Below are 90155 nucleotides of genomic sequence, written 5' to 3'. Positions count from 1 at the left end.
CGCCCGCTCCGTGCCCTGCTCCCTGATCAACGCATCCAAAGACTCAACCCACTCGGCAGTCTCTTCCGGATCACGATCAGGCAGCTGGGAAGTCAACCCGCTAAGGATGTGTGAGGTCTCTTCTCCTGCAGCCACGTCCAACCTCTCTTTTGGCGCATTCATCGTCGCCTCAGGTCCGGCAGGGTAACTGCCCGTCATGAACGCGGCGTGTGCGACATATCGGTTACAACAGCCCGGTCATGTGCGCCGGGCAGGTTCTCTTGAGCTCGAGCTGCGCTATTCGCGGCGGGCGGTTGCCCTGCAGCCAAAGTCTTCACTGGCCACTGTAGCTTTGTACGAGCCGCGATGCGTAGCCGCGCGGTCGTGAAGGCGTTGTATGTCACACTCAAGCTGTTACATCGAAGGCAGTTGTAGCTGCGGTCATGGCTTTGGCCCCGAATGTAGCCGTGGCTTTAGCCGTGGCTGGGGCGCGGATTATGGTGGAACGCGGGACAATGGCTTGAAGCACACGCCCAAAGGGTGTTGGCTTGTAGTAATCGAAATCACTTCAAGAGGAGGAAACGTGAGCGAGGCCGACGCCGCCACATCGGTAAATGTGGCGGAAAGATTGGGTTTCAAAGATGGGGATCTAATTCAGGAACTCGGTTACGACGATGATGTCGATTTCGATTTGCGTGATGACATTGAGGAACTCACGGGTTCCGAACTGCTTGACGAAGACGATCACGAGGTAGTGGATGCGGTCATTTTCTGGTGGCGCGATGGTGATGGAGACCTTGTCGACGCACTAGTGGATTCACTGACCACCTTGGGTGAAGGCGGCGTGGTCTGGGTGCTGACCCCCAAGTCTGGCCGCGACAACTACGTGTCGCCCTCGGATATTCAGGACGCTGCTCCCACTGCCGGCCTGCATTGCACTACCTCCGCAGGCGTCTCCAAGGACTGGAGCGCCACGCGGCTTGTAGCGCGCAAGAAGAACAAGTGACTCACACCAGGTTGACCTCTGCCGGGCTGCGTCGGGGAGTTCCGGTTGTGGGCCAGGAGGCCCCGGATTTTGAGCTCGTGAACCAGTTCGGGGAGCCGGTTCGCTTGTCGGGGCTTCGCGGCCGCAACGTTGTGGTGGTCTTCTATCCCTTCGCCTTCTCTGGAATCTGCACCGGGGAACTGTGCGAGATCCGCGACAATCTGGGTATTTTCGAACACGCCAGCGCTACAGTCCTCGGGGTGTCGGTGGACAGCAAATTCGCTTTGCGGGCTTACGCGGAGAAGGAAGGCTACGAGTTCGATCTCTTGGCGGACTTCTGGCCGCACGGGGAAGTAGCCGAGAAGTATGGCGTGTTTGATGCAGCTACTGGCATGTCCTTGCGGGGCACTTTCATCATTGATGCTGCTGGCATCATCCGCTATGTCGTTGTCAATCAGCGCGGCCAGGCACGCGACTTAGCGGAATATCGCGAGGCCTTGTCCGCACTTGGCCAGACCTAGCGCAGATGAGCGCCCAACGGCCCGGCGTCGGAATGACTGGCTTCGCCATACATCCGCCGACACCCACGGTTGAGTTGGATGCAGGCGAGTTGGACGTTCTGCGCCAAGCCGCCGGGATCCTCGGTGGCAAGCGGTTTGCTGTCTTGACAGGAGCCGGCCTAAGCACTGACTCCGGAATCCCCGACTACCGCGGCCCGGGAGCCGCGCCGCGGAATCCGATGACTTTCCAGGAGTTCATCGGAAGCCCTGCCAACCGGCGCCGTTACTGGGCGAGGAACCATCTCGGATGGTCGCACCTCCGGCATGCGGACCCCAATGCCGGGCACGCCGCCGTCGCACTCCTTGAGCGGCGCGGGCTGATCACGGGGCTCATCACGCAGAACGTGGACCGTCTGCACGAGGACGCGGGCAGCATCAATGTGGTGGACCTGCACGGCCGCTACGATCGCGTGATCTGTCTTGACGAGGGACACGTCTTCACCCGGCGGCTCGTGGCGTCGATTCTTGAGGAAATCAATCCCGGCTTCCTCGAAGCCGCGCAGGCTTCCGGCGTCGTGGAAATGGCACCCGACGCGGATGCCTCGGTGGAGGATCCCGAGCTCATCCGATCGTTCGTCGTCGCTGTTTGTCCCGTTTGCGGGGGAACCCTCAAGCCCGATTTCGTGTACTTCGGTGAAAATGTGCCCAGGGACCGGGTGCAGCGCGCCTATTCCATGGTGGACGAAGCCGGGGCGTTGCTGGTGGCAGGTTCTTCGTTGACGGTCATGAGCGGGTTGAGGTTCGTGCGGCACGCAGCCAAACTCGGCAAGCCGGTAGTGATCATCAACCGTGGACCGACCCGCGGCGACGGGTTCGCGAACCTCAAAGTGGAAGCAGGGGTCAGCGGCGCGCTTGCCTGGCTTGCCGCTGAACTTCCCGATTTGCTGCCTGCAGGTCAGCCGATTGGTGTTCCGGTCGATTGATCCGGTAGAGTACATGTTCGTTGGTTGAAGCGCCGAGGGTGCTGAAATCAGTGTTTGGGTCTTTAGCTCAGCTGGTAGAGCGCCACGTTTACACCGTGGATGTCATCGGTTCGATCCCGGTAGGACCCACCACATAGAAAGAGCCCCTGAACTGCGAAAACGCAGCTCTGGGGCTCTTTTCTTTTCAGGGGTTATAGGAGAAGACGTGTGTAAATCCCGGGCGCGTCATGTCCGTCCCGGGAACTTCGGCCAAGAGAATGATCCGGCAGAATCCGACGGCGTCCACGGATCGTCAACCCGGATCTGGTCATGGACCTCCCCGGTCACTGGGATCCGCGGGGCAACGTTCCAGCACCAGGGGGTGGGGCGGCGGAGTGACCGGGCGGCGCCGAACGAGGTGGGCGAAGGCTGAACGAAGGTGCCCATCAGCCAGCCAAGGAACAGCTCGAGCCCGGAGCGTCGGCTGACGTCCTGGCGTTCCCCGGAGCGGCTAATCAACATGGCGGAGCCTCCTGGTGCGCTCATGATCACCGCACGCATGGATAACCACGGGATCACGTGGTTCGGCTATGAAACGGATGCGGCCCTGCCAGCTGTTCCCCGACATGTGTATGAGGCGCTTCATCCAGGTGGTCCTTCCTCATAGCTACTGTTGCGAAGGGCGGCTTGTGCGACCGCTTTGGAGTTGTCCCCAGGATGCTAAGATGCGTCGCGGAATGGTTTCGGAAATGGACGCAGGTGGCGTTGTGAGGGTGGCAGCTGAGCGTCCGAATGCCCGTGCCACAATGAAAGACGTCGCACGGGTCGCCGGAGTCGGTGTCGGCACGGTCTCCCGGGTCGTCAACGGCAAGTCGAACGTGAGCGAGGAGAGCGTCGCCGCGGTCAACGCTGCGATCGAGAGGCTCGGATTCCGTCGCAACGACAGTGCCAGGATGCTCAGAACCGGGGCGACGTCCAGCATTGGGTTGCTGGTCGAAGATGTCGCTGACCCGTTCTTCTCCCTGCTGAACCGCTCCGTGGAGGAGGAGGTACTGCGCCGCGATTCCGTGCTCCTGACCGCCTCCTCGGACAAAGACCCGGAGCGCGCCCGCAAGATGATCCTCACCTTCTGCGCACGCCGGGTCGACGGCCTGGTGATTACCCTCCCCGAAGGCAGCGACGAGGAATACCTGCGTGCGGAGCTCGACGCCGGGACGAGCATGGTCTTCGTCGACCGCCCGCCGCGGGTGCTGGATGTCGACGCCGTGATCGTGGACAACCGCGGCGGCGCACGCACCGGCGTCTCGCATCTCATCGGCTACGGGCATAGGCGGATCGCGTGCTTCACCGATCGGCCGGACCTCTACACCGCGAGTGAGCGCATCGCCGGCTACCGGGCGGCACTCGAGGAGGCGGGGATCCCCTTCGACCCCGAACTCGTCTACTCCAGCGCTACGACCCGCGAGCCGGTGGACGAGCCCCTCGGGCGGATGCTGGCGTCGGATGACCCGCCGACCGCGGTTTTCGCCGGCAACAACCGCACGACCATCAACGTGATCGGGGCGCTGCGCATCCACAGCGCCTCGCTCGCGATCGTGGGTTTCGATGACTTCGAACTTGCCGACATCGTCGTGCCCGGGATTACCGTGGTGGCGCAGAACCCGAAGGCGATGGGGCAGATTGCGATGGAGATGCTCTACAAGCGCCTGGATGGCGATGTCTCGCCCTCGCAGACCGTCACGCTGAACACCCGCCTCATCGTGCGGGGCTCGGGAGAGCTGAGTCGCGACGCGGTGCTCGCCGCGCGCTGACACGAGTTCGCAGGCCTCTGTAAATCCCCCTGACCGGTATTCATCTCGGTCGTCCCTTACCTCTCCGCCGTTGACGAGGTCGAGGTGTGCTGAGTATACTCGGCGCGTGGAAACGTTTCCATGAACGGTTATCCGTCACCGCTCGACGGCGGACGGCGGGTGATGAGCGCTGATGCTCGATACGCGTGAGCCAGGTCAAGGAGGACACCCCACGATGTCAAGCCCACACGACAGTCCGGCTGTACGCCCAGGGAGCCGGGGAAGGCCACGTCGATCGCGGCTTGCGCCGGCGATGGCGGTTGCGGCCGCGCTCGCGATCGGAACTCCGGTCGAGGCATCCGCGGCTCCGGCCGTCACCGACCTTTCCAACGAGGTCAACCCGTTCGTTGGCACTGAGAGCGAGGGCAACGCCTATCCGGGGGCGACGCTCCCGTTCGGAATGGTGCAGCTCAGCCCTGACAACACCAACACTTACGGTTCCACGTCGTACAGCAACAACGCCGGTCGCGTGTGGGGGTTCAGCCACCGGCACGTCAACAGCGCGGGTTGCCCGGCCGCCGGTGAGCTCCTGGTCTCGCCCAGCACCACCGCCACACCCACCACCTCGCGGCGGTATACCAGCATCCAGTCCGGAAGCGAATCCGCCACAGCCGGCTACTACGGCGTCACTCTCGACAACTCCGTCAAGGTCGATCTCTCGGCCACCACCAGAGTGGGCGCGCACCGGTACACCTTCCCGGCGGGCACGACCTCCAATCTCTCGTTCAATACGGGTCAGACGCTGCGCACCGCCGGCGCGAGTTCGGTCTCCTGGGTCGATGGGACCACCCTTGAGGGCTGGATCGACAACGGTGGGTTCTGCAGCGGAAACGAGAAAAAGTCCCGCTACTACTTCAGCGCCACCTTCGACCGCGCTCCGCTGTCGACCGGTACCTGGGGCACGAACGCCCAGTTCGTCGTCGGCCGGAACGCCAGTGAGGTCACCGACGGCAACAACGGTTTCGTCGCCACATTCGATACCACGACCGACCGCGATGTCGAGGTGAGCGTCGGGGTCTCGTACGTGAGCGTCGAAGGCGCCCGCGGTAACCGGATCGCGGAGGCGACCGCCGACGGCACCCGGGTGCCGTTCGATCAGATCCGCGCGAAAGCCCGGGACGCCTGGAACGCCGAACTCGGCCGGTTCGACATCACGGCATCCGCCGAGCAGCGCAAGATCTTCTACACCCAGCTGTATAAGACGCTGCTGTCGCCGACCATCGGAAGCGACGTCGACGGCCGGTACACAGGAATGGACGCCAAGACGCACATCGCCGACGGCTGGAACTACTACCAGACGTTCTCGCTGTGGGACACCTACCGCACACAGGCAACGTTCCACGCGCTGTTCGCAAAGAACCGCGCCGCCGACATCGTCCGGTCGATGTACCAGGCCCGGGTCGAGGGCGGCTGGTTCCCGCGCTGGTCGCTCGGCTCGGTCGAGACGAACATCATGGCCGGCGACCCGGTCTCGCCCTGGATCGCGGAGAACTTCACGCTCGGCACCGTGCCCGAGGACGTCGCGGACCGGATGTGGGACTACCTCGTCGAAAACGCCACGACGGCCCCTACCGCGGGTGTCGCATCCGTCGGCCGGCAGAGCGCCGCGTTCTATCTGGCCAACGGCCACGTCCCCTACTACCAGGAGGGGGGCGGCGGCCTCGGCGGCCAGTTCGAAGAGTACCGCCACGCAGGCTCGGCCACGATGGAGTTCGCCGCGGCGGACGCCAGCATCGGCGCCGCTGCACAGAGGCTTGGGAAGGCCGGCCAGGCGGCACAGTTCCTGGCCCGTGGCACCAACTGGACGAAGCTCTGGAACCCGGATGTCACACTCAGCGGCGGTTTCAAGGGCATCCTCAACGCCGTCACTCACGAGGGCCAGTTCGTCTCGGTTCCCGAGCTCACGGATGTGACCCGGTCCGGTTTCCACGAGGGAACCCCCTGGCACTACCAGTGGATGGCGACGCAGGATGTAGTGGGTCTGCAGCAGAAGATGGGCGGTCGCGACGAGTTCGTCAAGCGACTCGACTACTACTTCAACCAGCCGGCGCTCCAGTCTGCTCCGGGGGTCTCTCCGAGTAGTTGGGCGGCGGGCGGCAGTACGTACTACACGAGCATCGGGTACAACCCGGGCAACGAACCGATGTTGATGACCCCCTGGCTGTACGGCTTCGTCGGTGAGCCGACCAAGACGAACGATGTGCTCGCGGCCAATCTCAACCGCTTCCCGAACGCCCCCGGCGGCGGAGTCGGCAATGACGACCTCGGCACCCTCGCCGCTTGGTATGTGATGGCCTCGCTCGGCATCCAGCCGGTGATGCCCGGTTCGGGGATCATGGCGCTCAACGCCCCCAAGGTGCAGGCCGCCACGATCACCCTCGAGAGCGGTGAGAAACTGCGGATCACCGCGGCAGGCGCGAATGAGAAGCTGCCGAGCTATATCGCCGGTGTCACCGTGAACGACAAAGTGCACACGGCTGCCTGGGTTGACGTTGACGAGCTCCGGAACGGCGGTCGGCTCGAATTCGCACTGTCCGGCACCAAGGCAGGTCTCGACTGGGCCACGGCCCAGAAGGACTGGATACCGAGTGCCTCCGCTCCGCGCAAGGCCACTCCGGTGATCGTGCCGGGTACGGAACTGAGCGCGATCGCGGGCCGGGAAAAGACCATCGAGGTCGCGCGGGTCACGTTCGCCGGCGCTGCTGAACCCATCATCGCAACGGTGTCGTGGGCAGGGAAAGACCCGGTCGCGGCAACTGTGACGGAGGACGACGGCGCCTGGGTGATCAGTTCCACGTCGACGTTCCCAGCGGCCGGAACCGTGAGCGGCGTGGTGGGCATCGCCAGCGCCGCGAACACGCCGAGGTTCTCGCCAGCGCTGTTCGAACCGGCCTCGGCCAACCTCGCGGTTGTGGTCAATGCCGCACCCGTGGATCCGCCCGTTGATCCGCCGGTCGTTCCGCCCGTGGATCCGCCGGTCGACTCTGGGGTTACCGTCGTTCCCCCAACCACTGGAACCGTTAAGGCAATGAGCGGACTGGCCGACACCGGCATGGCGCCTACCCTTTTCTCCCTGATGTTCGCGGCTCTCGCCGCCATTGCGCTCGGCTCGGCCTTCGTGATTCGCCGCAAGCGGGCGAACGGCTAGGAGACTGCTGACCTAGGGAGAAGAGCCTCTGATCTGCGAAAACGCAGCTCAGAGGCTCTTTTTCTTTCGTTCTAGATGGGTTCTGGGGCTGATGGTTGTCGCCAACGGTTTGGAGGCCCAGAATGGCAGCATGACAGCGTCCGGAGATACAGCGCGTGACAAGAGGCTGGCGGAAATCGGAACGGCGGTGTTCGCGGCCGCCCCGGCAACCGTCGCCGGTCTGTTGCCGTGGCTGGTGACCCGTTGGAAAGTGAAACAGCCCGTGCCAGGTGGACTGGCGGCCCAGTGCGCAGGTGTTCTGCTGATCGGCGTCGGCGCGGCGGTAATCACCAATTCGTTTGCACGGTTTGCCCTTGAGGGAAGGGGAACGCCGGCACCCTTTGCGCCACCGAAGAACCTCGTGGTCAGCGGTTTCTACAGCTTCGTGCGGAACCCCATCTACGTGGGCATCGGCGCCGCGATCACCGGACAGGGCCTCCTGCTGGGACAGCCGAAGCTCTTCGGCCTGGCGGCCCTGGGCGCAGTTCCCGTGGTGGCCTTCGTCAGGTTGTATGAGGAGCCGACGCTGGCACGCAAGTTCGGCGCCGAGTATGAGGACTACCGTGCCAACGTCCCGCGCTGGCTGCCACGGCTCACTCCTTGGCAGCAGCAGGGCTAGCGTCGAACCTGATCCACTGCCGGGAATTGGAAAAGCTCTCCACCGCGACTATTGGGGGATGCCGCGGTGGAGAGCTCATAGATGAATATACAGAGAATTTCTGGATATGGAAAGGAAGCCGTTCTCCGTCCGGCGCGTCTCATCCCAGCACCAAGCCACTATGATGGTGGTTGTTCAGTGGATTGAACAAGCGCGATTGCCGCGGATCGGAGTTCCGCTGCCCCCGGGTAGCGTTTCTGCCTGGCACGCGCCCACTCTGCGCCAGACGCACGATTGCGAAGGAGAATCATGGCCGATTCCCGCACCCCCCGTTCCGCCGAAGGATTGGGGAGCTCCTCGCCGGCGCCTGCCGTGACCCGCGCGGCTGCGGTCCTGGATGCCTTGGCGGAGGCACCTTCGGGCCGGCTGACACTCAGCGATCTTTCGCGTGAGCTCGGGATTCCGAAGTCCTCCACGTCAAACCTGCTGATGGCTCTTGAAGAAGCCCGGCTTATTACGCGCGAAGGTGCCGACTTCTCACTTGGCCGGAAGCTGGTTGAACTTGGCGCCGCTTACCTCAGCAGGCTCGATGAAGTCCAGGAGTTCTACAAGTTCTGCGAGCAGGCACCAACGCTTTCCGGCGAAACAGTGCGGATTGCGATGATCGACGGCGATCACATCATTTACCTGGCGCGCTACGAAGGGCACCCGGCCGTCCGGCTTACGTCGAACATTGGCGACAAAATGCCGCTTTCCCTGAGCGCCGTCGGAAAGGTTCTCCTGGCCCAGCTTCACGACCATGACATCGAGGCGATGTTCCCGGACGACGCGGAGCTCCCTGTCATGACCCCGAAGTCCCTCCGGAGTGCCGCTGAGCTCAAGGCCCAGGTGGCCGCGATCCGCAAGCAGGGCTATGCCTTGGAGGATGAGGAATCCACGCTCGGCGTGGTTTGCCTCGCCGTGCCCGTGCCTACCCACGGGGCGCATGGCCCCAGCCTCGGTCTCTCGGTGACAGCCCTGAAAGCCACTTTTTCCGAGGAGCAGGCTGCCCTGATGGTGAAGGAACTCAAGGAGCTCGCCCACTCGCTGGGCAACCCGATGGGCTAACGGATCCAGCCGCCCGACGGGGTCATAAATAAATCTGATTACACCACTTGAAACTTGTACAACGTGCTGTACTCTGTTCACTATAGTGATTCACGCCATGGCGGCTGACACTATCTCGCCAGGCCAACGGGGGTCTGGAGTGTTCTTGAGGGAGTGCTTGTGACAACTCGTACTAAGACAAAGCTTGCTGATATGGACGGCGCAGTAGTTGAGCCGGAACAGCTGCGAAGGGCAACTCTTGCCAGCTCCGTAGGATCCGCCCTGGAGTACTACGACTTCTACATTTATGGCCTGGCTTCGGCCCTGATCTTCGGCCCGCTGTTCTTCAAGCCCTTGGGTGAAAGCGGTGCATTGATCGCGTCGTTCGCAACCTATGGCGTTGGGTTCGCGGCGCGGCCCTTCGGCGGTATCTTCTTCGGATTCATCGGAGACCGCTTCGGCCGCAAGATGGTCCTTCTGATGACTATTGGCATGATGGGCCTTGCCAGTTTCGCCATTGGCTTGCTGCCGACGTTCGACCAGGCGGGCATGCTCGGCGCTGTCCTGCTTGTGACGCTCCGTATCATCCAGGGCCTCGGCGCTGGTGCCGAACAGGCAGGCGCGACAACGCTTATCTCCGAAGTCGCTCCACCCAAGCGCCGCGGCTACTTCGCTTCGCTTCCGTTCGTGGGCATCCAACTTGGAACCCTCCTCGGCGCCGGTACTTTCGCGCTGATTGGCCTGGCCAACAAAAGCGTGCTCGAGGGCTGGCTGTGGCGTGTTCCGTTCCTCGCCAGCTTCATCCTGATCGTCGTGGCCCTCTTCATCCGTCTCAGGCTGAAGGAAACCCCGGTGTTCCAGGAGCTGGAGAAGCACAAGAACGTGGTGAAGAATCCCGTTGGCGAACTTTGGAAGCACTCCAAGAAGAACGTGCTGATCGGCATTGGCCTCCGCATGGGCGAAAACGGCAACTCGTCGATCTACTCCGCGCTGCTCATCTCCTTCATGTCCGTCAAGGAAGGCGTCTTTCCCGGCGACAAATTCATCGGCCCGGTTGGTCTCCTGATCGCGGCAGGATTCGCCGCCATCATGGTTGTCACCTTTGGAGCCCTATCCGATCGATTTGGTCGCGTGCGCGTCTACCGATTCGGAGCACTGTTTCAGGTGGTCACTGCGATTCCTGCCTTCTACTTGGTGACTCTTGGCAACGTGACCCTCGTGTGGGCAGTCATGGCTGTAGGCATTGCCATCGGCGTACAGGGGATGCTCGGCCCGCAGTGCGCGCTGCTACCCGAACTGTTCGGCTCCCAGTACCGCTTCACCGGCGTGGCACTGAGCCGCGAATTGTCAGCTGTCCTGGCGGGCGGGCTCGTGCCCTTCATTGGTGCAGCCCTCCTTGCCGCGACGGGCAACTCGTGGGTGGTTTTGGCGGTCTACTCGCTGGTGCTGGCGCTGATTTCCTACGTCGCCACGTTCTTCACGCCTGAAACAGCCGGTCGCGACCTCTTGGCGCTGGAGGATGCGAAGTAAGTAGCCCGTACCCCGACGTACACAAGCAGCGGTGGCCCCTTCCGAAATTCGGAAGGGGCCACCGCTTTGTTGCGCCCATTGCGCGGCCTTCGTGCTCCGGTCCGGAGCTTGTTTCGGAGACTGGCGTTAGATGCGCCGGAATGGCAAACAAGCCTTGGTTTGGCACGGCACGCCGCCCCCACAGCAAGCCGCCCCCACAGCAAGCCGCCCCCACACAGCAAAGCGGCCCCTACGGAATGCCGGAGAGGCCGCACAGCGATGCGCTGGTTGTTGGCGGTTTAGTAGAAGTGCACTGTGTCCACGAGATGGGGGAGTTCCCCGCCGTCGAGGAACGTACGCAGGTTGCTGGCGAAGCGCTCGGCAATGAGGCGGTTCTCCGCGGCGCTGAGCGCCGAAGTGTGCGGAGAGACCATGACCTTCGGGTGGTTCCACAGCGGGCTGTCCTGGGGGAGAGGCTCGACGGCGAAGACGTCGAGGCAGGCGTAGGCCACCTGGCCGTTGTCCAGGGCTTCGAGGAGCGCCTCCTCGTCAACCACGGTTCCGCGGCCGACGTTGACGAAGACCGTGCCGGGCTTCATCGCCGAGAAGACTTCGTGGTTGAAGAGTTTCTCTGTGTAGGGCGTGCCGGGGAGGGTGTTGACGACGGCGTCAGCCGAAGCGAGAAGCCCGGCCAGGCCATCGTTGTCCGCGACCTCGTCGATTCCCTCGATCGCTTCGACGTTCCGCTTGGTTCCACTTACCTTCATGCCGAGTGCGCGGGCGATGCGGGCGGTCTCAAGGCCGATTTCGCCGAGACCCGTGACAACCAGCTTGGAGCCGTTCACAAGTTTGGTCGGAGTGCGGAGCTCCGGCCAGACCTTGGCAGCCTGGTCCTGTGCGAGTTCCGCGCTCCGTTTGAAGCCGTTGAGGATGCCCAAGGCTGCAAACTCGGCCAGTGGAAGGGCATGCACGCCTGCCGAGGTGGTGACTTTGAACTTCTGCAAGGTCTCGCTGTCGAGGCCGGAGGCCTTCACGGCACCACCGGCGCCCGCCGCCATGGCGTGGATCCACTGCAGGTGCGGGTTGCTCTGGGCGATGCGGGCCAGCCCGGCCGGGTTCTCATTGGGGAAGCCGTAAAGGACCTGTGCCTTGTTCAGCATGGACCAGTAGCGCTCCTCTTGTTCCGGAGTGCGCTTGAAATCCGGATCGCCGGAATGGTCGGCCGGAAAGCGTTCCGGGGGAAGGAGTTCGGGTTCGTAGAGGACAGTAATGCCGGGATCTACTGCGCGGATACGCTCCACATGCTCGGCTTCGAGCGGGACCGCGATCGCGATGGTAAGTTCATCAGTCGTCATAGTGTTCATCATACTGAATTGCGGCTAGGATATTGAACAGTTTTTGAAAATATGAACCACAAAGAAGTGAGGTGCAAACGGGACATGACTGCCAAGACTGTAGGTTTTGTGGGACTCGGGCTCATGGGCTTCCCCATGGCCGCCAATCTACTTGCCAGCGGCTGGGAAGTGACCGCTTGGAACCGTTCGGCCGAGGCACTGGCCGAATTGGAGAGGCTCGGCGGAAAACGTTCGGAATCGGTTGCCGGGCTCCGGGACCAACCCGTCATCATTTTCATGCTTCCGGATCTCTCCTACATCCAGGATGCCGCAGCGCCTCTGCTCGATTCCTGGCGCTCGGACGCGCCGCTTCCGGGAACCACGGTGGTCGTCATGAGCAGCGTGTCCCCGACCGCCGTACAGGAATTCGGCCGGACGGTCCATAGCGCAAGTGGCGGGAACGCCGTCGTCGTCGATGCCCCGGTCAGCGGGGGCACCAAAGGTGCGCAGGATGGCACGCTGGCCATCATGGTCGGAGCCGGCGAAGAAGACTTCCAGCGCTCGCTTCCCGTGCTTCAGGCCATGGGCACCACCGTCCGCCGCATGGGTGGCCTGGGCGCCGGTTCGCTGGCGAAGGCCTGCAACCAACTGATTGTCGGGACCACGACGGCGGCGCTGGCGGAAGCCGCCGAACTCGCCGAGCGCTCGGATATCGACGTCGAAACCCTGTTCGAGGTGCTTTCCGGCGGACTCGCCGGAAGCCGGGTCCTGGAGATTGTCGGACCACGCCTGGCTGCCAAGGATTACGCGCCCACAGGTCCCGCGAAGTTCATGCACAAGGACCTCAAGTTCGTGCTCGAAAGCGCCGAAGCGGCCGGTGCCGCTGTCCCTATGGCGACTGCCGGCGCCGAACTCTACCGCGAACTGATTGATCAGGGCCTTGGCGACCAGGACCTCGCAGTTGTTCGCCAGGCCATCGCCAACCTCAGCGACACTTCCCTCAGCCCTTTGAACTAAGTAAGGAAACAACCATGAGTGGACTCTTTGATCTCACCGGGCGCGTTGCGCTCGTTACCGGATCCAGCCGCGGCATCGGCAACGCGCTGGCCCGCGGATTGGCCGATGCCGGTGCCACCGTTGTCCTCAACGGCATCAACACAGAGCGGCTCAAGGACGCGGAAGCCGCCATGGCGGCGGACTTCGGGCCCGGCCGCATCCACAGCTGTGCGTTCGACGTCACGAGCGATACTGAGGCTGCCCGCGGCGTTGCCTGGGTCGAGGAGAACGTCGGGCCCCTCGATATCCTCGTCAACAATGCGGGAATCCAACACCGCGTCCCGATGCTGGACCTGGATGTGAAGGACTGGGAGCGGGTCATCACCACCGACCTGACGAGCGCCTTCCTCGTAGGACGTGAGGCCGCCCGCCACATGATTCCGCGGGGCCGCGGCAAGATCATCAACATCTGCTCGGTGCAGACCGACCTGGCGCGCCCCACGATCGCCCCCTACGTTGCCGCCAAGGGCGGACTGCGGAACCTGACACGCGCCATGACCGCCGAATGGGCGGCCTCCGGCCTCCAGATCAACGGCATCGCTCCGGGTTACATCCACACCGAAATGACCCAGAACCTCGTGGACGATCCCGACTTCAACTCCTGGATTCTTGGCCGGACGCCGGCCCACCGATGGGGCACCGTAGCGGATCTCGCCGGCCCTGCGGTCTGGCTCGCCTCCGAGGCTTCGAACTTCGTCAACGGCCAGACGATCTTCGTCGACGGCGGAATGACGGTGGTCGTCTAATGAGCGGGTTTCAGCTTCCCCAGTCTTCACCCGCGGTTGTGGCCCACGCCGCAGGCGACCTTCGCATCGAGGACATAGCCCTCGTTGTTCCCAATCCTGACCAGGCCGTCGTCGAGATCGCTTACGGTGGCATCTGTGGCTCGGACCTGCACTACTGGCTCCATGGCGCGGCGGGGGAATCGATCCTCAAGGCTCCCATGGTGCTCGGTCACGAAATCGTCGGCACCGTTGTCCAGCAGGCCGCCGATGGCAGCGGCCCGGCAGCCGGAACCGCCGTCGCCGTCCACCCCGCGACCCCCGCCCCGGGTGCCGCCAAGTATCCGGAAGACCGGCCCAACCTCTCCCCGGGCTGCACCTACCTCGGCAGTGCAGCACGGTACCCCCACACGGATGGCGCCTTCAGCCGCTACGCCACCTTGCCGTCCCGCATGCTCCGGGCCCTTCCGGCCACGCTGGACTTGCGCACGGCGGCGCTTGTGGAGCCGGCCAGCGTTGCCTGGCACGCCGTCTCCCGCGCAGGGGACGTGGCCGGAAAGACTGCGCTGGTGATCGGAAGCGGTCCGATCGGCGCGCTGGCAGTAGCTGTCCTCAAGCGCGCGGGGGCAACCCGGATCGTGGCCGTCGACATGCATGACAAGCCTCTTGAGATCGCGCGTGCAGTGGGCGCCGACGAAGTTCTCAAGGGCGATGACGCGGAGGCAATTGCCGCCGTGGAAGCCGACGTCGTCATCGAGTCCTCCGGCAGCCACTTTGGACTGGCATCGGCCATCAAGGGCGCAGTACGCGGCGGGAAGGTGGTCATGGTCGGGCTGCTGCCCTCGGGACCGCAGCCGGTCTTCATTTCGCTGGCCATCACCCGTGAGCTCGAACTGCTCGGGTCCTTCCGTTTCAACAACGAGATCGATGAGGTCATTGCGGCTCTCGCGGACGGTTCGCTCTACGTGGATCCGGTGGTAACCCACGAATTCACCTTGGACCGCGGCCTCGAGGCCTTCGAGGTGGCCAGGAACTCCGCCGAATCCGGGAAGGTCCTGCTGAACTTCCAGCCTGTGGCCTAAGCTCCAGTCGATCTGTCGGTCGGGCGGCGCCGTCGGTCAGCCGTCAGCGCCGCTCGACTGGAACAAATACCCGTGGCTGGCCTTCCCAGTCAGGCGACAGGTCCGCGATGGTCTCCCGCATGATGTTGGACGAGGCCTCGCGGGCCTTGTCGCCGTCTCCGTCCTTGATGCCCTGGGCTACATCCAGATGCCATTGCAAGGCCGCTTCCTTCGGATGTTCCGGCATAAGGCCGTGAACGGTCCGGCCGGTGAGCGTCTCCGTGACCTGCCCGATCAGGTTCGCGAACATTTCATTGCCGGAACCGGAGAGCACCAGGGCGTGAAAGCGGATGTCGAGGTCCAGGAAGGTGGGCATGTCGCCCGCACGGCCTGCTTCCCGCATGGCCACGGAGATGTCCACCAGCTCGCTTCTCAGGGACTCCGGGGCGTTTTCCGCGGCCAGTTCCGCGGCCACGGGCTCGACGGCGGAGCGGAGTTCGGCGAGGGAGCGCAACTGTGCGCCGCGGCCTTCTCCGGCCAGCCGCCAGCGGATGACAAGCGGATCGAAGGGATTCCAGCGGTGCGCGGGGAGAACCCGGATGCCAACTCGCTTGATGGTTTCCACCAGTCCCAGAGACTGCAGTACCCTGACGGCCTCACGTACCACCGACCGCGACACTTTGAGCTCCTCCTCAAGTTGCTCAGCCAACATGACGTGACCGGTGGGGAGCTTACCGCCGACGATATGGGTACCCAGGTGCTCGACAGCGCGGTAGTGGAGACTGGTTGACATAGTCGTAAGCATAGTGGCGTTGACCGCTCCGCCACCGGAAGCCCGGGCGCCGGCGAACTCCCCACAGTACGAGCTCGCAACATAGACTCTTTTGTGACGCGGACGTTTCCAAAACGTGGGCGCAACTTTCCCAGACGTGGTCCGAATACGTATGGTTTATTCCAGCTACTGCTCTAGAAAGCGTTTCCTCGCTTCTAGCAGGACTCGATGCACAAGAATGAATTGGAGTTTTGATGTCAGCACACATCGGTGTCACCGGCCTCGCGGTGATGGGCGCCAATCTGGCCCGCAACCTGGCCCGCAACGGCTTCACCGTTGCCCTCCACAACCGCTCCGTCGAGAAGACCGACGCCCTGCTGGCCAAGCACGGCACGGACGGCGACTTCATCCGCACGGAAACCCTCCAGGAACTCGTGGACTCCCTCGAGAAGCCCCGCCGCGTCCTGATCATGGTGAAGGCCGGCAAGCCGGTTGACGCCGTCATCGACCAGCTCGTGCCCTTGCTGGAGCCCGGTGACATCGTGATCGACGCCGGCAACTCGCACTACGAGGACACCCGCCGCCGCGAATCCGCACTGGCCGAGAAGGACCTGCACTTCGTGGGCGTCGGGGTTTCCGGCGGCGAAGAGGGCGCCCTCAACGGCCCCTCCATCATGCCCGGCGGTTCCAAGGAGTCCTACGACGCCTTGGGCCCGCTGCTCGAAAAGATCTCCGCCAAGGTTGACGGCCAGCCCTGCTGCGCCTGGATCGGCACCGACGGCGCAGGACACTTCGTCAAGATGGTCCACAACGGCATCGAATACGCCGACATGCAGGTCATCGGTGAAGCCTTCGACCTGCTCCGCTCCGGCGCCGGCATCGAGCCGGCCGAGCAGTCCAGGATCTTCGCCGAGTGGAACAAGGGCGAACTGGCTTCCTTCCTGATCGAAATCTCCGCGGAGGTGCTTGGGCACGTCGACGCCAAGACGGGCAAGCCGTTCGTCGATGTCGTGGTCGACGCCGCGGGCCAGAAGGGCACCGGCCGCTGGACGGTCATCTCCGCCCTTGAGCTTGGCTCCCCGGTTTCGGGCATCGCAGAGTCCGTCTTCGCGCGGGCCCTGTCTTCCCAGGCAGAACAGCGCAAGCTCGGCCAGGAGCTGCTCGCCGGCGAGGAAATCGCCGTCGAGGTCCCCGAGAACTTCGTCGAGGACGTCCGCCAGGCTCTCTACGCTTCCAAGCTGGTTTCCTACGCCCAGGGCCTGGACATGCTGACCTCCGCCGCGAAGGAATACGGCTGGGACCTCAAACTCGATGAAATCGCTTCGCTGTGGCGCGGCGGCTGCATCATCCGTGCCGAGCTGCTCAAGGAAATCACCAACGCCTACGCCGCCGAAGAGAAGCCGGCCAACCTGCTGTTCGCCCCGGCCTTCACCAAAGCGATCGCAGGCGCGCTGCCGGCATGGCGCCGCGTGGTGGCAACGGCCGTCCAGCTGGGCATCCCGGTCCCCGTGTTCTCCTCCTCGCTGGCCTACTACGACGGACTTCGCCGCAAGCGCCTCGCCGCAGCCGTCATCCAGGGACAGCGCGACCTCTTCGGCGCGCACACCTACGGCCGCGTTGACGCGGAGGGCACCTTCCACACCCTGTGGGGGGAAGACAAGTCCGAGATCTCCGCAGTCGACACCCACTAACGACCCCCTGCCCCACTCGGTTCAAGTCAAAGGCCGGTGCTTCCGCGTTACTGTGGAGGCGCCGGCCTTTGCCGTAGGTATCCCATGAAGGAAAACACCACCCGTCACTCGAGGAGCAGTCCATGCCGCAACGCGTCGCATTTGTCACAGGTGCGTCAACCGGAATCGGTTTCGAGGCCGCCATCAAGCTCAGCAAGGCAGGAATGGTCGTGTACGCGGGGGCGCGGCGGGTCGAAAAGATGGAGCCGCTCAAAGCCCACGGAATCAAGGTGTTGTCCCTGGACGTCACCGAGGATGACTCGATGAAGGCCGCCGTGGACCTTGTCCTGGCCGAGCAGGGTCGGATCGACGTACTGGTCAACAACGCCGGATACGGGTCCTACGGCTCCTTGGAAGAGGTGCCGCTGGATGAGGGCCGGCGCCAGTTCGAGGTCAACGTCTTCGGTCTCGCCCGGATGTCCCAACTGGTGATTCCCGTGATGCGTGCTGCGGCTTCCGGCCGGATCATCAACGTGTCCTCGATCGGCGGCAAAATGTATGAACCCCTGGGCGCCTGGTACCACGCAACAAAATTCGCCGTCGAGGGCCTCAGCGACTCCCTCCGCCTTGAATTGAAGCCCCACGGCATCGACGTCGCAATCATCGAGCCCGCTGGCACGGACACGGAATGGGGAACCATTGCGGGGGAGAGCCTGCTGGCGGTCTCGGGACATGGACCGTATCGCGAGCAGGCTGGGATCGTGACGGCCGCCCTGGCCTCGACGTCGGGAACCGCTCTTTCGACGCAACCGCGTACCGTGGCGGGAGCTATAGTCCATGCGGCGACGTCGCGAAGGCCCCGGACCCGTTACCCGGTGGGCAGGGGAGCCTGGACCATTCTGGCCTTGCGGAGGGCGCTTCCCGACCGGGCCTTCGACACAGTTTTCTGGAACGCCTACAAACGCTTTTCCGGCTAGATCCGGTACTCGATGTAGTACTCGGCGGGGTCGACGGCGGGTTTCGTTTCGCTCTTTGCATCACGGTGCCGCCACGTTGCGGGAACGCCGGTGATGATCGACTCAGGCGGTGCGTCCTTGACCACGACGGCGTTGGCGCCTATCGCACTGTCGGCGCCTATCGTGATGGGACCAAGGACCTTGGCTCCGGCTCCTATGGTGACCCGATCCCCGATAGTGGGGTGACGCTTGACCTTGGCCAAGGAACGGCCACCCAGCGTCACGCCGTGGTAGATCATGACGTCTTCGCCGATCTCGGCCGTCTCTCCGATGACCACACCCATGCCGTGGTCAATGAAGAACCTGCGGCCTATGGTCGCGCCGGGATGGATCTCGATGCCGGTCAAGAACCGGGCAAGCTGGGAAATGAGCCGTGCCGGGAAGCGCAGCTCAGGGTGTTGCCACAATTTGTGCGTCACGCGGTGCGCCCAGATGGCATGCAGGCCGGAGTAGGCAAAAAAGTTCTCAAAGGAGCCTCGGGCCGCCGGGTCATGTGACCGGGCGGCCTCGAGGTCCTCCATAAGTCTTGCGAAGAAGCTCACAAAGACCTTTCTACAGGAAATGAAAGAAAGCGGTTGTGCGGGGTCCGCAATCAGCCGCGAATGTCGTCAAAAAGCACAGTAGAGATGTAACGTTCGCCGAAGTCGGGAACGATTGCCACGATGAGCTTGTCCTTGTTCTCCGGACGCTTCGCGAGCTCCAGTGCACCCCAGACAGCCGCGCCGGCAGAGATGCCGCCCAGGATGCCTTCCTTGGTGCCAAGGGCACGTGCGGTGGCCACCGAGTCCTCGAGGGTTGCGTCGAGAACCTCGTCATAGACGTTGGTGTCCAGGATTTCCGGGATGAAGTTCGCACCAAGGCCCTGGATCTTGTGCGGGCCGGGGGCGCCGCCGTTCAGGATAGGGGAGTCCTTGGGCTCGACGGCCACGATCTGGATCTCCGGCTTGCGCTCCTTCAGGACCTGCCCGACGCCGGTGATGGTGCCGCCCGTGCCGACTCCGCCGACGAAGATGTCCACGCCGCCGTCGGTGTCCGCCCAGATTTCCTCGGCCGTGGTTGTGCGGTGGATCTCCGGGTTTGCCTCATTGGCGAACTGCTGGGCCCAGACGGAGTTTTCCGTGTTGGCGACAATTTCCTGGGCCTTCTCGACGGCGCCGCGCATGCCTTCAGAGCCGGGAGTCAGGACAATCTCCGCACCGTAGGCGCGCAGCATGACGCGGCGCTCGGTGGACATGGTCTCCGGCATGGTCAGGATGACCTTATAACCGCGCGCCGCGCCGACCAGGGCCAGTGCGATGCCGGTGTTGCCGGAGGTTCCCTCGACGATCGTGCCGCCCGGCTTCAGCGCACCGGACTTCTCGGCAGCGTCGACGATCGCGACGCCGATACGGTCCTTGACGCTATTGGCGGGGTTGTAGAACTCCAGCTTCACGGCAACCGTGGCATCCAAGCCTTCGGTGAGCCTGTTCAAGCGGACCAGGGGGGTTCCGCCGATCAGCTGGGTGACGTCGTCGTAGATCCGTGCCATGTAATCATGCCTATTCTCTGAATTCGCTGAAATAGCTACTGCTGAGGTCAGCCTAACGAGCGGTGCTACACGCTGCTACGCGCGGAGCCACGAAGAGTAATATTTCCGGGCCTTGGCGAGCTTGGGGTTGATGATCACCTGGCAATAGCCTTGCTCGGGGAACTTGGCGTAGTAGTCCTGGTGGATGGACTCGGCTTCGTAGAATTCCGGCAGCCTGCTGACCTCGGTCACAATCGGCCTGGACCACAGTTCCTGGTTCCGCAGGATGGCCTCTTCGAAAAGGATCTTTTCCTCCGTGGTGGTGTAGAACATCGAGGAACGGTATTGGGTTCCGACGTCGTAGCCCTGGCGGTTGAGCGTGGTGGGATCGTGCAGGGCAAAGAACATGTCAAGGATGATGTCCGCCGGAATGGTGTCCTCGTCGAAAGTCACGGCGACGACCTCCGCATGGCCCGTCATTCCGGAGCAGACATCGTAATAGTCAGGGTTGCGGATGTGCCCGCCGGTGTAGCCGGAAACCACGGAACTGACGCCCTTGGTCTTCTGATAGACAGCGTCAAGGCACCAGAAGCAGCCTCCACCAAGTACAAAAGTTTTCATGATCTCTTCAATGGCTGGGAGTCCCGGATGATTCCCGCACAACCTTACGGGACTGTGACGGCGCAGACCCGGCCAGTGGCAACAATCTCAAACAGTCCGGTTGCCGCAAGCGCGACTTGGCCGACGGATGCGCAAGAATGTAATGCATGGAAGCTGTGAACACCGCGGTTGCAGATACGGGATCCGGGAAAGAACCGGAAAACGGTGCAGCCGGAACTCCAAGAGCCAGTACCCCAACGCTCGGTCAGGTCTTATTGGCAGTGGAGGAGCTCTGGCCGGAATCGCTCGCCGAGGAATGGGACGAGGTAGGACTGGTGGTCGGACGGCCAACCGCCACCGTCACCAAGGTCATGTTCGCTGTGGATCCGACACTCGCCGCCATTGAAGAAGCCATTGAATGGGGCGCCGAGCTCCTCGTTACGCACCATCCTTTGCTGCTCAAAGGCGTCACCTCCGTTGCGGCCACGAGCGCCAAGGGCCTTGCTGTCCATCGGCTCATTGAGTCAGGTACGGGGCTGCTGACCGTGCACACCAATGGGGACTCCGCCGTCGGAGGCGTTTCCGACGTCCTCGCTGACGCGTTCGGGCTGGACAACGTTGTCCCGCTGGCTCCTGCGCCCCACGGCCTGCCGGAAGAGGGAATCGGCCGGGTCGGCGACCTGCCCGAACTCATGACCCTGGGAGATTTCGCCGCGCGGGTGTTCGAGATCCTGCCTTCAGTGGCGGGTGGCGTGCGGGTTGCCGGGGACAAAGATGGACTGGTGCGCCGCGTAGCTGTTTGCGGCGGTGCCGGAGACAGTCTCTTCGACGCCGTCCGGGCGAGCCAGGCGGACATCTACGTCACGGCGGATATGCGGCACCATCCTGCGTCCGAGGCCCGCGAAGCTGCCGTTGACGGCCGGCCGTACCTCGTTGACGTATCGCATTTCGCGAGCGAGTGGCTCTGGCTGCCCGCCGCGGCCGAAGCGCTCGGAAACGTGCTTGCGGACCAGGGTTACGACGTTGAGATCCGGGTGGCTTCCACCAACAGCGATCCTTGGGACTTCATTCTGACTCCCGGCTAAGCCTGGCGTGCGAGGTCCTTCGCCGGGCCCACACCGGCGAGGGACCCACGCCGAGCGCAGCGAGGTTTGGGAGCCGGTGGGGATGTAGCGAGGCAGGGAAGTACGCTAGGCGCTAGAGTCGAGACAAACAGGCCCAAGGCCTGGCTGGGGCTGAACATCAACCCCGGCACGATCAAGCGGAGGTAAGCGTGGCCAAGGCAGCACCGGCGGAACAGTTGAAATTGCTCGAACTGCAGGGGTTGGATGCGAAACTCAAATCCTTGGCGAACCGCCGTCGCACGTTGGAGACCGACCCCCGCATCACCGATCTCCAGGACGCCCTTAGCGTGGCCAACGGGGCTCTCGGGACCGCGAAACTTGCCGTCCACGACGCCGAAACAGAGCTGCGCAGGTCAGAGGCCGACGTCGAGCAAGTGGCTAGCCGCATTGAGCGGGACGAAGCAAGGCTGAATAGCGGGACAGGACTTTCCAAGGATCTCGTTGCGCTGCAAAGCGACATTGCGTCACTGAACAAGCGCCGCTCGGACCTTGAAGATGTCGAACTGGAAATCCTGGAACGTCTGGACGGACTCAGGGAGCGCCAATCCGCGCAACAGCAGATCGTCGATGACATCCAGGGTTCCTTCTCAGGGATCCGTGCCGAGCTGGACGCCGCGATCGCCGAGATTGTTGCCGAAGAGCAGGATGTACTCGCTCAGCGGACCGGTTTCGCCGAAGGGCTCGACGCCGGGATGCTGGCCATCTACGAAAAGACCCTTGCCAAGCGCGGGGTGGGCGCCGCGAGGCTGTTCCACGGCAAGTCCGAAGGCTCGGGAATGATGCTCAGCCCGGGCGACCTTGCCGAGGTCAAGGCCGCTGCCGAAGACGAGATCGTGTTCTGCCCCGATTCCGGCTGCATCCTGGTGCGTTCCGCCGAGTGGAACTAGCCGCGTGTTCCCCACCCAACTGGCTCGCAGTTGTTGTCGTTTTCAGGCGTCATAACGACATTAAATGCGAGCTAGTTGGGGAGGATGATGCTGATGGTGTGCGGCTTGCGTGCCGTGCCTTCCGTTAACTCCGCCGTCCACCTTTCCGACGCCGCCTTGAGCAGCTGTTCGGGTGTCCCAGGCGCCTTGCCTCGACGGCTCAGCAAGTGCCGGGCCAGTTCGCCGCGGGTGTGCTTGGCGAAGTGGCTGACGACGGTGCGTTTGCCATTGGACTCGGAAAAGACATTGACGGAGACAGCCTGCGCCACGGGCGGAGCCCAAGCCGCGGCGTAGGTGCTGGAGCGGCAGTCCACCAGCAGCTCGCCCTCCACCCGAGAGGCGAGGGCCTGCGTGAGCTGCGGCTTCCAGAACGACGCGAGGCGCCCGACGTCGGGAAGTGCCGTTCCCATCGACAAGCGGTAGGCGGGCACGCGGTCGCCGAAGCCGATGGCGCCCCACAGGGCGGACACCACGAGGATCGACTCCACCGCCTTGCGGCGCTGTGCCGGTGTCAGGGTCTTGTAGCCGAGCGCATCGTAGAGAACACCGGAATACACCTGATGGGCAGGGGCTGCGGGTTCGGCGTGGAGCCGGGTATTGCGTTCGACATCGTCCTTCAAGGATGCGCCCACCCCCAACAGGGCGAGGGCGTCCTCATGCGCGCTGACCAGGCCGAGCGCGTCGAGCACCTTGGCCCGGTAGCTGTTGAGTTCGGGAAAGCTCAGGGACTCCCAATCGACGGCGGAGCCCCTCACCGCGGGGGTCTTGCCTTCGGAAGGCGGCAGCAGAATCAGCACCAGTCGATATTAGCCGCATTGCCAGTAACACAGTCGCCATCTCTGGGGCGCTACAGTCCGGCAGCGCCGTCTGAAAAATTGAACGGGCCCGACGCCGGTAGACTGGAGGGCGGATGGGTTGACCAGGCGGCCGCGCGCCACGTGAGTGGCTCGAGGAACGTCCGGGCTCCATAGAGCGGGGTGGTGGGTAACGCCCACTCGGGGTAACCCGCAGGCCAGTGCCACAGAGAACAGACCGCCCGCGTCTGCTTGTGCCAGCACAGGCAGGCAGCGGGTAAGGGTGAAACGGTGGTGTAAGAGACCACCAGCTCCTTGGGTGACCAGGGAGGCTAGGTAAACCCCACCCGGAGCAAGGCCAGACAGGGCACGATCGAGGGCTGCTCGCCCGAGTGTCCGGGTAGGCCGCTGGAGGGCGTCGGCAACGGCGTTCGTAGATGGATGGTCGCCACTCCTTCGCCGGCAACGGCGCGGGAGGACAGAACCCGGCGTATCGGTCAACCCATCCACCAGCCGTATGTGAGTGAATTCACGCATTCCAACGGCCAAGAGGTCCCGTGCCAGACCTTAGAATGGACAGTGAACGTAGAAGTTCCACCGCCGGTTCTGCGTTCGCAGCCGGCGGTTTTTCTTTGCAACGTTCGAGGTGTCCGGGCAGACCGAAGTCCCGCCGATGCCAGTGCCGCAGGATTACTCCGGGCGGCCGCCATCTACGTACGAGGACGTATGTAGCTGACCCTAGGAAGGTAGTTCTGTGAGCCAGTCATCAGATTCTTGTCTTGATACGTGGATGGGCCGCGAAGCGCTGGCCGAGGCCATGATTCCGGTGATCGGCCGGCTGTACCGTGAGAACAACGTGGTGACGAGCATCCACGGGCGCAGCCTCATCAACAAGTCGTCGATGAACATCCTGAAAGCCCACCGTTTTGCGCGCCGGATGAGCAAGGATGAGCTGCGTCTGGAAGAGACGGCGCCGCTTCTCAACACCCTCGCGGAACTTGACCTTGGCGCGGCAGCGATCGACATCGCCCGCCTCAACGAGAAGTACAAGGCCGAAGCCCCGGGTACGCCCTTGGAAGACTTCCTCCGCGCCGAACTCGCCGAGGTCGTGGGGCGCCGCGGCGCGGACGACCGCACCAGCACCGACGTCGTCCTCTACGGATTCGGCCGCATCGGCCGGCTCCTGGCCCGCCTCCTGATCGAAAAGGCCGGCGGCGGCCACGGACTGCGCCTGCGCGCCATCGTCGTCCGCAAGGGCGCCGAGAATGACCTCGTCAAGCGCGCCAGTCTCTTGCGCCGCGACTCCGTGCACGGTTCCTTTGAAGGCACCATCCGCGTGGACGAGGAATGCAACACGATCACGGCCAACGGCGTCCAGATCCAGGTCATCTACTCGGACAACCCCTCCACTGTCGACTACACGGCCTACGGGATCAAGGATGCCCTGGTGGTCGACAACACGGGCCGTTGGCGCGACGCCGAAGGCCTGTCCCAGCACCTGCAGAGCAAGGGCGTCGCGCGCGTGTTGCTCACGGCCCCGGGCAAGGGCGAGCTGAAGAACATCGTCCACGGCATCAACCACTCCTCCATCGAGGACACGGACACGATCGTCACCGCAGCTTCATGCACCACGAACGCCATCACCCCGGTGCTTAAGGCACTCAATGACAAGTTCGGCCTCATTCACGGCCACGTGGAGACCGTGCACTCGTTCACGAACGACCAGAACCTGATCGACAACTTCCACAAGGGCGACCGCCGCGGACGTTCGGCTGCCCTGAACATGGTCATCACCGAAACGGGTGCGGCCAAGGCGGTGGCGAAGGCTCTCCCGGAACTGCTGGGCAAGCTGACCGGCAGCTCGATCCGCGTTCCCACCCCGGATGTTTCGCTGGCCATCCTGAACCTGAACCTTGAAAAGGGAACCACGAAGGACGAGGTGAACAACTACCTCCGCGAGATGTCCCTGCACTCGGAACTACGCAAGCAGATCGACTTCATCGACTCGCCCGAGGTTGTCTCCACGGACTTCGTCGGCTCGCGCCGTGCGGGCATCGTGGACGGCCTGGCCACCATCGCCAACGACAAGAACCTCGTGGTGTATGTCTGGTACGACAACGAATTCGGCTACTCCTGCCAGGTAGTGCGCGTCATGGAGGAAATGGCCGGGGTGAACCCGCCGTCGTTCCCGGCGCGCAGCGTCGCCGTTGACCTGGACCCGAAGGCAACGCTGGAGACTGCCGGCGTCTAGCCTGCCCTGGCCAAGGCCAGGAAAGACACAGGGTTTTCCCGGCTGATGCGCTGGTATCAGCCGGGAAACCTGACCAGAATGGACGCATGGAAAGCGAAAAGATTCTGGAACATGAAACAACCCTGGAACACGCACTGGACGTGGCGCGCGCCAACCTCAAGGAAGCCCAGCGCCTGCTTGACGGAGCCAAGGCCGCGCATGCAGCGGGTGATATCTCCGAGGACCGAGTCATCCAGTTGGGGTCCCTTTTGGAGCTGGCAGCCGAAGACCTGAAACGCGTGACCAAGGAACAGTAGGTCGCCGCTGCAGCCTGCGCTGTGATTATTCCGACACGGTGACTTGCCCTCCACACTGTGGATATCGGCGTCGGCCATCAGCGCCTCATCTAGTCTCAAGGGACGTATTCCTCCCCGAAAGGACGCAATCCCTTGAGTACCACCTGGGCCGCCTATCGACGCGCCCGCCGCCAGTCCCGGCAGGCCTGGATGCTGGTGATTCTCCTCATCGCGGGTGGACTTGCCGGCATCGGGTGGTTCTTCACCAACGGACAGTTCGCAGTTGGCCAGGACCCGGTCAATGGGCCAACGGAAGCTCCGGTCTTCGACCCGAACTGGATGAAGCCGGTGGAAGCTGTTCAGCCGGTGCCCGTCGGTTCGGCCGTTGATGCCTTGGACGCGCTTCCTGTGAAAGGGCGTGCGGCCAAGGACAACTACGACCGCAACGAATTCGGCCAGGCGTGGCTAGACGTCGACCGTAACGGCTGCGATACCAGGAACGACATCCTGAGGCGGGATCTTACGGCGGCGGAGTTCACGGCAGGCTCCAAGTGCAGGATCGCTTCCGGGGAGCTACGTGAGCCATACATCGGGCAGGACATCCATTTCCGCAGGGGCTCCGAAAGCAGCTCAGCCGTGCAGATCGACCATGTGGTGGCTCTCGGGGATGCCTGGCAGAAGGGCGCCCAGCTGCTCACTGCCAAACAGCGCCAAAGCCTCGCCAATGACCCGCTCAACCTCATTGCCGTTGACGGTCCCGCCAACGTGAAGAAAGGCGCGGGCGACGCCGCGAGCTGGCTCCCTGCCAACAAGGGCTTTCGCTGCCATTACGTAGCCCGGCAGGTTTCCGTCAAAGCCGCGTACCGGCTCTGGGTCACCCAGGCGGAGAAAGACGCCATGAGGCGCGTCCTGGACTCGTGCCCCGGTCAGCGGACCATCAGGGCGATGTAGCCGCCTGAGGGCGCGGGAGCGGCCGCGTCAGGCGTCGTTGCTCCGCGCCGGGGGAAGCACTAAATGGCCGTGTCCAAGTTGCCAGACCCCGCCGTCGTCGATCCTTTCCAGCACCACCCGCTGAAGCGAGGTCTCGCGGGGGAGCCGATCAAGGTTTTCCATGCCCCGCTGCCGGAAGGTGAAGTAGACGGCGTCGACCGGAGCGTCTGAGCAGCGGTCCAGGGTGAATCGGCGGGCAAAAGCGGCGATGTTGCTGTCCGGCAGTTTCCGGGACAGATACGGATCCAGCATCCAGGAGTCGCAGATCGCCACGGAGACGGCCTTGTCCGCGAAGTACCGGTCGAAGAACTCCCTGGCCTGGCTGAAGCTCGAGTCCACGAGGGCAGGGGAGAGGCCGCCATCCTCGGGGATGTGTACGCCCAGCACCCAGGAGTCGCTAACGGTGGCTGAGCCTCCCGCGTCGCCGCGGACAAGGTGGAATTGCAAGCGGCCGATCCGGAAGATGTTTCCGGCCATGTGGAGGGTCAGCCACGCCCACGTGTCCAGGCCGAAGCGCTCGTGAACCCGTCGGTTGATACGAAGGTTCAGTCCCACATCGGCCAGGATCGCGGCGGAGGACTCCGGCGGGATGCCAAGGGAAAGATGATGGCCGTGGACTACCGGTGCGAAGCGCAGGAGCGCCTCGATCCAGTCCGTTTCCGTGCAGCCATCCGCGGAGGCAGACTCGTTTGGAAAGGCGCCCAGGCGGGTGTGAAGGCTGGCAAGGGCCTGTCGCGTTCCGTCTCCGGGAGGAGAGGCCAGGAGCGAGGCACACGCAAAAACGTCCTCGCCGTGGATGTCGAGAAGCTTGAACAATTCGTCCTGCTCGATGACGGTCATCGCTCAGTGTCCGAAGGGGTCCGGGTCAACACCTGGCATCCAGCTCAGCCCGGGTACTCCCCAGCCGTTCTTTTTGGCCTGCTTCATGGCTTTCTTTGCGTAGCGGTCAGCCAGGCGGTCCACATAGAGCTTGCCGTCAAGATGGTCGAATTCGTGCTGCATGACTCTCGCGAACCAGCCTGTCGCCACGAAATCCACCGGGTTGCCGTCGCCGTCGAAACCCTGGATGCGGGCCCATTCCGCCCTCTGCAGGGGGTAGTGCTCCCCGGGGAACGACAGGCAGCCTTCGACGTCTTCCTCGGGATCGGGGAGGGCACCGGGGATCTTGGAGAGGGTGAGGATCGGGTTCACCAGAACGCCTTCGTCCGGTGCGTCGTCCTCGTTCGCGTATTTGAAGATGAAGATCCGCTTGCCGACCCCCACCTGGGGTGCGGCCAGCCCGACGCCGTTGGCGGCTTCGTTCGTCTCGAACATGTCGGCAATCAAGGTGCGCAGATCGTCGTCGAACTCTTCCACCTCGCTCGCCCGGCGGTGAAGCACGGGCTCGCCCCAGATGGTGACTGGCAGGACGGTCATGTCAGGTGTTCCTCTGGTTCTCGGGTCTGGAATGGCCGAAATCGGCCGGAACAAAACAAAGGCCGCACTGGATAACCAGTACGGCCTTTGGCTGCGATCGATAAACTGCTACCAATCCCATGAGGGTGAGCGACGGGGGTTGAACCCGCGACCTCCTGGACCACAACCAGGCGCTCTGCCAACTGAGCTACGCCCACCATGAGCCTTTTGTGCTTTCGGAATGACCCGTTAGCTGCGAAGGCAACGACAAAAACTATACCCCGTCTTGGAGAGTGGTTTTGCCACTTTTGACCGTTTGGCTGAAATTTCCCGAAAAGGTGCCGCAGATCACGCGCCTTCCGGGGTTTCCGGGCCGGCAGCAATCTGCTTGGAAATCTTCTGTGCCGTTGCTGTATCTGGACCAGGCGCCGGGACGAACACGGCCTCGCGGTAGTAGCGCAGTTCGTCGATGGAGTCCCTGATGTCGCCAAGCGCGCGGTGGCCACCATGTTTGGCGGGCGATTGGAAATATGCGCGGGGGAACCATCGGCGCGAGAGTTCCTTGATGGTGCTGACGTCGATGACCCGGTAGTGGAGGTGTTCAACGATGTTGGGCATGTCCCGCGCGAGGAACATCCGGTCGGTTCCGACTGAGTTGCCACCCAACGGTGCCTTCTTCGGATCCGGTACCCACTTCTCGATGTACTCCAGGACGATCGCTTCGGCTTCGGCCATGGTCTTGCCGTGCGGGAGCTCGTCCAGGAGTTTCGAACGGGTGTGCATGTCGCGCACGAAGTCGTTCATCTGTTCAAGCGCGGCATCTTCGGGTTTGATGACGACGTCGACCCCATCACCCAGGATGTTCAGCTCCGAATCGGTGACCAAGGCCGCGACCTCGATCAGGGCGTCGTTTTCAAGGTCGAGACCCGTCATCTCACAGTCGATCCAGACGATGCGTTCATTAGTAATAGGCACCCGCCCAGCCTACCGTTCGGGCGCATGGGAAGGGTGGCGGGGCGCTCCATTCCGCGTCTGCGGCTTACCGCGGCTGGTAAACTGGGCCGTTGTCGAGCGGTTGTTGCCTGCATCGATGAGCTGGACCAATGTACGTAGGGACTGGAATATCATGACGGCAGGCGGAACGGGCGTGGGCACCTCAAATAGCCGGGATGAGGCAAAGGATCCCGCGGCGCCGTCGGAGAGGGCCGCCGCGAGTCTCTATTCCCCGGATGCCGCGCACATCGGCGCCGGAACCCCCGGCCAGATCAAGGCCTACGTGGCAATCTGGCAAGGATTTTTTGGATCCCTGATGATCTTCGTCGGTTCGATCGGCGCCGGCTGGATCGCCAACGGCTCGCCCATGTTCAGGCACCCGCTTGTCATCGCCCTGCGCACGGAGGGCTGGGGCGTGACGACCTCCACCATCCTGCTGACGGCGGGGGCCATGCTTTTGGTCAGGTCATGGTTGAGGCTCGGGCAAAGGCTCAAGGACTGGGGACCAGGATCGCTCAGATCGGTGGTTGTCGCTGTTGCGGCGTGGGCGGGGCCCCTGATGTTCGCCGTGCCCATCTATTCGCGCGACGTGTACGCCTACACCGGTCAGGGAAGGCTGGTGCTGGAAGGCCAGAACCCCTACACTGCGGGCATTTCTTCGCTCAGCAACTGGTTTTCCCTGGGCGCTGATCCTGCCTGGGCGGAAGCCAAGACGCCGTACGGACCGTACTTCCTGTGGCTTGCCAGATGGGTGGTGGGCATCACCGACGCCCAGCCCGATTTTTCCGTTTTGCTCTTTCGCGTTCTTGCGACTGTGGGAGTGCTGCTCTGCGTGGTATATGTTCCCAGGCTCGCCGAATTGCACGGGATTAATCCCGGCCGTGCTCTGTGGATCGCCGTGGCCAACCCGCTCTTTCTCATCAGCTTCGTCGCCAGCGCCCATAACGATGCCCTCATGGTGGGCCTGGCGGTGGCCGGAATGTACTTTGCAGCAACCGGGCGCCACATCATCGGGCTGCTGCTGGTCACGGCTTCCATCGGCATCAAGCCGATCACAGTACTTCTCTTGCCTTTCATAGGGCTCATGTGGGCGGGTCCGGCAGCGAGTTGGGCCCGCAAGTTCTTTTTCTGGGGCGCGACGGCGGGTATCAGCTTTGCCGTCCTGGCAGTGAGTGGAATTCCTTACAACCTTGGCTTTGGATGGGTCTGGGCCATCCTCGATCCGACGCCCGGCTACACGGGATATTCTCCTTCGGGATTCCTTGGCCAGCAGGTCGAGGTGATTGCCAATCTCCTGGGCCTGCCCGGTTCCACCGTGGCCACTGGGCTCCGGACCCTCATGAAGTGGGCCGGAATCGGGCTGGTGGTGTTACTGATGTTCCGCGGCGACTATTCGCGGCTGGTGCGACGCGCGGCCCTGGCGTTTGCCGCCGTCGTCATGCTTTCTCCGATTATCCAGCCGTGGTACATCCTGTGGTTCATCCCGCTGCTCGCGGTCACAGGCATCAGGGACGACTGGCAGATCAAGTCCCTCTATGTCGCGGTCACGTTTTTCGTGGCCTTCGGCGCCCAGGACCAGATTTCGGTGCTGTCCTTCGTGGAACTGAACGTCAAAGTGTCCTCCCTGTCCTTCCTCGTGGCCTTGGGATTCACCGTCTACCTGATGGTGTTGGACGTTCACACGCGCAGACTGTTGATCCGTTCCACCCCTGCGCAACTGCTCCGCAGGCTTGAGCGGCGGCTCAGGCGCTCTGAATAGCGGTTCTTGCGCTGGACTTGCGGCCCAGTTCCACGGTCCGCTGTACGGACCACCAGAGCAGGACAACCAGAAGCACGTTCCGGGTGGTGAGCACTGTTGCCATCACGGGGTTGGCGTGGATCAGCGGCGTGTAGAACAGCGGGTAGATCACAAAAGTCGTCATGGCGATCCCCATCAGGAGGGCGGCAGGAACCCGCCAACGGTTCCAGTCATGGGTCAGCCCGGCGATAACCACCGGCGCAAGCCAGATGATGAATTGCGGCGAACCCACCTTGTTGAACACGATGAACGCGGTGGTCATCATGAGGGCGCCCTCGAGGAACAGCTCTTCCGCTTCGGCACCCCGCCGAAGCGCCCAAAGCAAAAGGGCAGAGCCGGCGACGGCGGCAAGCACCAAGAGAGGCTGCATCATGAATGCCGCCGCATTGGCGCCCGGCCCGTACACCTCGGTGGAGTTGATGGCGACGTTGTCGGCGATTTTGGAGCCGCCGATGTTGAGGACGCTCAACCAGACCCAGGGCGTTGAGAACGTGGCTTCCAGTTGCATGCCGCGTTCGCCTTGGTTGGTCAAAAAGTCGAGGATATGCGGGAGGCCGCCTGAAAGGTAGGTACCCAGTGCGACGACGGCACTTACGGCGGCGCCGCACGCGATGATCCGCAGCCTGCGGTGGCTCGCGATGATGATGGGTACCAGAACGGCGGCCGGCCAGACTTTGATCCACGTGGCGATGCTGAGGAGGATGCCAGCCGCCATGGGCCGCCTGGCGGCATACAGCAGGGCCACCAACACGATGGGTGCGGTGATGCCCTCTACGCGGGCGAAGCTGAGGTAGCCCATGAAAGCGGTAAAGAACAGCCACCACCAGGCAGGGGCGATCCCCGTTGTCCTGCGCGGGCCGCGTGTCAAGATGAACAAGCCAGCGGCATTGAGCGCAGCGATGATCAATGTCCAGACCAGCAGGTACGGACCCGGGCCCGCGATGTTGGCCAGGAAGATCGGAATTTGGGCGAGCACAGGATATACCCAAGGACTGATCGCTCCGTGGAGATCCGCGGGGTTGTAGCCGGTCATCGCCCACTGGCGGTACTGCTCAGTGTCGCTGAACGTGTTTCCGGACAGGAAGAAACTCGCCATCCAGCCGAGGAAATACACATGGATGGCGGCGAAACCCCACCAAACGCTCGAAGGACGGCCGAACCAGGCGACGGCGGCAGGCGGCAGGGCGGCGTCGCGCACGCGGGCCAGCCCGTCAAAGAATCGAACGGAAATCTCAGGACTCCTTGGCAGCGGCGGCCGGTTCGGTGGCCGGGATCTTCTTGCCCAAAAGGTACAGGCGGCGTACTGACCAGCAGAACAGGACCACCAGCAGGACATTGCGCACAGTCAAAACCAAGGCCATCAGAGGGTTGTTATGGCTGAGTGCGTCATAGAAAAGGGGATAGATGAAGTATGTCGCTACCCCGATTGCGATGAGCATCGCCGCGGGAACCCGCCATTCCTTCCAGCTGTGGGCAAGCCCGACCGCGACAGCAGGCGCCAGCCACACCATGAACTGGGGTGACCCGACCTTGTTGAAGACGACGAAAGCCGTGGCCATGGTCAGGGATCCAGCCAGCAACAATTCGGTGCGGTCCGCGCCGCCGGTTCGCTTGCCGTTGTGCAGTGCCCAGAAGGTCAGGGCGGCAACCAGGATCGCGGCCAGGACAAGAAGCGGCTGCATGAGGAACGACATGAAGGCCGTGCCAGGGCCATCCACCTGCATCGAGTTGATGTCGGTGTTCATGTACATTCTCGAGTCACCCACATGGAGGACCGAGAGCCACAACCACGGAGTGGTGAAGGTGGCTTCCAACTGCATGCCACGATCGCCTTGCTGGGTCAGGAAGTTAAGGAGCTTCGGCAGTTGACCTACGGCCGCCGTGAGGGCGATGACTAAGACGCTGGTCAGAATTCCGGCGGCCACCACTTTGGTTCTCTGCTTGACCACAGTGAACAAAGAAAGCATGACGGCAGCCGGCCAGACCTTCATCCAGGTGGCAACGCTCAGGAGGGTCGAGGCAATGAAAGGGTTCGACACCCCGTACGCCAAGGCGATCAGCACGATGGGGGCAGTCAATCCGTCCACCCGGGCGAATCCCAGCCAACCCATGATGAAGACGAAGACCAGCCACCACCAGCCCGCCGGGACAGCCTCGCGACGGCGGCCCCGTCCCGTGAGCTTGGCGAGAGCGACTCCGTTGAGCAGGGTGATCATGAGCACCCAGATAAAGAAAAACGGACCGGGTCCAGCCAAGCCCGCGATGGCCATAGGCACCAAGGCCAGCACGGGGTAGACCCAAGGGCTGGGCCCGCCGCTGAGGTTCTCATCCCGGAACCCGGCAGAGGTCCAGTCCCGATAGATGAAGGTGTCGCTGAAGGCCTCGCCCCGCAGGGAAAGAATCAGGGCAAACACGAGGAAGACCAAGTGCACGACGCAGAAGCCTACAAGCAGGCCCTTGGGAGAATTGAGCCTTGCCTCCACTGAAGAGGGAAGAACACGATGCCGGAACCGTGTGAGCGCGCTGAAGAATGAGTCCGTGGAAATGGGAGGATCCTTGTCAGGTAGTTATCGTCACAGGTGCCGTAAGAGCCCCATCCATCCTATCTCAGGCCACTTTCGCGGGCAGACCCATGGTCCGGTTGGCCCCGGGAAGCCAGGGGTGGCGATGCTACAGTTGCAATAATCCATGGCAGCCGGCAGTGCCACTTTGGCCCGGATGCGGCAGGGAACCGGACAGGATTTTGTTTGATGGTGACGTCGAAGTTTCGTGAGCGTGAGGTGGGGAGTTCGTTGGCTCATCCAGAGGCGCTTGGCGATTCCAACGCCCCGGTACACGGCACTGTGATAGCCAAAGCGGCAAGGACGGCGATCGTCCAAGGGCTCGTCGGGTCGTTGCTCATGGTCGCAGGTTCGGTCGGCGTCGGCTGGTTGGCCAGTAGCAGCGGCTTGATCCGGACCCCCATCTTCATCATGGCCAGGACATCTCCTGTTGGCGTGATCCTGTGCACCGTGATGCTCTGCCTCGGGGCACTCCTGCTCCTGCGCTCTTGGTTGCGCATTGCCCAGCGGATCGGCGGATGGAACCCGTCCTCGCGTCCCGTCCTTCGGCGCGCATTGTGGATGTGGGCAGTCCCGATGATGTTCAGCTTGCCGTTGTTCAGCAGGGACGCCTATGCCTACATCGGCCAGGGCCGTCTCATGGAGCAGGGCCTGAATCCATACACCAACGGCATCTCCGCCCTGAGCAATTACTTTTCACTAGGACCCGACAAATTGTGGACCGAAGCACCGACGCCTTACGGTCCGCTGTGGCTCTGGATCGAACAGGGCGCCGTGTGGGTGAGCGCCAGTGTCCCCGAGCTTGCACTGATTCCCTTCCGCCTGGCCGCCCTCGCCGGGGTCATACTGCTCGCTGTCTACGTTCCCCGCTTGGCTGCGCTCCACGGAGTGAACCCCGACCGGGCGCTCTGGCTTGGGGTCCTCAACCCGGTCCTCCTGATCAACTTCATCGCCAGCGCGCATAACGACTCCTTGATGTTGGGACTGGTAGTAGCCGGGCTGTACTTCGCCTCGGTCAGACGGCCCGTGCTTGGAATCGTGCTGATCACGGCCTCGATCGCCATCAAGCCGATTACTTTGATTGCCTTGCCTTTTGCCGGACTGCTGTGGGCCGGTGCACGTGCCGGCTGGGGCCGCAGAATGATCTGCTGGGCGGCTACCTTGGGCTTGTCCCTAGGGCTCCTGGCCGCCACAGGATTGGTGAACGGCCTGGGATTTGGCTGGCTTGGCGCCCTCCAGACTCCCGGCGCCGTCTGGATCTGGTACGCGCCGGTTGGCTTGCTGGCACACACGGCGGGATTCGTCGTCGGACTTTTCGGGGGTCCCGGCGCGCCCGTGACGGACGTTATCCAGACCGCGGGAACGGCGGTCTCGGCGCTTGCCATCGTCTGGCTCGCCGTACGAACGCCAGGCCGCGGAATCGGTATGCCTCCGCCGCTCGACGACGAAGCCGAGTTCAACAAGACGGTGCTTCGCAGGATGGCCTGGGCCTTCGCCGCAGTCGTCGTCCTGGCGCCGGTGATCCAGCCTTGGTACATGGTGTGGCTGCTGGTGTTCTTTACCGTGACGGGCATCGCGGACGGCGCCCAGCTTCGGACGGTCTTCTATTTGACGGCGTTCTTCACCCTTATCGCCCTGACGGACCAATTGAGTGTCTTCCAATGGATCCCCATCGAGGTGGTGCGCGGAGTGGCCATCGCCATCGCGGTCTCTTTCATCGCCTATCTGGTGTTCTTTGACAAGAAGACCCACGTGCTGTTCCGCCCACGCCGCGGAATTTTGAAACTCAAGCTCAAACCGAAGTCCTGAGCCGGATTCACCCGAGGTGTTTCATCGCTTCACGTAGGGACAACGGGCTCAGCCTTAAGCGAGGTCAGGTCGATGGCCGCGTAGCGTTCTTCCCGCGATGTAGCTTCCCGCCACAGCTGCCGTACATCGTTTCATGTACGCCTGCGCCGTTTTCGCACGGTCCGGATCTGCCACTGCCTGCAGGCGTACCCGGATGATGGCGATTCTTCGGTGCTCCATACCGCGACTTTAGGACACTCGTGGACCGAGGCGGACACGCAACCCTGTTGACTGGGATAAGGGCGCCCATAGAGTGGGTGGAAAGAGTTCGTCCGGTGGCCGGTCCGGCCCCTGGTTCCTCATGCTTGGAGGCCTCAGTGTCTATGGTGAAGACCCCAGAAGAGATTGCGCTCATGCGCGAAGCCGGAAGAGTGGTTGCCAACACGCTTTCGGCGGTTCGTACGCACGCCGGGGTTGGAGTGTCTCTCAAGGAACTGGACGAAGTTGCTGCCGCTTTCATGAAGGACGCCGGAGCCAAGCCCGCGTTCCTGAATTACCGTCCGCGGTGGGCGTCCACGCCATTTTCAGGGGTCATTTGCACGAGCGTCAACGACGCCGTGGTGCACGGCATCCCGGACGGATATGTGTTGCAGGACGGCGATCTGTTGAGCGTCGATTGCGGGGCATTCGTGGAGGGTTGGTGCGGGGACGCGGCAGTCAGTTTCATTGTGGGTACTGCGGATCCGGTGGACCAGGAGTTGATCGATGCCACGGACACCGCCCTCGCCCGCGGAATCGAGGCCGCCAGGATTGGAAACAAGATGGGCGACCTTGCGTACGCCATTGGCGGAGAGGCCAAACGCAGCGGCTACGGGATCCTTGCAGATCACGGTGGGCACGGCATTGGCAGGACCATGCACGCCGAGCCGAGCGTGCCGAACTTCGGACGGCCGGGCCGTGGCGTGAAGCTCGTGGAGGGCCTGGTGATCGCCATCGAGCCGATGTTGATCCTGGGCGGCAGCGACGACTACTACCACGACGACGACCAGTGGACCCTGCGCTCCGCCAACGGCCGCCGTGCGGCGCACAGTGAACACACGGTGGCGATCACTGCGGACGGCCCGGTTGTGTTGACACTGCCTTAGCTGGGTTGTTTCTTCGGCGTACGGGGCACGATAAATCAGCGCCGTCGGCGCATGACCGCCCTTCCGGACACCGCTGTGGAAACCGTAAAGAAGCCAGGCGCCCCGAACAGCTTCACAGTTCCCTGGTAGAGATCGGCCGGACCGGCCCTGGGCCGCAGCGAGGAATCCACGGGGTAGCCTTCCACGATTTCGGCGCCATGCGCGAAGGCATGCCCGACGGCGGCCTCCAGCAGTGCGGCGGACACCCCGCTCCGGCGGTGGCCGGGAGAAACCACGAACCAGCTCACCGACCAAACTCCCGTGCCTTCCTGGGCACCTGCTCCCGCGTCCCGGGCCGGACGGTTGGCCGCTTGCCGTTGCCAAATGTCACCTAGTGCCGCGTGTGGTCAGTGTAAAGGTCGACCCCGTCCGGAGGGGCGGCCCCGAGCCCATCCGGTCGGCTGCGTGATCCCGCCTTCGGCTTAGCTGCCCGCCTGATTCCGGCGTCGCGTTCGCGGTGTTTGGCAAACCGCTTGTGATTTTTGAGCGCCGTGGGTCGCCGCCCAAAGACCAAAACAAGTGCTGCGAATGCCGCGCCCGTCAGCACCGCAATGACCCAGATCGATTGTTGTCCGTCCAAGTTCTTCACCAATCTCAGGTCGTCGATTGTCTGTGCTCAGTCGTGGCAGTCCGGCCTGTCCGGCCCGGAACGGATCCTCAGCGAAACTGTAGATTGGCTCGTAACCACCGTCGCGAGTGGTCCATACCCGACTTTTGAGCCTCTTGCGCTGCTGTCGTTAACCAAGCAGCGGCATGCCGGGTGGTCGAAGCGCGTGACTCCGCAACGCAGCTTGCGGTCCGCAGGCTTTACGGACTTTCGGTTCCGGGGAAATGATTCTGGCGGATAAACGGTGGATCCGACGCATCTGAAGGCAAGAGAAGAGCGGCTCTGGACTACGTTTTCGCAGTTCAGAGCCGCTCTTTGGGTGCCCCGGGAGGGAATCGAACCCCCGACCAAGAGATTAGAAGGCTCCTGCTCTATCCTCTGAGCTACCGAGGCAGGCGGCGCACTCTCAGCACGTGGCTGAGGTGCCATCAAGAGTTTACATTGCGGCGGCTGCCTATGTGGTCGGCCCGGTTTCGACCTGACTGTTCCCCCACAGGCGGCCATTGCGTCGGGCTATCCACATACGTGAACTAGGTACTGCCGCGGAAGTTCGCGGCACGTGAAGCTGAAAGAGCCAGGCAGGCAGCTCAACTCACGTTAGGACAAGACCATGAATGACATCATCACAGTCCGGGGATTCGTTGCCACGGAACCCAAAAGTTCGACGACACCAGGCGGGACGGGGACGGCCTCGTTCCGGCTGGGCTCCACGGCCCGCAGGTTCGACCGCGCGAACGATGTCTGGGTGGATGGCAACACCAATTGGTTCAGCGTCCAGGCGTTCAGGCATCTCGCGGGAAACATCGGATGCAGCGTCAGGAAGGGCCAGCGGGTCATCGTGGTCGGGAAACTCAAGTTGAGGCAGTGGGAACACGACGGCAAGATCTACCACGTTGCCGAAATCGTCGCCGAGTCGGTGGGGCACGACCTCATGTGGGGCTCGGCGAACTTCATCAGGACTACCACTAGCACCAGCCCGCAGAGTATGCCCGCCGCCGCTGAGGCGGAGCCGGAGAACCCGTGGCCCTCGGCCGAGGATGATGGTGAAGACGGCCCGCATGACGACGAAGACGGCAGTGCCGCGTCTGAGCGGGAAGTTATCCTTTCGGCCGGAGAAGGCGATGAGTCGCTTCTCGTTGATACTCACACCGGAGAACTTGTGGACGCCAGGGCTTGAATGATGAGAGGCCGGAAACAGGGATGCCGCGGACATCTGCGGATGCCATGTGGCGCGGCGGGTAGGGCGCCGCATGGCAGAATGGCCGGGTGATGAGCAGGGGAACGCCGCGAAAACGATCAGGACGCCGCGACGCGGCCGGAAGCCCGGGTTTGCTGCTTGCAGTACCGTTACTCGTGGCCGGGCTGGTGGCCGGCTGCACGGCGCCTGCTCCCGTGGTTTCAGGAAACACGCCGGTCTCATCGCCTGCCCCATCGAGTACAGCCAGTGCCACCCCCGCTGTCACGCCCGGGGGTGGAAGCTCATCGGCGTCGGCGTCGCTCAGCGCGGGAACCGCGGCACTGAAGCAGACGATGGAGTCCGTACTGAAGACCATTGCCGCCGCAACCCCGAAACCGGCACAAGACGAACTGCGATCGCAACTCGTATCGGCCGGCATTCCGGCCCCTGCGGTCGAGGTATCCGTGAGCAAGACGCCAACGGGACTGGATGTCGACGCCATCGAGGCCGCAGCCAGACTGGACAAGGACTGCGTCATGGGCGAGATCAGGGCCGGTCAGGTTTCCGTGACGGTCTTGCCAGTGTTGGCCAGCGGCAAATGCTTCGTCGGGGATTCCCGCTAGCAGGGCCGAATGTGAGTTATGCCTTGCCACCCATTAGATTTAACGGCATGGCGGAATTCATTTATACGATGACCAAGGCTCGCAAGGCCGTTGGCGAAAAACTAATCCTGGACGATGTCAGCATGTCGTTCTTCCCTGGCGCGAAGATCGGCGTCGTTGGTCCGAACGGAGCCGGCAAATCCACGATCCTGAAGATCATGGCTGGTATCGACACACCGTCGAACGGCGAAGCCCGCCTCAGCCCCGGCTACTCCGTGGGCATCCTCCTGCAGGAGCCGCCCCTGAACGAGGAAAAGACCGTCCTGGGCAACGTCCAGGAAGGCGTGGGCGAGATCTACTCGAAGATCCAGCGCTTTAACGCGATCTCCGAGGAAATGGCCAACCCGGACGCCGACTACGACACCTTGCTCGAGGAAATGGGCCACCTTCAGGAAGCCATCGACGCTGCAGACGCGTGGGACATCGATTCCCAGCTTGAGCAGGCCATGGACGCACTCCGCTGCCCGCCGGGCGACTCCGACGTGACCGTCCTGTCCGGTGGTGAGCGCCGGCGCGTAGCGCTCTGCAAGCTCCTGCTGCAGAAGCCCGACCTCCTGCTCCTTGACGAGCCCACCAACCACTTGGACGCCGAAAGTGTCCTGTGGCTGGAGCAGCACCTCTCTTCCTACCCCGGTGCCGTCCTCGCCATCACTCACGACCGCTACTTCCTGGACCACGTCGCCGAGTGGATCTGTGAAGTGGACCGCGGCCGCCTTTACCCCTATGAGGGCAACTACTCGACATACTTGGAGAAGAAGCGCGCCCGCCTCGAAATCCAGGGTAAGAAGGACGCCAAGCAGGCCAAGCGTCTCACCGAGGAACTTGAGTGGGTCCGCTCCAACGCCAAGGGTCGCCAGACCAAGTCGAAGGCTCGTCTGGCCCGGTACGAGGAAATGGCAGCCGAGGCTGACCGCACCAGGAAGCTCGACTTCGAGGAAATCCAGATTCCGCCCGGACCGCGTCTGGGTGGCCTGGTTCTGGAGGCCAAGAACCTGCAGAAGGGCTTCGAGGACCGGACCTTGATCGACGGGCTTTCGTTCACGCTGCCCCGGAACGGCATCGTCGGCGTCATCGGTCCTAACGGCGTCGGCAAGACGACCTTGTTCAAGACCATCGTCGGGCTTGAGCCGCTCGACGGCGGCGACCTCAAGATCGGTGACTCGGTCAAGATCTCCTACGCAGACCAGAGCCGTGGCGGCATCGACCCCAACAAGACCCTGTGGGAGGTCGTTTCAGACGGTCTGGACTTCATCCAGGTCGGCCATGTTGAAATGCCTTCCCGCGCCTACGTCGCGGCCTTCGGCTTCAAGGGGCCGGACCAGCAGAAGAAGGCCGGGGTGCTCTCCGGTGGTGAGCGTAACCGCCTGAACCTGGCACTGACCCTCAAGCAGGGCGGAAACCTCCTGCTTCTTGACGAGCCCACCAACGACCTCGACGTCGAAACCCTCAGCAGCCTTGAGAACGCCTTGCTCGAGTTCCCCGGCTGCGCCGTAGTTGTCTCGCACGACCGGTGGTTCCTCGACCGGGTTGCCACCCACATCCTGGCCTACGAAGGCGACGAGGAGAACCCGTCGAAGTGGTACTGGTTCGAGGGTAACTTCGAGTCCTACGAGGAGAACAAGGTGGAGCGCCTCGGTGCGGACGCTGCCAAGCCGCACCGTGTCACGCACCGCAAGCTGACCCGCGACTAAGCGAATTGCTCCACAGAAGGCCGGCGCCCTGGATATTTCTCCGGGGTGCCGGCCTTTCTTTGCTTCGATGATCCTGGCGGCGTTGTGGCAGCTACGCGGGCAGCTACGACGGGATCCGGAGCATGCCCTCTTGCGCTACCGTGGCGACGTGCCGGCCATCGCGGCTGAAGATCTTGCCGGTGGCGAGTCCGCGGGCGCCTTGGGCGCTGGGGGACTCCTGCACGTAGAGCAGCCACTCGTCCACGCGGACGGGGCGATGCCACCACATGGCGTGGTCAAGGCTCGCTACGCTCATGCCTGGCACCATCCAGCTCAATCCGTTCTTGCGCAGCACCGATTCCAGGATGGTGTAGTCGCTCGCGTAGGCCAGGGCGGCCAAATGGAGGTTGGGATCGTCCGGCATCGGGCCAAAGGTCTTCATCCAGACGGCATTGCTGGCGGCCCGGTCTTTCGGCGCCTCCACATAGATTGCGGGATCGACGTGGCGGACATCGAAGGGCCGCTCGAAGGACATGTGGCGGGCGAGCGGATGGTCGTACTTCTGCAGCAGTTCCGCCGTGCTGGGCAGCGTTTCGGGGTCCGGGATACCGGCCGGCATGGAGGACTGGTGTTCCACGCCCTCCGCTTCGGTCTGGAAGGAAGCGATCATCGACAGGATCGGTTGGCCTTCCTGGTAGGCGTGCACGCGCCGGGCGGAGAACGAGCGTCCGTCACGAAGCCGTTCAACGCTGAAAGTGATGGGCTGGTTGGCGTCGCCCGGACGAAGGAAATAGCCATGCATGGAATGGACGGTTCGGTCCTCCTCGACCGTGCGCATACCGGCCACGAGCGACTGGGCGAGCACCTGCCCGCCGAACACGCGGTGGCGTGGCTGTTTCTGGGAGGGGCCGAGGAAGATGTCCTCGGCTGTCCTCGCGCCGTCGAAGTCGGCCAGGGACAACAGGTCGATGAGGGTGGATGTGGGGTCCTCAAGGGCGACCTGATGTTCCAGGCCGGCGCGCGCGTCAGTCATGGTTCGACTCTAGACGCCCCCTGACCCCTCTCAACCGCGGACATGCCGGTAGAGTCGATGATGTGTCCGATGTATTGACCCAGTCCTTCCATTTCGTCGATCCCCGTGATCTGGCGGATCTCCGCACTTATGTCACGCGTGCCAAGAGCATCGACGATGGCGCCATCCGGCTGCAGGCCTCCGGACGGGTCCTGGCTGCGTATGTGTGCGTCCTGAGGCCGCGCCTCCTGGGCGAAGCGACGCCGACCATTCTCGGGCTTCGGACCATCGCCCTCGCCGATGACGCGCAAGCGGACGTCACCGTGAGCCTGTCCTCGGTCCTGGACCGCTTGGCGCGTTCCGGTGCCGACGACGTCGAGCTTCCGATCCCGCCGTCGACCGTTTCCGAATCGTGGGCAGGAGTCGGTGCACCCCGCAGCGGCTGGGAGCCTCTGGGTTCAGTGCCCGACGCCGAACTCAAGTCTGTGGCGAATGCCGGCATTGCCGAGGTGGCCGGGATCGTTCCGGATCAGCCTGGTGCGTTAATCGTCAACAATGCCAGGGCCGCGGTGTGGGGCCGGGAGATTCCGGGACTCGACGGCGTGCCCGCCGGCGCAGCGTTCGCGGCGTTGGCGCTCGGTTTCCTTGGCGACGGCGAACACCGGCTCTTCCGCAACGGCCGTTGGTTCCGGCTCAGCGGGAGCCGGGGCCACATCCTGGCACGATCCGGATCGGGCCTGGGCTTCCAGGCCCGCTGAGATTGGGGCAGGCCCTTTCGTGTCGCGTTCCGCGCCACGTAGGGACCCTGCTGCCCCACTCTAGGCAGGCCCTTTCGTGTCGCGTTCCGCGCCACGTAGGGACCCTGCTGCCCCACTCTAGGCAGGCCCTTTCGTGTCGCGTTCCGCGCCACGTAGGGACCCTGCTGCCCCACTCTAGGCAGGTACATCCCTAAGCGCCCACGCCCTCAGGGCTGCTGGACCGACGGGCTGTTGACCATCGTGAGCGCGGCCCGCTCCATGTAGTCCCACAGTGTGCCTTCGTGAAGCGGCGACAAGCCGAGCGAATCCACTGCCGCGCGCATGTGGAAGAGCCAGCGGTCCTTGGCTTCGGGCGTCACCTGGAACGGCATATGCCGCATCCTCAACCGGGGGTGCCCGCGTTCCTCGCTGTAGGTACCTGGGCCGCCCCAATACTGCTCAAGAAACATGAGGAACCGTCGCTTTGCCGGGGCGAGGTCTTGTTCCGGGTACATGGGCCGGAGCAATGGATCTCCTGCGACCCCGTCGTAGAAGACATCGATGAGCCTCACGAAAGTCTCGTGGCCACCGATGGCCTCAAAGAAGCTGTCGGTGTAGGCAGGTTGGCTGAACGGATCGTTTTGCATCAACTGCCGCCGTTCGGCTGGCTGCGGTGTCGAGGATACCGGCTGGCCGCCCATGTCACTCACCGGCTTTCTGCTCTTGAATCTTGAGGGATTCCCTTGAAGATTGAGGCGCGCCGGATGCAGCGGTTTCGGCAGGCGAAGTACCCGGGGGTGCCGGCGGAACGTCGTCCGGGACTGCTGGTTCCTCCGGCACGTAGTCGCCTTGCGAGCGGTTGCCCACCCTCAGGATTTCTCCGTTGCGCAGATACCAGATGGCGCCGTCTTCGGCCCGGAGTCGGGTGATCCGGAGGCCTACGGATTCAACGGTGCCAATCACTTCGGTGGTCACGATCACATCGCCGATCCCGAACTGGTCCTCGATGGTGATGAAAATGCCGGACAGGAAATCGCGGATGAGCTGTTGGGCTCCGAAGCCAATGGCCACACCCAAAATCCCGACGCTGGTGAGCAGCGGTGCAATATCCACATTCAGGTATTTGAGTACGTAGATGATGACGATGACCACCACCACCACGCTCAACACGCTTGTCAGCAGCGAGCCGATCGTGTGGGCGCGTTGGGCGCGCCGTTCATGGTCGAGCGCCCGGAAGGCCGGCTGGACCCACCTGAAATGCGGTTTCTTGAAGAAACTGGTGCCCTCTGCCACGCGGCGGGTAATACGCAGGATGATGAACCGGGCCACAACCCAGAACACCAACCCAATGCCCAGCGTCACGAAGATTGACACGTAATCGATCTTGGCTGCATCGGCCACGATGTTGTCGGTCGACGAGGCGACGTTCATGTGCGGGAATGCTCCTCACGGGATCCAATTGTTCGCCAGGCCCTTTATTGCCGGGCGCTGAACACTCTGTCCACGGTCAACCCTATCGCCGTAGCCTGGCCGGATGCGCATCATGATTCTTGGCGGAACAGCCTCACGTCATCTGGTTAGCTGGCGGTCGCCGTCGTGCTCGGCTCATGAAGAACGGGAAAATTGACGCTCCGGGCGATAAAGCACACCTGGTTGGCCTCATGGTGCAGTTCGTCCACGAGGGAAATATGGTCCGGGTCGGCAACGGTGACCTGCGGTTTCAAGGTGACGTTCTCGAACTGGCCGCTGCCATCGCGATTGAGCCTCATCATGCCCTCGGCGTGGTCTACATAATCGGTGACAACCACGCCGTGTTTGACCGCAACATGCAGGAAGGACAGCATGTGGCATTGGGAAAGAGCGGCGAGGAGAAGTTGCTCGGGGTTGTACCGGCTACGGTCTCCATGGAAGGTGGGATCCGAGGAGCCCTTCAGGACGGGCAAGCCGGGGATCTCGACGTCGTGGTCCCTGGTATAGCCGCGATAGGTGGAAGTCCCTGTGCCCACATTTCCGGTCCAGCGCACGGTCAGGGAATAGCTGTGTTCGTCCAGGCTCATGCGGAAAGTCTAGCGGCGGTGCGTTCGCGGCCGGCACACAGGAGGCCCCGGTCCCGCTGAAGCGGAACCGGGGCCCGACGGTGATTTGCCCGACGGTTTCTAGACGTCTGCCGCGCGGGCTTTCAAGGCGCGGGCGACGCCGTCGCGGTTTTCCAGCATCATGCGCCGCAGGGCGCTGCTATCCGCCGGCAGCTCAGCGAGGAACTTGTCCGTGCGGTCAACCGTGGCCTGCGTGGTCAGCTGCGCCGGGTAGAGCCCGACGACGATTTGCTGGGCCAGCGCATGGGTGCGGGTAGCAACAATCTCCGGTACGGCCGCAAAGTACTCTTCGGCGTACGGCTCCAACAGGGAGGTGTCCAGCACCCGGGTGAAGCCCGCGACGGCGGAGCTTTGAATGGCGTTGGAAAGCTCACCTGTGACCACGATCTTCTTCCACGCGGCGGCCTTGGCCTCGGGGGTGGGAAGGGCTGCCGTCGCCAAAGCGGCCGCGTTCTGGCCATTGGCCGTGTGGTCCCGCTCGAGTTCGGCGTCGATCCGGTCCTGGCCCTGGCGCCCGCCCACCACCAGCGCGGTGAGGAGTTCCCAGCGCAAGTCCTGGTCAACGGCCAGGCCGTCCAGGACGGTGCTGCCGTCCAGGACCGCCTGGACTGTGTCCAATTGGGAGCTGCTCGCGGCGAGCAGCGCGAAGGACTTCACGAATTGGAGCTGGGCGTCCGATCCGGCGGCCGCGGTGGTCGAGAGTTCCCACAGCGCGTCAGCGGCGGCCACCGTGGCGGCATCCTTGTGCGCGGCTGCGACGTAGTAAGTCAGGGTGGTGGCCAGCTGCCGGAGCTGGGTCTGGATCACGGAAGAATCGGTCTCGGACGCGATGTTCGCCAGGATCAGCTCGGCGTAGCCACGGGCCGGGGTTTCGCCGTCGCGGGCCGCATCCCAGGCCGAGCCCCACACGAGGGTGCGCGGCAGGCTGCCGGCGAAGTCCTTCAGGTGGGCCTTCGCAGTGGCCAAGGATGTGGGGTCGAGGCGCACCTTGGCGTAGGCGAGGTCGTCGTCGTTGAGCAGGACCAGGTCCGGACGTGCCTTTCCGGCAAGGGCGGAGACGTCGGTCCGGGAGCCGTCGACGTCGAGCTCTTCACGGTGGGTCCTCTCAAGCTTGCCTTCGGCTGAGAGGTCGTAGAATCCGACGGCGAGGCGGTGCGGCCGCAGCGTGGGCTGCTCGTCGATAGCCGTCTGCAGGATCGCAAAGGACGTGATGATGCCGTTGGCGCCGACCTCGAGCTCGGGGGAGAGGGTATTGACGCCGGCAGTCTCGAGCCAGAGCTTGCCCCACTGGTCCAAATCGCGGCCGCTGGCAGCTTCGAGTTCCTTCATGAGGTCCACCAGTTCGGTGTTCTGCCAGGCATGCTTCTGGAAGTATTCGCGGACACCGGCCATGAACTGTTCCGGTCCCACCCAGGCAACCAACTGCCGCAGAACGGAAGCTCCCTTGGCATACGTGATGCCATCGAAGTTGACCTCGACGTCCTGGAGATCGTTGATCTCGGCGAAAATCGGGTGCGTCGTGGGCAGTTGGTCCTGCCGGTACGCCCAGGATTTCTCCACCGAGGCAAAAGTGGTCCACGCCCGGTCGAATTCCGTGTTCTCGACAGCAGCCAAGTGGGACATGTACTCGGCAAAGGACTCGTTGAGCCAGAGGTCGTTCCACCATCGCATCGTGACGAGGTCCCCGAACCACATGTGGGCCAATTCGTGCAGCACGGTAATGGCGCGGCGCTCGATCTGGGCGTCGGTGACCTTCCCCCGGAACACGTAGCCTTCGAGGATGGTCACCGCACCGGCGTTTTCCATGGCGCCGGCATTGAACTCGGGAACGAACAGTTGATCGTACTTCTCGAAGGGATAGGGGAATCCGAACTGGGCCTCGAAGAACTCAAAACCCTGGCGGGTCAGTTCGAAGATGTTGTCCGCGTCCAGGTATTGCATGAGGGACTTGCGGGCGAACACCCCGAGCGGGATGACCCGGCCATCCGAGCTGGTGACCTTGCTGCGGACCGATTGGTACGGTCCCGCGATCAAGGCAGTGACGTAGGAAGAGATGCGGGGAGTGGGGGCGAAATGCCAGACGGAGCGCGCTCCGCCGCCGTCTCCGGGAGTGGTTTCCACCGGTACCGGAGTGGGCGAGTTGGAGATCAGGTCCCAGTGCGAGGGCGCAGTGACCGTGAACGTGAATGCGGCCTTCAGGTCCGGCTGCTCGAAGACAGCGAACATGCGGCGGGAATCCGGCACCTCGAACTGCGTGTACAGGTAGACCTCGTTGTCCACCGGGTCCACGAAACGGTGCAGGCCCTCACCGGTGTTCATGTAGGGGGCATCGGCAACTACCTTGAGTTCGTTCTCCGCGGCGAGCCCGGGCAATTCAATGCGCACGCCGTCGGACACCGCTGCCGGATCGAGTTCGATGCCGTTCAGTGTCACGCTGTGCACGGTCTCCGTGATCGCGTCGATAAAGCTCGAGGAGCCCTCGACGGCGGAGAACTTCACCACCGTGGTGGAGCCGAATACCGTGGCGCCCTTCGTCAAGTCGAGGGTGACGTCATACGAGCTCACGGTGAGCAATTCTGCGCGCTGTCCGGCTTCGGCGCGCGTCAGGTTCAGGCCTGGCAAGGTTTGCCTCCAAGAATGGTGTCGAGAAGCCGGTTGGTTTCAGCCAGCGCCGGCGCTGTGAAGTCATTCTTTCACTTGATCCCCCCTTGGCAAGGAAGCTCGATCACAGTGTCGCCGGCGCGGGGTAGCGTTGGAATATGGGAAAGATGCGCGACTCGTTTGACCTCCGGGCACTCCGCTTTGCGGTGGCATTTCCACTGCTGCTGGCGGGCGCATTTGCTGTGTGCGCACTCATGTTGCGCAACAACCTTCCCGATCCTGTCGCCATCGCGTGGAACGCCGACGGCGGCATCAGCTTCGCACCGTTCCTCGCCTACGTTTTAGGCGGCGGAGGGTTCCTGGTCGTCGCGGGCTGGCTGGTGTTCATCCAGGCCGTTCCCCTTGCCCGGCCCGTGATCATGCGCCGGGTCATGATGGGCATGGGCCTTATGGTGACCCTCTTCATCACCTCCGTGCTTGCCGCCGGCCTCGTGGGGCAGACGGGCCTCGCTGACGCCCGCAGCTCCCACGTTGATGCCACGGTCCTCGCGCTGGGCGCGGGCGCGGCGCTGCCCCTGGGCGTGGTCATGATGATGGCTTTCAAGCCCGACCCGCATTGGACGCCGGAAGACGACGCCGCCCTCGAGGCCGAAAGGATCCGGAGGGAAGACCCCGGCCTGGCGGAGGATTCCATGTTGCTGTGGGTCCACGCCCGGAGTTCGGTGTTCGTGATGATCTGCGTGGCCACCTTGTTCCCCGCCATGTTGATCGCGATTGCGCTCCCGTGGTTGGGCGCATTGCTCGCAGTGGTCGCCGTCATCGGAGCCTGTTTCCTCTTCGTCCGGGTCAGGGCGGACAGGGGAGGCGTGCAGGTCTTTGTCGCGGGCGTTTTGCGGGTCCTCACTGTGCCTGCCGTGGATATCGCAGGCGCTGCCGCGCAGGAAGTCAGGGCCGCCGACTTTGGCGGCTGGGGGCTCCGGCACCACGGAGGAGCCACGGCCATGCTCGTAAGCAGCGGTCCCGCCGTCGTCGTCCGCCAGGTCAGCGGCCGCAGGGTGGCATTCAGCGCCGGGACCTCGGCCACGGCGGACCGGCTCGCAGGAATCCTGAACCGGGTCGCTGCGCGTGCCCAGCGCGGCGAACAGCCTCCGGCCCCCTGAGAGCCGGAGGATTGTCCGGCCTGCTGGCTTCGTCTTAAGAGGTGAGGCGGGGCCCCATCCTAGTAACCTAGGAACCGCATCCCTCACCGCCGCGCCCGGCATTGCCGCGTTCGCGCGCCAGACTGAATGGACTTCCTGTGACCACACCCCGCGTCCACATCGCCACGGACCACGCCGGCATGGAGCTCAGCGCCCACCTCGTGAGCCACTTGACGGCCAAGGGCTACGACGTCGTCGACCACGGCCCCAAGGTGTATGACGCCCTCGACGACTACCCTTCGTTCTGCATCAACGCGGCCGCTGCCGTTGTCGCCGACCAAGAGGCCGGTGTGCACGCACTGGGCATCGTCCTGGGCGGATCCGGCAACGGTGAACAGATTGCCGCGAACAAGGTCAAGGGTGTCCGGGCCGCACTCGCCTGGAACCTCTCCACAGCGAAACTGGCCCGCGAGCACAACGACGCCAACGTGGTTGCCGTCGGCGGCCGCCAGCACACCGTCGAGGAAGCCACCGAACTGATCGAGGCCTTCCTGCAAGAACCGTTCAGCAACGACGAACGCCACGTGCGCCGCATCGGAAAAATCGCCGTCTATGAGAACACCGGCGAAATCGTAGCGTAGTGCCTGAAGGGCATTCCATCCATCGCCTGGCACGCCAGTTCCAGGATGTTTTCGCCGGCCAGGTGCTGGAGGTCTCCAGCCCCCAAGGCCGGTTCGCAGCGGGCGCGGCGCTTTTGGACTGCCACGAGCTGCTCGAAGCGACGGCGCACGGCAAGCAGCTCTTCCTCCGTTTTGACCATGGGGTTCTTCTGCACGTCCATCTGGGTCTCTATGGTGCGTGGAGTTTCGGTGGCGATGAGTCTTTCCGCGGGGCCTCGAGCATCGGTGCGCCGCGGCGGATCGGCGAACGGGAGACCTTCTCGCAGGACGCAGGGCAGGATGACGGGCTGGGTGCGGGTCCCCGCGCGGGGAGCCCTGGAAGCAGCTACGCGGGTCCGCCCGAGCCCGTGGGTGCCGTGCGCGTGCGCCTCGTTTCGGCGAACGGCTGGGCAGACCTGAGGGGCGCCACCACGTGCGCCGCGATCACCGAAGCAGAGGCCGCGGCCGTCCTGGCACGCTTAGGTCCCGATCCCCTCCACAACCACTCCGGCGACCGCGAGGAGTTCATCCGGCGCTTGCTGCGCCGCAAGACCGCCCTCGGGCTCCTCCTCATGGACCAGTCGGTCGTGGCGGGGATCGGCAACATCTATCGCGCGGAGGTACTGTTCCGCCAGCGCGTTGATCCGTGGACTCCTGGCAGCTCCCTGTGCCCCGAAACCGCCGGACGACTCTGGGATGACACCGTGGCGGCGATGTCCGACGGCGTCCGTGACGGGCGGATTGTTACGACCCCGTCGGCTTTGTGGAGCGGCGGGAACGCCGGAGCGCTCGACGGCGAGGCGCACTATGTCTACAAGCGGCAGGGCCAGCCGTGCCGGCGATGCGGCGAAGCGGTGGGGATGGCCGAGATCGGTGCGCGCAAACTCTATTGGTGCCCCGGCTGCCAGAACTGACGTCCGGCGCTGGCTGGGTGCAGACATCCGGAAACACGAAAGGGCCCCTCGATGAGGGGCCCTTCGTTCTTGGAGGGGACGACGGGAATCGAACCCGCGTAATCAGTTTGGAAGACTGAGGCTTTACCATTAAGCTACGTCCCCGGGCAAGACTGCATGGATCTCTATGAATCTCTCAGAGCGATCCGCGCATCTTTCCGGCGGCTGTTGAAGCCGGATATAACTAAACCTAATTCAGGGGCCAAGTGTCAAATGTGCATTCTCCGCCGAGATGCCCGTAGACTGTCCTGTGCATTCACGGGGTGTAGCTCAGCTTGGCTAGAGCGCCTGCTTTGGGAGCAGGAAGTCGCAGGTTCAAATCCTGTCACCCCGACTCTGTGTGCCTGTTCCGATCCGGAACGCGGCAGAACCCCATCCCACAAAACCAGGAGTACTTAGACTGTGAAGAGCGCTGTCGAGAACCTCACCGCCACGCGGGTCAAGCTCAACGTTGAGGTTCCCTTTGAGGAACTGAAGCCGAGCATCGATGCCGCTTACAAGACCGTTGCTTCGCAGATCCAGGTTCCCGGGTTCCGCAAGGGCAAGGTTCCCTCCAAGCTGGTTGACCAGCGCGTTGGCCGCGGCTACGTCCTGGAGACCGCCATCAACGATGGCCTCAACGGCTGGTACCAGGCTGCCGTCCAGGAAGCCGGCCTCCGCCCGCTGAGCCGTCCCGAGGTTGAGATCACCGAGGTTCCGGACCCGTCCTCGACCGACGGTGAGCTGAAGTTCCAGGTTGAGATCGACGTCCGTCCCGAGGTTGAACTGCCCGACTACGCCGGCATCAAGGTCGAGGTTGCCGCAGCCGATTCCTCCGACGCCGACGTCGACAAGGGCCTCGACGAGCTCCGCGGCCGCTTCGGCACGCTGAAGTCCGTTGACCGCCCGGCCGCCGATGGTGACTTCCTGACCATCGACATCACCGCCACGATCGACGGCGCCGAGATCGACTCCGCCACCGGCCTGTCCTACCAGGTTGGCGCAGGCACCATGCTTGAGGGCCTCGACGAGGCCGTCACCGGCCTTTCTGCCGAAGAAGAAGCAATCTTCGACACCACGCTGGTTGGCGGCGAGCACGCCGGCGAGGCAGCCCAGGTGAAGGTTGCTGTCAAGACCGTCAAGGAGCGCGAGCTTCCTGAGGCCAACGACGACTTCGCCCAGTTGGCATCCGAGTTCGACACCCTTGCCGAACTGCGTGAAGACCTTGCCAAGCAGGCCGCTGAGTCCAAGGTCGTCGGCCAGGGCGTCGAAGCCCGCGACAAGGTCCTGGACAAGCTCGTCGAGCTCATCGAGGTCCCGGTTCCGGACTCCGTGGTCGAAGAGCAGCTCGAAGCGCACTTCAACCCGGAGAACGCCCACGGTGAAGGCGAGCACGACACCGAGGAACACCGCGCCGAGGTCAAGGCCAACACCGCCCGCGCCTTCCAGAACGAGATCATCCTTGACGCCATTGCCGACAAGGAAGAAGTGAGCGTCAGCCAGAACGAGCTGATCGACTACATCGTCAGCACGGCAAGCCAGTACGGCATGGATCCGAACCAGTTCGCCCAGATCATCGATCAGAGCGGCCAGGTTCCCATGATGGTTTCCGAGGTACGTCGCCGTAAGGCTCTCGCAGTTGTCCTCGGCCAGGCCGAGGTTGTCGACTCCGAAGGCAACAAGGTGGACCTCAGCGACTTCGTGCGCCCCGCTGGCGAAGAGGTCTCCGTCGAGGAGGCCGAAGAAGCAGCCGTTGTTCCGAGCGACGACCCCGCCGCAGTGAAGTTCTAGTTTCAACTCTCGCCGCCCCCGGATCCTTGATCCGGGGGCGGCTTGGTTTAAGCCCGGGAGCATGGAAAGCGCCCCCTTCCGCAATCGTGCGCCGTCAGCGAACAGCGCGATTTGGGAGAACAAATCGCCGTGGAAAACGGTTAGTGTCCAAGTAGTGAAGATCAGGGATGGCAAGTTCAGCAATGGCCCTGTCACCAGCGAGAGGTAAGTACTTATGTCACAGCACGCAGAGGCCCCCAGGATGGCAACCGTCGATCCAGCGGCCCAGGACAACTACATCTACAACCGCCTGCTGAAAGAGCGCATCATCTGGCTCGGATCCGAAGTCCGCGACGAGAACGCCAACGCGATCTGCTCCCAGCTCCTCCTCCTCTCCGCTGAAGACCCGGAGAAGGACATCTACTTGTACATCAACTCTCCTGGCGGCTCCGTGACTGCCGGCATGGCCATTTACGACACCATGCAGTTCATCCCGAACGACGTCGTGACGGTTGCCACCGGGCTCGCGGCCTCCATGGGCCAGTTCCTCCTTTCCTCGGGCACCAAGGGCAAGCGCTACGCCACACCCAACGCCCGCATCCTGATGCACCAGCCTTCCGGCGGCATCGGTGGCACGGCGTCGGACATCAAGATCCAGGCCGAATTGATCCTGCACATGAAGAAGGTGATGGCTGAGCTGACTGCCGAACAGACCGGGCAGACTGTCGATACCATCCTCAAGGACAATGACCGCGACAAGTGGTTCACGGCCGTCGACGCTCTCGAGTACGGCTTCTTCGACAAGATCGCCGCTCACGCAGGCTCGGTTGCCGGCGGTGGCGGAACGGCCAACGCCTCGAACTCAGAGAACTAACCGGCACCAAGAAACATTCAGATCAGGAGCAATAAAAATGAACTACAACTTTGGATGGTCTGCCGGTAATCTCCCGTCCAGCCGCTACGTCCTCCCGCAATTCGAGGAGCGTACGCCCTACGGCTTCAAGCGCCAGGACCCGTACACGAAGCTCTTCGAGGACCGCATCATCTTCCTCGGCGTGCAGGTTGACGACGCATCCGCCGACGACATCATGGCCCAGCTGCTGGTGCTCGAGTCCACGGACCCGGACCGCGACATCACGTTGTACATCAACTCGCCGGGCGGCTCTTTCACGGCCATGACGGCTATCTACGACACGATGACGTACATTCGTCCGGAGATCCAGACCGTTTGCCTGGGCCAGGCGGCCAGTGCCGCGGCCGTGCTGCTCGCGGCGGGCACGGCGGGCAAGCGCCTCGCCCTGCCCAACGCCCGGGTCCTGATCCACCAGCCGTCGCTGTCCGGCGGCCAAGGGGGCCAGGCTTCCGACCTCGAGATCCAGGCCGCAGAAGTCATGCGCATGCGCTCATGGCTTGAGGACACGCTGGCCAAGCACTCCGGCCGGACGCCGGAACAGGTCAACAACGATATCGAGCGCGACAAGATCCTCACCGCTGCCGAGGCAATGAACTACGGATTGATCGACCAGGTGCTCGATTCCCGCAAGATCAAGCCCCAGGCGATCGCCAGGTAACTGGCCAAAACTCGACGCCGGTGCGGTTCAGGAAATATGGACCGCATCGGCGTTCTGTTTCAACCCAAGCAGCCCATTGTGTCCTACAGTGGAAGTTGTCATGGTGGCGCCCCCGCTGCGATCTTGCGAAATTGCGGATAGGTACGGGGCTGCACCACCCGCATGAAACGAAGGGATTCCCACATGGCTCGGATTGGCGAGAGCACGGATCTGCTGAAGTGTTCTTTCTGCGGAAAGAGCCAAAAGCAGGTTCGGAAGCTGATTGCCGGGCCCGGCGTGTACATCTGCGACGAGTGCATCGAACTCTGCAATGAGATCATCGAAGAGGAACTCGCCGAAGTATCGGATCTTGGTAGCTTCGAGCTGCCCAAGCCGCGGGAGATCTTCGATTTCCTCCAGGAATACGTCATTGGCCAGGAGCCCGCGAAACGCTCCCTCGCCGTCGCGGTCTACAACCACTACAAGCGCATCCAGGCGGGCCACGCACCGAAGACCGGCCTCGGCGAAGGCGGACACCACGAAGACGTGGAGATCGCCAAGTCCAATATCCTGCTGATCGGCCCCACCGGCTGCGGCAAGACGTACTTGGCGCAAACCCTGGCCCGCCGTCTGAACGTACCCTTCGCCGTCGCCGACGCCACGGCCCTGACTGAGGCCGGATACGTCGGCGAAGACGTCGAAAACATCCTGCTGAAGCTCATCCAGGCCGCCGACTACGACGTCAAGAAGGCCGAACAAGGCATCATCTACATCGACGAGATCGACAAGATTTCGCGCAAGAGCGAGAATCCGTCGATCACGCGCGATGTGTCCGGCGAAGGCGTGCAGCAGGCCCTCCTGAAGATCCTCGAAGGCACCGTGGCCTCAGTTCCGCCGCAAGGCGGACGTAAGCACCCGCACCAGGAATTCATCCAGATCGACACCACCAACGTGCTGTTCATTGTGGCCGGTGCTTTCGCCGGGCTCGAGGACATCATTGGCTCGCGGTCCGGACGCAAAGGCATTGGATTCGGGGCTCCGCTCAACGAGGTGAAGGACAACGCGGACAGCTACGGCGAGGTGATGCCGGAGGATCTGCTCAAGTTCGGGCTGATTCCTGAATTCATTGGACGCCTGCCGGTGATCACCACCGTGTCCAACCTTGACCGGTCCGCGCTCATCCAGATTCTCTCCAAGCCCAAGAACGCCCTGATCAAGCAGTACCAGAAGATGTTCCAGCTGGACGGCGTCGAGCTTTTGTTCGACGACGACGCCCTTGACTCGATTGCGGACCAAGCCCTTGAACGTGGCACCGGGGCCCGCGGCCTGCGTGCCATCATGGAGGAAGTGCTGCTGCCGGTCATGTTCGACCTGCCCAGCAGGGACGACATCGCCAGCGTCGTCATCACTGCCGATGCCGTGAACAAGAAGGGCCAGCCCACCATGATCGCGCACGAGGTCATTGCGAAGCGTCGGAATAAGTCCGCCTAGCCGGAGGTTGGCATCATTGGCGCCGGACACCGTTTCGTCCGGCCAACGCGCCCCCTTACGCCTATCGAAGGAGTTCCCTGTGCCCGAGCAGACCGCCAACAAGGTCGATTTCTGGTTCGATCCCATGTGCCCTTTTGCCTGGGTGACATCCCGCTGGATCGGTGAAGTGGAAGACGTTCGCGGCATCGAGACCAACTGGAACGTCATGAGTCTTTCGGTCCTCAACGAAGGCCGCGAGCTGCCTGCCGAATACACCGAGAAAATGAAGCTGGGCTGGGGACCTGTCCGTGTCATCATTGCCGCCCGCGAGCTGCACGGAAACGAATACATCAAACCGCTGTACGACGCGATGGGTTCCCTCATCCACCACGAAGGCATCAAGGATTTCTCCGAGGTCATCTCCAAGGCCCTGGCTGAAACCGGCCTCCCCGCCGAGTTGGCCCAGTTCGCCGATTCCGAGGAATACGACGTCCAGTTGCGTGCCAGCCACGAATCGGGGATCTCCCTGGTGGGCCAGGACGTCGGCACCCCGGTGGTCGCCGTCAACGGCACAGCCTTCTTCGGCCCTGTCCTCACCCGTATTCCCCGCGGCGAGGAAGCCGGGCGGATCTGGGACGCCACCGTCACGTTGGCCGGCTACCCGCACTTCTTCGAGCTCAAGCGCAGCCGTACGGAAAGCCCGGAATTCAACTAGCCGGAATCAACCAGCCTGGATCAACCAGCTGGCGCCGTGGTGGCCGTTCGAGCCGCCAGGCACGGCTATTTCAGGAATCGCGACGTCCTACGGTCCGCGAGGATCTTTCCGTTTGTCTGGCAGCCAGGGCAATACTGCAACGCCGTATCGGCAAAGGACACCTCGCGGATGGTAGTACCGCACACGGGGCAAGGCTGGCCCGCCCTGCCGTGGACCCGCATGGTGTTCCGCTTCGTGTCCTTGAGTTCGCTTGAGGCCTTCCCGACGGCGGTGGCGACAGCTGAGCCAAGGACACTTTCGATGGACTCATAGAGGACACGGGTGGTGTCCTTGTCGAGCGACTTGGCGATCGCGAAAGGTGAAATCCTGGCGGCGTGAAGGATCTCGTCACTGTAGGCGTTGCCGATGCCCGCGATGACACTTTGGCTCCGAAGGAGTCCCTTGACCTGGTGCGCGCTTGTGGAAAGGATTCCGGCCAGGGTTTCCGCCGTGAATTCAGGGCTCAGCGGGTCCGGGCCGAGTGCCGCGATCCCGGGGACGTCCAGGGGATTGCGCACCACGTATATGGCCAGGCTTTTCTTCGTTCCGGCCTCCGTGAGGTCAACACCTACGTGGGTCGACCCGTCGCTCTTGGTGAAGCCGAGCCTTGCGGCAATATTGCTGCCGCCCATCCGCAGCTGGGCCTGTGATGGCTGCTCCGTGTAGCGCAGCCATCCGGCCTTGGCTAGGTGGAAGACGAAATGGATGCCCTCGGCATCGAGACTGACGAACTTTCCGAAGCGGTCCACCCCGACGATTTTGTGGCCCTCCAGGGCTGAGTAAGGCGGATCGGCTGTCTTCAGCACGGCAAAAGAAGTGATCTGGATCTTCGTCAGTTCGGCACCGAGAAGATTCCTGCCCAGGAAGGCAGTCAGCCCGGCCACTTCGGGAAGTTCTGGCATAGCAACACTGTGCCACAAAGCACCCGAATTACATGCCAGTAGTTCCCGAAGAGGGCTTGTGCTGGCCGGGGAGCAGGTCAAGAATAGAACTTACCCACTTCGAAAGAAGAGGGACACGGAAACCAGAGATTCAGTGATATGCATCTGACGCAGCCTTCGGCAAAGTTGGATGCAAGCTACCAGTGACGAGGTAGGAAGACCTGAAAGTCCGAGGATTCCGCCAGACCGCCAAGACGTCACCAGGCAGCCGAAAAGTCGAAGCCCCACCAACGGCTAAACGCTGATGGGGCTTCCCCTTTGCCCGGAAACTTTCGGACGGCCCCGGAACCTCCCGGGCGGTCCCGGAACTCCCCGGATCGTGCGAACTACGCTTGGGCGGGCTCCTCGGCGGGTGCCAGGACCACGTCGCTCACCGTGAGCTCGCCGTCGCCGGCTACCAGTGAGATCTCCTGTGCGTTGGCTGCGGCCTTCAGGTCTCCCAGTCCGGCTTCCAGCTGTGCAACAAACGACTCGGTAGCTGCGATGGTGGCCGAGAGGACTTCGGTGCGCTGCTTGACCTTGGCCTCCGACTTGGCCTTGCGGATGCCGCTCAGCGCGATGCCGACGGTGCCCAGCATGGTGGTGTCGCCGTCTACGATTTCCACGGCTGCCGGCCACGCGGCGCGGTGAACCGAACCCGTGCGCCACCAGCTCCAGACCTCTTCGGTGGCGAAGGGCAGGAACGGCGCGAACAGCCGCAACAGCGAGTCCAGCGTGGTGGCAAGGGCTGCAAGCACGGATGCCTGCTCGGTCTCGCCGGCCGCACCGTAGGCGCGGTCCTTGATGAGTTCCACGTAGTCGTCCGTGAACTGCCAGAAGAACGATTCCGTGATCTGCAGCGCGCGTGCGTAGTCGTAGTTGTCGAATGCCTTGGTGGATTGCGCCACGACGTCGGCCAGTTGGGCGAGCAGTGCCCGGTCCAGGGCGTTGCTCAGGACTGACAGGTCGGCGCCGACAACCGAGTTCTCCGTAGCGCCCAGGTTCAAAACGAACTTGGAGGCGTTGAGCAGCTTGATGGCCAGACGGCGGCCGATCTTCATCTGGGCGATCTCGTAGGCGGTGTCCGCGCCGAGCTTTGCCGAGGCGGCCCAGTAACGGACGGCGTCGGAGCCGAATTCGTTCAGGACATCGGTGGGAACAACCACGTTGCCCTTGGACTTGGACATCTTCTTGCGGTCCGGGTCCAGGATCCAGCCCGAGATGGCGGCGTGTTTCCACGGCGCGCTGTTCTGCAGGGCATCTGCCCGGACAGCCGAGGAGAAGAGCCAGGTGCGGATGATGTCGTGTCCCTGCGGGCGGAGGTCAAAGGGGTAGACCTTGCCGAACAGTTCCTCGTCACGGCTCCAGCCGCCCACTATCTGCGGAGTCAGCGACGACGTGGCCCAGGTGTCCAGGACGTCGGCGTCGCCGATGAAGCCGTTGGGCTGCTCGCGCTGGGACTCGTCGAAGCCGGGGGCCGCGTCTGCCGCAGGGTCTACGGGAAGGGACTCGTCGGAAGGCAGGATGGGGTTTGCGTAGTCCGGGTTGCCCTGGGCATCCAGCGGGTACCAGACGGGGATCGGCACGCCGAAGAAGCGCTGGCGCGACACGAGCCAGTCACCGTTCAGCCCGGAGATCCAGTTCTCGTAACGCGAGCGCATGAAGGGCGGGTGGAACTCGATCTCGTGTCCACGCGCGATCAACCGTTCGCGGCGGTCCTCGTCCCGACCGCCATTGCGGATGTACCACTGGCGCGACGTGACAACTTCAAGGGGCTTGTCGCCCTTCTCGAAGAAGTTCACGGGGTGCGTGATCTTCTTGGGCTCGCCGTCCAGCAGATCGGCGGCAATGAGAAGCTCAACCACTGCTTCCTTGGCAGAGAACGCCGTCTTGCCGGCAATCGCCGCGTAGGCTTCCTTGCCGGCGTCGGTGGTGATCCACTCAGGAGTCTCGGCGATGATGCGGCCGTCGCGGCCCATGATGGCGCGTGTGGGCAACTGCAGCTCGCGCCACCAGGTGACGTCAGTCAGGTCGCCGAAGGTACAGACCATGGCGATGCCCGAGCCCTTGTCCGCCTTGGCGAGCGGGTGGGCTTTGACCTCGAGCTCGACGTCGAACAGGGGGGACGTGACGGTCTTGCCAAACAGCGGCTGGTAGCGCTCGTCGTCGGGGTTTGCCACCAATGCGGCGCACGCGGCAAGCAGTTCCGGACGCGTTGTCTCGATGTAGATCTTCTCGCCGTCAGCGGTGAAGAAGGGGTAGCGGTAGTACGCGCCGGCAACCTCGCGGTCCTCCAGCTCGGCCTGCGCGACGGCGGTACGGAACGTCACGTCCCACAGGGTGGGAGCCTCGGCCATGTAGGCGTCCCCGGCGTTCAGGTTGGCGAGGAAGGCGCGCTGGGACACTGCCCGGGAGGTGTCGTCGATGGTGCGGTACGTCAGGTCCCAGTCAACGGACAGGCCTAGGGTCTGGAACAGGTTCTCGAAGACCTTTTCATCCTCGACGGCGAGTTCCTCGCAGAGTTCGATGAAGTTCTGGCGCGAGACGACATCGAAGTCGCGCTGGTTCTTCGCCGGCTGTGCCGGCGGACGGTAGCCGGCGTTGTAGGGAATGGCGGGATCGCAGCGGACGCCGTAATAGTTCTGCACGCGGCGCTCGGTGGGAAGCCCGTTGTCGTCCCAGCCCATCGGGTAGAAGACGTTTTTGCCGGTCATGCGCATGTAGCGGGCCTGGACATCCGTCTGCGTGAACGAGAACATGTGGCCCACGTGGAGCGAACCGGATGCGGTGGGCGGGGGAGTGTCGATCGAGTAGACCTGCTCCCGGGTGGTGTCCGGGTTGAACTTGTAGGTTCCTTCGTCCAGCCAGCGCCGCGTCAGGGCAGCCTCAAGGCCTTCAAGGGCCGGCTTGTCGGGAACGTTGATGGGGGCGGTGGCGGGCGTGTCTGTACCCTGCGTTGATTCAGCCATGGGCCAATTGTTTCATGGCGCCCTTTGTTCCGTGGCACGCGGGGGTGCAGTAGCATGCGGCCCATGACGGAACTCAAGGACGTTTTGGTTATCAAGCGCATCTATGACGAAGCAACCGACGACGACGGCTACCGGGTTCTGGTCGACAGGCTCTGGCCGCGAGGGGTCTCCAAAGAACGCGCCCGTTTGGATCTCTGGCTCAAGGAGATCGCGCCCTCGCCGCCGCTGCGGACGGAATTTGCCCATATGCAGGAGCGATTCGTGGACTTCCGCCGCTCGTATCAGGCTGAGCTGGAACAGAATCCCGCTGTGGAGCAGCTGCTGGAGCTGGCGGCCGCGGAAAAGCGCGTCACGCTCCTCTACGGCGCCAGGGACTCTGAAGTCAATCATGCCCGCGTCCTGCTGGAGTTCCTGCTGGATGCCGGGAAGACGGACACATGACCGCGACGCAGCATCCGCGCTTTGCGCGGGCCTACGCCTGGGCGGTTCCGGCGATAAACCTGCGCGGCGGCACCGAGCATCGGCGCAGCTTGCTCGCCGGCCTTCAGGCGATCGGCGCCGCCGGCTTCCAGGTGCTTCACAATGAGCGTTTCGGCTTCTCTGCCGGCCCGCTGTCCCCGCCGATCGCGCACATCCTTGGCCGTGCGGTTTCTCCCGGCGAACCACGTTAGGGTGGTGCCATGACTGAGGAAGTACAGAAGAAGACCGCAGTAGTGACGGGCGCCAGCACGGGAATCGGCGAAGCCACAGTGCGGGCCCTCGCCGCCGATGGATGGAAGGTATTCGCCGTCGCCCGCCGTGCCGAGCGGCTTGAGGCACTCGGCGCCGAGAGCGGCGCTGTGCCGTTCGCCGCGGACATCACCAACGACGACGACGTCGCGGCCCTGCTTTCCGCCGTCACCGAGGCAGGGGGAGCGGACACGCTCATCAACATTGCCGGCGGCGCGCGGGGCGCAGACACCCTCGCCAATGCGCAGACCGAAGACTGGGACTGGATGTACCAAGTCAACGTGCTGGGCACCTTGAAGCTGACCCGGGCCTTCCTCCCGATGCTGCGGGCCAACGGCGAGGGCACCGTTTTGAACCTGACGTCGACCGCGGGCTTCACGGCTTACGAGGGCGGCGGCGGGTACAACGCGGCCAAGTTCGCCCAGCACGCCATGACCGGTGCCCTGCGCCTCGAGGAAGCCGAGAACAACATCCGCGTCATCGAGGTGGCGCCCGGGCTCGTCCGCACGGAGGAATTCGCGCTCAACCGTCTCGGCGATGCCACCGCGGCAGCCAAAGTGTACGCCGGCGTCGAGAAGCCGCTCACGCCGGAGGACGTCGCCGACGTCGTCAAGTACGCGGTCTCGTTGCCGCATCACATCAACCTGGACGAGATCATCGTGCGCCCCGTGGCGCAGGCCGCTACCCACAAGTTGATCCGCAAGGGCTAAGTTCCGGATTCTTCCCTTTCAGGGCAAGAGAACGGAGAGCGCCCTTGCCACGAATTCACCAAACCGGGCTGCCTCCCAGCCGCGCTTGATGACGAGGTCTTCGAAGAGACCGGGCGAGGTGTAGGCCCACATGAGGTCGGCTGCCTCTTTCGGGGGAAGCCCGGGACGGAGCATGCCTCTTTGAGCCAGGATTCCGGCGACCTGCGCCATACGTTCGTATCGGCTGCGTTCGGTTTCTTCCAGGAGCGCGATCATGTCCGCCTGTCCGGTGGCTGCCGCCTGACGGATGAGGAGCAGCACGGGCGCCACCAGGGGAGCGACTTCAGCCGTCAACGCTCCGATCCCGGAAATGAGCTCCTTCGGGTCCTCCTCGCGTGCCTGGAGGAGATCGGAGCGTTCGGCTGCCGGAACCGGTCCCGCGCCTTCAAGCGCCCTGCTGTGGAGTGCGCGCAGCACGCCGGCTTTGTTGCCGAAGACCTTGTATACGGATTCGGCGGACACCCCGCTGGCGCCGGCGACTGCGGAAATGGTGGTGGCGCCATATCCGCGTTCACGGAACAGCTTCCAGGCCTCAGAGAGCACCCTCTCCCGGCCTTCTTCCGCCCTTGCGCGGCGAACACTCGAGTCATAACGGCGCCGTGCGTTTTCCTTGGACCCATTGACCATGACATCCGCCGGATCTATCGTTGAAATTGGATACAAAGCATTGTACTCAATCTACGTTTCCGAGGCTCATATGTCTGTTGAACGATCATTTCCTGGACCCCTTGAGGTAGTAACCGCACTTCTGGACGCAACAAACCTGCACGATCTCGAGGCCTTGATGGCCTGCTTCGCCCCTGACTACAGACTTGAGATGCCAGCTCACCCGGACAGGAGTTTTCGCGGCGTCGAGCAGGTCCGGCGTAACTGGTCGATGTTCTTTACCTCCATTCCGGATCTTTCCGCTCGAATCCTGGCGGCGTTCGAGTCCGGCCCGGAGGTATGGAGCGAGTGGGAGATGACAGGGACCCGGAATGACGGGAGCCGGCACGAAATGCGCGGCGTCATGATCTTCACCGTTAGTGAGGGGCTGATCCGGGCCTGCCGCTTCTACCTCGAGCCGGTGGAGCGCGGAACAGGCGACATTGACCGCGCCGTCCGCAGCGCGTCGCTTGGAGGCCCTTCGTGATCCTCGTGACCGGGGGAACCGGGACCCTGGGCTCCGCACTTGTGAACCAACTGGTAGCCGGAAGGTATCCGGTCCGGGTGCTGACACGCCACGCCGAGCTGGCCCCGGCGCTGAATGCCCGCGGAGTCGAGGCCATCGGGGGCACGGTCGAGAACCAGGAGGACGCGGACCGCGCCACGCGGGGCTGTTCTACCGTCATTTCCGCAATGAGCGGATTCGGGCCCCAGTCCGGGTCATCGCCGGATCGGGTGGACCTCGGCGGCAACCGCAATCTCCTTGTGGCGGCCCGACGCTCGGGGACGGAACACTTCATCATGGTCTCGATGCACGGGGCGGCAGAAAACCATCCGTTGCAGCTCGCCCGCCTCAAATACGAGTTCGAACGGGAGTTGATGTCCGCGCCGTTGGCCTGGACAATTGTCAGGCCGACGGTCCTCACCGAGACTTTTGCTGCCGTCATTGGAGCCCCGATGCGCAAGGCAGGCGTGGCCGTGATCTTCGGCGACGGTCAGCAGAAGATCAATTTCGTCTCCGTCCACGATGTTGCGGCAGTCCTTGTCCAGGCCCTCTCCGACCCCGCTCTCCGCGGCAAGGCAATCGATATGGGAGGGCCGGAGAATTTGACGATAAACGAGTTTGTCGCAGCACTCCGAAGCCGGTACGGGTCCAGCGGGGCGACGGTGCACATTCCGCGCGCCGTATTGAGGTTGGTGACACGCTGGCCGGCCCTCACGCCGGACAGCATCGGACGCACCCTGGAATCAGCGCTCCATTTGGCGGACACCGGGCACTCCCTCGACGCGCTCCCTGCACGCAGCGCCGTTCCCGACGTGCCCCTGACCACGGTTTCGCAGGCATTTGCCCTCCTCTGAAGATCGCCGGCGTCCGTGCGGCAGCCCAGGTGGAGCTCGCGGCGCCGCTGCCGCTAGACTTGTGGCACAAGCTTTGACCCGGACATCACCGGTGAGCTTCCGGAAGAACGCCCCCGCCACCATGGAGGTCAGTAGAACCGGACGGGTAAGCCCGTCACAGCAGCAATGAGCGGCCGACGCCGGAACAGCTCCTCTTCACGAGGAGCAGGACCCGCGACGGTAAGTGAGGTGGTACCGCGGTACCGGCTGTTGGAAACAACGGCCTGGCGCCGTCCTCGCATCCTGAATGAAACTTTGTGTTCACCGGCTCAACCCAGGATGAAGAGATGACGTATTACCCCAAGGCCTCCGCGGCATTTTCAGGCACAGCTCCGTCCGGCACCTCCGCAGGGGTGTCCGCCTCCGTGAAGTTCCCGGAGATCGAAGAGCGCATCCTCAAGTACTGGGACGAAGACGGCACCTTCCAAGCCAGCATCGACCAGCGCAGCGCTGACCTTCCCGGCGGCCACCCCGGCAGCAACGAGTTCGTCTTCTACGACGGTCCTCCCTTCGCAAACGGACTTCCGCACTACGGCCACCTCCTGACCGGCTACGCCAAGGACCTGGTAGGCCGCTACCAGACCCAACGCGGCAAGCGCGTCGAACGGCGCTTCGGTTGGGATACCCACGGCCTGCCCGCTGAACTCGAGGCCATGAAGCAACTCGGGATGACGGACAAGACCCAGATCGAAGCGATGGGCATCGACAAGTTCAACGACGCCTGCCGTGCCTCGGTCATGAAGTATGCAGACGAATGGAAGAGCTACGTCACGCGCCAGGCACGCTGGGTGGACTTCGACAACGACTACAAGACCCTCAACGTCGAGTACATGGAGTCTGTCCTTTGGGCCTTCAAGCAGCTCCACGAGAAGGGCCTCACCTACAACGGGTATCGCGTCCTGCCGTATTGCTGGAAGGACGAGACCCCGCTGTCCAACCATGAACTGCGCATGGATGACGATGTTTACAAGAACCGCCAGGACCAGACCGTCACGGTGACCTTCCCCATCAAGGCAGGGGAGTCGGAACTCTCCAAGTCCCTTGAGGGTGTGCAGGCGCTCGCTTGGACCACGACCCCCTGGACACTGCCCACCAACCTGGCGCTCGCCGTCGGGCCTGACATCTCTTACGCAGTGGTTCCGGCCGGTCCGAACGGCATCAAGGCCGCTTCCGCGGAGGCTCCGGTGACGGGCAGCTTCCTGCTGGCTGCAGATCTGCTCGGCACCTACGCCAAGGATCTCGGGTACGACGACGGCGGCGCCGCGGCTGCCGCTGTCACCGCCAGCTACACGGGCTCGCAGTTGGCCGGCCTGGAGTACGAGCCGCTCTGGGACTACTTCTCCGACACCGAGAAGTACGGCACCCAGAACGGCTGGCGTTTCCTCGTGGCGGACTACGTCACCACCACCGACGGCACGGGCATCGTCCACCAAGCCCCGGCCTACGGTGAAGACGACCAGAAAGTCTGTGAGGACGCAGGTATCCCCGTGGTCCTTTCCGTCGACGAAGGCGCCAAATTCCTCCACCTGTTCGCGCACGGACCCCTCGCGGAAATCTCCGGATTGCAGGTGTTCGACGCCAACAAGCCGATCACGCAGGCACTGCGTTCCGGCGGTCGTCTGGTTCGCCAGGCCAGCTACGAGCACAGCTACCCGCACTGCTGGCGCTGCCGCAACCCCCTGATCTACCGTGCCGTGTCTTCCTGGTACGTGGAGGTCACCAAGTTCAAGGACCGGATGTCCGAACTGAACCAGGAGATCAACTGGATCCCGGGCAACGTCAAGGACGGACAGTTCGGCAAGTGGCTGGCCAACGCCCGCGACTGGTCCATCAGCCGCAACCGTTACTGGGGCTCACCCATCCCGGTGTGGCAGTCCGATGACCCCGAGTACCCGCGCACGGACGTTTATGGTTCGCTCGCCGAGATGGAGGCTGATTTCGGCCGCCTTCCGATGAACAACGACGGCCAGGTGGACCTGCACCGCCCGTTCATCGACGAACTCACCCGGCCCAACCCGGACGACCCGCGCTCCCCTGAAGAGGGCCAGTCCGCCATGCGCCGAGTCGAGGACGTCCTGGACGTCTGGTTCGACTCGGGCTCCATGCCCTACGGCCAGGTGCACTATCCGTTCCAGAACGAGGAATGGTTCGACACCCACAACCCTGCCGACTTCATCGTCGAGTACATCGGGCAAACCCGCGGCTGGTTCTACATGCTGCACATCCTGTCCACGGCACTCTTCGACAGGCCGGCCTTCCGCAATGTGATCAGCCATGGCATCGTCCTGGGCTCCGACGGGCAGAAGATGTCCAAGAGCCTGCGCAACTACCCGGACGTCTCCGAGGTCCTGGACCGCGACGGCTCCGACGCCATGCGTTGGTTCCTGATGTCCAGCCCCATCCTGCGTGGCGGCAACCTCGTGGTCACCGAACAGGGAATCCGCGACGGCGTCCGCCAGGTCATCCTGCCGTTGTGGAACGTGTACAGCTTCTTCACCCTGTACACGAACGCCTCCAATGGCGGCGCCGGCTATGAGGCCAAACTGCGCTACGACGGCTACACGGACACCCTGGACCAGTATCTGCTGGCAAACACCGGCGACCTCGTCCGCAACATCACTGCCAGCTTGGACGAATACGACATTTCCGGAGCCTGCGATGAACTGCGCAGCTACCTGGACATGCTCACCAACTGGTACGTCCGCCGCAGTCGTCAGCGCTTCTTCGACGAGAACACCGACGCCTTCGACGCCCTCTTCACGGCGCTCGAGGCCGTCTGCCGCGTCTCGGCGTCGCTGCTTCCCTTGGTTTCCGAGGAGATCTGGCGCGGCCTGACCGGCGGGCGCTCCGTGCACCTGGCTGACTGGCCCGAGGCCTCGCTGTTCCCGGCAAACCCGGGACTTGTCGAAGCCATGGACCGGGTCCGGCAGATCTGCTCCACCGGTTCCAGCCTGCGCAAGGCCGCCAACCTTCGCGTTCGCCTGCCGCTGCGGGAGCTCACGGTGGTGGCACCCGGTGCGGACGCGCTGGAAGGCTTCGCCGCCGTGGTCGCGGATGAACTCAACCTGCGTTCCGTCCGGCTCCTGGATGCCGCTACGGCGTCGCCGGAGGAATTCGGCATCGAGCAGAAACTCGTGGTCAATGCCCGCGCGGCAGGTCCGCGACTGGGCAAGAATGTCCAGCAGGCCATCAAGGGTTCCAAGTCCGGCGACTGGTCTGTTTCCGACGGTGGAGTGGTCACGGCAGGCGGCCTCGAGCTGGAACCTCAGGAGTACACGCTCGAGACCGTCGTGGCGGAGTCTGCCGACGGTTCGTCCGCGGCCGTCGCTGTCCTTCCGGGCGGTGGATTCGTGGTCCTGAACACCGAAGTCACACCGGAATTGGCTGCCGAAGGCCTGGCGCGCGATATGGTCCGTGCCATCCAGCAGGCACGCAAGGACGCAGGACTCAACGTCAGCGACCGCATCCACACCACGGTCCTGGCCGTCCACGACGTCGTCGACGCCTTGCGCGCCAACGAAGAGCTGGTCAAGACCGAAACCCTGTCCCTCAAGCTCGACCCCGTCGTCTCCGGCGACGCCGCCGAGCCGCAGATCACCGTCACCAAGATCGAGGCCTAGTACATGAGCGACGAATTCTCCGTAGAAAGCGTCTACGCCGAACTCCTGGGCCGCGCCCCGGAAAACAAGATGGAGCCGCGGCTCGCGCCACTGTACCGGGCGATGGATGTGCTGGGGGAGCCCAACAAGGCATTCCCGATCATCCACATCACGGGTACCAACGGCAAGACATCCACCGCCCGCATGATCGAGGCGGGGCTTCGTGCCCATGGCTTGAGCACAGGCCGCTACACGAGTCCGCACCTGTCGAAGGTCACCGAGCGCATCAGCATCGACGGCGAGCCGGTTTCGGATGAGACCTTTGTCCGGATCTGGGACGAGATCCGTCCGTACCTCGAGATCGTGGACAAGGAACTCGAGGCCGACGGCCAGCCCAGGCTTACGTACTTCGAGTGCCTGACGATCCTCGGCTTCGCGATCTTTGCTGACCAACCCGTCAATGTCGCCGTGATTGAAGTGGGGCTGGGTGGCATTACCGATGCCACGAATGTGGGTGACGGGCAGGTTTCCGTGGTGACGCCGATTTCGCTCGACCACACGGACCTCCTCGGAGACACCACCGAGGACATCGCCCACGAGAAGGCCGGAATCATCAAGCCTGGCGGCTTCCTGGTCAGCGCGGCCCAGCCCGTGGACGCCGCGCAGGTGCTCCTGGAGAAGGCTCGCGAGCTTGGGGTGCCGTTCCGCTTCGAAGGTGTCGAATTCGGCGTCGAGTCGCGCGCCGTTGCCGTCGGAGGCCAAGTGCTGACCATCCAGGGGCTCGCGGGCCGCTATGAGGACCTGCTGTTGCCTTTGCACGGCGCCCACCAGGCCGAAAACGCCGCAGTCGCCGTCGCGGCCCTGGAGGCCTTCTTCGGTGGCGGTGAAAAGGAGCTTGACGGCGACCTCCTGCGCGAGGCTTTCGGCAATGTCACGTCGCCCGGCCGTCTTGAGGTGGTGCGCACCGCTCCGACGATCATCGTGGATGCCGCGCACAACCCCGATGGCATCCGCGTCTCAGCCGAGGCAATCGAAGAGGCCTTCAGCTTCAGCAAGCTGGTGGTTGTCCTCGGGGTCCTGAAGGAAAAGGACGCGGAAGAAATCCTGCGGCAGCTCAAGGAATCCCTGGGCGGCCTGGCAGAGGAATTCTGCTTCACGCAGTCCAGCTCGCCGCGGGCCATCCCCGCAGCGCAACTGGCAGATCTCGCCGTCGACCTTGGCTTCGGTGCGGACAACGTCCACATTGCCGAGAAGCTGGACGATGCGATCGAGTGGGCCGTGGAGCGTGCCGAAGCCAACGACGACCTGGCCGGCGGGGTACTCGTCACGGGTTCCATCACCGTCGTGGCCGAAGCCCGCATGCTCCTCGGGAAGGTTGGTTCCTAAGCATGGCGAAACTCACCAAAGCCCAGCGCGAATGGCGCCCCGGGATGCCCAAGAAGCGCCGCTCCACCAAGGTGATGTTCGCTTCGACCGTTCTGCTCCTCGAGGCCTTCGTCGCGTTCTTCGCCACTTTGGCTGTCTTCGGACTGAAGCGTGGAGAGGTGCAGCCGGCTCTGATCCTGACATTCGGCATCACCCTGAGCCTTGTGCTGATCCTGGTCTGTGCCGTGTTCAGCAAGCCGTGGGGTATCGGTGTCGGCTGGGTATTGCAGCTGGTCTTGATTCTTTCCGGCTTCGTCGAGCCCACGATGTTCGTGGTGGGAGTCCTCTTCGCGGCCTGCTGGTGGTACGGCATCCGTGCCGGCATGAGGATCGACCGCGAGAACGCCCAGCGTGATCGTGAGCAAGCCGAATGGAACGCTTCGCACGGGGAAGACTCTGCCGGGCAGTCCGCCTGAGCGAAACCCCGTAAACTGGCTGGGAAACCCACACACTCAACATTGGAGCAACCGTGAGCATTGAGCGCACCCTTGTACTGATCAAGCCCGACGGCGTCGCCCGCAACTTGAGCGGCAGCATCCTCGCCCGCATCGAGTCCAAGGGATACTCCTTGATCGAATTGAAGAAGGTCAACGCCAGCCGCGAGCTGTTGGAGCAACACTACGAAGAGCACCTCGGCAAGCCCTTCTACGAGCCGCTGGTTGAGTTCATGCTCAGTGGCTCGGTTGTCGCCGCCATCTTCGAGGGTCACCGCGTGATCGAAGGCTTCCGCTCCCTTGCGGGAACCACGGACCCGACGACGGCGGCGCCGGGCACCATCCGCGGCGACTTCGGCCGTGACTGGGGCCTGGCAGTACAGCAGAACCTGGTCCACGGTTCCGATTCGGTGGATTCCGCCGAGCGCGAGATCAAGATCTGGTTCGGCGCGTAGTTTCCCGCCAAGGCCAAAAAAACGGAAGGGGCCCTTGTTCAGGCGAACAAGGGCCCCTTCCGCTGTTAATGGCTCAGTTAGGGGGATACGTGCTCAGTAGCCAGACGTGCCGATGAAGACATTGATGAAGGCGAAGAAAATGCTTGCAATCACGGCAACGTAGAGCAGCGCGGAAATGATCCAACCGGATTCGCTGAGGATCCTGGCCAGGCGTGCGGGCGCTGGAATGACCCCGTGCGCCACGTTCCTGATAGTCACGAAGACGAAGAGCGGGATCATGCATGCCCAGACCACCATGCAGAACGGGCACAGGATGTGAATGACATACAGTGCCTGGGACCAGAGCCAGACGATGAAGATGAACCCCAGTGTGACGCCCGTCTGCAGTCCGATCCAGTACCAGCGGGCGAACTTGGCCCCGGCAAAGATCGCCATCGCGGTGGTGATGATCACGGCGAAGGCGACGATGCCGATGAACATGTTGGGGAAACCGAAAACCGAACTCTGCGGTGTCTTCATGACGCTGCCGCAGGATACCCACGGATTCAGGTCGCAGGCCGTGATGTGGTTGGGGTCGATGAGAACCTGCAGCTTTTCCAGCACGAGCGCCCCTGATGCCAGCCATGCTACGGCGCCGGTGGCGAGCAGGAGCCAGGCAAAGGGGCGGTCGCGGACCATGCGGGGCATGGCCGCGTCGGCGGTACTCTCCTGCCGGAGGGAGCGGGCGTCGTTGTTGGCCAGGTTCGGGCTGGCGGGGCTCGGCATGGTTGGCTGTCCTTTTCTGGATGGCCCGGCGCAGGACCGGGGACTGCTCTTGGGAGGATTCTAGCCGCGACGGCTGGATGACGCGTCCAGCGGGGGCGGCGGCATGGAAGCCTTCAGGGCGTGTTTCCTGCCGGGGGTGCGGGCGTGTGAGAGAATGAACATGGCCGGAAGCCGATCCACATGCGGAATCCGGTCCGGTATCTTGTTCCCAAGACCGCCAGTCATATGCAGGGCATGCCCAGGATCCAATGATCCCCGGTAGGGCCGCAGTGACAATGGACGGCACCTGGTTGTGGCATTAGAACAACGGGTTTGGAGCGAAGCCGGCTTTCCGTGGATGCCGCACCCCCATGCTGGTGCGAACCGGAAAGACTACTACTGACTTCTGTCAACGCCTGCGGGTTTTGACAATATTGCCCCTCTGGGCACCGGATGTGGCGGTTGCGCAAGGGCAGGAGTGTTGCCACATATGGATAACGAGCAAGTTGTAGCCGCCGCCGAAGATGCGGCATCCACCGAGACCACCGAAGCACCCAAAAAGGTCACCCGCACCCGCCGCAAGGCGGCACCGAAGACGGTCGCCGCGGACGAAACCCCCGACGCCGGAGCTGCCGCAGCCGCCGCCGGGCCCCTCGCCGAGTCGACGGACATCGAAGCGCCCAAGGCTCCTGTCCGGCGCACCAGGGCTCGAAAGAAGGTCGAAACTTCCGAACCTCTGCCAGGTTTCGCTGAAGAAGCTTCCACGGAAGGTGGCGAGGCGCCGGAGGTTAGCGTCGTCGAAGCTGAAGTAGCTGCAGAGGCCGAAGCTGCCCCCGAGAAGCCGGTCCGCCGCCGTCGCACGACGAGGGCGAAGAGCGCCGAGCCCGTCGCTGAAGAAGGCGAGCCCGTTGCCGAAGAAGCAGCGGTCGAGGCTCCGGCCGCGGAGATTGCGCCCGAGGAAACCACCGAGGTAACCAAGGAGGAGCCGGCCGTCGAGGCGGAAGCTGCAAGCCCCATCGCTTCGCTGTTCCTGGAACCTGGGTCCGTGACCTCCATGATCTTCCAGGCACCGGACTTGAGCGCAGTTGCCAGGCCGGCGGTCGTCGAAGAAGAACCGCAGTCTGACGCTGAAGAAGTTTCCGAGGACAACGAATTGGACGAAGCCGGCAGCCGCCGTCGGCGTCGCAGCCGTGGGCGTCGTGGACGCCGGAGCAACGAGCGTGATGAAGCCGCGGGAGAAGAAACGTCCGCGGAGTCCGAGGACGAGGCAGAAGCCGGTACTGAGGAAGTCCTCGAAGAAGGCGTGACTTCCCGCCGTCGTCGGCGCCGCCGTCGTGGCGATCAGGACCTGGAGCTGACGGGCGGCGGAGACGACGATCCCCCCAACACGGTCACCCGTGTCCGCGCCCCCCGCGCACACGTTGAGTCCACCACCGGCTCCGACCGCGTCACGAGCGTCAAGGGCTCCACCCGCCTTGAAGCCAAGAAGCAGCGCCGCCGCGAGTCCCGCGAGACCGGCCGCCGCCGCCAAGTCATCACCGAAGCCGAATTCCTGGCCCGCCGCGAGTCCGTCGATCGCCAGATGATCGTCCGCCAGCGCGACGACAGGATCCAGATCGGCGTCCTGGAAGACGGCGTGCTCGCGGAGCACTTCGTGTCCAAGACACAGCAGGATTCCCTGATCGGCAACGTCTACCTGGGCAAGGTCCAGAACGTGCTGCCGTCGATGGAAGCCGCGTTCGTTGACATCGGCCGCGGCCGCAACGCCGTGCTGTACGCCGGTGAAGTCAACTGGGATGCCGTCACCCTGGAAGGCAAACCGCGCCGCATCGAAAACGCCCTGAAATCAGGCGATTCCGTGCTGGTCCAGGTCACCAAGGACCCCGTGGGCCACAAGGGCGCACGCCTGACGAGCCAGATCTCGCTTCCCGGCCGCTACCTTGTGTACGTGCCCGGCGGTTCAATGACCGGTATTTCCCGCAAGCTGCCCGACGTCGAGCGCAACCGTCTGAAGAAGATCCTCAAGGACCGCCTCCCGGAGAACGCGGGCGTCATTGTCCGCACCGCCGCCGAGGGTGCGTCCGAGGAAGAGCTGACGCACGATATCAACCGCCTGCGGGCCCAGTGGGAAGGCATCGAAAGCCAGTCCACCTCCACCAAGATCCTCGCCCCGGAAGTGCTGTACGGCGAACCGGACCTCACCATCAAGGTTGTCCGCGACGTCTTCAACGAGGACTTCTCCAAGCTCATCGTCTCCGGCGACGAAGCCTGGGACACCATCGAGGCCTACGTCACCTACGTGGCGCCGGATCTGGTGGGGCGCCTCGAAAAGTGGACCTCGGATCAGGACATCTTCTCCGCATGGCGCGTGGACGAACAGATCCACAAGGCATTGGAGCGCAAGGTCTTCCTGCCCTCCGGCGGTTCGCTCGTGATCGACCGTACCGAGGCCATGACGGTTGTTGACGTCAACACCGGGAAGTTCACCGGCAGCGGTGGCAACCTCGAGGAAACCGTCACCAAGAACAACCTTGAGGCTGCCGAGGAAGTGGTCCGCCAGCTGCGCTTGCGCGACATCGGCGGAATCATCGTCATCGACTTCATCGACATGGTCCTGGAATCCAACCGCGATCTCGTATTGCGCCGCTTGGTCGAGTGCCTCGGCCGGGACCGTACCAAGCACCAGGTCGCCGAAGTGACGTCGCTCGGATTGGTCCAGATGACCCGCAAGCGCATGGGCACCGGCCTGCTTGAGGTCTTCGGCGAGCAGTGCGAAACGTGCGCAGGGCGCGGAATCGTCACGCACGACGAGCCGGTGGAGCACCGTCGGGCCAACGTGGTGGCCGCCGAACACCACCACCCGCGCACGGAATCACAGCCGACCGTCCGCCCGGAGCAGCGCAAGCGCCGCCGCGGCAGGGGCACGGGGCAGGGCACTGCCGAGCTCCCGATCACCCCGCCCGTACCGGTCCACACCGTGGAATCCACTGATCCGAATCGCCAGGCAGCCACCCGCGCCGCCCTTGCCACCATCGCGGCAGCAGCCCACGCTGCCCACCTGCACGACGACGAGCTCCACCACGCGGCGGAATTGCTCGCCGATCGGCACGTAGCAGAAGCAGCGCCGCTCCAGGCCCCAGCGGCCCCGGTCCAGGCTCCTGCAGCCCCGGTCCAGGCTCCTGCCGCTGCATCGAGGGGCGAGGAACGTTCGAAGCCTGTGCTGCGATTCGGCGGCGAGGAAGTTGCGTTGCCCTTCGTCCACCACGAAGAAGAGCCAGCGAGTGGCGCGCCTGCCATGAGCCTGGATCTGTTGGCACAGGCATTCGCAGGCCTCGGAGAAGCTCCGGGCGCCGCGACGACGGCGGCAGAAGCCAAGGAAGCGCCCGCAGGGGCCTCCGCGGCCGTTGCAAGCGGAGAATCCCCCGAGCCCGGTTCGCGTGGACGCCGAGGCCGCCGCAACCGTAGCGCCAGCCGGGCCCAGGGTGCCGCCAACGCCACCAACGTGGAGCACCACGAGGTTGCCGCGCCTGCTTCCGGTGGGGCCGCACACGAGGCCAAGGCGCCGGAGGCTGCTCCGGCCAAGCCGACGGCGGCAGCGGAACCGATCATCCTCGGGGTCGGCGTGCCCAAGTCCGAACTCTAAGCGCAGTACCCTGTTCGAAGCCCCGGCCGTTCCCGCTCTTGTGGAAACCGCCGGGGCTTCGGCGTTCCCGGCCAATTCGCCGGACCTTCGCTCAATGCGGTTGCATGGGGCGATTTCAGCAGGCGAGGTGTGATCCGGGTTAAGCTAGGGGACTGACACGGGGTGCCGCGCACCAAGCCGGCTGAGACCAGACCCGTTGAACCTGTCCGGTTAGCACCGGCGAAGGGATGTCTCGCATGACTGTTTCGGTGCAATCAGCCGTCTACCCGCTCAAGGCCGTCCAGCGCCCAATCCCCAGGGTTCTCAGCATTGCCGGCTCGGATCCTTCGGGTGGTGCCGGGATCCAGGCAGACCTCAAGAGCATCGCGGCAAACGGGGGCTACGGCATGGCCGTCATCACGGCGCTCACCGTACAAAACACGCAGGGAGTCACTGCCGTCCACGTGCCTCCCGTGGAGTTCCTGCGCCAGCAATTGGATGCCATTAGCGACGACATCACGGTTGATGCCGTCAAGATCGGCATGCTCGGGGATGCGGCGGTCATCCACGAAGTCCGCCGCTGGCTCGGCGAGGCGCGCCCCGCCGTCGTCGTGCTGGATCCAGTGATGATCGCCACCAGTGGCGACCGGCTCCTTGCGGAGTCCGCCGAAACCGCACTGCGGGAACTTCTGCCCCTCGCCGACCTGGTGACGCCCAACCTTCCTGAATTGGCCATGCTGCTTGGCGAACCTGAAGCCACTGACTGGCCATCGGCCTTGGAGCAAGGCAAACGCCTGGCTGCCGCCTGTGGAAACACCGTCCTGGTGAAGGGCGGCCATCTTCAGGGAACCGGCTGCCCCGATGCCCTGGTCAACACCGGGGGAGTCCTGAGCCAGGACGTGGTGGAATTCGCCGGCCAACGGGTGGAAACCCGCAATAGCCATGGCACGGGGTGTTCCCTGTCGTCGGCGATGGCGACGGCCAAGGCGCGGCTCGGCGATTGGGAGTCCGCCTTGCGTGTGGTCAAGCCTTGGCTTCAAGAGGCGCTGACCCAGTCCGAGGTACTGGAAGTCGGGAAAGGCAACGGGCCGATCAATCATTTCCACGCGCTCCAGCACGCCATTCAACCAGGCGATTTTGCCATCCGCATGTGGGAAGCCGCCCAGACTGAACTTGCGGCCATTTATGGCTTGGACTTTATCCAGCACCTGCAATCCGGTGGGCTCAGCGAAGCGCAGTTCAGCTATTACCTGTCGCAGGATGCCATCTATCTCAACGGCTATTCCCGGGTCCTGGCGCGGGCAAGCGCCCTCGCCCCGAGCGAAACCGAACAGCTGTTCTGGGCCCGCGGCTCGCAGATGTGCCTTGAAGTCGAGTCCGAGCTGCATCGGAATTGGCTCAGCGGACGCCAGGTAAGCGGAGAGCTGGGCCCGGTCACGAAGGCCTATGTGGACCATTTGCTGGCGGCGTCGGCGTCGGGCAGTTATGCCGTCCTGCTGGCTGCCGTGCTGCCCTGCTACTGGTTGTACGCCGAGGTGGGACAGCAGCTACACCATGGCTATATACAGGCGGGAGCGTCGGACGAGCACCCTTATGCGGACTGGCTGCGCACCTACGCGGACGAGGCGTTCGCCGAGGCCACCCGCAAGGCGATCGACATCACGGACGCCGCCGCGCAGGCCGCAACACCCACGGAGCGTGCCGCCATGATGGAGGCGTTTGCCCAATCCTGCCGTTACGAAACAGCGTTCTTCGATGCTCCAAGGTTGCACGGCTGAACCCGGTTCATGTCGGGGAAAGACGGGGTGAAGGGCCTGTTCCTGCGGGCGCTGCAGCGTGTCGGACTGAGGATCCGAGGTTTTCCCGGCCGGCAGGGTAAGGTGGACGGGCACGGTACCGGGTGGCGCATAGCCAGTCTGTGGCAGCCATCACGTGGCGGCCCCCGGACCTGGCCTCATTTGCAGCCGAAGGCGAAACTAGCGTAATCTAGATCTTCGGTGCTTACGCCAACACTTGGGTTATGCCCCCAGAAACCGTTCATTTGGAACTGACCTTTCATTTGGAACTATTCGAGGGATGACTCATGGATTCCGTACCGGAGTCCACGGCGTTGAGGCACAGCGTGAACCAGGCCCGTTTTCGGATCGGGGTTCCGCACGCAAATTTAGTAATAAACGTCGAGAGAAGTGAGTGCCCAAGTGGTGTACGCGATTGTCCGCGCAGGCGGCCGCCAAGAAAAGGTTTCCGTTGGAGACTACGTAACCCTGAACCGCGTCCCCGGTGGAGCCGGCAGCACCCTTGAGCTGCCCGCACTGCTCCTGGTGGACGGTGACAAGGTCACCTCCGCTGCTGCGGATCTGGCCAAGGTCAAGGTTACGGCTGAGATCCTCGAAGACCTCCGTGGTCCGAAGATCGTCATCCAGAAGTTCAAGAACAAGACCGGCTACAAGAAGCGCCAGGGTCACCGTCAAGAACTGACCAAGATCAAGATCACCGGTATCAAGTAACCACTGGTTGCTGTTCAGGTTTTCAACAGATTCCCCAGAATTTAAAGGCAGGCATTTCAAATGGCACATAAAAAAGGCGCGAGCTCCACTCGCAACGGTCGTGACTCCAACGCCCAGTACCTCGGCGTAAAGCGCTTCGGTGGCCAGGTCGTTTCCGCAGGCGAGATCATCGTCCGCCAGCGCGGCACCCACTTCCACCCGGGCGCCGGTGTCGGCCGCGGTGGCGACGACACCCTGTTCGCCCTGCAGGCAGGTGCGGTTGAGTTCGGTACTCGCCGCGGCCGTCGCGTAGTGAACATCGTTGCTGCTGCAGCTGCAGAGTAATAACACGTTCTGAACGGGTGGAGCGGGCCGTATGGCCCGCTCCATCTGTCTTTTTAACCGCACTAGAATTTACTAGGGCGGGCGGCGGCGCATCAGCCCGCAACGCGCACTTCAAGCAGTAATTTCCACATAGAGGAGAAACACGTGGCGACCTTCGTAGACCGGGTAGTACTTCACGTATCCGGCGGAACAGGCGGCCACGGCTGTGTCTCTGTTAAGCGCGAGAAGTTCAAGCCCCTCGGCGGACCCGACGGCGGCAATGGCGGTAACGGCGGCGACGTCATCCTGCGCGTTGATGCCCAGACCACCACTTTGCTTGACTATCACCACGCACCCCACCGGCACGCAACCAACGGCGGCCCCGGCATGGGCGACTGGCGCGGAGGCAAGAACGGTGAAACCCTCGTGCTTCCCGTGCCGGACGGCACTGTGGTCAAGACCAAGGACGGCGTTGTCCTTGCTGACCTCGTAGGCGAAGGCACCGAGTTCGTCGCCGCTGCAGGCGGCCTGGGCGGCCTTGGCAACTCGTCGCTGTCTTCGCAGAAACGCAGGGCGCCCGGTTTCGCCCTCCTCGGTATTGAAGGCGACTCCAGCGACATCGTCCTGGAATTGAAGTCGATCGCAGATATCGCGCTGGTTGGCTTCCCCTCCGCAGGCAAGTCCAGCCTTGTCGCGGCGATGTCCGCGGCGAGACCCAAGATCGCCGACTACCCGTTCACTACCTTGATCCCCAACCTTGGCGTGGTCCAGGCCGGTGAAGTCCGGTTCACGATTGCAGACGTTCCCGGGCTGATCGAGGGCGCGAGCGAAGGCAAGGGCCTGGGCCATAACTTCCTGCGCCACGTGGAGCGTTGCGCCGCACTGGTGCACGTGCTGGACTGCGGAACCTTGGAAGCGGACAGGGACCCGCTCTCGGATCTTGCGATCATCGAGCAAGAGCTGGACAAGTACGCCGTGGACATGAGCTACGCCGGCGTTGACGGCGAAGTTGTCCCCCTGAACGAACGCCCCAAGCTTGTTGTCCTGAACAAGGTGGACCTGCCTGATGGTCGGGACATGGCCGAGTTCGTCCGTCCCGAACTGGAACAGCGCGGCTACCGCGTCTTCGAAGTCTCCGCCACGAGCCATGAAGGCCTGCGCCAATTGAGCTTCGCCATGGGTGAGATTGTCATGGCCGCCCGCAAGGCCGTGGCCACTGCGCCTCCCAAGGTCGCAGCGCCCATCCTCCGCCCCCGCGCCGTCAATGAGTCCGGCTTCAAGATCCGCCGCGAGGAAAAGAACCTCGAGCCGCTCTTCCGCGTGCTGGGGGAGAAGCCGGTCCGCTGGGTCAAGCAGACCGACTTCACCAATGAAGAAGCCATTGGCTACCTCGCCGATCGCCTGGCCAAGCTCGGGATCGAAAACGAGTTGTTCAAGATGGGTGCCGTCCCGGGCGACACCGTGGTGATCGGCGAAGAGGACGGCGTCGTGTTCGACTGGGAGCCCACCATGATGGCCGGCGCCGAACTCCTGGCGACGCCCCGAGGCACGGACATCCGTGTTGCCGACATCGGTGACCGCCCCACCCGTTCGCAGAAGCGCGATGAGCAGATCGAACGCCGCGAAGCAAAGGCTGCCGCACGCGCCGAGCTCGAAGCCGAGCGCAAGGCGGGTATCTGGACCGAGTCCGTCAGCGGCCGTCGCCTACCCAAGCCCCTGAAGGAAAGCGGCCTGGAAGCCGAAAATGACGACTAGCACGGCCGGCATCGCTGACGTCGCTGAAGGCGACGACGCCGCCGAACGCCAGGCACTCGCCGGGGCCAAGCGGATCGTGGTCAAAGTGGGTTCGTCCTCATTGACCAGCATCAAAGGCGGCATCTCGGAGAAAGCGTTGACGGCACTCGTCCACGCCCTGGCCGAAAAGCGCAACTCCGGGACGGAGATCATCCTGGTCTCCTCCGGTGCCATCGCGGCGGGCCTCGCACCGCTCGGCCTCGCCAAGCGTCCCAAGGACCTCGCCACACAGCAGGCTGCAGCCAGTGTGGGGCAAGGGCTTTTGATGGCGCGCTATTCGCAAGCTTTTGCTGCGCACGGGGTCACTGTCAGCCAAGTCCTGTTGACTGCGGATGACCTGATGCGGCGCACGCAGCACAGCAACGCATACCGGGCGCTGGACCGCTTGCTGAACCTGGGCGTCGTGCCCGTCGTGAACGAAAACGACACCGTGGCAACCCATGAAATCCGCTTCGGTGACAACGACCGGTTGGCTGCTTTAGTGGCGCACCTTGTGCGGGCGGACGCGCTGGTCCTGCTTTCCGACGTCGACGCTTTGTATGACGGTCCGCCGTCGTTGGGTGCCAAGCGCATTCCGCTCGTCACCGGTCCTGGTGACCTCGTCGGGGTGACTATCGGCAAGACCGGAAAGGGAGGCGTCGGTACCGGGGGCATGACCACCAAGGTGGAGGCGGCGTCCATCGCCGCAGGCTCCGGCATCCACGCCCTCGTCACCTCCACTGCCAATGCCGCCGCCGCCCTGGCAGGCGAGGATGTGGGAACGTGGTTCGCCGTCAATGGCAACCGCAAGCCCGTGCGCCTGCTGTGGCTGGCCCACCTCGCTTCGGTCCGGGGCCGTTTGGTGCTCGACGACGGCGCCGTCAAGGCCGTGCGCGACCGCCACACCTCGCTGCTGCCCGCAGGAATATCGGCAGTCCAGGGAGACTTCGAGCCGGGCGATCCCGTGGAGATGGTTTCGGTCGAGGGCACCGTGATTGCCAGGGGACTGGTGAACTACTCCGCGGAAGAGCTTCCCCGCATGCTTGGCCGTTCAACCAAGGAGCTCGCCAAGGACCTTGGCCGCGGATATGACCGCGTAGTTGTTCATGTTGACGACCTCGTACTGGTCCAGCCGTCCCGCTCCACTAAACTTGGAGAATGACTGAGGCCCTTACCCCTGATTCTCCCGTGATGACTGACGCTCTGGCTTCCGGCAATGCCGCCCAGGTGCCGGAAACTCCGGAGCTGGGAAACGCGCCGCTCACCACCGAGCAAGTGGAGACGGCCGTGCATTCGATTGCGGACCGCTCACGGCAGGCCGCGCGGCACATGGCCCAGGCGAACCGTGCCTGGAAGGACCGTGCCCTGCACGCTATCGGCGCGGCTCTCCGGGAACAGCAGGGGTCCATCCTCGCCGCCAACGCCAAGGATGTTGAGTCTGGCCGCAACAACGGAACTTCCGTTGCCATGCTGGACCGTCTCACCCTGACTCCCGCCCGCATCGACGGCCTTGTCGCGGCCCTTGAAAACCTGGCGGGCCTGCCGGATCCCGTGGGGAACGTCGTCCGAGGCCAGACCCTCCCCAACGGACTGCGCTTGCGCCAGGTCAACGTGCCCATGGGAGTAGTCGCGGCTATCTACGAGGCCCGCCCGAACGTCACGGTCGACATCGCCGGGCTCGCCTTGAAGAGCGGCAATGCGGTGATCCTGCGCGGCGGGACGGCTGCTGCCCACACCAACGCGGCCCTTGTGACCATCCTCCGCGATGCGCTGGAATCCGTTGGGCTGCCGGCCGACGCCGTCCAGAGCGTGGACCAATTCGGCCGCGAGGGCGCCAACGTCCTGATGCGTGCCCGCGGCCGGGTGGACGTCCTGATTCCCCGCGGTGGACGGGAGCTGATCCAGACTGTGGTGAACAACTCTTCCGTGCCCGTCATTGAGACCGGCGAAGGCAATGTGCACATCTTCATCGACGAATCCGCCAGCGAAGAGATGGCCGTCGACATCCTGCTTAACGCCAAGACCCAGCGCCCCAGCGTTTGCAACACTGTGGAAACTCTCCTGGTGCACTCGAAATCCACCGTGCTGCCCGCCGTCGCCGCCGCCTTGCGCTCTGCCGGCGTCACACTGCACGTCGATCCCAGGATTCAAGCGGCGCTGTCCGGCTCCGTGGATACAGTCCCTGCTGACGACGTCGATTGGGCCACGGAATACATGGACCTTGACCTCGCTATTGCCATGGTGGACAACCTCGACGAGGCGGTCGCGCACATCCGCAAATGGTCGACGGGCCACACGGAGGCCATCCTCACGAACAATCTGGCGAACGCCGAGAAGTTCATTGCGGACATCGACTCTGCGGCGGTCATCGTGAACGCTTCCACGCGTTTCACCGACGGAGGCGAGCTCGGCCTGGGTGCCGAGGTAGGAATCTCTACCCAGAAGCTGCACGCACGCGGTCCGATGGGCCTCACGGAGTTGACCACCACGAAGTGGATTGTCCAGGGCGAAGGCCAGGTCCGCGGCTAGCGACGCTGTAACATAGAACAGAAGTCTTGAACGGTGGGAGGATCCGCCGTCGAAATCCTTTGAACCGCTAGGGGAGAAAATGCAGTTTCAGCAGATCGCCATTTCAATTCTCACGCAAGGGGGCGAAAGCGAGGCGCCGGCGCCGTTGTGGGTTCCTCCTTTCGTCTTCGGCATCTCCATGTTCTGCATCCTGCTTGTCCTGATGTTTGTCGCAGTCTCCTACACGAACCTCGGCAACCGTCACGACGCCGTCGACGAGCACTCGGATCCGCACCGCCAGCACCCGGCCAAGCACCCAGGGCTGGGTCACTAACATTTCCGCCGCAAAACCCTTCGAGGAAACGGGGCGCCGACTTCGCTTGGGCGTGATGGGTGGGACCTTTGACCCCATTCACCACGGCCACTTGGTTGCTGCCAGTGAGGTTGCCGCCAAGTTCCGCTTGGACGAGGTGGTCTTCGTGCCCACCGGACAGCCCTGGCAGAAATCGCACAAGCAGGTCAGCGAAGCCGAGCACCGCTACTTGATGACGGTCATTGCCACGGCTTCCAACCCCAATTTCACGGTGAGCCGCGTGGACGTGGACCGCCCCGGTCCGACGTTCACGATCGATACCTTGCGGGATCTCCGGACCCAGCGGCCGGATGCGGACCTGTTCTTCATCACGGGCGCTGACGCCCTGGCCCAGATCCTGTCTTGGAAAGATGTCGACGAGCTTTGGTCCTTGGCGCATTTTGTCGGCGTCACCCGGCCCGGTCATGTTCTCGATGGCATGGGCAGGGAGGACGTCAGTCTGTTGGAAGTGCCAGCCATGGCGATTTCCTCGACGGATTGCCGTGCCCGCGTGGGTGCAGGCAATCCGGTCTGGTACCTCGTACCTGATGGAGTGGTGCAGTACATCGCCAAATACAGGCTGTACTCGGGCAAGCCCGGCATGGGGGAGCCCCTGCATGCTATGACCGGACCAGAACACCAAGCCCGTACTGAGTGAGTTTTGAATGAGCCAGGAACAGCCCCCCATCCCAAGCCGGCGCGAGCTTCGACGAGCCCGGGACGCGCGCCTGGAAGAGACCGGCGCACGTCCAGCAGTAGCCGAGGCCGTTACCTCCGACGACGCCAACCACGCGTCCGGTGGCGCTTCGGTCAATCGGGTGCGCCGGGTCGCCGATGCTCCGCTGGACGCCCAACCAGCCTCGGAACGTTCTTCGCAGGCGCGTGCACGCGACCGCGCCGCCCTCCGCGCCATCAAGGAACTCGCGGATAAGGAGCAACAGCTTTCCCGCGGCGGCCCGCCCACGCGCCGCCAGTTGCGCCTGCAGCAATTGCAGGAAGAAGTTGCTCCGGGCACCTCGGCGATCCCCGTTGTTCCGGCAGCAGGATCCGGGCCGAGGACATCCAGTGTCCCGGTCCAGGCTCCCGGCAAGCAGCAGCCCGGCCCGGATCGCCCGGGCATATCGCCTGGCGGAGGCGTACGCGTCACGGCAGGCCCTCCTCCCGGTGCCCCCGAAATGACCGTGGAGCAGGCCTTGATGGCCCGTGAGCTCCTGGCAGCCCAAGCGAACAATCAGTCCAACAAGCTTGAGCACATCGCGGCAATGGAATCAGCAGTGCAGAAAGTCCCCGCCGCCGAATCCGGGGTGTCCCGTACCGACGCTGAGCCGGCGGACCCAGAGGCCCTGGCCGAACAAATCGCCCAGGCTGAACGCGAAGCGATCCTCAACAAGAGGGCAATCGCCAAGCAGAAGCTCGCCGAGCAGAACAGCCGTCCCGCTGGTCCGGTCCGTGCCGAACCTTCTGTAGCCAGCAACCTGGCCATGGTGACGCCCCTGGAATTCGTGAAGGTTCCGGGACTGGAACGTCCCGTCATGAAACCGCCCGGCACCACCTTTGTTCCTCTCGTGACCTCCCCTGCGCCGAAACTGAAGCCCGGGCAGTCGGCGTCGGGCAAGCCACGCGGCCTGCGCGGCCGGGCAGGAGTGCTGGCGCGCGCGGAAGCCGCTGCGAAAGCGGCAGGTCGACGCCCGGCGTCGGCCTCCGAACCAGATGGCGAAGCGTTCGCGGAAGCGGCCGAACATCCGCCCATTTCGGCAAGTTCGGCTCACGGACTTGAACCGCTCGACGCCGCGACGGCGGGACTTGGGCGCGCCCAGCGTACCCGGCTCCTGGTCCTGGGTCTCGTTGGCATCGGAGCCATCGCCCTGATTGCGGGCATCATCATGATCACCAGCGGACTTTCCCGCTGACCACAACGGCTTTTGCCACCAAACAGGCTTCGTTCATTCTCGAAGCCGCATACAAGGAGTCCCGTGACTGCACATGAACAATCCGTCCTCTTGGCCCGCCACGCCGCCCGCGCGGCAGCGGACAAGCTGGCCGAAGACATCATCGCCCTGGACGTCAGCGAACGTCTGGCCCTGACCGACGTCTTCCTCATCGCCTCGGCCCCGACCGAACGCCAGGTCAACGCCATCGTGGACGGTATCGAGGAAGAGCTGCTCAAGCAGGATTTGCGCCCGGTCCGCCGCGAAGGGCGTTCCGAGGGACGCTGGGTCCTTTTGGATTACGCCGACATCGTGGTGCACGTCCAGCACTCCGAGGACAGGGTCTTCTATGCCCTGGAGCGCCTGTGGAAAGACTGCCCGGTAGTGGATCTGGAACTCGGTGACGACGCCTCGGCGAAGGCTCCTGCCGTCGAGGAATCCTAGGCTCCAAGCCGCAAACCAACTGAATATGCCCGATTTGGAATTTTCGGAAATGCTGTTCTAAGATATTTGAGTTGCTTCGGAGGAATCCGAAAACTGGAGGAGATTTTCAAACCAGTTCACGGTTCGTGAAGCAGCGAGGATATGGGGCTGTGGCGCAGCTGGTAGCGCACCTGCATGGCATGCAGGGGGTCAGGGGTTCGAGTCCCCTCAGCTCCACCATAGAGGCCTTGCTTGGAACATCGGGCTCGTGTTCCGGGTAGGGCCTCAACTTTTTGGAAAACGAAAGAGCCACCCGTTGGGGTGGCTCTTTCGTTTTCTCGCCATGACAAAGTTCGGTCCGGCCGTCATTCGCCAGAGATCCGCTCCGCTTGTTGGCTGATGAAGTCCACGGTGTGGGAGATCGCCAGCTCACGTTGCGGCAGTTGCGCCCAGCCGTGGTCGGCGCCTTGCACGACGATCAGCTCTGCTTTTTCACCGTAGACCTGGAGGTAGCGCTCAGCGTAGGACAATGGAACGAAGTCCGCGGTGCCGTGTATGAGGCGAACCGGTCCCGCGTAGGTGGATGCGCGACCGTAGACATCGAACGACTCCGCGTCGTCGCGCAGCGCAGGTCCCATCCGCATGCCGAGGAAGTCGAAATACCCTTCAGACTCCAAGGTTCCCAGTGATCGTCCCTGTAGGAACCCACTCCGGATTTCGTCTGCGAACACGGCTGCTGTCGACCACATGGTCACGGTGCCGGCTCACGTCCACCCAGGTGTCCAATGAGCACGAATTTCGAAGCTGACGAATCCGGGATCGCCCTTTTTCTGGAGGAACTCGCAGCTGTGACCGCCTATGCCACCGAACTCCTGGATCAGGTAGCTTCCGGGTCGGCCACGGTCACCGCCGGGTGGGACGGGGCCGCCGCCCGGGCCTTTGAATCCCAGATGGTCCGGTGGCAGAACGAATCCAACGCCATGATCGTCGAGGTCGACAACTTCATCGGCCAGGTCTCCCACGCCAAGGAGCAATACGCCCAGGCGGCCGACGCCTTGAAGCAAGGCTGGGTCTGAGACCATGCACCTCAAAGTCAACACCTCAGCCTACGTGCAGGCATCCGCCGAGCTGTCCTCGGCGCAGGTCTTCGTGCGTCAAGCACTCGACGGGCTCAGCAGCGGCCTGGCCGGTGCCGCCCAGATGGCCGGCAACGATGACGCGGGGGTCAAGTTCGCCCACGACTACGACGAAGCCGCCCGGAACCTGGTCGGCGGTATCACCGACGCCGTGACCGGCGCCGGTGTGTTGTCCAGACTCCTGGCCGATACCGCCAATGTATGGGCCGACGCCGAGCACTACGCCTCGGGTGGGATCGCGCCGCTCGGCCTTGCCTTCAGCACCGCTGACACGTCCGACTTGTCCGGGACCTGCTCGGTCGTCTCGCCCACCGCTTTGGGCGGGCGCAGTGACTTCGTTCCCGAAGGATGGGAATGGATACAGTCCGTGGTCGGGGCCGTCTGGCCCAACGGCGACACCGGCAAGCTCAAGTCAGCACATAATGCGTGGCAGCGCGCCGGGGACGATCTGGACAGCGCCAGATCGAAAATCGACGCCGCCAGCGCGTCACTGGCCGGGCTGGTGACCCCCGAACTGAGCCTGGTGCAGGCCAAACTCAGCCAGTACAGTGGCTACCTGAACGACCTGGCAACCAACGCCTACGCGCTCGGCAGCGGTTGCACCGAGTACGCGGAAGGGATCGAAGAAGCCCACACGGCGATCATCAACGAACTCCAGGAACTCCTCATCACCACCGTCGCCCTGGAAGCCGGCGCGGCCTTGCTGGCGGTGTTCACGGTGGGCGCGTCCGAAGTGGTCGGCAATGCCGCCCTGATGGCCCGCATCGGGCTGACCGGTGCCCGGGTGGCCGCCATGATCGCCCGGCTGGTCGAAGTCGCGGCCACGGTCGGTACCAGGCTGGCCGGGATCACCGCGGCCATCACCCGCACGCTGGGCCTGCTCCGCGAGCTCAAGGTCGTCAAGGTCCTGACCTACCTCGGGACCAAGGCCCCGGCACCGATTCGGGCGATGACCGGGATCAGCTTCAACTCCGCAGTCAGTGTTGGACTTGATGCGGCCATGCATGGCGGCGCACCAACGAACGTCGCCCACGACATCCTCCTCGGCGGAATCTCACCGGTCGGAGCCGGGGCGGCTGTGAGCGCCTTCAAGGCCGGGACCAGCACTGTACTCAAGAACGGCATGATCGCAACAAACGGGGTCGTCCGAATCCCTCGGATTGAGCTCAAGTTCGCAATGAATCCCAAACATAACCCGATTGAGTTCGACAGACAGATCACGGGTCAGGAACTTGGGTTAAACAGCATGTCTGTCGCGGACTTCCTGAAGAACCGTGACGCGGTGCTGGCCCGCCTCGCGACTGGCAAGCCCATACGCCCTGCCGAAGCCGGGGCGGTCCAACAGAAGGCTCGTAGGCTCGAACTAAATGCGAAGATCAAGGAGCTTCAGTCATCGGGGCTATCCTTAAGCGAAGCGAAAGCATAAGCCGCGACTTGGTTGAAGGGACAAGCAGCTCTTCATAATCAAGATATTATTGCGGGCGGATTCCCAACTGCTATTTCTGGAGTTGGAGATCGAGGAATCAACTCATCGATCGGCGCACAATGGAAGTCCAGGATCGACGACTTTGATGCCCAGGTGCGTAGTATTGCCGCAAACCTAAGCCAGGCCGACCGTGAGATTACGCTGATCCATGTTAAACTAAGTTATTGATTTGAATAGTAAATTCAAGAGGATATCATGACTGGCATTACCGATTTCGTCGTTACCGGGACCATGCCGCAAGCGGCGATTGATAAGTATGCGACGTTAGTACCAGCGGAACTTGCGGTCCTGTGGACCGACTACGGCATTGGTACCTTTCGTGACGGTTATCTCCGCGTCGTCAACCCGGATGACTGGACGCAGCTCGTTCGGGACACGCATCAAGGCTTCAATCCACTGATTCCGATCATGACCACAGCGATGGGCGACATCATCGGATGGGACGGAGAATTGCTTCTCCTCCTGGATTACCGGCACGGGCTGGTGCGAACTCTATTCTCGGAGAATTACTTTCTTAAAAATCTCGACGAGCCGGGTTTCATGGAAGAAGAACTCTTCTGGGCACCCTACCCCCAGGCTCGCGATCGCCTCGGTGTTCCAGACCCTAGCCAGTGCTTCGGCTATGTACCGATCCTGGCTGCCGGCGGCCCTGAGAATGTGGAGAACCTGCAGATACTCGACATGCACACCCACATTGAGGTCATAACAGTATTCATGGGACCGCTCGACCGGTTTGTGACCTATTAGGCCGCTGAGACAAGTCCTGTGCGGCAGCTCGAAATGAGCGCATCAAGATAGTGTCTATGTTTTATAAAACGGACGGCGTCGTGGAAGCTGAGACAAATGATAAGTCACAGCCAAATGTATCTGTCGTTCACTACAGGGATGTCGATGTCTCCGCTCATTGGGAACCGATCCCGGTATTCGGAGACTGGGAATCTTTGGGACAATTCGACGCCCGCTGGCAGCCCCTGAGCTAGTTCACGTTCGACGCCGGCCCGGTTGCGTGAACTCCAAGTCGTCAAGACCCTCGCCAGCCTCGGCACGAGCTTCCGCCCGGATTCCCGCCATGACGCGAGTCAGCAAAAAATCCGCGATCGTGGGCACCGACCCCGCTTTGCACTGCGGCAAACCGGCTTCACGGTTCGTGGTGATTGTTCTGCCGTGATGGATGTTCATGCCGCTGTTCTGGCGGCACAGCGCAACAGGATACGCGTTTTGTAGTTGCGTGCGTTGGTGAATCCCCGGCCTGTTTCGTTTGATGTGTTTGATGGCTGTGTTGTTTGCTTCTACTTTCGCTGTGGTCGCACCGGTGACGATGAGGACTTCGATTTCCTTCCACCACCGGCAGATCGTGCGCCAGAGCCGGTTCGTTTCCGGCTGCGCGGCTCGTTCGACCAGATTCTGCAGGCGGTCCTTCGCCGCGCCCGCGTCGGCGAGACACCCGGTAGCGAGCAGCGCCCGGAGCTGCTCTTTGACCAGCCAGGCAGCCTGCAGGTTCCCGGTGGCGTCGTCGGTAGCGAACATGGTGCTGAGCCTGTCCCGTGCCCGGTCCGAGAGTGTATCGCCGCCGCGCAGGAGCAGCCGCCGGTTGGCCCAGACCGGGTCAATGGCACGTCCCCGCCGCCATGGACCTGCTGGGTGAGCCGTTGCCGGACTTCGGTGAGCATGTCGTTGCCGAGCTTGACCAGGTGGAACGCATCGACCGAGACCGCGGTGCGCGGGAGCCACACCGCAGGGCCTTGCGGAATGCCGCTGACGGGTCGATCGCGACGACCTGCACGCCCAGGCGCCACTGCAGCGGCCGGGCGAACAGCCAGGTCCGACGCCCTCGCTGTCACGGCCGTCCACGATCCCGAGCACCTGTCCGCTGTCCAGATCGACAATGGCGGTCATCCAAGGTTCGTAGCGTTTCCAGGCCTTGGTGGCCGGGTCGCGGAAGAACCGCACGGACCGGTGGCGGTGTTCGTCGATGCCGGGCATCCGCGGCGCCAGGGCATCAACGTCAGGCAGTGTCAGCGCCGCGGAATCCAGAGCCCGCCGGACCAGCCACCATGAGACACCGAACGAGGAGGCAGCCTCCGCGGCGGCCCGTCCGGACCCAATGACAGCGGCCACGACGGCGTCGCGGAGACGGCGGGTGGACCGGGCGCGGCGCGGGACCTGGGAGGTCTCCTCCGCGAACGTCCGCCGCGGGCACAAATGCTCATCGCAGAAGAATCTCCGCTTGGCCCAGACCACTTCGACCGGGCCCGCGACGGGGATATCGCGCAGGCGTTGGGGCCGGCGTGAATGCACGCGGGTGCTGATGACGCCACAGCACGGACAGCCGGCCTCGGCGGTGGCTTCGACGCGGATCCGCCGCTGCCCGAAAGCGAGGACCTCGGTGCCGGTGACGCGGTAGTCGGGCAGGTTGAAAATGGCGGTGGCAGCATCGGGGCACGGGGAAGTAGGCTCGATCAAGGCTCGTAGCTCCTGACTCTTGATGAATGCGTAGAGAACATCCATCACAGCAGGGCTACGAGCCCTTCAGCTTTCAAGACACGGAATCCGTTTCACCACGAACCACGGAGCCCGCAAACCGTGCAACTCCACCCCCTACATCCTTCCCTTCGGAATCACACTTTTCGGGGTCGATGGACCGCACCCTCGCTTAGCTGGTGAGTGTATGCGACAGTGGGCTCAGCATGCCTCCACCACTTTACCAACCGATTACGGTTTACTATGAGGCATTACCGTCCGGAGGGTAGCGGTCATTCGCGGGCCCATCGCAAAGCAGCCACCGACAATATAGGGGGATAGTCCTTGGTAACTATGGCCGACGTTGCGCGGGTAGCAGGCGTTTCCAGGAGCACTGTGTCCTATGCCCTCAGCGGTGTCCGGCCGATTGCCCCCGAAACGCGGGAGCGCATCCTGAAGGCCATGTCCGACCTTGGCTATACGCCGAACCTGCTCGCCCAGGGTTTGGCCGGCAAACGGACCGGCATCGTCTCCTTGATTTTCCCGGTCGGGGAGCAGGGCATGAACACCACGGAGTTCGAATACGTCCAAGGTGCTGCCGAACAAGCGCGTGCTGACGGATACCATCTTCTTCTGTGGCCGATGGATCCCGACGATCTCGGCGAGATGCAGCGGATCGTGGCCCAAGGCCTGGTAGATGGAATCCTCCTGATGGAAGTCAGGTCATTCGACGAACGGATTCCAGTCCTTTTGGAAACGGGTGTTCCATTCGTCACGATCGGACGACCAACGGATGCTGATGGCCTGACATTCGTCGACGCGGATTTTGAAGCCATGGGAGAGCTGGCAGTGTCGCACCTCGTCAGCCTGGGGCACACGGAAATCGGCCTCGTGACGCACTCGCGTGAGTCTCTGGACACCGGGTACGGCCCGATGGTCCGGTCCTGGGATGCCGTGGCAGCTGCCGCGTCGCGGCACGGGATCACTGCTCGGCTGTTCCCAACCGCGAGCTCACTTGCCGGTGGCCGCGAGGTGTTCGGACAGATCCTCAAAGAATCACCGGAAACAACCGGCCTCGTGATGATCAACGAAGCGGCTACTGCGGGCCTTCTGGGTGCGGCGGCGAGCCATGGTTGGCTGGTCCCCGAGTTTCTCTCCATTGTCGCGATCAACACCAGTGCCGGTTCCGCGGAGCGCTTCATACCCGCCTTGACCACAGCGTCCGCCGAGCCGAGGGTCATGGGGCGTGAAGCAGCACAATTCCTTACCCGGCGCCTAAGGAGTGAGAGCGCGGATGCCCTGCGGTGGCTCGCTGAACCGGTGCTGACGTTGCGCGGAAGCACCACCGTGGTGCGCGCCGTCCAGCCATAAACCATCACGCCGTTCGGGCCCAAACCGCCAAATCGACGCGTTCATTACGCGGTCCCATCACACGTGATTGTGACATTTGACACACCATTGCGCCGCCAACTACTGTCGAGCCATCGACCCGCGTCGACAAGGCGCGTCGACGAACGGCGATGAGATTCCTCCTGATACAACATGGCGGATGGTCACCGATCAGTGTTCCCGGAGACTAAGGAAGTAAGTCGTGCTTGGAATCATTCGGTACCAATCCTGCGTGTTGAAGATGCGGCCGATATCACGACCCGGAATAGAGCGAGGACGGAAGCCGGAGACCGCCACCTGCGTCTGAGTTTCAGGTCGAGCGCCGGAACGGCCAACGATGCCCGCTCAAAGCATGTAAGCGCTTGCCCTTCGCCGGTGGTGCCTGCCTAAGCCTCCTCACTGAGTGGCCCCACCCCCAGCCAACATCACCCCAATCATCACAACAACCTCTTGGAGGTACACCGCATGGAAACGTTGACCAAACCGGCCCTGTCCGCGTTCGAAGGTGGCCGGAAATGAAAGCAATTCGACGGTTCACGGTCCGAACGGTTCTGCCGGAAGCAATCGCCCCGCTGGCACGATTGGCGAAGAACTTGCGTTGGTCGTGGCATTTGCCGACACGCGAACTGTTTTCCGCGCTGAATCCCGAGGCCTGGGAGCAAAGCAATCATGACCCTATGACCTTCCTGGGCCTGGTCAGCCGCGAGGAACTGCATGAACTCGCAGAAGATGGCGCAGTCATTGAGCGTGTCCAGCACGCGGCTGCGGACCTGGACCGGTACCTCAGTGAGCCGCGCTGGTACCAGGGCCTGGGTCCGGACGCTCCGGCGTGCATCGCCTATTTCTCGCCCGAGTTCGGGATCACCGAGGTGCTTCCGCAGTATTCCGGCGG

General features: G+C 63.4%; 80 protein-coding genes, 6 tRNA genes, 1 other RNA gene, 2 pseudogenes and 1 riboswitch. Of the genes and pseudogenes, 62 read left to right on the top strand and 27 right to left on the bottom strand.

All coding sequences use genetic code 11. From position 1 onward, the window contains the following. Positions 1 to 562: 562 nt before the first annotated feature. The 4 genes from AB4Z38_RS15210 to AB4Z38_RS15195 all read left to right on the top strand — a co-directional run bounded on the left by AB4Z38_RS15210 (position 563) and on the right by AB4Z38_RS15195 (position 2579). The gene (locus AB4Z38_RS15210; RefSeq protein ID WP_059387755.1) at positions 563 to 985 is read left to right on the top strand and encodes a DUF3052 domain-containing protein; all 423 of its coding nucleotides are present in this window, start codon (positions 563 to 565) and stop codon (positions 983 to 985) included. After that, the gene (locus AB4Z38_RS15205) at positions 982 to 1485 is read left to right on the top strand and encodes a peroxiredoxin (protein WP_441430469.1); all 504 of its coding nucleotides are present in this window, start codon (positions 982 to 984) and stop codon (positions 1483 to 1485) included. The genes AB4Z38_RS15210 and AB4Z38_RS15205 overlap by 4 nt, the downstream gene beginning before the upstream one ends. A gap of 5 nt (positions 1486 to 1490) precedes the next feature. Further along, complete coding sequence (locus AB4Z38_RS15200; RefSeq protein WP_441430468.1) at positions 1491 to 2447, top strand: NAD-dependent protein deacetylase; 957 nt, start codon at positions 1491 to 1493, stop codon at positions 2445 to 2447. Positions 2448 to 2503: 56 nt separating this feature from the next. Then, positions 2504 to 2579: transfer RNA gene (locus AB4Z38_RS15195), tRNA-Val, on the top strand. Between the two features lie 93 nt (positions 2580 to 2672). On the opposite strand, the gene AB4Z38_RS15190 is transcribed toward AB4Z38_RS15195, so the two are convergent. Then, a complete protein-coding gene (locus AB4Z38_RS15190) occupies positions 2673 to 2948 on the bottom strand; it encodes a hypothetical protein (RefSeq protein ID WP_441430467.1) in 276 nt (91 codons plus the stop codon). Positions 2949 to 3151: 203 nt separating this feature from the next. Here AB4Z38_RS15190 and AB4Z38_RS15185 point away from each other — a divergent pair, with 203 nt between their 5' ends. The 5 genes from AB4Z38_RS15185 (at position 3152) to AB4Z38_RS15165 (ending at position 10677) form a co-directional block, all read left to right on the top strand. Then, the gene (locus AB4Z38_RS15185) at positions 3152 to 4237 is read left to right on the top strand and encodes a LacI family DNA-binding transcriptional regulator (RefSeq protein ID WP_441430466.1); all 1086 of its coding nucleotides are present in this window, start codon (positions 3152 to 3154) and stop codon (positions 4235 to 4237) included. Positions 4238 to 4529: 292 nt separating this feature from the next. Continuing rightward, positions 4530 to 7424 carry a GH92 family glycosyl hydrolase gene (locus AB4Z38_RS15180; protein ID WP_441430465.1) on the top strand — a complete coding sequence of 965 codons (2895 nt, stop codon included), beginning with the start codon at positions 4530 to 4532 and terminating at the stop codon, positions 7422 to 7424. Positions 7425 to 7554: 130 nt separating this feature from the next. Next, positions 7555 to 8082 (top strand): methyltransferase family protein, encoded by a 528-nt coding sequence (locus tag AB4Z38_RS15175; RefSeq protein ID WP_441430464.1) that lies wholly within the window; start codon positions 7555 to 7557, stop codon positions 8080 to 8082. Between the two features lie 288 nt (positions 8083 to 8370). After that, positions 8371 to 9168 (top strand): IclR family transcriptional regulator, encoded by a 798-nt coding sequence (locus tag AB4Z38_RS15170; protein WP_441430463.1) that lies wholly within the window; start codon positions 8371 to 8373, stop codon positions 9166 to 9168. A 153-nt stretch (positions 9169 to 9321) separates the two neighbouring features. Then, positions 9322 to 10677 (top strand): MFS transporter, encoded by a 1356-nt coding sequence (locus AB4Z38_RS15165; RefSeq protein WP_441430462.1) that lies wholly within the window; start codon positions 9322 to 9324, stop codon positions 10675 to 10677. Positions 10678 to 10955: 278 nt separating this feature from the next. On the opposite strand, the gene AB4Z38_RS15160 is transcribed toward AB4Z38_RS15165, so the two are convergent. Beyond that, positions 10956 to 12023 (bottom strand): D-2-hydroxyacid dehydrogenase, encoded by a 1068-nt coding sequence (locus AB4Z38_RS15160; protein WP_441430461.1) that lies wholly within the window; start codon positions 12021 to 12023, stop codon positions 10956 to 10958. Between the two features lie 72 nt (positions 12024 to 12095). On the opposite strand from AB4Z38_RS15160, the gene AB4Z38_RS15155 reads away from it, so the two are divergent. Genes AB4Z38_RS15155 through AB4Z38_RS15145 form a run of 3 tightly spaced genes read left to right on the top strand, consistent with a single transcriptional unit; the run spans position 12096 to position 14850 of the window. Continuing rightward, a complete protein-coding gene (locus AB4Z38_RS15155; RefSeq protein WP_441430460.1) occupies positions 12096 to 13007 on the top strand; it encodes an NAD(P)-dependent oxidoreductase in 912 nt (303 codons plus the stop codon). A 14-nt stretch (positions 13008 to 13021) separates the two neighbouring features. Next, entirely contained in the window at positions 13022 to 13792 is a 771-nt protein-coding gene (locus AB4Z38_RS15150) for an SDR family oxidoreductase (protein ID WP_404501506.1), read from the top strand. Continuing rightward, the gene (locus tag AB4Z38_RS15145) at positions 13792 to 14850 is read left to right on the top strand and encodes an L-idonate 5-dehydrogenase (RefSeq protein WP_441430459.1); all 1059 of its coding nucleotides are present in this window, start codon (positions 13792 to 13794) and stop codon (positions 14848 to 14850) included. The genes AB4Z38_RS15150 and AB4Z38_RS15145 overlap by 1 nt, the downstream gene beginning before the upstream one ends. Before the next feature lie 43 nt (positions 14851 to 14893). Here AB4Z38_RS15145 and AB4Z38_RS15140 read toward each other — a convergent pair whose 3' ends face one another. Further along, positions 14894 to 15622: a FadR/GntR family transcriptional regulator gene (locus tag AB4Z38_RS15140; RefSeq protein ID WP_441430458.1), complete on the bottom strand. Its 729-nt coding sequence runs from the start codon at positions 15620 to 15622 to the stop codon at positions 14894 to 14896. Between the two features lie 233 nt (positions 15623 to 15855). Here AB4Z38_RS15140 and gndA point away from each other — a divergent pair, with 233 nt between their 5' ends. Together gndA and AB4Z38_RS15130 are read left to right on the top strand one after the other, a co-directional pair. Beyond that, positions 15856 to 17292 carry an NADP-dependent phosphogluconate dehydrogenase gene (gene gndA / locus AB4Z38_RS15135; protein ID WP_441430457.1) on the top strand — a complete coding sequence of 479 codons (1437 nt, stop codon included), beginning with the start codon at positions 15856 to 15858 and terminating at the stop codon, positions 17290 to 17292. 122 nt (positions 17293 to 17414) lie between these two features. After that, positions 17415 to 18248: an oxidoreductase gene (locus tag AB4Z38_RS15130; RefSeq protein WP_441430456.1), complete on the top strand. Its 834-nt coding sequence runs from the start codon at positions 17415 to 17417 to the stop codon at positions 18246 to 18248. Here AB4Z38_RS15130 and epsC read toward each other — a convergent pair. From epsC to msrA, 3 genes are all read right to left on the bottom strand, one after another. Next, complete coding sequence (epsC, locus tag AB4Z38_RS15125) at positions 18245 to 18829, bottom strand: serine O-acetyltransferase EpsC (protein ID WP_284984325.1); 585 nt, start codon at positions 18827 to 18829, stop codon at positions 18245 to 18247. The two genes, AB4Z38_RS15130 and epsC, sit on opposite strands and share 4 nt — an antisense overlap. Before the next feature lie 50 nt (positions 18830 to 18879). Continuing rightward, entirely contained in the window at positions 18880 to 19815 is a 936-nt protein-coding gene (cysK, locus tag AB4Z38_RS15120) for a cysteine synthase A (protein WP_234749924.1), read from the bottom strand. Positions 19816 to 19890: 75 nt separating this feature from the next. Further along, positions 19891 to 20415 carry a peptide-methionine (S)-S-oxide reductase MsrA gene (gene msrA / locus AB4Z38_RS15115; RefSeq protein WP_441430455.1) on the bottom strand — a complete coding sequence of 175 codons (525 nt, stop codon included), beginning with the start codon at positions 20413 to 20415 and terminating at the stop codon, positions 19891 to 19893. A 146-nt stretch (positions 20416 to 20561) separates the two neighbouring features. On the opposite strand from msrA, the gene AB4Z38_RS15110 reads away from it, so the two are divergent. Together AB4Z38_RS15110 and AB4Z38_RS15105 are read left to right on the top strand one after the other, a co-directional pair. Next, the gene (locus tag AB4Z38_RS15110) at positions 20562 to 21479 is read left to right on the top strand and encodes a Nif3-like dinuclear metal center hexameric protein (RefSeq protein WP_441430454.1); all 918 of its coding nucleotides are present in this window, start codon (positions 20562 to 20564) and stop codon (positions 21477 to 21479) included. A 188-nt stretch (positions 21480 to 21667) separates the two neighbouring features. Further along, a complete protein-coding gene (locus AB4Z38_RS15105; RefSeq protein WP_441430453.1) occupies positions 21668 to 22405 on the top strand; it encodes a zinc ribbon domain-containing protein in 738 nt (245 codons plus the stop codon). A gap of 71 nt (positions 22406 to 22476) precedes the next feature. On the opposite strand, the gene AB4Z38_RS15100 is transcribed toward AB4Z38_RS15105, so the two are convergent. Then, positions 22477 to 23241, bottom strand: a complete 765-nt coding sequence (locus AB4Z38_RS15100) for a YaaA family protein (RefSeq protein ID WP_441430452.1) — start codon at positions 23239 to 23241, stop codon at positions 22477 to 22479. Between the two features lie 114 nt (positions 23242 to 23355). Between AB4Z38_RS15100 and rnpB the strand changes: the two genes are divergently transcribed. The 4 genes from rnpB (at position 23356) to AB4Z38_RS15080 (ending at position 26715) form a co-directional block, all read left to right on the top strand. Then, positions 23356 to 23747: RNase P RNA component class A (rnpB, locus tag AB4Z38_RS15095), an RNA gene on the top strand. Positions 23748 to 23992: 245 nt separating this feature from the next. Then, on the top strand, positions 23993 to 25489 hold the full coding sequence (locus AB4Z38_RS15090) for a glyceraldehyde-3-phosphate dehydrogenase (protein WP_441430451.1): 1497 nt from the start codon (positions 23993 to 23995) through the stop codon (positions 25487 to 25489). Between the two features lie 86 nt (positions 25490 to 25575). Continuing rightward, positions 25576 to 25785: a hypothetical protein gene (locus AB4Z38_RS15085; protein WP_441430450.1), complete on the top strand. Its 210-nt coding sequence runs from the start codon at positions 25576 to 25578 to the stop codon at positions 25783 to 25785. Between the two features lie 132 nt (positions 25786 to 25917). After that, positions 25918 to 26715, top strand: coding sequence for an HNH endonuclease family protein (locus AB4Z38_RS15080; RefSeq protein ID WP_441430449.1), 798 nt, complete (start codon positions 25918 to 25920; stop codon positions 26713 to 26715). A gap of 27 nt (positions 26716 to 26742) precedes the next feature. Here AB4Z38_RS15080 and AB4Z38_RS15075 read toward each other — a convergent pair whose 3' ends face one another. The 4 genes from AB4Z38_RS15075 to orn all read right to left on the bottom strand — a co-directional run bounded on the left by AB4Z38_RS15075 (position 26743) and on the right by orn (position 29124). Next, positions 26743 to 27594, bottom strand: coding sequence for an acyltransferase domain-containing protein (locus tag AB4Z38_RS15075; protein ID WP_441430448.1), 852 nt, complete (start codon positions 27592 to 27594; stop codon positions 26743 to 26745). A 3-nt stretch (positions 27595 to 27597) separates the two neighbouring features. Next, the gene (gene def / locus AB4Z38_RS15070; protein WP_441430447.1) at positions 27598 to 28170 is read right to left on the bottom strand and encodes a peptide deformylase; all 573 of its coding nucleotides are present in this window, start codon (positions 28168 to 28170) and stop codon (positions 27598 to 27600) included. A gap of 124 nt (positions 28171 to 28294) precedes the next feature. Continuing rightward, positions 28295 to 28367 (bottom strand) — tRNA-His (locus tag AB4Z38_RS15065). Positions 28368 to 28497: 130 nt separating this feature from the next. Beyond that, positions 28498 to 29124 (bottom strand): oligoribonuclease, encoded by a 627-nt coding sequence (gene orn / locus AB4Z38_RS15060; protein WP_441430446.1) that lies wholly within the window; start codon positions 29122 to 29124, stop codon positions 28498 to 28500. Between the two features lie 151 nt (positions 29125 to 29275). Here orn and mptB (AB4Z38_RS15055) point away from each other — a divergent pair, with 151 nt between their 5' ends. Then, positions 29276 to 30901, top strand: a complete 1626-nt coding sequence (mptB, locus tag AB4Z38_RS15055) for a polyprenol phosphomannose-dependent alpha 1,6 mannosyltransferase MptB (RefSeq protein ID WP_441430445.1) — start codon at positions 29276 to 29278, stop codon at positions 30899 to 30901. On the opposite strand, the gene AB4Z38_RS15050 is transcribed toward mptB (AB4Z38_RS15055), so the two are convergent. Together AB4Z38_RS15050 and AB4Z38_RS15045 are read right to left on the bottom strand one after the other, a co-directional pair. Beyond that, positions 30885 to 32138: a glycosyltransferase 87 family protein gene (locus AB4Z38_RS15050; protein WP_441430444.1), complete on the bottom strand. Its 1254-nt coding sequence runs from the start codon at positions 32136 to 32138 to the stop codon at positions 30885 to 30887. The two genes, mptB (AB4Z38_RS15055) and AB4Z38_RS15050, sit on opposite strands and share 17 nt — an antisense overlap. A 34-nt stretch (positions 32139 to 32172) precedes the next feature. After that, positions 32173 to 33486, bottom strand: coding sequence for a glycosyltransferase 87 family protein (locus AB4Z38_RS15045; RefSeq protein WP_441430472.1), 1314 nt, complete (start codon positions 33484 to 33486; stop codon positions 32173 to 32175). Between the two features lie 204 nt (positions 33487 to 33690). On the opposite strand from AB4Z38_RS15045, the gene mptB (AB4Z38_RS15040) reads away from it, so the two are divergent. Together mptB (AB4Z38_RS15040) and map are read left to right on the top strand one after the other, a co-directional pair. After that, the gene (gene mptB / locus AB4Z38_RS15040) at positions 33691 to 35310 is read left to right on the top strand and encodes a polyprenol phosphomannose-dependent alpha 1,6 mannosyltransferase MptB (protein WP_441430443.1); all 1620 of its coding nucleotides are present in this window, start codon (positions 33691 to 33693) and stop codon (positions 35308 to 35310) included. 356 nt (positions 35311 to 35666) lie between these two features. Beyond that, the gene (gene map, locus AB4Z38_RS15035; RefSeq protein WP_441430442.1) at positions 35667 to 36434 is read left to right on the top strand and encodes a type I methionyl aminopeptidase; all 768 of its coding nucleotides are present in this window, start codon (positions 35667 to 35669) and stop codon (positions 36432 to 36434) included. A gap of 35 nt (positions 36435 to 36469) precedes the next feature. Here map and AB4Z38_RS15030 read toward each other — a convergent pair whose 3' ends face one another. Continuing rightward, a complete protein-coding gene (locus AB4Z38_RS15030) occupies positions 36470 to 36799 on the bottom strand; it encodes a GNAT family N-acetyltransferase (protein WP_441430471.1) in 330 nt (109 codons plus the stop codon). Positions 36800 to 37400: 601 nt separating this feature from the next. Beyond that, positions 37401 to 37473: transfer RNA gene (locus tag AB4Z38_RS15025), tRNA-Arg, on the bottom strand. Positions 37474 to 37690: 217 nt separating this feature from the next. Between AB4Z38_RS15025 and AB4Z38_RS15020 the strand changes: the two genes are divergently transcribed. From AB4Z38_RS15020 to ettA, 3 genes are all read left to right on the top strand, one after another. Beyond that, positions 37691 to 38257: a single-stranded DNA-binding protein gene (locus tag AB4Z38_RS15020; RefSeq protein WP_441430441.1), complete on the top strand. Its 567-nt coding sequence runs from the start codon at positions 37691 to 37693 to the stop codon at positions 38255 to 38257. A 92-nt stretch (positions 38258 to 38349) separates the two neighbouring features. Further along, on the top strand, positions 38350 to 38880 hold the full coding sequence (locus tag AB4Z38_RS15015) for a DUF6993 domain-containing protein (protein WP_441430440.1): 531 nt from the start codon (positions 38350 to 38352) through the stop codon (positions 38878 to 38880). Positions 38881 to 38927: 47 nt separating this feature from the next. Then, positions 38928 to 40610 (top strand): energy-dependent translational throttle protein EttA, encoded by a 1683-nt coding sequence (gene ettA / locus AB4Z38_RS15010; RefSeq protein ID WP_236811427.1) that lies wholly within the window; start codon positions 38928 to 38930, stop codon positions 40608 to 40610. A 103-nt stretch (positions 40611 to 40713) separates the two neighbouring features. Here ettA and tesB read toward each other — a convergent pair whose 3' ends face one another. Beyond that, on the bottom strand, positions 40714 to 41622 hold the full coding sequence (gene tesB, locus AB4Z38_RS15005) for an acyl-CoA thioesterase II (protein ID WP_441430439.1): 909 nt from the start codon (positions 41620 to 41622) through the stop codon (positions 40714 to 40716). A 62-nt stretch (positions 41623 to 41684) separates the two neighbouring features. Between tesB and AB4Z38_RS15000 the strand changes: the two genes are divergently transcribed. After that, positions 41685 to 42359 (top strand): hypothetical protein, encoded by a 675-nt coding sequence (locus AB4Z38_RS15000; RefSeq protein ID WP_441430438.1) that lies wholly within the window; start codon positions 41685 to 41687, stop codon positions 42357 to 42359. Positions 42360 to 42565: 206 nt separating this feature from the next. On the opposite strand, the gene AB4Z38_RS14995 is transcribed toward AB4Z38_RS15000, so the two are convergent. The 4 genes from AB4Z38_RS14995 to pepN all read right to left on the bottom strand — a co-directional run bounded on the left by AB4Z38_RS14995 (position 42566) and on the right by pepN (position 47056). Further along, complete coding sequence (locus AB4Z38_RS14995; protein WP_441430437.1) at positions 42566 to 42985, bottom strand: globin; 420 nt, start codon at positions 42983 to 42985, stop codon at positions 42566 to 42568. 55 nt (positions 42986 to 43040) lie between these two features. Beyond that, positions 43041 to 43769, bottom strand: coding sequence for a mechanosensitive ion channel family protein (locus AB4Z38_RS14990; protein WP_441430436.1), 729 nt, complete (start codon positions 43767 to 43769; stop codon positions 43041 to 43043). A gap of 146 nt (positions 43770 to 43915) precedes the next feature. Next, the gene (locus AB4Z38_RS14985; protein WP_441430435.1) at positions 43916 to 44395 is read right to left on the bottom strand and encodes an OsmC family protein; all 480 of its coding nucleotides are present in this window, start codon (positions 44393 to 44395) and stop codon (positions 43916 to 43918) included. A gap of 99 nt (positions 44396 to 44494) precedes the next feature. After that, positions 44495 to 47056 (bottom strand): aminopeptidase N, encoded by a 2562-nt coding sequence (gene pepN, locus AB4Z38_RS14980; RefSeq protein WP_441430434.1) that lies wholly within the window; start codon positions 47054 to 47056, stop codon positions 44495 to 44497. 137 nt (positions 47057 to 47193) lie between these two features. Between pepN and AB4Z38_RS14975 the strand changes: the two genes are divergently transcribed. The 3 genes from AB4Z38_RS14975 to AB4Z38_RS14965 all read left to right on the top strand — a co-directional run bounded on the left by AB4Z38_RS14975 (position 47194) and on the right by AB4Z38_RS14965 (position 49747). After that, positions 47194 to 48195, top strand: a complete 1002-nt coding sequence (locus AB4Z38_RS14975; protein WP_441430433.1) for a hypothetical protein — start codon at positions 47194 to 47196, stop codon at positions 48193 to 48195. A 137-nt stretch (positions 48196 to 48332) separates the two neighbouring features. Continuing rightward, complete coding sequence (locus AB4Z38_RS14970; protein WP_441430432.1) at positions 48333 to 48815, top strand: ribose-5-phosphate isomerase; 483 nt, start codon at positions 48333 to 48335, stop codon at positions 48813 to 48815. Further along, the gene (locus AB4Z38_RS14965; RefSeq protein WP_441430431.1) at positions 48815 to 49747 is read left to right on the top strand and encodes an Fpg/Nei family DNA glycosylase; all 933 of its coding nucleotides are present in this window, start codon (positions 48815 to 48817) and stop codon (positions 49745 to 49747) included. Before AB4Z38_RS14970 ends, AB4Z38_RS14965 begins: the two co-directional genes overlap by 1 nt. A gap of 70 nt (positions 49748 to 49817) precedes the next feature. Here the strand turns inward: AB4Z38_RS14965 and AB4Z38_RS14960 are convergent. Further along, positions 49818 to 49891: transfer RNA gene (locus AB4Z38_RS14960), tRNA-Gly, on the bottom strand. 154 nt (positions 49892 to 50045) lie between these two features. Here AB4Z38_RS14960 and AB4Z38_RS14955 point away from each other — a divergent pair. The 6 genes from AB4Z38_RS14955 to AB4Z38_RS14930 all read left to right on the top strand — a co-directional run bounded on the left by AB4Z38_RS14955 (position 50046) and on the right by AB4Z38_RS14930 (position 55270). After that, positions 50046 to 50120, top strand: a tRNA-Pro gene (locus AB4Z38_RS14955). A 68-nt stretch (positions 50121 to 50188) separates the two neighbouring features. Beyond that, entirely contained in the window at positions 50189 to 51556 is a 1368-nt protein-coding gene (gene tig / locus AB4Z38_RS14950; RefSeq protein ID WP_441430430.1) for a trigger factor, read from the top strand. A 241-nt stretch (positions 51557 to 51797) separates the two neighbouring features. Then, positions 51798 to 52409, top strand: coding sequence for an ATP-dependent Clp protease proteolytic subunit (locus AB4Z38_RS14945; protein ID WP_234749995.1), 612 nt, complete (start codon positions 51798 to 51800; stop codon positions 52407 to 52409). A 37-nt stretch (positions 52410 to 52446) separates the two neighbouring features. Continuing rightward, positions 52447 to 53106 carry an ATP-dependent Clp protease proteolytic subunit gene (locus AB4Z38_RS14940; RefSeq protein ID WP_234749864.1) on the top strand — a complete coding sequence of 220 codons (660 nt, stop codon included), beginning with the start codon at positions 52447 to 52449 and terminating at the stop codon, positions 53104 to 53106. 183 nt (positions 53107 to 53289) lie between these two features. Next, complete coding sequence (gene clpX, locus AB4Z38_RS14935; protein WP_059389365.1) at positions 53290 to 54576, top strand: ATP-dependent Clp protease ATP-binding subunit ClpX; 1287 nt, start codon at positions 53290 to 53292, stop codon at positions 54574 to 54576. A gap of 79 nt (positions 54577 to 54655) precedes the next feature. Continuing rightward, positions 54656 to 55270 (top strand): mycothiol-dependent nitroreductase Rv2466c family protein, encoded by a 615-nt coding sequence (locus AB4Z38_RS14930; protein ID WP_441430429.1) that lies wholly within the window; start codon positions 54656 to 54658, stop codon positions 55268 to 55270. Positions 55271 to 55335: 65 nt separating this feature from the next. Here AB4Z38_RS14930 and AB4Z38_RS14925 read toward each other — a convergent pair whose 3' ends face one another. Further along, a complete protein-coding gene (locus AB4Z38_RS14925; RefSeq protein ID WP_441430428.1) occupies positions 55336 to 56211 on the bottom strand; it encodes an Fpg/Nei family DNA glycosylase in 876 nt (291 codons plus the stop codon). Positions 56212 to 56576: 365 nt separating this feature from the next. Continuing rightward, entirely contained in the window at positions 56577 to 59198 is a 2622-nt protein-coding gene (gene valS / locus AB4Z38_RS14920) for a valine--tRNA ligase (protein ID WP_441430427.1), read from the bottom strand. Between the two features lie 63 nt (positions 59199 to 59261). On the opposite strand from valS, the gene AB4Z38_RS14915 reads away from it, so the two are divergent. Genes AB4Z38_RS14915 through AB4Z38_RS14905 form a run of 3 tightly spaced genes read left to right on the top strand, consistent with a single transcriptional unit; the run spans position 59262 to position 60637 of the window. Continuing rightward, a complete protein-coding gene (locus AB4Z38_RS14915; protein ID WP_441430426.1) occupies positions 59262 to 59639 on the top strand; it encodes a DUF488 domain-containing protein in 378 nt (125 codons plus the stop codon). Next, a complete protein-coding gene (locus tag AB4Z38_RS14910; protein ID WP_441430425.1) occupies positions 59636 to 59869 on the top strand; it encodes a hypothetical protein in 234 nt (77 codons plus the stop codon). The genes AB4Z38_RS14915 and AB4Z38_RS14910 overlap by 4 nt, the downstream gene beginning before the upstream one ends. 9 nt (positions 59870 to 59878) lie before the next feature. Continuing rightward, positions 59879 to 60637 (top strand): SDR family oxidoreductase, encoded by a 759-nt coding sequence (locus AB4Z38_RS14905; protein ID WP_441430424.1) that lies wholly within the window; start codon positions 59879 to 59881, stop codon positions 60635 to 60637. 18 nt (positions 60638 to 60655) lie between these two features. On the opposite strand, the gene AB4Z38_RS14900 is transcribed toward AB4Z38_RS14905, so the two are convergent. Beyond that, positions 60656 to 61219 (bottom strand): helix-turn-helix domain-containing protein, encoded by a 564-nt coding sequence (locus tag AB4Z38_RS14900; RefSeq protein ID WP_441430423.1) that lies wholly within the window; start codon positions 61217 to 61219, stop codon positions 60656 to 60658. Positions 61220 to 61373: 154 nt separating this feature from the next. Between AB4Z38_RS14900 and AB4Z38_RS14895 the strand changes: the two genes are divergently transcribed. The 6 genes from AB4Z38_RS14895 to ndk all read left to right on the top strand — a co-directional run bounded on the left by AB4Z38_RS14895 (position 61374) and on the right by ndk (position 68632). After that, entirely contained in the window at positions 61374 to 61808 is a 435-nt protein-coding gene (locus AB4Z38_RS14895) for a nuclear transport factor 2 family protein (RefSeq protein ID WP_441430422.1), read from the top strand. Continuing rightward, the gene (locus AB4Z38_RS14890) at positions 61805 to 62680 is read left to right on the top strand and encodes an SDR family oxidoreductase (RefSeq protein WP_441430421.1); all 876 of its coding nucleotides are present in this window, start codon (positions 61805 to 61807) and stop codon (positions 62678 to 62680) included. Before AB4Z38_RS14895 ends, AB4Z38_RS14890 begins: the two co-directional genes overlap by 4 nt. Before the next feature lie 326 nt (positions 62681 to 63006). Then, positions 63007 to 66339 carry an isoleucine--tRNA ligase gene (gene ileS, locus AB4Z38_RS14885; protein WP_441430420.1) on the top strand — a complete coding sequence of 1111 codons (3333 nt, stop codon included), beginning with the start codon at positions 63007 to 63009 and terminating at the stop codon, positions 66337 to 66339. 3 nt (positions 66340 to 66342) lie between these two features. Further along, positions 66343 to 67704 carry a bifunctional folylpolyglutamate synthase/dihydrofolate synthase gene (locus AB4Z38_RS14880; protein ID WP_441430419.1) on the top strand — a complete coding sequence of 454 codons (1362 nt, stop codon included), beginning with the start codon at positions 66343 to 66345 and terminating at the stop codon, positions 67702 to 67704. Between the two features lie 2 nt (positions 67705 to 67706). Further along, positions 67707 to 68159, top strand: coding sequence for a DUF4233 domain-containing protein (locus AB4Z38_RS14875; RefSeq protein ID WP_441430418.1), 453 nt, complete (start codon positions 67707 to 67709; stop codon positions 68157 to 68159). Positions 68160 to 68212: 53 nt separating this feature from the next. After that, positions 68213 to 68632: a nucleoside-diphosphate kinase gene (gene ndk / locus AB4Z38_RS14870; protein WP_441430417.1), complete on the top strand. Its 420-nt coding sequence runs from the start codon at positions 68213 to 68215 to the stop codon at positions 68630 to 68632. A gap of 93 nt (positions 68633 to 68725) precedes the next feature. Here ndk and AB4Z38_RS14865 read toward each other — a convergent pair whose 3' ends face one another. Next, on the bottom strand, positions 68726 to 69397 hold the full coding sequence (locus AB4Z38_RS14865; RefSeq protein WP_441430416.1) for a vitamin K epoxide reductase family protein: 672 nt from the start codon (positions 69395 to 69397) through the stop codon (positions 68726 to 68728). A gap of 469 nt (positions 69398 to 69866) precedes the next feature. Between AB4Z38_RS14865 and AB4Z38_RS14860 the strand changes: the two genes are divergently transcribed. The 12 genes from AB4Z38_RS14860 (at position 69867) to AB4Z38_RS14805 (ending at position 83032) form a co-directional block, all read left to right on the top strand. Then, complete coding sequence (locus AB4Z38_RS14860) at positions 69867 to 73019, top strand: Rne/Rng family ribonuclease (RefSeq protein ID WP_441430415.1); 3153 nt, start codon at positions 69867 to 69869, stop codon at positions 73017 to 73019. Positions 73020 to 73167: 148 nt separating this feature from the next. Continuing rightward, positions 73168 to 73264, top strand: a riboswitch (TPP riboswitch). After that, positions 73256 to 74776 carry a bifunctional hydroxymethylpyrimidine kinase/phosphomethylpyrimidine kinase gene (locus tag AB4Z38_RS14855; RefSeq protein WP_441430414.1) on the top strand — a complete coding sequence of 507 codons (1521 nt, stop codon included), beginning with the start codon at positions 73256 to 73258 and terminating at the stop codon, positions 74774 to 74776. Its footprint overlaps the riboswitch before it by 9 nt. A gap of 420 nt (positions 74777 to 75196) precedes the next feature. Further along, on the top strand, positions 75197 to 75505 hold the full coding sequence (rplU, locus tag AB4Z38_RS14850; protein WP_028267456.1) for a 50S ribosomal protein L21: 309 nt from the start codon (positions 75197 to 75199) through the stop codon (positions 75503 to 75505). Between the two features lie 60 nt (positions 75506 to 75565). Next, on the top strand, positions 75566 to 75829 hold the full coding sequence (gene rpmA, locus AB4Z38_RS14845) for a 50S ribosomal protein L27 (RefSeq protein WP_003803426.1): 264 nt from the start codon (positions 75566 to 75568) through the stop codon (positions 75827 to 75829). Positions 75830 to 75973: 144 nt separating this feature from the next. Continuing rightward, positions 75974 to 77563, top strand: coding sequence for a GTPase ObgE (gene obgE, locus AB4Z38_RS14840; protein WP_441430413.1), 1590 nt, complete (start codon positions 75974 to 75976; stop codon positions 77561 to 77563). Beyond that, on the top strand, positions 77553 to 78743 hold the full coding sequence (gene proB / locus AB4Z38_RS14835) for a glutamate 5-kinase (RefSeq protein ID WP_441430412.1): 1191 nt from the start codon (positions 77553 to 77555) through the stop codon (positions 78741 to 78743). The genes obgE and proB overlap by 11 nt, the downstream gene beginning before the upstream one ends. Beyond that, the gene (locus tag AB4Z38_RS14830; RefSeq protein ID WP_441430411.1) at positions 78740 to 80110 is read left to right on the top strand and encodes a glutamate-5-semialdehyde dehydrogenase; all 1371 of its coding nucleotides are present in this window, start codon (positions 78740 to 78742) and stop codon (positions 80108 to 80110) included. Before proB ends, AB4Z38_RS14830 begins: the two co-directional genes overlap by 4 nt. Before the next feature lie 79 nt (positions 80111 to 80189). Beyond that, on the top strand, positions 80190 to 80423 hold the full coding sequence (locus AB4Z38_RS14825; RefSeq protein WP_441430410.1) for a hypothetical protein: 234 nt from the start codon (positions 80190 to 80192) through the stop codon (positions 80421 to 80423). Positions 80424 to 80469: 46 nt separating this feature from the next. Continuing rightward, complete coding sequence (gene nadD / locus AB4Z38_RS14820; protein WP_268818916.1) at positions 80470 to 81099, top strand: nicotinate-nucleotide adenylyltransferase; 630 nt, start codon at positions 80470 to 80472, stop codon at positions 81097 to 81099. A gap of 7 nt (positions 81100 to 81106) precedes the next feature. Further along, positions 81107 to 82351, top strand: a complete 1245-nt coding sequence (locus AB4Z38_RS14815) for a hypothetical protein (protein ID WP_441430409.1) — start codon at positions 81107 to 81109, stop codon at positions 82349 to 82351. 63 nt (positions 82352 to 82414) lie between these two features. Beyond that, entirely contained in the window at positions 82415 to 82813 is a 399-nt protein-coding gene (gene rsfS / locus AB4Z38_RS14810) for a ribosome silencing factor (RefSeq protein ID WP_059389355.1), read from the top strand. 143 nt (positions 82814 to 82956) lie between these two features. Next, a tRNA-Ala gene (locus tag AB4Z38_RS14805) sits at positions 82957 to 83032 on the top strand. 125 nt (positions 83033 to 83157) lie between these two features. On the opposite strand, the gene AB4Z38_RS14800 is transcribed toward AB4Z38_RS14805, so the two are convergent. After that, positions 83158 to 83469, bottom strand: a complete 312-nt coding sequence (locus AB4Z38_RS14800) for an alpha/beta hydrolase family protein (protein WP_441430408.1) — start codon at positions 83467 to 83469, stop codon at positions 83158 to 83160. Positions 83470 to 83577: 108 nt separating this feature from the next. On the opposite strand from AB4Z38_RS14800, the gene AB4Z38_RS14795 reads away from it, so the two are divergent. The 3 genes and pseudogenes from AB4Z38_RS14795 (at position 83578) to AB4Z38_RS14785 (ending at position 86161) form a co-directional block, all read left to right on the top strand. Continuing rightward, entirely contained in the window at positions 83578 to 83868 is a 291-nt protein-coding gene (locus AB4Z38_RS14795; RefSeq protein WP_441430407.1) for a WXG100 family type VII secretion target, read from the top strand. A gap of 4 nt (positions 83869 to 83872) precedes the next feature. Next, positions 83873 to 85582, top strand: a pseudogene (locus AB4Z38_RS14790) (polymorphic toxin type 15 domain-containing protein). A 27-nt stretch (positions 85583 to 85609) separates the two neighbouring features. Next, positions 85610 to 86161 (top strand): T6SS immunity protein Tdi1 domain-containing protein, encoded by a 552-nt coding sequence (locus AB4Z38_RS14785; protein WP_441430406.1) that lies wholly within the window; start codon positions 85610 to 85612, stop codon positions 86159 to 86161. Positions 86162 to 86589: 428 nt separating this feature from the next. Here the strand turns inward: AB4Z38_RS14785 and AB4Z38_RS14780 are convergent. Further along, positions 86590 to 87877, bottom strand: a pseudogene (locus tag AB4Z38_RS14780) (ISL3 family transposase). 351 nt (positions 87878 to 88228) lie between these two features. Between AB4Z38_RS14780 and AB4Z38_RS14775 the strand changes: the two are divergent. Together AB4Z38_RS14775 and AB4Z38_RS14770 are read left to right on the top strand one after the other, a co-directional pair. Continuing rightward, positions 88229 to 89245 carry a LacI family DNA-binding transcriptional regulator gene (locus AB4Z38_RS14775; protein ID WP_441430470.1) on the top strand — a complete coding sequence of 339 codons (1017 nt, stop codon included), beginning with the start codon at positions 88229 to 88231 and terminating at the stop codon, positions 89243 to 89245. Positions 89246 to 89778: 533 nt separating this feature from the next. Then, on the top strand, positions 89779 to 90155 hold a 377-nt coding region (locus AB4Z38_RS14770; protein ID WP_441430405.1), incomplete at its 3' end, for a DUF3417 domain-containing protein.

Source organism: Arthrobacter sp. 2RAF6 (assembly GCF_052115205.1).
In the GTDB taxonomy this organism is placed as follows: domain Bacteria; phylum Actinomycetota; class Actinomycetes; order Actinomycetales; family Micrococcaceae; genus Arthrobacter.
Note: the sequence above shows the minus strand (reverse complement) of the source record. Positions and strands in the feature narration are given on the sequence as shown.

Bases quoted from the DNA above. Each gene is read 5' to 3' on its own strand.
- AB4Z38_RS14895 (WP_441430422.1), top strand. From the start codon at position 61,374: ATGTCTGTTGAACGATCATTTCCTGGACCCCTTGAGGTAGTAACCGCA.
- mptB (WP_441430445.1), top strand. From the start codon at position 29,276: ATGACGGCAGGCGGAACGGGCGTGGGCACCTCAAATAGCCGGGATGAG.
- AB4Z38_RS14975 (WP_441430433.1), top strand. From the start codon at position 47,194: ATGGGAAAGATGCGCGACTCGTTTGACCTCCGGGCACTCCGCTTTGCG.
- AB4Z38_RS14990 (WP_441430436.1), bottom strand. From the start codon at position 43,769: ATGAACGTCGCCTCGTCGACCGACAACATCGTGGCCGATGCAGCCAAG.
- msrA (WP_441430455.1), bottom strand. From the start codon at position 20,415: ATGAAAACTTTTGTACTTGGTGGAGGCTGCTTCTGGTGCCTTGACGCT.
- ileS (WP_441430420.1), top strand. From the start codon at position 63,007: ATGACGTATTACCCCAAGGCCTCCGCGGCATTTTCAGGCACAGCTCCG.
- AB4Z38_RS15155 (WP_441430460.1), top strand. From the start codon at position 12,096: ATGACTGCCAAGACTGTAGGTTTTGTGGGACTCGGGCTCATGGGCTTC.
- AB4Z38_RS15190 (WP_441430467.1), bottom strand. From the start codon at position 2,948: ATGTTGATTAGCCGCTCCGGGGAACGCCAGGACGTCAGCCGACGCTCC.
- AB4Z38_RS14865 (WP_441430416.1), bottom strand. From the start codon at position 69,397: ATGCCGAGCCCCGCCAGCCCGAACCTGGCCAACAACGACGCCCGCTCC.
- AB4Z38_RS14910 (WP_441430425.1), top strand. From the start codon at position 59,636: ATGACCGCGACGCAGCATCCGCGCTTTGCGCGGGCCTACGCCTGGGCG.
- AB4Z38_RS15085 (WP_441430450.1), top strand. From the start codon at position 25,576: ATGGAAAGCGAAAAGATTCTGGAACATGAAACAACCCTGGAACACGCA.
- ettA (WP_236811427.1), top strand. From the start codon at position 38,928: ATGGCGGAATTCATTTATACGATGACCAAGGCTCGCAAGGCCGTTGGC.
- AB4Z38_RS15175 (WP_441430464.1), top strand. From the start codon at position 7,555: ATGACAGCGTCCGGAGATACAGCGCGTGACAAGAGGCTGGCGGAAATC.
- AB4Z38_RS14795 (WP_441430407.1), top strand. From the start codon at position 83,578: ATGAGCACGAATTTCGAAGCTGACGAATCCGGGATCGCCCTTTTTCTG.
- mptB (WP_441430443.1), top strand. From the start codon at position 33,691: ATGGTGACGTCGAAGTTTCGTGAGCGTGAGGTGGGGAGTTCGTTGGCT.
- AB4Z38_RS15020 (WP_441430441.1), top strand. From the start codon at position 37,691: ATGAATGACATCATCACAGTCCGGGGATTCGTTGCCACGGAACCCAAA.
- AB4Z38_RS14995 (WP_441430437.1), bottom strand. From the start codon at position 42,985: ATGCAAAACGATCCGTTCAGCCAACCTGCCTACACCGACAGCTTCTTT.
- AB4Z38_RS15200 (WP_441430468.1), top strand. From the start codon at position 1,491: ATGAGCGCCCAACGGCCCGGCGTCGGAATGACTGGCTTCGCCATACAT.
- valS (WP_441430427.1), bottom strand. From the start codon at position 59,198: ATGGCTGAATCAACGCAGGGTACAGACACGCCCGCCACCGCCCCCATC.
- AB4Z38_RS14815 (WP_441430409.1), top strand. From the start codon at position 81,107: ATGAGCCAGGAACAGCCCCCCATCCCAAGCCGGCGCGAGCTTCGACGA.
- AB4Z38_RS14785 (WP_441430406.1), top strand. From the start codon at position 85,610: ATGACTGGCATTACCGATTTCGTCGTTACCGGGACCATGCCGCAAGCG.
- def (WP_441430447.1), bottom strand. From the start codon at position 28,170: ATGACCGTCCTGCCAGTCACCATCTGGGGCGAGCCCGTGCTTCACCGC.
- AB4Z38_RS14830 (WP_441430411.1), top strand. From the start codon at position 78,740: ATGACTGAGGCCCTTACCCCTGATTCTCCCGTGATGACTGACGCTCTG.
- cysK (WP_234749924.1), bottom strand. From the start codon at position 19,815: ATGGCACGGATCTACGACGACGTCACCCAGCTGATCGGCGGAACCCCC.
- AB4Z38_RS15140 (WP_441430458.1), bottom strand. From the start codon at position 15,622: ATGTCAACCAGTCTCCACTACCGCGCTGTCGAGCACCTGGGTACCCAT.
- AB4Z38_RS14880 (WP_441430419.1), top strand. From the start codon at position 66,343: ATGAGCGACGAATTCTCCGTAGAAAGCGTCTACGCCGAACTCCTGGGC.
- AB4Z38_RS14905 (WP_441430424.1), top strand. From the start codon at position 59,879: ATGACTGAGGAAGTACAGAAGAAGACCGCAGTAGTGACGGGCGCCAGC.
- AB4Z38_RS15180 (WP_441430465.1), top strand. From the start codon at position 4,530: ATGGCGGTTGCGGCCGCGCTCGCGATCGGAACTCCGGTCGAGGCATCC.
- AB4Z38_RS15110 (WP_441430454.1), top strand. From the start codon at position 20,562: ATGGAAGCTGTGAACACCGCGGTTGCAGATACGGGATCCGGGAAAGAA.
- AB4Z38_RS14945 (WP_234749995.1), top strand. From the start codon at position 51,798: ATGGCAACCGTCGATCCAGCGGCCCAGGACAACTACATCTACAACCGC.
- AB4Z38_RS15145 (WP_441430459.1), top strand. From the start codon at position 13,792: ATGAGCGGGTTTCAGCTTCCCCAGTCTTCACCCGCGGTTGTGGCCCAC.
- AB4Z38_RS14915 (WP_441430426.1), top strand. From the start codon at position 59,262: ATGACGGAACTCAAGGACGTTTTGGTTATCAAGCGCATCTATGACGAA.
- AB4Z38_RS14940 (WP_234749864.1), top strand. From the start codon at position 52,447: ATGAACTACAACTTTGGATGGTCTGCCGGTAATCTCCCGTCCAGCCGC.
- AB4Z38_RS15015 (WP_441430440.1), top strand. From the start codon at position 38,350: ATGAGCAGGGGAACGCCGCGAAAACGATCAGGACGCCGCGACGCGGCC.
- clpX (WP_059389365.1), top strand. From the start codon at position 53,290: ATGGCTCGGATTGGCGAGAGCACGGATCTGCTGAAGTGTTCTTTCTGC.
- tesB (WP_441430439.1), bottom strand. From the start codon at position 41,622: ATGACTGACGCGCGCGCCGGCCTGGAACATCAGGTCGCCCTTGAGGAC.
- proB (WP_441430412.1), top strand. From the start codon at position 77,553: ATGACGACTAGCACGGCCGGCATCGCTGACGTCGCTGAAGGCGACGAC.
- AB4Z38_RS14875 (WP_441430418.1), top strand. From the start codon at position 67,707: ATGGCGAAACTCACCAAAGCCCAGCGCGAATGGCGCCCCGGGATGCCC.
- AB4Z38_RS15075 (WP_441430448.1), bottom strand. From the start codon at position 27,594: ATGACCGTCATCGAGCAGGACGAATTGTTCAAGCTTCTCGACATCCAC.
- AB4Z38_RS14925 (WP_441430428.1), bottom strand. From the start codon at position 56,211: ATGCCAGAACTTCCCGAAGTGGCCGGGCTGACTGCCTTCCTGGGCAGG.
- AB4Z38_RS15130 (WP_441430456.1), top strand. From the start codon at position 17,415: ATGCCGCAACGCGTCGCATTTGTCACAGGTGCGTCAACCGGAATCGGT.
- rpmA (WP_003803426.1), top strand. From the start codon at position 75,566: ATGGCACATAAAAAAGGCGCGAGCTCCACTCGCAACGGTCGTGACTCC.
- AB4Z38_RS14855 (WP_441430414.1), top strand. From the start codon at position 73,256: ATGACTGTTTCGGTGCAATCAGCCGTCTACCCGCTCAAGGCCGTCCAG.
- AB4Z38_RS15185 (WP_441430466.1), top strand. From the start codon at position 3,152: ATGCGTCGCGGAATGGTTTCGGAAATGGACGCAGGTGGCGTTGTGAGG.
- AB4Z38_RS15160 (WP_441430461.1), bottom strand. From the start codon at position 12,023: ATGATGAACACTATGACGACTGATGAACTTACCATCGCGATCGCGGTC.
- AB4Z38_RS14860 (WP_441430415.1), top strand. From the start codon at position 69,867: ATGGATAACGAGCAAGTTGTAGCCGCCGCCGAAGATGCGGCATCCACC.
- AB4Z38_RS14985 (WP_441430435.1), bottom strand. From the start codon at position 44,395: ATGAGCCTGGACGAACACAGCTATTCCCTGACCGTGCGCTGGACCGGA.
- gndA (WP_441430457.1), top strand. From the start codon at position 15,856: ATGTCAGCACACATCGGTGTCACCGGCCTCGCGGTGATGGGCGCCAAT.
- AB4Z38_RS15150 (WP_404501506.1), top strand. From the start codon at position 13,022: ATGAGTGGACTCTTTGATCTCACCGGGCGCGTTGCGCTCGTTACCGGA.
- AB4Z38_RS15170 (WP_441430463.1), top strand. From the start codon at position 8,371: ATGGCCGATTCCCGCACCCCCCGTTCCGCCGAAGGATTGGGGAGCTCC.
- AB4Z38_RS14775 (WP_441430470.1), top strand. From the start codon at position 88,229: ATGGCCGACGTTGCGCGGGTAGCAGGCGTTTCCAGGAGCACTGTGTCC.
- AB4Z38_RS14825 (WP_441430410.1), top strand. From the start codon at position 80,190: ATGCAGTTTCAGCAGATCGCCATTTCAATTCTCACGCAAGGGGGCGAA.